At 68.2% G+C, this 113,922-nt stretch carries 108 protein-coding genes and 1 tRNA gene (2 of these 109 cut by a window edge); 74 read left to right on the forward strand and 35 right to left on the reverse strand.

Annotated elements, in window-relative coordinates:
• The 10 genes from BKA02_RS06115 to BKA02_RS06155 all read left to right on the forward strand — a co-directional run.
• Window positions 1–717 carry the 3' portion of a TIGR03943 family putative permease subunit gene (locus BKA02_RS06115; protein WP_179432250.1) on the forward strand. The gene continues 93 nt to the left of window position 1, outside the view, so 717 of the gene's 810 nt are visible here — the last part of the coding sequence; its start codon lies beyond the left edge, outside the window; it ends in the stop codon at window positions 715–717.
• On the forward strand, window positions 707–2,290 hold the full coding sequence (locus tag BKA02_RS06120) for a hypothetical protein (protein WP_179432252.1): 1,584 nt from the start codon (window positions 707–709) through the stop codon (window positions 2,288–2,290). Before BKA02_RS06115 ends, BKA02_RS06120 begins: the two co-directional genes overlap by 11 nt.
• Before the next feature lie 5 nt (window positions 2,291–2,295).
• Complete coding sequence (locus tag BKA02_RS06125) at window positions 2,296–2,973, forward strand: DNA-3-methyladenine glycosylase (protein WP_179432254.1); 678 nt, start codon at window positions 2,296–2,298, stop codon at window positions 2,971–2,973.
• Between the two features lie 142 nt (window positions 2,974–3,115).
• Complete coding sequence (rpmB, locus tag BKA02_RS06130; protein ID WP_179432256.1) at window positions 3,116–3,352, forward strand: 50S ribosomal protein L28; 237 nt, start codon at window positions 3,116–3,118, stop codon at window positions 3,350–3,352.
• Window positions 3,352–3,522, forward strand: a complete 171-nt coding sequence (rpmG, locus tag BKA02_RS06135) for a 50S ribosomal protein L33 (protein WP_179432258.1) — start codon at window positions 3,352–3,354, stop codon at window positions 3,520–3,522. Before rpmB ends, rpmG begins: the two co-directional genes overlap by 1 nt.
• A gap of 3 nt (window positions 3,523–3,525) precedes the next feature.
• The gene (rpsN, locus tag BKA02_RS06140; protein ID WP_179432260.1) at window positions 3,526–3,831 is read left to right on the forward strand and encodes a 30S ribosomal protein S14; all 306 of its coding nucleotides are present in this window, start codon (window positions 3,526–3,528) and stop codon (window positions 3,829–3,831) included.
• 259 nt (window positions 3,832–4,090) lie between these two features.
• Window positions 4,091–4,678 (forward strand): type IV toxin-antitoxin system AbiEi family antitoxin domain-containing protein, encoded by a 588-nt coding sequence (locus tag BKA02_RS06145; protein WP_246285984.1) that lies wholly within the window; start codon window positions 4,091–4,093, stop codon window positions 4,676–4,678.
• A 21-nt stretch (window positions 4,679–4,699) separates the two neighbouring features.
• Window positions 4,700–4,912 (forward strand): DUF559 domain-containing protein, encoded by a 213-nt coding sequence (locus tag BKA02_RS14330; RefSeq protein ID WP_343045361.1) that lies wholly within the window; start codon window positions 4,700–4,702, stop codon window positions 4,910–4,912.
• A gap of 298 nt (window positions 4,913–5,210) precedes the next feature.
• Window positions 5,211–5,498 (forward strand): HU family DNA-binding protein, encoded by a 288-nt coding sequence (locus BKA02_RS06150; protein ID WP_179432262.1) that lies wholly within the window; start codon window positions 5,211–5,213, stop codon window positions 5,496–5,498.
• A 190-nt stretch (window positions 5,499–5,688) separates the two neighbouring features.
• Window positions 5,689–7,698 carry a bifunctional copper resistance protein CopD/cytochrome c oxidase assembly protein gene (locus BKA02_RS06155; protein ID WP_218844791.1) on the forward strand — a complete coding sequence of 670 codons (2,010 nt, stop codon included), beginning with the start codon at window positions 5,689–5,691 and terminating at the stop codon, window positions 7,696–7,698.
• Between the two features lie 24 nt (window positions 7,699–7,722).
• Here the strand turns inward: BKA02_RS06155 and BKA02_RS06160 are convergent, their stop codons facing one another.
• A complete protein-coding gene (locus BKA02_RS06160) occupies window positions 7,723–8,796 on the reverse strand; it encodes a hypothetical protein (RefSeq protein WP_179432264.1) in 1,074 nt (357 codons plus the stop codon).
• 97 nt (window positions 8,797–8,893) lie between these two features.
• On the opposite strand from BKA02_RS06160, the gene BKA02_RS06165 reads away from it, so the two are divergent.
• Entirely contained in the window at window positions 8,894–10,285 is a 1,392-nt protein-coding gene (locus BKA02_RS06165) for an AAA family ATPase (protein ID WP_179432266.1), read from the forward strand.
• A gap of 13 nt (window positions 10,286–10,298) precedes the next feature.
• On the opposite strand, the gene BKA02_RS06170 is transcribed toward BKA02_RS06165, so the two are convergent.
• Window positions 10,299–10,946: a biliverdin-producing heme oxygenase gene (locus BKA02_RS06170; protein WP_179432268.1), complete on the reverse strand. Its 648-nt coding sequence runs from the start codon at window positions 10,944–10,946 to the stop codon at window positions 10,299–10,301.
• A gap of 87 nt (window positions 10,947–11,033) precedes the next feature.
• Entirely contained in the window at window positions 11,034–11,339 is a 306-nt protein-coding gene (locus BKA02_RS06175) for a DUF2470 domain-containing protein (RefSeq protein WP_179432270.1), read from the reverse strand.
• A 106-nt stretch (window positions 11,340–11,445) separates the two neighbouring features.
• Here BKA02_RS06175 and BKA02_RS06180 point away from each other — a divergent pair, with 106 nt between their 5' ends.
• Window positions 11,446–12,783, forward strand: a complete 1,338-nt coding sequence (locus tag BKA02_RS06180) for a serine hydrolase domain-containing protein (RefSeq protein WP_218844466.1) — start codon at window positions 11,446–11,448, stop codon at window positions 12,781–12,783.
• Between the two features lie 40 nt (window positions 12,784–12,823).
• The gene (locus tag BKA02_RS06185; protein ID WP_179432272.1) at window positions 12,824–13,840 is read left to right on the forward strand and encodes a magnesium and cobalt transport protein CorA; all 1,017 of its coding nucleotides are present in this window, start codon (window positions 12,824–12,826) and stop codon (window positions 13,838–13,840) included.
• Window positions 13,841–13,843: 3 nt separating this feature from the next.
• Here BKA02_RS06185 and BKA02_RS06190 read toward each other — a convergent pair whose 3' ends face one another.
• Window positions 13,844–14,869 carry a YeiH family protein gene (locus BKA02_RS06190; RefSeq protein ID WP_179432274.1) on the reverse strand — a complete coding sequence of 342 codons (1,026 nt, stop codon included), beginning with the start codon at window positions 14,867–14,869 and terminating at the stop codon, window positions 13,844–13,846.
• Between the two features lie 110 nt (window positions 14,870–14,979).
• On the opposite strand from BKA02_RS06190, the gene BKA02_RS06195 reads away from it, so the two are divergent.
• The 3 genes from BKA02_RS06195 to BKA02_RS06205 all read left to right on the forward strand — a co-directional run bounded on the left by BKA02_RS06195 (window position 14,980) and on the right by BKA02_RS06205 (window position 18,826).
• Complete coding sequence (locus BKA02_RS06195; RefSeq protein WP_218844468.1) at window positions 14,980–16,038, forward strand: LysR substrate-binding domain-containing protein; 1,059 nt, start codon at window positions 14,980–14,982, stop codon at window positions 16,036–16,038.
• Window positions 16,039–16,052: 14 nt separating this feature from the next.
• On the forward strand, window positions 16,053–17,342 hold the full coding sequence (locus BKA02_RS06200; RefSeq protein WP_179432276.1) for a cation:proton antiporter domain-containing protein: 1,290 nt from the start codon (window positions 16,053–16,055) through the stop codon (window positions 17,340–17,342).
• Between the two features lie 77 nt (window positions 17,343–17,419).
• Window positions 17,420–18,826: a glycoside hydrolase family 1 protein gene (locus BKA02_RS06205; protein WP_179432278.1), complete on the forward strand. Its 1,407-nt coding sequence runs from the start codon at window positions 17,420–17,422 to the stop codon at window positions 18,824–18,826.
• 135 nt (window positions 18,827–18,961) lie between these two features.
• Here the strand turns inward: BKA02_RS06205 and BKA02_RS06210 are convergent, their stop codons facing one another.
• The 6 genes from BKA02_RS06210 to BKA02_RS06235 all read right to left on the reverse strand — a co-directional run bounded on the left by BKA02_RS06210 (window position 18,962) and on the right by BKA02_RS06235 (window position 25,023).
• A complete protein-coding gene (locus BKA02_RS06210) occupies window positions 18,962–19,942 on the reverse strand; it encodes a 1-phosphofructokinase family hexose kinase (protein WP_179432280.1) in 981 nt (326 codons plus the stop codon).
• On the reverse strand, window positions 19,939–21,291 hold the full coding sequence (locus BKA02_RS06215; RefSeq protein WP_179432282.1) for an FGGY family carbohydrate kinase: 1,353 nt from the start codon (window positions 21,289–21,291) through the stop codon (window positions 19,939–19,941). The genes BKA02_RS06210 and BKA02_RS06215 overlap by 4 nt, the downstream gene beginning before the upstream one ends.
• A gap of 3 nt (window positions 21,292–21,294) precedes the next feature.
• The gene (locus BKA02_RS06220) at window positions 21,295–22,134 is read right to left on the reverse strand and encodes a class I fructose-bisphosphate aldolase (protein WP_179432284.1); all 840 of its coding nucleotides are present in this window, start codon (window positions 22,132–22,134) and stop codon (window positions 21,295–21,297) included.
• Between the two features lie 63 nt (window positions 22,135–22,197).
• A complete protein-coding gene (locus tag BKA02_RS06225) occupies window positions 22,198–23,196 on the reverse strand; it encodes an ABC transporter substrate-binding protein (protein WP_179432287.1) in 999 nt (332 codons plus the stop codon).
• Between the two features lie 40 nt (window positions 23,197–23,236).
• On the reverse strand, window positions 23,237–24,259 hold the full coding sequence (locus BKA02_RS06230) for an ABC transporter permease (RefSeq protein WP_179432289.1): 1,023 nt from the start codon (window positions 24,257–24,259) through the stop codon (window positions 23,237–23,239).
• On the reverse strand, window positions 24,256–25,023 hold the full coding sequence (locus BKA02_RS06235) for an ATP-binding cassette domain-containing protein (RefSeq protein WP_179432291.1): 768 nt from the start codon (window positions 25,021–25,023) through the stop codon (window positions 24,256–24,258). Before BKA02_RS06235 ends, BKA02_RS06230 begins: the two co-directional genes overlap by 4 nt.
• Before the next feature lie 152 nt (window positions 25,024–25,175).
• On the opposite strand from BKA02_RS06235, the gene BKA02_RS06240 reads away from it, so the two are divergent.
• Together BKA02_RS06240 and BKA02_RS06245 are read left to right on the forward strand one after the other, a co-directional pair.
• Window positions 25,176–26,570 carry an FAD-binding oxidoreductase gene (locus BKA02_RS06240; protein WP_179432293.1) on the forward strand — a complete coding sequence of 465 codons (1,395 nt, stop codon included), beginning with the start codon at window positions 25,176–25,178 and terminating at the stop codon, window positions 26,568–26,570.
• A 56-nt stretch (window positions 26,571–26,626) separates the two neighbouring features.
• Window positions 26,627–27,586, forward strand: coding sequence for a YhfZ family protein (locus tag BKA02_RS06245; RefSeq protein WP_179432295.1), 960 nt, complete (start codon window positions 26,627–26,629; stop codon window positions 27,584–27,586).
• A 106-nt stretch (window positions 27,587–27,692) separates the two neighbouring features.
• Here BKA02_RS06245 and BKA02_RS06250 read toward each other — a convergent pair.
• A tRNA-Gly gene (locus BKA02_RS06250) sits at window positions 27,693–27,763 on the reverse strand.
• 44 nt (window positions 27,764–27,807) lie between these two features.
• On the reverse strand, window positions 27,808–29,163 hold the full coding sequence (locus BKA02_RS06255) for a threonine/serine exporter family protein (protein WP_179432297.1): 1,356 nt from the start codon (window positions 29,161–29,163) through the stop codon (window positions 27,808–27,810).
• Between the two features lie 130 nt (window positions 29,164–29,293).
• On the opposite strand from BKA02_RS06255, the gene dcd reads away from it, so the two are divergent.
• From dcd to BKA02_RS06270, 3 genes are all read left to right on the forward strand, one after another.
• A complete protein-coding gene (gene dcd, locus BKA02_RS06260; RefSeq protein WP_179432299.1) occupies window positions 29,294–29,899 on the forward strand; it encodes a dCTP deaminase in 606 nt (201 codons plus the stop codon).
• 2 nt (window positions 29,900–29,901) lie between these two features.
• Window positions 29,902–30,426, forward strand: coding sequence for a hypothetical protein (locus BKA02_RS06265; RefSeq protein WP_179432301.1), 525 nt, complete (start codon window positions 29,902–29,904; stop codon window positions 30,424–30,426).
• 133 nt (window positions 30,427–30,559) lie between these two features.
• Complete coding sequence (locus BKA02_RS06270; protein ID WP_179432303.1) at window positions 30,560–31,774, forward strand: MFS transporter; 1,215 nt, start codon at window positions 30,560–30,562, stop codon at window positions 31,772–31,774.
• 12 nt (window positions 31,775–31,786) lie between these two features.
• On the opposite strand, the gene BKA02_RS06275 is transcribed toward BKA02_RS06270, so the two are convergent.
• Together BKA02_RS06275 and BKA02_RS06280 are read right to left on the reverse strand one after the other, a co-directional pair.
• A complete protein-coding gene (locus BKA02_RS06275) occupies window positions 31,787–32,737 on the reverse strand; it encodes an AraC family transcriptional regulator (RefSeq protein WP_179432305.1) in 951 nt (316 codons plus the stop codon).
• A 66-nt stretch (window positions 32,738–32,803) separates the two neighbouring features.
• Complete coding sequence (locus tag BKA02_RS06280) at window positions 32,804–33,499, reverse strand: MarR family winged helix-turn-helix transcriptional regulator (RefSeq protein WP_179432307.1); 696 nt, start codon at window positions 33,497–33,499, stop codon at window positions 32,804–32,806.
• An 86-nt stretch (window positions 33,500–33,585) separates the two neighbouring features.
• On the opposite strand from BKA02_RS06280, the gene BKA02_RS06285 reads away from it, so the two are divergent.
• Window positions 33,586–34,116, forward strand: a complete 531-nt coding sequence (locus BKA02_RS06285) for a MarR family winged helix-turn-helix transcriptional regulator (protein ID WP_179432309.1) — start codon at window positions 33,586–33,588, stop codon at window positions 34,114–34,116.
• A gap of 72 nt (window positions 34,117–34,188) precedes the next feature.
• On the opposite strand, the gene BKA02_RS06290 is transcribed toward BKA02_RS06285, so the two are convergent.
• Together BKA02_RS06290 and BKA02_RS06295 are read right to left on the reverse strand one after the other, a co-directional pair.
• A complete protein-coding gene (locus tag BKA02_RS06290) occupies window positions 34,189–35,634 on the reverse strand; it encodes an MFS transporter (RefSeq protein ID WP_179432311.1) in 1,446 nt (481 codons plus the stop codon).
• 141 nt (window positions 35,635–35,775) lie between these two features.
• Entirely contained in the window at window positions 35,776–37,281 is a 1,506-nt protein-coding gene (locus tag BKA02_RS06295; RefSeq protein WP_179432313.1) for a nucleobase:cation symporter-2 family protein, read from the reverse strand.
• Between the two features lie 154 nt (window positions 37,282–37,435).
• Between BKA02_RS06295 and BKA02_RS06300 the strand changes: the two genes are divergently transcribed.
• Entirely contained in the window at window positions 37,436–38,008 is a 573-nt protein-coding gene (locus BKA02_RS06300; protein WP_179432315.1) for a hypothetical protein, read from the forward strand.
• Between the two features lie 26 nt (window positions 38,009–38,034).
• Here BKA02_RS06300 and BKA02_RS06305 read toward each other — a convergent pair whose 3' ends face one another.
• Window positions 38,035–38,310 carry a hypothetical protein gene (locus BKA02_RS06305; protein ID WP_179432317.1) on the reverse strand — a complete coding sequence of 92 codons (276 nt, stop codon included), beginning with the start codon at window positions 38,308–38,310 and terminating at the stop codon, window positions 38,035–38,037.
• A gap of 88 nt (window positions 38,311–38,398) precedes the next feature.
• Between BKA02_RS06305 and BKA02_RS06310 the strand changes: the two genes are divergently transcribed.
• From BKA02_RS06310 to BKA02_RS06340, 7 genes are all read left to right on the forward strand, one after another.
• Window positions 38,399–38,860, forward strand: coding sequence for a DUF3817 domain-containing protein (locus BKA02_RS06310; protein WP_179432319.1), 462 nt, complete (start codon window positions 38,399–38,401; stop codon window positions 38,858–38,860).
• Window positions 38,857–39,177: a PIN domain-containing protein gene (locus BKA02_RS06315; protein ID WP_179432321.1), complete on the forward strand. Its 321-nt coding sequence runs from the start codon at window positions 38,857–38,859 to the stop codon at window positions 39,175–39,177. Before BKA02_RS06310 ends, BKA02_RS06315 begins: the two co-directional genes overlap by 4 nt.
• 136 nt (window positions 39,178–39,313) lie before the next feature.
• Window positions 39,314–41,176 (forward strand): molecular chaperone DnaK, encoded by a 1,863-nt coding sequence (dnaK, locus tag BKA02_RS06320; RefSeq protein WP_179432323.1) that lies wholly within the window; start codon window positions 39,314–39,316, stop codon window positions 41,174–41,176.
• Window positions 41,176–41,820 carry a nucleotide exchange factor GrpE gene (locus BKA02_RS06325; protein WP_179432325.1) on the forward strand — a complete coding sequence of 215 codons (645 nt, stop codon included), beginning with the start codon at window positions 41,176–41,178 and terminating at the stop codon, window positions 41,818–41,820. The genes dnaK and BKA02_RS06325 overlap by 1 nt, the downstream gene beginning before the upstream one ends.
• Window positions 41,821–41,830: 10 nt before the next feature.
• Entirely contained in the window at window positions 41,831–42,817 is a 987-nt protein-coding gene (locus tag BKA02_RS06330; protein ID WP_179432327.1) for a DnaJ C-terminal domain-containing protein, read from the forward strand.
• Between the two features lie 6 nt (window positions 42,818–42,823).
• Window positions 42,824–43,282 (forward strand): heat shock protein transcriptional repressor HspR, encoded by a 459-nt coding sequence (locus BKA02_RS06335; RefSeq protein ID WP_179432329.1) that lies wholly within the window; start codon window positions 42,824–42,826, stop codon window positions 43,280–43,282.
• 170 nt (window positions 43,283–43,452) lie between these two features.
• On the forward strand, window positions 43,453–44,907 hold the full coding sequence (locus BKA02_RS06340; RefSeq protein WP_246285985.1) for a flavin monoamine oxidase family protein: 1,455 nt from the start codon (window positions 43,453–43,455) through the stop codon (window positions 44,905–44,907).
• A 26-nt stretch (window positions 44,908–44,933) separates the two neighbouring features.
• Here the strand turns inward: BKA02_RS06340 and BKA02_RS06345 are convergent, their stop codons facing one another.
• Entirely contained in the window at window positions 44,934–45,620 is a 687-nt protein-coding gene (locus BKA02_RS06345; protein WP_343045362.1) for a Pr6Pr family membrane protein, read from the reverse strand.
• 169 nt (window positions 45,621–45,789) lie between these two features.
• Here BKA02_RS06345 and BKA02_RS06350 point away from each other — a divergent pair, with 169 nt between their 5' ends.
• From BKA02_RS06350 to BKA02_RS06395, 10 genes are all read left to right on the forward strand, one after another.
• Window positions 45,790–46,920 (forward strand): glycoside hydrolase family 183 protein, encoded by a 1,131-nt coding sequence (locus tag BKA02_RS06350; RefSeq protein ID WP_179432335.1) that lies wholly within the window; start codon window positions 45,790–45,792, stop codon window positions 46,918–46,920.
• 149 nt (window positions 46,921–47,069) lie between these two features.
• Window positions 47,070–48,386, forward strand: a complete 1,317-nt coding sequence (locus BKA02_RS06355) for an ABC transporter substrate-binding protein (protein ID WP_218844470.1) — start codon at window positions 47,070–47,072, stop codon at window positions 48,384–48,386.
• Entirely contained in the window at window positions 48,370–49,296 is a 927-nt protein-coding gene (locus BKA02_RS06360; RefSeq protein WP_218844472.1) for a carbohydrate ABC transporter permease, read from the forward strand. Before BKA02_RS06355 ends, BKA02_RS06360 begins: the two co-directional genes overlap by 17 nt.
• Window positions 49,293–50,183: an ABC transporter permease subunit gene (locus BKA02_RS06365; protein WP_218844474.1), complete on the forward strand. Its 891-nt coding sequence runs from the start codon at window positions 49,293–49,295 to the stop codon at window positions 50,181–50,183. The genes BKA02_RS06360 and BKA02_RS06365 overlap by 4 nt, the downstream gene beginning before the upstream one ends.
• Before the next feature lie 2 nt (window positions 50,184–50,185).
• Window positions 50,186–50,902 carry a hypothetical protein gene (locus BKA02_RS06370; RefSeq protein ID WP_179432337.1) on the forward strand — a complete coding sequence of 239 codons (717 nt, stop codon included), beginning with the start codon at window positions 50,186–50,188 and terminating at the stop codon, window positions 50,900–50,902.
• The gene (locus BKA02_RS06375; RefSeq protein ID WP_179432339.1) at window positions 50,899–53,454 is read left to right on the forward strand and encodes a GH116 family glycosyl-hydrolase; all 2,556 of its coding nucleotides are present in this window, start codon (window positions 50,899–50,901) and stop codon (window positions 53,452–53,454) included. The genes BKA02_RS06370 and BKA02_RS06375 overlap by 4 nt, the downstream gene beginning before the upstream one ends.
• Window positions 53,455–53,796: 342 nt before the next feature.
• Window positions 53,797–55,131: an extracellular solute-binding protein gene (locus tag BKA02_RS06380; protein ID WP_179432341.1), complete on the forward strand. Its 1,335-nt coding sequence runs from the start codon at window positions 53,797–53,799 to the stop codon at window positions 55,129–55,131.
• Window positions 55,132–55,160: 29 nt separating this feature from the next.
• The gene (locus BKA02_RS14335) at window positions 55,161–56,087 is read left to right on the forward strand and encodes an ABC transporter permease subunit (RefSeq protein WP_179432343.1); all 927 of its coding nucleotides are present in this window, start codon (window positions 55,161–55,163) and stop codon (window positions 56,085–56,087) included.
• Window positions 56,084–56,908 carry an ABC transporter permease subunit gene (locus tag BKA02_RS14340; protein WP_179432345.1) on the forward strand — a complete coding sequence of 275 codons (825 nt, stop codon included), beginning with the start codon at window positions 56,084–56,086 and terminating at the stop codon, window positions 56,906–56,908. Before BKA02_RS14335 ends, BKA02_RS14340 begins: the two co-directional genes overlap by 4 nt.
• A gap of 25 nt (window positions 56,909–56,933) precedes the next feature.
• Window positions 56,934–57,983: an alcohol dehydrogenase catalytic domain-containing protein gene (locus BKA02_RS06395; protein WP_179432347.1), complete on the forward strand. Its 1,050-nt coding sequence runs from the start codon at window positions 56,934–56,936 to the stop codon at window positions 57,981–57,983.
• A gap of 55 nt (window positions 57,984–58,038) precedes the next feature.
• Here BKA02_RS06395 and BKA02_RS06400 read toward each other — a convergent pair whose 3' ends face one another.
• From BKA02_RS06400 to BKA02_RS06425, 6 genes are all read right to left on the reverse strand, one after another.
• Window positions 58,039–59,844, reverse strand: a complete 1,806-nt coding sequence (locus tag BKA02_RS06400; protein ID WP_179432349.1) for a class I mannose-6-phosphate isomerase — start codon at window positions 59,842–59,844, stop codon at window positions 58,039–58,041.
• Complete coding sequence (locus BKA02_RS06405) at window positions 59,841–60,719, reverse strand: ROK family protein (RefSeq protein WP_179432351.1); 879 nt, start codon at window positions 60,717–60,719, stop codon at window positions 59,841–59,843. Before BKA02_RS06405 ends, BKA02_RS06400 begins: the two co-directional genes overlap by 4 nt.
• 84 nt (window positions 60,720–60,803) lie before the next feature.
• The gene (locus BKA02_RS06410; protein ID WP_179432353.1) at window positions 60,804–61,829 is read right to left on the reverse strand and encodes a LacI family DNA-binding transcriptional regulator; all 1,026 of its coding nucleotides are present in this window, start codon (window positions 61,827–61,829) and stop codon (window positions 60,804–60,806) included.
• Window positions 61,830–61,918: 89 nt separating this feature from the next.
• Entirely contained in the window at window positions 61,919–62,263 is a 345-nt protein-coding gene (locus tag BKA02_RS06415) for a hypothetical protein (protein WP_179432355.1), read from the reverse strand.
• Complete coding sequence (locus BKA02_RS06420; RefSeq protein WP_179432357.1) at window positions 62,202–63,464, reverse strand: DUF4185 domain-containing protein; 1,263 nt, start codon at window positions 63,462–63,464, stop codon at window positions 62,202–62,204. The genes BKA02_RS06415 and BKA02_RS06420 overlap by 62 nt, the downstream gene beginning before the upstream one ends.
• A 5-nt stretch (window positions 63,465–63,469) precedes the next feature.
• Window positions 63,470–64,603 carry a glycoside hydrolase family 172 protein gene (locus BKA02_RS06425; RefSeq protein WP_179432359.1) on the reverse strand — a complete coding sequence of 378 codons (1,134 nt, stop codon included), beginning with the start codon at window positions 64,601–64,603 and terminating at the stop codon, window positions 63,470–63,472.
• Window positions 64,604–64,678: 75 nt separating this feature from the next.
• On the opposite strand from BKA02_RS06425, the gene BKA02_RS06430 reads away from it, so the two are divergent.
• The 3 genes from BKA02_RS06430 to BKA02_RS06440 all read left to right on the forward strand — a co-directional run bounded on the left by BKA02_RS06430 (window position 64,679) and on the right by BKA02_RS06440 (window position 69,237).
• Window positions 64,679–65,677 (forward strand): LacI family DNA-binding transcriptional regulator, encoded by a 999-nt coding sequence (locus BKA02_RS06430; RefSeq protein ID WP_246285986.1) that lies wholly within the window; start codon window positions 64,679–64,681, stop codon window positions 65,675–65,677.
• Between the two features lie 198 nt (window positions 65,678–65,875).
• On the forward strand, window positions 65,876–67,387 hold the full coding sequence (locus BKA02_RS14550) for an FGGY family carbohydrate kinase (protein WP_179432361.1): 1,512 nt from the start codon (window positions 65,876–65,878) through the stop codon (window positions 67,385–67,387).
• A gap of 218 nt (window positions 67,388–67,605) precedes the next feature.
• Window positions 67,606–69,237, forward strand: a complete 1,632-nt coding sequence (locus BKA02_RS06440; protein WP_218844476.1) for a fucose isomerase — start codon at window positions 67,606–67,608, stop codon at window positions 69,235–69,237.
• Window positions 69,238–69,357: 120 nt separating this feature from the next.
• Here the strand turns inward: BKA02_RS06440 and mgtE are convergent, their stop codons facing one another.
• Window positions 69,358–70,722 carry a magnesium transporter gene (gene mgtE / locus BKA02_RS06445; protein ID WP_179432363.1) on the reverse strand — a complete coding sequence of 455 codons (1,365 nt, stop codon included), beginning with the start codon at window positions 70,720–70,722 and terminating at the stop codon, window positions 69,358–69,360.
• Window positions 70,723–71,041: 319 nt separating this feature from the next.
• Window positions 71,042–71,632, reverse strand: a complete 591-nt coding sequence (locus BKA02_RS06450) for a hypothetical protein (RefSeq protein WP_179432365.1) — start codon at window positions 71,630–71,632, stop codon at window positions 71,042–71,044.
• Window positions 71,633–71,785: 153 nt separating this feature from the next.
• Between BKA02_RS06450 and BKA02_RS06455 the strand changes: the two genes are divergently transcribed.
• A complete protein-coding gene (locus tag BKA02_RS06455) occupies window positions 71,786–73,006 on the forward strand; it encodes a glycosyltransferase (protein WP_179432367.1) in 1,221 nt (406 codons plus the stop codon).
• Between the two features lie 8 nt (window positions 73,007–73,014).
• On the forward strand, window positions 73,015–74,262 hold the full coding sequence (locus BKA02_RS06460; RefSeq protein ID WP_179432369.1) for a glycosyltransferase: 1,248 nt from the start codon (window positions 73,015–73,017) through the stop codon (window positions 74,260–74,262).
• 30 nt (window positions 74,263–74,292) lie between these two features.
• On the opposite strand, the gene BKA02_RS06465 is transcribed toward BKA02_RS06460, so the two are convergent.
• On the reverse strand, window positions 74,293–74,829 hold the full coding sequence (locus BKA02_RS06465; protein ID WP_179432371.1) for a hypothetical protein: 537 nt from the start codon (window positions 74,827–74,829) through the stop codon (window positions 74,293–74,295).
• 84 nt (window positions 74,830–74,913) lie between these two features.
• Complete coding sequence (locus BKA02_RS06470) at window positions 74,914–75,606, reverse strand: NRDE family protein (RefSeq protein ID WP_179432373.1); 693 nt, start codon at window positions 75,604–75,606, stop codon at window positions 74,914–74,916.
• Between the two features lie 51 nt (window positions 75,607–75,657).
• Here BKA02_RS06470 and coaBC point away from each other — a divergent pair, with 51 nt between their 5' ends.
• On the forward strand, window positions 75,658–76,866 hold the full coding sequence (gene coaBC, locus BKA02_RS06475; protein ID WP_179432375.1) for a bifunctional phosphopantothenoylcysteine decarboxylase/phosphopantothenate--cysteine ligase CoaBC: 1,209 nt from the start codon (window positions 75,658–75,660) through the stop codon (window positions 76,864–76,866).
• A gap of 109 nt (window positions 76,867–76,975) precedes the next feature.
• Window positions 76,976–79,162, forward strand: a complete 2,187-nt coding sequence (locus tag BKA02_RS06480; RefSeq protein WP_179432377.1) for an ATP-dependent Clp protease ATP-binding subunit — start codon at window positions 76,976–76,978, stop codon at window positions 79,160–79,162.
• On the opposite strand, the gene BKA02_RS06485 is transcribed toward BKA02_RS06480, so the two are convergent.
• The 4 genes from BKA02_RS06485 to BKA02_RS06500 form a co-directional block, all read right to left on the reverse strand.
• The gene (locus tag BKA02_RS06485) at window positions 79,147–79,902 is read right to left on the reverse strand and encodes an SDR family oxidoreductase (RefSeq protein ID WP_179432379.1); all 756 of its coding nucleotides are present in this window, start codon (window positions 79,900–79,902) and stop codon (window positions 79,147–79,149) included. The two genes, BKA02_RS06480 and BKA02_RS06485, sit on opposite strands and share 16 nt — an antisense overlap.
• Window positions 79,899–80,738 (reverse strand): carbohydrate ABC transporter permease, encoded by an 840-nt coding sequence (locus BKA02_RS06490; RefSeq protein WP_179432381.1) that lies wholly within the window; start codon window positions 80,736–80,738, stop codon window positions 79,899–79,901. Before BKA02_RS06490 ends, BKA02_RS06485 begins: the two co-directional genes overlap by 4 nt.
• A complete protein-coding gene (locus BKA02_RS06495) occupies window positions 80,738–81,601 on the reverse strand; it encodes a carbohydrate ABC transporter permease (protein WP_179432383.1) in 864 nt (287 codons plus the stop codon). Before BKA02_RS06495 ends, BKA02_RS06490 begins: the two co-directional genes overlap by 1 nt.
• Before the next feature lie 113 nt (window positions 81,602–81,714).
• A complete protein-coding gene (locus BKA02_RS06500; protein WP_179432385.1) occupies window positions 81,715–83,046 on the reverse strand; it encodes an ABC transporter substrate-binding protein in 1,332 nt (443 codons plus the stop codon).
• A gap of 174 nt (window positions 83,047–83,220) precedes the next feature.
• Between BKA02_RS06500 and BKA02_RS14555 the strand changes: the two genes are divergently transcribed.
• The 8 genes from BKA02_RS14555 (at window position 83,221) to pntB (ending at window position 92,714) form a co-directional block, all read left to right on the forward strand.
• Entirely contained in the window at window positions 83,221–84,105 is an 885-nt protein-coding gene (locus tag BKA02_RS14555) for a PfkB family carbohydrate kinase (RefSeq protein WP_179432387.1), read from the forward strand.
• 28 nt (window positions 84,106–84,133) lie between these two features.
• A complete protein-coding gene (locus BKA02_RS06510) occupies window positions 84,134–85,039 on the forward strand; it encodes a hypothetical protein (protein ID WP_179432389.1) in 906 nt (301 codons plus the stop codon).
• Window positions 85,029–85,859, forward strand: coding sequence for a DeoR/GlpR family DNA-binding transcription regulator (locus tag BKA02_RS06515; protein ID WP_179432391.1), 831 nt, complete (start codon window positions 85,029–85,031; stop codon window positions 85,857–85,859). The genes BKA02_RS06510 and BKA02_RS06515 overlap by 11 nt, the downstream gene beginning before the upstream one ends.
• Window positions 85,860–85,922: 63 nt before the next feature.
• Complete coding sequence (locus BKA02_RS06520) at window positions 85,923–86,969, forward strand: alcohol dehydrogenase catalytic domain-containing protein (protein WP_179432393.1); 1,047 nt, start codon at window positions 85,923–85,925, stop codon at window positions 86,967–86,969.
• Entirely contained in the window at window positions 86,966–88,063 is a 1,098-nt protein-coding gene (locus tag BKA02_RS06525; RefSeq protein ID WP_179432395.1) for a tartrate dehydrogenase, read from the forward strand. The genes BKA02_RS06520 and BKA02_RS06525 overlap by 4 nt, the downstream gene beginning before the upstream one ends.
• Window positions 88,063–89,478, forward strand: a complete 1,416-nt coding sequence (locus BKA02_RS06530) for an aldehyde dehydrogenase family protein (protein ID WP_246286187.1) — start codon at window positions 88,063–88,065, stop codon at window positions 89,476–89,478. The genes BKA02_RS06525 and BKA02_RS06530 overlap by 1 nt, the downstream gene beginning before the upstream one ends.
• Window positions 89,479–89,730: 252 nt before the next feature.
• Window positions 89,731–91,305 (forward strand): Re/Si-specific NAD(P)(+) transhydrogenase subunit alpha, encoded by a 1,575-nt coding sequence (locus BKA02_RS06535; RefSeq protein ID WP_179432399.1) that lies wholly within the window; start codon window positions 89,731–89,733, stop codon window positions 91,303–91,305.
• Entirely contained in the window at window positions 91,302–92,714 is a 1,413-nt protein-coding gene (gene pntB / locus BKA02_RS06540; RefSeq protein ID WP_179432401.1) for a Re/Si-specific NAD(P)(+) transhydrogenase subunit beta, read from the forward strand. The genes BKA02_RS06535 and pntB overlap by 4 nt, the downstream gene beginning before the upstream one ends.
• 100 nt (window positions 92,715–92,814) lie before the next feature.
• Here the strand turns inward: pntB and BKA02_RS06545 are convergent, their stop codons facing one another.
• A complete protein-coding gene (locus BKA02_RS06545; protein WP_179432403.1) occupies window positions 92,815–93,960 on the reverse strand; it encodes a CaiB/BaiF CoA transferase family protein in 1,146 nt (381 codons plus the stop codon).
• 92 nt (window positions 93,961–94,052) lie between these two features.
• Here BKA02_RS06545 and BKA02_RS06550 point away from each other — a divergent pair, with 92 nt between their 5' ends.
• The 13 genes from BKA02_RS06550 (at window position 94,053) to BKA02_RS06610 (ending at window position 106,451) form a co-directional block, all read left to right on the forward strand.
• Window positions 94,053–94,793: a GntR family transcriptional regulator gene (locus BKA02_RS06550; RefSeq protein ID WP_179432405.1), complete on the forward strand. Its 741-nt coding sequence runs from the start codon at window positions 94,053–94,055 to the stop codon at window positions 94,791–94,793.
• A 95-nt stretch (window positions 94,794–94,888) separates the two neighbouring features.
• A complete protein-coding gene (locus tag BKA02_RS06555; RefSeq protein WP_179432407.1) occupies window positions 94,889–96,250 on the forward strand; it encodes an MFS transporter in 1,362 nt (453 codons plus the stop codon).
• Window positions 96,251–96,305: 55 nt separating this feature from the next.
• On the forward strand, window positions 96,306–97,115 hold the full coding sequence (locus tag BKA02_RS06560) for an SDR family NAD(P)-dependent oxidoreductase (RefSeq protein ID WP_179432409.1): 810 nt from the start codon (window positions 96,306–96,308) through the stop codon (window positions 97,113–97,115).
• A 91-nt stretch (window positions 97,116–97,206) separates the two neighbouring features.
• Entirely contained in the window at window positions 97,207–97,650 is a 444-nt protein-coding gene (locus tag BKA02_RS06565) for a MaoC family dehydratase (protein WP_179432411.1), read from the forward strand.
• Between the two features lie 67 nt (window positions 97,651–97,717).
• Complete coding sequence (locus BKA02_RS06570) at window positions 97,718–98,098, forward strand: hotdog family protein (protein WP_179432413.1); 381 nt, start codon at window positions 97,718–97,720, stop codon at window positions 98,096–98,098.
• Between the two features lie 119 nt (window positions 98,099–98,217).
• Window positions 98,218–99,270 carry an ABC transporter substrate-binding protein gene (locus BKA02_RS06575; RefSeq protein ID WP_179432415.1) on the forward strand — a complete coding sequence of 351 codons (1,053 nt, stop codon included), beginning with the start codon at window positions 98,218–98,220 and terminating at the stop codon, window positions 99,268–99,270.
• 70 nt (window positions 99,271–99,340) lie between these two features.
• Window positions 99,341–100,486, forward strand: coding sequence for an ABC transporter ATP-binding protein (locus tag BKA02_RS06580; RefSeq protein ID WP_179432417.1), 1,146 nt, complete (start codon window positions 99,341–99,343; stop codon window positions 100,484–100,486).
• Entirely contained in the window at window positions 100,483–102,231 is a 1,749-nt protein-coding gene (locus BKA02_RS06585) for an ABC transporter permease (RefSeq protein WP_179432419.1), read from the forward strand. Before BKA02_RS06580 ends, BKA02_RS06585 begins: the two co-directional genes overlap by 4 nt.
• A gap of 8 nt (window positions 102,232–102,239) precedes the next feature.
• On the forward strand, window positions 102,240–103,274 hold the full coding sequence (locus tag BKA02_RS06590; protein WP_179432421.1) for an MBL fold metallo-hydrolase: 1,035 nt from the start codon (window positions 102,240–102,242) through the stop codon (window positions 103,272–103,274).
• Complete coding sequence (locus BKA02_RS06595; protein ID WP_179432424.1) at window positions 103,271–103,747, forward strand: MaoC/PaaZ C-terminal domain-containing protein; 477 nt, start codon at window positions 103,271–103,273, stop codon at window positions 103,745–103,747. Before BKA02_RS06590 ends, BKA02_RS06595 begins: the two co-directional genes overlap by 4 nt.
• Window positions 103,747–104,712: an NAD-dependent epimerase/dehydratase family protein gene (locus BKA02_RS06600; protein WP_179432426.1), complete on the forward strand. Its 966-nt coding sequence runs from the start codon at window positions 103,747–103,749 to the stop codon at window positions 104,710–104,712. Before BKA02_RS06595 ends, BKA02_RS06600 begins: the two co-directional genes overlap by 1 nt.
• A 1-nt stretch (window position 104,713) precedes the next feature.
• Window positions 104,714–105,475 (forward strand): enoyl-CoA hydratase-related protein, encoded by a 762-nt coding sequence (locus BKA02_RS06605; protein WP_179432428.1) that lies wholly within the window; start codon window positions 104,714–104,716, stop codon window positions 105,473–105,475.
• A gap of 4 nt (window positions 105,476–105,479) precedes the next feature.
• Window positions 105,480–106,451 (forward strand): NADP-dependent oxidoreductase, encoded by a 972-nt coding sequence (locus tag BKA02_RS06610; protein WP_179432430.1) that lies wholly within the window; start codon window positions 105,480–105,482, stop codon window positions 106,449–106,451.
• On the opposite strand, the gene BKA02_RS06615 is transcribed toward BKA02_RS06610, so the two are convergent.
• Window positions 106,443–106,874 (reverse strand): nuclear transport factor 2 family protein, encoded by a 432-nt coding sequence (locus BKA02_RS06615; RefSeq protein ID WP_179432432.1) that lies wholly within the window; start codon window positions 106,872–106,874, stop codon window positions 106,443–106,445. The genes BKA02_RS06610 and BKA02_RS06615 overlap by 9 nt on opposite strands.
• Window positions 106,871–107,995, reverse strand: coding sequence for a zinc-binding dehydrogenase (locus BKA02_RS06620; protein WP_246285987.1), 1,125 nt, complete (start codon window positions 107,993–107,995; stop codon window positions 106,871–106,873). Before BKA02_RS06620 ends, BKA02_RS06615 begins: the two co-directional genes overlap by 4 nt.
• A 98-nt stretch (window positions 107,996–108,093) precedes the next feature.
• On the opposite strand from BKA02_RS06620, the gene BKA02_RS06625 reads away from it, so the two are divergent.
• The 6 genes from BKA02_RS06625 to BKA02_RS06650 form a co-directional block, all read left to right on the forward strand.
• Entirely contained in the window at window positions 108,094–109,308 is a 1,215-nt protein-coding gene (locus BKA02_RS06625; protein WP_179432434.1) for a CoA transferase, read from the forward strand.
• Between the two features lie 95 nt (window positions 109,309–109,403).
• Window positions 109,404–110,636 (forward strand): ABC transporter substrate-binding protein, encoded by a 1,233-nt coding sequence (locus tag BKA02_RS06630; RefSeq protein ID WP_179432436.1) that lies wholly within the window; start codon window positions 109,404–109,406, stop codon window positions 110,634–110,636.
• A gap of 94 nt (window positions 110,637–110,730) precedes the next feature.
• Window positions 110,731–111,615 (forward strand): ABC transporter permease subunit, encoded by an 885-nt coding sequence (locus tag BKA02_RS06635; protein ID WP_179432438.1) that lies wholly within the window; start codon window positions 110,731–110,733, stop codon window positions 111,613–111,615.
• 1 nt (window position 111,616) lies between these two features.
• Entirely contained in the window at window positions 111,617–112,654 is a 1,038-nt protein-coding gene (locus BKA02_RS06640; protein WP_179432440.1) for a branched-chain amino acid ABC transporter permease, read from the forward strand.
• Entirely contained in the window at window positions 112,651–113,406 is a 756-nt protein-coding gene (locus BKA02_RS06645; protein ID WP_179432442.1) for an ABC transporter ATP-binding protein, read from the forward strand. Before BKA02_RS06640 ends, BKA02_RS06645 begins: the two co-directional genes overlap by 4 nt.
• On the forward strand, window positions 113,403–113,922 hold the 5' portion of the coding sequence (locus tag BKA02_RS06650) for an ATP-binding cassette domain-containing protein (protein ID WP_218844484.1). Its footprint extends 206 nt past the window's final position; the window shows 520 of its 726 coding nt (coding positions 1–520); it begins with the start codon at window positions 113,403–113,405; its stop codon lies beyond the right edge, outside the window. Before BKA02_RS06645 ends, BKA02_RS06650 begins: the two co-directional genes overlap by 4 nt.

Below are 113,922 nucleotides of genomic sequence, written 5' to 3' on the forward strand. Positions count from 1 at the left end.
GTCACCCTCGTGCTCGGGCTCACCGGGCGCCTCACCCTCTACATCAGCCCCGAGTCGGTGTGGTTCGCCTGCGCGGCTGCGGTCGTGACCCTCGCGGGCGCGATCTGGTCGTTCACGCTGCCGCTGGGCGCAGAGGCCGACCACGGGCACGACCATGACGCCATGGATGCGCATGATCACGACCACGCCGGTGGCGCGGCGCGCCGGGCGCTCGGCGCCACCGCCACCGTCGCGGGCGGCGTGATCGCCACCGGCATCGTGGCCGGTGCCCTGCTGCTGCCGCCTGCATCGCTGTCGGTCGAGCTCGCCATGTCGCGCGATCCGGGAGCGGACGTGCTCTTCGCCGGGTCCGACGTGGTCGCCCTCGGCACGGCCACCGACACGAGCGGATTCGGGATCGGCGACTGGTCGAGCGTGTTCGCGACCTCGCCGCGACCCGAGACCTACGACGGCGCGGAGGTGGAGCTCACCGGCTTCCTCACCCCGGCCGAGACCGACGACGAGGTGCGGCTGACCCGCATGGTCATCACGCACTGCGTGATCGACGCGCAGCCGGCGGCCGTGCCGCTCGTGATCGAGAAGTGGCAGAGCGACTACGCCGTGGGCGACTGGCTGCAGATCACCGGCGTCGTGCGCGTCGACGACGCCGGAGCCCTGCACGTCGAGCCCACGCAGGTGACCCGGATCGACGAGCCGGGAGACCCCTATGAGCACTGACGACGTCGGCCGGCCGCGGACCCGTGCCGAGGCCCGCGCGCTGCGCGAGGCCGAGGAGGCCGCGCAGCGGGCGAGTGACCCCGCTCCGCCTACGGTCGACGAGGCGCCCACCCCCGTCACCCCTCGGATGCCCGCAGGGCCGCAGGCGAGGCCGGAGCCTCAGGCGAAGCCGGAGCCGGAGGCGAAGCCAGGGCCGCAGGCGACGCGCGGGAACGGGCGCCGGTTCGGCATCGCGCTCGCGGCCGTGCTCGGCGCGCTCGTGCTCGTCGTGGCCGGCCTCAGCGCGGTGAGCCTGTTCCAGGGCCCGCGGATCGCGTCGGTCTCGGTCGACCCTGCCGCGGCGGTCGAAGACTCCGGCACACGCCTCATCCTCACCGCCAACCAGCCGCTCGCCGAGGTCGATCCGGCGCAGGTGAGCGTCGACCCGGCTGTGCCGTTCACGGTCGACACCGCCGGGCGCGGCCTGGGCATCCGCTTCACCGTGCCGCTCGACGACGACACCGAGTACACCGTGACGGCGAACGACCTCACGGCGGCGGGCGGCGGCCCCGCCTCGACACTCACCACGAGCTTCCGCACCCCGGCTGCGCAGCTGTTCCTCCTGCAGCGCGACCCCGAGGGCGACGACGTGATCTTTCGCACCGACCTCTCGGGCGAGAAGGCGGTGCCCGTGTTCCGCAGCGAGAGCATCACCGACTTCCGCACCACCGACGACCGCCTCGTCGTGGCGACCGAGGTCGACGGCCTCTCGCAGCTGCGGGTGATGGACCGCGACGGCGCGAACGAGAAGGAGCTCGCCCTTCCCGGCACCGGGTACGTCGCACGGCTGCAGGTCTCCGAGCGCGGCGGGCTCGTCGGCTACACGTACACGGATCAGAACGTGAGCGCCGACAGCGGCCGCGCCGGCGTGCTCGTGACGCAGTCGCTGAAGGGGGGCGAGCCGACGATCGTCGAACTGCCCGACAACACGCCCAGCATCGCCGAGTGGCAGTTCGTGCCCGACTCGTCCGCGGCGCTGTTCATCGACTTCACCGGCACGCTGTACATCGACGACCGCTCGGGCGATGCAGGCCCCACCCCGCTCGGTCTCACGCAGACGATCGAGGGCATCTCGCGCGGCACATACACGGCCATCGTGCAGCGCGACTTCCAGCTGCTCGAGCTCGACCTCGCCGACGGGTCGGTCAGCCCGCTGCCGGCGTCCGAGCCCGACTTCGGCATCCCGCGGACGATCATCCCCTTCCCCGGCGGCACGCTGCGCCACACCACGGCGCGCGACGCGGCGGGACTGCCCACCGGGCAGGGCATCGTGCGGGTCGACGACGACGGTGCCGCGGAGATGCTGTACTCGGTCACCGGATCCGACGTCATCGTGCAGGCGTGCGCCTCTCCCAGCGGCCAGTACGCGGCGATCGTCGTTGCGCCGAACCTCGTCGAGAACCGCCACGACCGCTCCCTCCTGCCGCTGCCGATGACCCTCCAGATGCACATCCTCGACACGAGGACCGGTGATGAGCAGGTGGTGCTGTCGGGCTTCGACCCGTCGTGGTGCGCGACCGGGCCCCGGCTGTGACCGGGATGCGCCGCGCGACACGCGCCGACCTCGAGGGGCTCCCTGTGCAGGTAGCCCCGCGGCTGCTCGGCGCGCACCTGCGCACGGTCGTCGACGGGGTGGAGGCGGTGCTGCGGATCACCGAGGTCGAGGCCTACCACGGCCGTGGCACGGGTGAGACGCCCGATCCCGGATCGCACGCGCGCATGGGCCCCACTGCCCGCAACGCGACGATGTGGGGCGAGCCGGGGCACTTGTACGTGTACCTCAGCCACGGCATCCACTCCTGCGTCAACGTCGTCTGCGGGTCCGAGGGCACCGCGGGCGGAGTGCTGCTGCGGGCGGGCGAGGTGATCGGGGGACTGGATGCCGTGGCCGGCCGCCGCGGTGCCGCGTCTCCGCTGCGCCCCACGGCGGTGCGCGATCTCGCCCGCGGGCCGGGCCGGTTCGGGCAGGCGTCGGGGCTGCGGCATCCGCGGCACGACGGCATCGACGTGATCGGCGGGGCGGCGAAGGAGGGCGCGATCGCCGAGTTGTGGCTGGGCGACCCGGTCGCCGACGTCTCGAGCGGGCCGCGCGTGGGGGTCGCCGGGATCGCGGGCACGGCGGCGTTCCCGTGGCGGTTCTGGATCACGGGCGATCCGACGGTGTCGCCGTTCCGCTGGGGACGCGGCGCAGCCGAAGCCGCCGCCATGCTAGACTGACTCCTTGTCTGTGCACGCTCCTGTGCGCAGTTCGCATCCCTCCCTCTTCCCAGCGGCCCCGGTCGTGCCCGAAGAAGCGGGATGCCGACAAGGGATCTTGGGTGAGACCGTCCGGTCTCACGGTATTGAAGGAGTCACCACTATGGCAGCAGTGTGCCAGGTGACCGGTGCTGTTCCCGGCTTCGGTCACAACGTCTCGCACTCGCACCGCCGGACGAAGCGTCGCTTCGACCCGAACGTGCAGCGCAAGACCTACTATGTGCCGTCGCTCGGCCGTAAGGTCACCCTGAACGTGTCCGCCAAGGGCATCAAGGTGATCGACGCGCGCGGCATCGACAACGTCGTGAAGGACCTGATCGCGAAGGGTGTGAAGCTCTAATGGCGAAGAAGGCGCAGGACGTCCGTCCGATCATCAAGCTGCGTTCGACGGCAGGAACCGGGTACACCTACGTGACCCGCAAGAACCGTCGCAACACCCCCGACCGCATCGTGCTGAAGAAGTACGACCCGGTGGTCCGCAAGCACGTCGAATTCCGAGAGGAGCGTTGATCCATGGCTAAGAAGAGCAAGATCGCGCGCAACACGCAGCGTGAGGCTGTCGTCGCCCGCTACGCCGAGCGCCGCGCCGAGCTGAAGAAGGCCCTGGTCGACCCCAACTCGACCGACGAGCAGCGCGAGGCCGCCCGTGTCGGCCTGCAGAAGCTGCCCCGCAACGCTTCGCCTGTGCGTCTGCGCTCGCGCGATGTCATCGACGGCCGCCCCCGCGGCGTGCTGTCGAAGTTCGGCATCTCGCGCGTCCGCTTCCGCGACATGGCCCACCGCGGCGAGCTGCCCGGTGTGACCAAGTCCAGCTGGTAAGCACCCAGAGCGTTTCAGGGGCGGGGATCTTCGGATCCCCGCCCCTTTCGCATCCTCTGCCCGTCGCGCGGGCCGCATGCTCGGGAGGAGTTCTCGTGCTCGGGAGGATTCTTCCCCTCGGAGTGTCCTCCCGAACGTGAGTTCTCCTCCAGAGAAGCACACGCCGGGTCTTCCTCCCCATCCCGCCGCTGGAACTTCTTCTGCACCGAACGCGGGTTCCCGACTCGGATGCGTCTGCGCGCTGCGCGAGGATCGGGCGATGGATCCGATCGCACAGCTGCGCGAACGCAACGGAATCGCCCGGGTCGACACGTTGCGTCGGGCAGGTGTGAGCGCGCACGCGCTGCGCAGGGCACGCGAGCAGGGGCTGGTGCACTCGGCGCGTCGCGGATGGGTCGCGCTTGCGGATGCGGATCCGATGCTGCTCGCCGCGGCTCGCCGGGGCGTGGTGCTCAGTTGCATCACTCTGGCGGCGCGGCGCGGCCTCTGGGTGCTCGACCACGATGAGCCCCATGTCGCGGCGCCGCCGAGCTCCGGCCACGCGCGCACGAGCAAGGGCGTCATCCACTGGAGCGCCCCGGTGTTCCCTCGCGATCCGGAGACGTGGGAGGACTCGCTCGAGAACGCGCTCATCCTCATCGCGCGGTGCCAGCCGTATGAGGCGGCCCGGGCGGTGTGGGAGTCGGCGGCGAAGAAGGGGCTGCTCGACCGAGACGTGATGCGGCGTACGCCGCTGCCGCCGGCGGCGCGCGAGCTGGTCGACGATGCGCATCCGTTCGCGGATGCGGGCACCGAGAGCATCTTCCTCACCCGGCTGGGGTGGCTGAAGGTGCCGCTGGTCCCGTAGGCCTGGGTGCTCGGTCATCGCGTGGACTGCCTCATCGGCGAACGGCTCATCGTGCAGATCGACGGCGGCCATCACGTGGGCGCCCAGCGCACCTCCGACATCGATCACGACGCGCGGCTGATGCTCCGCGGATACCACGTCATCCGGGTGAGCTATGTGCAGCTGATGCACCGGTGGCCCGAGGTGCAGTTGCTGATCATGACGGCGATCGCGCAGGGACTACACCGGGCGTGAGGGCCGACCTGCCGCAGGATCCGGCGGAGTTCTCGTGCTCGGGAGGATCCTTGCCCCCGGAATCTCCTCCCGAACGTGAGTTCTCCTCCCGGGGCGGGGATGGGGCGGACGGCGAAATTTGTGACGGATGTGACGGATGTGGTGCGACACGCGGTCAGAAAACGTCAAAACCCGCGAAATGACGCGGAAAAACAGGCTGTGGTTGGTACATTCAAGGCGGTCGATCGACCGTCGGGGGGCATCCGCTCTTCCGGACTGAAGAAACACGATGCGACGTACTTCGTCGCTGGAGGATGAAATGGCTGACAAGTCCATCACCAAGACCGAGCTCGTCGCGAGCATCGCCAGCGCCACCGGACAGAGCCAGGCCGCCGTTTCGGGCGTTCTCGACGCGCTGTTCTCGACCGTCTCCGACGCTGTCGCCAAGGGCAGCAAGGTCTCGATCCCCGGCTGGATCGCCTTCGAGCAGGTCGCCACCGCCGCCCGCACCGGCCGCAACCCGCAGACCGGCGCCGAGATCAAGATCCCGGCCGGCAAGCGCGTCAAGGTGACCGCCGGCTCCAAGCTCAAGGCCGCCGTCAAGTAAGACGATTCGCTGTTCGAGGCCGCCCCGTCCGTACGGAGGGGCGGCCTCGAACATGCCCGGGGGTCGAGTTCACAGCGCCACGACCTAGGCTGGTGAGGTGACCCGGCCCTCCTCTCCGCCTCGGGCGGATGCGCGTGCGATCCTGCGTGTGGCGGGCCCGGCGATCCTGATCGTCACGGCGGTCGCGACCATGCTCGTGGCTCTGTGGCTGGGCGGCGGCGCTGCGCCGACCGTCATCGCGGATGCCGGCCCCGTCGTGCGCTGGACCCTTCCGGTCGTCAAGCTCCTGAGCAACCTCGGCGCCGCGGCGATGCTCGGCTCGCTCGTGCTGGCCCTGTTCGCGCTGCGGGCCGGCGATCGCTCCTTCGACGTCGCCATGGACACCGCCTCGGTCGGCGCCGCGGTGTACACGGTCGCCTCGGCGATCGCCGCCTTCTTCACCTTCTTGCTCGCCTTTCCCGTCACCGTCGACACGGGCCCTGAGTTCGGCGCCCAGTTCGGCCGGTTCCTCACCGAGCTCGACCTCGGCCGGGCCTGGCTGATCACCGTCATCGGCGGGGCCATTGTCACGATCGCCACCTTCGCGTTCCGCTCGTGGACGATGGCCCTGCTCACGGCGCTGCTGGCCGCCGCCACCTTCGTGCCGCTGGCCACGCAGGGCCACGCCGGCGAGCTGTCGGGGCACGAGATGGCCGTCAACTCGCTGCTGCTGCACACCCTCGGCGCCGCCGTGTGGGTCGGCGGGCTCCTCCTGCTCATCGTGCTCCGCGGCACGCGCACCGACCTCGCCGCGGCAGAGGAGCACCCCGTGCGCGGCAAGGAGCGGCCGGTGGCCATCGGCGCCGTGCTGCGCCGCTACTCCGCACTCGCGCTCGTCGCCTACATCGTGATCGCCGTCTCGGGCATCGCGCGCACCGTGATCTCGGTCGGCACGTGGTCGGGGCTGTGGACCCCGTACGGTGCGCTCGTCGCGGCCAAGGCCGTGCTGCTCGTGCTCCTCGGATGCTTCGGCGCCTGGTACCGCACCCGCCTCATCCCGCGCATCGACGCATCCGCGGAGGGGCGCACGGGCAAGGGTGCCGCGGCGCGGCGCACGACAGCACTGCGGTCGTTCTGGACTCTCGTGCTCGCCGAGCTCGCGCTGATGGGCGCCGCATCCGGTGCGGCCGTCGCCCTCGCCCGCACCCCCCCGCCGACGGGAGACCAGGTGCCGACCGCGCGCACGCCGGCGGAGTTCCTCACCGGATCGCCCGTGCCGCCCGAGCTCACCTTCGGCCGCTGGTTCACCCAGTGGGATCTCGATCTCATCTGGGCGCTCGCCGCCGTGTTCGGCGCCGTGCTCTACCTGCTCGGCGTGAGGCGGCTGCGCCGCCGGGGCGACGCATGGCCCATCCACCGCACGATCCTGTGGCTGGCGGGCATGCTCCTGCTGCTGTGGGTCACCGGCGGCGCGGTCAACGCGTACCAGGAATACCTCTTCAGCGTGCACATGCTCGGGCACATGATCCTGTCCATGGCGCTGCCGCTGTTGCTCGTCTCCGGCGCCCCGGTCACGCTCGCGCTGCGGGCGATCGACAAACGCGACGATGGTACGCGCGGCGCCAGGGAATGGATCCTCTGGGCGGTGCACACTCCTTTCTCGCGCGTCGTGACGCATCCGTTCGTCGCCGCGGCGATCTTCGTGCTGTCGCTGTGGGCGTTCTACTTCACCGACATCGTGCGCTGGGTGATGAACGACCACCTCGGGCACGAGTGGATGACGATCCACTTCCTCATCGCCGGATACCTGTTCGTGCTGAGCCTCATCGGCGTCGACCCCGTGCCGTACCGTCTGCCGTATCCGGGCCGGCTCATCACGCTGATCGCCGTGATGGCGACGCACGCCTTCTTCGGGGTGGCGATCATGATGCAGACGGGCCTGATCGTCGCCGAATGGTTCGGGTCGATGGGGCGCACGTGGGGGGCGACGCCCATGGAGGATCAGTACGTCGGCGGTGGGATCGCCTGGTCGGTGGGGGAGATCCCCACGCTCATCCTCGCCATCACCGTGGCGATCCAGTGGAGCCGCAGCGACGCGCGCGCCGAGAAGCGCCGAGATCGTCACGCCGACCGTACCGGCGACGCCGAGCTGGCGGAGTACAACGCGCACCTCGCCGAGCTCGCCGAGCGCGACCGACGCCTGGCCGAGCGCGGCCGCTGACCCACCGCATCCCCCGGACGGGCGTCAGGCGCCGTCGCCGAGGTCGGGCGAGCCGACGCTGATGGATGCGCTGCCGTCGGGGAGGATGACGATCGTCCCGTCGAGGCGGAACGGCACATCCTCATCCATCTCGGTGATTGACCCGTCGAAGAGCGACTGCACCTCGACCGTGATGTGAGCCGTCGCCGATGTCGGCGGGATCTTCCAGTTCGCGCCGTCGGGCACGACGGTGACCTGGGGCATCGCCACGATCGACCACGTGGGCAGTTCGGTGATGCGGTTGTTGATCGCCATGCCGAACGGGCACGAGGTGGGCTGCAGCACCTGCTGGGTGGTGCACTGGGTGAGGAACGAGTCGACCTGCTCCTGCACGACGGCGATGAACTCCTTCGTCGCCTCGGCCTGCAGGTCCAGTGGCGTGGTGGCGAGCGGAGTGTCGGCGAGCAGGCTCACGCCCTTCGTCTTCGCGATCGCCGTGTCGACGCTCACCGAGTACAGCCCGGGCGAGAACACCAGCAGCGGCACGGGCTCGAGCGGGGGCGCATCCACCCCTGCCGCCGCCACCTGGCGACGGTCGAGCTCGAAGCCGTTGACCGTGAACTGCTCGGAGCCGCGCAGCGTGAGCTCGATCACGGCGAGCGGGCTTGTCGAGAAGCGCCAGGCGGGGACGACGCCGATCCAGCCGTCCTGCCGCACGCGGAAGGTTGTCGAGCCGTCGTGCCCGCCCGCCACGTACGACGCGGTGACGACGGTGTCGTCGCCGTCGCGATGCTCGTCGGTGATGGCGATGTCGGTGAGGGTCGACAGCGCGGCCTGACGCAGCAGTGCGTCGGAGGCGTTGGTGTCGATATCGGCGTGGCCCTGCGCGGTGCGCTCGAGGGCGACGCCCGACACCTGCAGCGCGTCGGCCGCACGGCCCTCGGAGATCAGCCCCAGATAGTGCTGCACGAATGCCGAGGGGCTGTAGAAGGAGCGATACATCGCCGCTGCGCCCGCCGCGAGTGCGGCGATGAGCACGAGGCCGATGACGGCGAGCAGGGCCAGGTCCGTCGACAGACGGGCGGATGCGCGTCGTCGACCGGCGCGGGGCTGCTGCATGCTCGTCAGTCTAGGGATGCGCTGCTGAGGCGAGACTGACAGTGGCCGCGCCGCACGGCCGTACCATGGGATCGCACCCCCTTGGAGATCCCGCACCGTGACGCTTCCCGCCCTGTCGCCCGAGCAGCTCGAGCTGTTCCGGCTCATCGAAGACACCGCGTCGCACGTGTTCGTCACGGGCCGGGCGGGCACGGGAAAATCGACGCTTCTGCAGCACTTCGCCGCGTCGACGTCGAAGACCATCGCGATCTGCGCACCCACCGGTGTGGCGGCGCTGAACGTCGAGGGGCAGACGATCCACTCGCTGTTCCGGCTGCCGATCGGGCTCATCGCCGACACGGAGCTCACCCAGAACGACGCGACCCGGCGCATCCTCAAGGCCATCGACACGCTCGTGATCGACGAGGTGTCGATGGTCAACGCCGACCTCATGGACGGCATCGACCGCGCGCTGCGTCAGGCCCGCGGCAAGCGGGCCGCGCCGTTCGGCGGGGTGCAGGTGGTGATGTTCGGCGACCCGTACCAGCTCGCCCCCGTGCCGCCGCGCGGCGGCGACGAGCTGCGCTACGTGCGCGACCACTACCGCTCGTTCTGGTTCTTCGATGCGAAGGTGTGGGCGGGGGCCTCGGGCGACGGCGAGGGAGACGGGCTCATCGACCTGGGCCGCCACGGCGCCGAGCTGCACGTGCGTGAGCTGCGCCACATCCACCGGCAGTCGGATGCGGGATTCAAGGCGATGCTCAACGCCGTGCGCTACGGCCGGGTCACGGCCGAGATCGCCGGGGCGCTCAACGCCGCGGGCGCGCGCACGCCGCCCGAGCCGGGGCCGGCCGAGACGCCGATCATCACGCTCGCCACGCGCAACGACATCGTCAACACCATCAACCGCCGCCACCTCACCGCGCTCGCCGGGCGCGAGCAGACGGCGCAGGCTGAGATCAGCGGCGACTTCGGCAAGGGCGAGGCGAACTATCCGGCCGACTCCGAGCTCAAGCTCAAGGTCGGCGCGCAGGTGATGTTCCTGCGCAACGACACCGGCGCGCAGGGTGACCCGCCGCGCTGGGTGAACGGCACGATCGGCACGGTCACGCGCATCCTCGGCGGCACCGTGCGCGTCGACATCGACGGCGAGGAGGTCGATGTCGAGCCGGCCGTGTGGGAGAGATACAGGTACGCGTACAACCCGGGCTCCCGCACGCTCTCCCGGGAGGTGGTGGCCGAGTTCACGCAGTTCCCGCTGCGGTTGGCGTGGGCGGTGACGATCCACAAGTCGCAGGGCAAGACGTACGACCGGGCGATCATCGATCTCGGATCCGGTGCATTCGCGCCCGGACAGACCTATGTCGCGTTGTCGAGGCTCACGACGCTCGACGGGCTGTACCTGTCGCGCCCGTTGCGGCCGAGCGATATCCGGGTCGATCCCGATGTGACGCGCTTCATGCGCCAGGCGTGGGAGGCGCAGCAGGCCTCGACGCCTGCGGTGACCTGAGGCGGGATGCGGGTCAGGCGGCGCCGCGGACGGCGTCGAGCTCCTGGAACAGCTGCGTGTTGAACTCGTAGGCGCGCAGCACCTCATCGATCACGCGCTCGCGCTCGGCCTGATCCCACGGCGCAGCGTCGAGCTGCTCGCGGTACACGTCCTTGAACGCGCCCGGGTCGGCGATGTCGTCGAAGACGTAGAAGCCGATGCCGTTGGTCTCGAAGCCGAAGCGGCGCTGCATGACCCGGCCGATGAACAGACCGCCCGAGAGGTCACCGAGGTAGCGGGTGTAGTGGTGGGCGACGAAACCGCCGGGCCAGGTGGCGCCGACCTCGCGGATGCGCGCGACGTAGCGCTCGGTGACGGGAAGCGGCGCGATGCGCTCGCGCCAGTCGGGCCCGATGAGGAACTCGAGGTCGGACTCGAGCGCCGGAAGCCGGGTGAGGGCGTCGCTGAGGAACACCGATGCGACGGGATCGGTGCGCATCCGCTCGGCGGCCGATTCCAGCGCTTCGTAGATGAAGTAGTGCTGCGCGACGAGCGAGATGTAGTCTTCGCGCGATCCCTCGCCCTTGAGCAGGTCGGACATGAAGCCGGCGTGCTCGCTGCGCGAGTGCGAACCGGACGAGCGCTCGCGCAGGGCGGCGGAGAACGAGATGATGTCGGCCATGCCTCCATTGTAAGGGTTGCCTAATATCCCGCACATCCCCGATTTCCCAGGGTGACGCGGGAGAGAAGGCCGGGGTGGTGCCGTCGCTCAGTGCGGGCGCGGCTCGACGCCCAGGCGAGCGCACGCGGCGTCGTAGAGCGCGACCACTTCGCGGCGCACCTCCGGGCGTTCGGTGATCGATCCGCTCGGCCACGGCACGCGCAGCTTCGCCGGCTCCGCGTCGGGCTGTTCCACGCGCCAGTCGCCGCCGTCTCCGTCGAGCCCGGTCATGGTCGCGGCGGTCGCATCCGGGGCGCCGAAGGCGCGCACGATGAGCAGGTTGTCGTCGGTGTGGTCGTCGTTCATGTGGCGGAGGATCGCGGAGACGACCTCGTCGGAGAAGGCGGTGGGCATGCGCACACTCTACGTCGCCCACCCGCCCCGATGTCACGATGCGAGATCATCCCTGCGACGGATGCTGTGGCGAGGGGGCGACACCATAGACTCTGTCCAGACATTCATGGGGGTTCAGGTGCACGCTTCTTCCTCTCGCCGTGCGCGGCGCGCGGCGGCCGCAGCCGTCGCGCTCGCTCTTCTGCTCAGCGGATGCACGGCGGAGGCAGCCCCTGCCTTCACCCCCAAGGCCCAGACGGAGGCCGACCTGCCCGCCGATGTGCAGGGTCAACTGCAGGGCGTCGTCGAGAAGGCGATGGCCGCCACCGGGTCCTCCGGAGCGATCGTCGGGGTGTGGGTGCCGTGGAGCGGCACGTGGGTCGCGGGGCTGGGCACCTCCGACGGATCGACGCCCGTGACGACCGACATGGCCTTCCGCATCGGCGATGTGACGCGGCTGATGACGTGCGACGTGCTGTACGCGCTCGCCGACCGCGAGATCGTCTCGCTCGACGACCCGGTGACGAAGTACGTCAACGGCGTGGCCGACCTGACCAGCGTCTCCCTGCTCGATCTCTGCAACGGCGCCGCCGGCCTCGGCTCCTCGGAGCCGACCCTGCGCCCGGGATGGCTGACCAACCCGAACCGGGTGTGGTCGGCGAAGGAGGAGGCCAGCTACGGCCTCGAGCGCGCACGCGTGGCACCGGGCACGGAGTACCGCGACTCCGACGCCGGCTACCTGATCCTCGGTGAGGCACTGGAGCGCGCCACCGACAAGTCCGCGGCCGAGCTCATCCGCACCTATGTCACCGCTCCGCTCGGGCTGGACGACACCCAGCTCCCCTCCCGGGCGCCAGCGGCGCCGTCGACGGGTCCGGTGCTCAACGGCACTTATCTGCCTCCGGGGCCGGAGGGTGCGGGGCTGGATTGCACAGCGCCGATCGACGTGACGGTGAGCTCGTCGAGCATCGGCTTCACCGATTCGGGTGTCGTCTCCACGATCGACGACCTCGGCCTGTATCTGCAGGCGGAGGCGGCGCAGGCGCTGCGCATCAAGGACAAGCCGGCCCGGTTCGGCTCGCCGCTGCCCGCCGCCGCCGATGCGCCGTCGTGGTATCAGGCCACCGGCGGCGCCTTCCTGCTGGGCACCATGATCGGGCAGCACGGCTGGGCGCCCGGGTACCTCACCGCCGGTTACTCCGATCCGGAGACGGGTCTCACCGTCGCCGTCGTGCTGAACAACGCCAACGACATGAACGGGCTCGTCGACCTGCTCGCCCGCCAGCTCGCGGCCATCGCCTCCAAGGCGCCGGCTGCCGACGGGGCGACGGCGCCCGAGTTCGCCCTGCCGTTCACGGCCGAGCAGTACGACGAGCTCATCACCGCCAACGCTGTGTGCCCGCTGCCGCAGCCGGAGGCCGAGGTTCCGGCCGACGAGGGTGAGCCGGCGAGCGACGAGGGATAGTCGCGCGGCCCGATGCGCGGCGGCAGATCGAGGGAGCGACATGGCGCTGATCGACAACGGCATCTATGTGGACGGCATCCGCACCGAGAACCCGACCTCGCTGTCGGAGACCTTCGAACTGATGCATGCCCGTGGCGGCATGGGATGGATCGGCCTGTACCGGCCCAGTGAAGACGAGGTGCGCCAGGTGGCCGCGGAGTTCGGTCTGCACGAGCTCGCGGTCGAAGACGCGTTGCGCGGGCACCAGCGGGCAAAGCTGGAGCGCTATGGCGACACGCTCTTCCTCGTGCTGCGCCCGGCCCGCTACCTCGACGACCTCGAAGAGGTGGAGTTCGGCGAGCTGCACGTGTTCGTCGGCAAGAACTTCGTCGTCACGATCCGGCACGCCGAATCCCCCGGCCTCAAGCGGGTGCGCGAGCGGATGGAGAACGACCGAGAGCTGCTCGCGGGCGGACCCGAGGCGGTTCTCTATGCGATCCTCGACCAGGTCGTCGACGAGTACGCCCCCGTGATCGCGGGCCTGTCGAACGACGTCGATGAGATCGAGGCTCAGCTGTTCGTCGAAGGATCCGACGTGTCGCAGCGCATCTACGAGCTCTCCCGCGAGGTGGTCGAGTTCCAGCAGGCCACGCAGCCGCTTCGCGAGATGACGGAGGCGCTCCTGCGCGGATCGGAGAAGTACGCCGTCGATATCGAGCTGCAGCGTTACCTGCGCGACGTGCTCGATCACACCATCCGCATCGGCGATCGCGCATCGGCCTTCCGCACCGCGCTGGACAGCGCGCTCACGGTGGAGTCGACGATCGTCGCGCGGCGGCAGAACGACGAGATGAAGAGGATGACCGAGGAGAGCATCCGCCAGGGCGACGAGATGAAGAAGATCTCCAGCTGGGCGGCCATCCTGTTCGCCCCGACGATCGTCGGCGGCATCTACGGCATGAACTTCGACACCATGCCGGAGCTGAAGTGGTACTTCGGATACCCGATGGCGATCGGGCTCATGCTCGCCATGGGTGTGGCGTTGTACGTCGTGTTCAAGAAGCGCGACTGGCTCTGACGCTCACCGCGTGGTCAGGGCGATCGCGGCGAGGGTCGTGGCGGTGACAAGCACCCAGAGGATCGCGCCGAGGGTCAGCGGGCGCCATCCTGCGCGGCGCAACGCGGCGACGTCGATCGACAGGCCGATTCCCGCCAGCGCCACGGCGATGAGGAAGACGCTCGCCGTGACGGCACCGTCGTGCACGGGCGGCGGGAGCACACCGAGCGAGTTGACGACGGCGACGATGAGGAAGCCGAGGAGGAACCAGGGCACGAGTCGCACGATGCGCCCCGCGGTGAGCGGCTGCCCGGCCGCGTCTCGCCGTGCTTCGATCACCGACAGTCCGATGCTCACGGGGATGATCATCAGCGCGCGCACGAGCTTGACGACCACGGCGAAGCCGAGCGCCGATGCCCCGAAGACTCCTGCCGCGGCGACCACCGAGCTCGTGTCGTTCACGGCCGTGCCCGCGAGCAGGCCGAACGTGTGCGCATCCATGCCGAGGGCGTGCCCGAGGAGGGGGAAGAGCGCGACGGCGAGGATGTTGAACAGGAAGATCGTGGAGACGGCGTAGGCGACGTCGGCCCCCGCGGCGGCGATGACGGGCGCGACGGCGGCGATCGCCGAGGCGCCGCAGATCGCGGTGCCCACCCCGATCAGGGTGCGCAGGTCGCGCACGACGCCGAGCATCCGTCCGACTCCCCAGGCGGCGAGCAGGCACACGACGAGCGAGCTGAGCATCACGGGCAGCGATTCGAGGCCCACCCGGCCGATGCTCGACAGCGACAGCTGCGCGCCGAGGAGCACCACGGCGAGCTGCAGCAGGAACTTGCTGGAGAAGGTGATCCCAGGGGCGAGCAGCGAACCGGGCTTGCGCACCAGCGCGACGAGCAGCCCGATGACCACGGCCGGAAGAGCCGAGCCGAGCACCGGGACGAGACGTCCGACGACCGTGGCCACCAGGGCGATCGCCACGGTCATCGTGAGGCCGGGGACGCGGATGCCCACGGCATGGAGCAGGGGAGGGCGGACGGTCTGCGGAGGCATGCTTCCAGTCTCCGCCGGTGGGCGCTGTCGCGGAAGCATCGCGGGCCGATGGGGATACAGCCTGTGACTGTAGGCTGGGATCAGTCGTCGACAAGAGGGGGCCGTCGCGGGTGGATGCCGACGAGACGAGAACGCCGGCCGGTCTGCACAGTGCCGGCCTTCACAGTGCTGGCCTTCACAGTGCTGGCCTTCACACCGCGGGCGACCTGCCCGACATCGCTGCGCTGCAGCTGCTCACCGCCACCGTCGTGTGCGGGTCGATCTCGGCCGCGGCGCGCGAGCTCGGCATCACCCAGCAGTCGGCATCCGCCCGGCTGCGCTCGATCGAGCGTCGGTTCGGGCTGGAGCTGTTCCACCGCACGCCCGCGGGGGTGCGCACGACGCCGGCGGGCGAGGCGGTGGCGTCGTGGGCCGAGGAGGTGCTCGTCGCCGCGGAGCATTTCCGTGTGGGCGTCGAGACACTGCGTGACGAGCAGCGCCGCCAGCTCGTAGTCGCGGCGAGCCAGACCGTGTCGGCCCATCTGCTGCCCGCGTGGCTCGTGGCGCTCCGCGCGCGACAGGTCGAGGCGGGGATCGCACCGACCGCGGTGCGCATGCTGTCGGGCAACAGCGCCGACGTCGAGGCGGCGGTGCGGGCGGGCGATGCCGATCTGGGGTTCGTCGAGTCGAGCGTCGTCGCCCCCGACTTCTCGCGCTCCGTCGTCGCGCAGGATGCGCTCGTGGTCGTCGTGGGCGTGCAGCACGCGTGGGCGCGGCGGGCCCGGGTGTCGCCCGGGGAGGTCGCGGATGCGGCGCTCGTCATGCGCGAGGAGGGCAGCGGCACGCGGCGCTCCTGGGAGCAGACGGCGCGCGAGCGCCTGGGGCGGAGCCCTGCCGATCCCGTCGCCGTGCTGCCGACCAGTGCGGCGGTGCGCTCCGCGGTGGCCGAGGGCGTCGGTCCTGCGGTGCTCTCGCGGCGCGCCGTCGCCGATGATGTGCACCTGGGCCGACTGCGGGAGATCCCGTGGGCCGATGAGGCGGTGCTGCGCCCGATCACCGCCGTGTGGCGCGGAACGGCGCGCGACCTGTCGCCGGTCAGCCGCCGCCTGATCGAGATCGCAGCGCAGGCGTCGCGCGTCGAGGCGGCGCGGTATCGTCGGCGTGCGGATGGTCCGCATCCGAGGGACTGAGGCGAGGGACGCACATGGATGCCGTGGTGCTGATCGGCATGGTCGCCGTGCTGCTGTGGTCGCTCGTGTCGCACCGGGTGGAGCGCTGGGGGGTGGCGGGACCGGCCGGGCTTCTCGTGCTCGGGGCTGTCTCGGTCGTGTGGGATGTCGAGGGGTTCGCGGGGGTGATCGACCGGCCGGCGAGCGAGAAGGTCGTCGAGGTCATCCTCGCCGTGCTGCTGTTCGTCGACGCCACCGAGGTGAAGGGCGGGATCTTCGGAAACGAGGGACGGGTCACGCTGCGGCTCGTGCTCATCGCCCTGCCGCTGTCGCTGCTGCTCGCTGCTGGGGCAGCGGCCCTGCTGCTGCCGATGACGCTTCCGCTCGTGGCGATCCTCATCGCGTGCATCATCATGCCCACCGATTTCGCACCGGCGGCGAAGATCCTGCGGATGCGTCATGTTCCGGATCGGGTGCGCCAGATCCTCAATGTCGAGAGCGGGTACAACGACGGGCTGGTCTCGCCGCTGTTCGGTATGGCGCTGCCCGCCGCGGTCGTATGGTCGGCGTTCGAGCACGCACCCGACGGGGTCGAACCGGGCGAGGAGGAACTGGTCGCGCGGGTCGAGCAGTTCATGGAGGCGTTCCTCAACGCCGTGCCCGCGGCCGTCGTCGCGATCCTGATCGGAGTCGCTCTGGGGTTCGGCGTCGGCGTCCTGGTGCGGATCGGTCGACGGCACGCGTTCATCGCCGACGAAGGTGTGCGCTTCGTGATGGCCCTGCTGCCGCTGGTCGCCTACGGCATCTCGGTGATCCCGATGCTCAACGCCAACGGGTTCGTCGCGGCTTTCGTCGCCGGGCTCGCCTATCGCAGTGCCCGCACGCGCGGCGAGGAGCGACCGGCGATCGCCCATGACGAGCTCGTGCTCGTGGAGGAGGTCGGAACCCTCGCATCGTCCTTCGTCTGGTTCGTGCTCGGCGGTGCGGCCGTGCTCGCCTTCGCCTCGGGGATGTCGTGGCAGATCATCCTGCTGGCGCTGCTCGCGCTCACCGTGCTGCGGGTGGCGCCCGTGTACCTCTCGCTTATGGGCAGCACGCTGGGTCGTCGAGATCGCCTGCTCGTGGGCGCTCTCGGACCGCGCGGCACCGCGTCGATCGTGTTCGGCCTGCTCGCCTACAATGCCCTGCCCGACGACGAGGGTGTGGTCGTGCTGATGGTGATGGTGGCGACGGTGGTGGGCAGCATCCTCCTCCACGGGATCCTGGCTCCGCTGCTTCTGCCGAGGGTGAGCGCGCGCGAGGTCAGGGCGCCGCTGCCGCACTGAGCGGTTCGCGTCAACGGCAGGATGCGTGCGGCTTAGACTGACCGCGTGCGGGCGGGGGCCCGCGGGCGGAGGACGACATGACCGACTTCGTGGGCGACACGGCGCGGATGCTGCCGAAGGGATTCCGGATCGGCGCGGCCACCGCATCCGCGCAGGTCGAAGGAGCCGCGACCGCGGGGCGGCGCACGCCGAGCGTGTGGGATGCGTTCGCCGCGCAACCAGGGCGCATCCTCGACGGCAGCACGCCGGCCGTCACCGCCGACAGCTTCCACCGGTACGCGGAAGACGTTGCGCTGCTGGCCGAGCTCGGCGCGGACGCGTATCGGTTCTCGCTCGGATGGACCCGTCTGCAGCCGGGCGGGCGCGGGCCGCTGGATCCCGAGGGCGTCGCGTACTACGACCGCCTCATCGATGAGCTGCTCGCTGCCGGCATCGAGCCGTTCGTCACGATCTCGCACTGGGATCTGCCCGTGGAGTATGAGCGGGGCTGGCTCGACCGCGGTACCGCCGAGGCTCTGGGCGAGTTCGCCGGGCTGGTCGGTGAGCGCTTCGGCGACCGGGTGGCGGCGTGGATCACGATCAACGAGCCCGCCACCGTCACGCTCAACGGTTACGCCCTGGGCATCCACGCTCCGGGCGAGGCGCTGCTGTTCGACGCGCTGCCCACCGTGCATCACCAGCTGCTCGGGCACGGGCTGGCCGTGCAGGCGCTGCGGGCGGCCGGGGTGACCGGCGGCATCGGGATCACGAACGTGCACTCGCCCGTCGTCGCCGCATCCGATTCGCCCGACGATGCGGCGATGGCCGCCCTGTTCGACATCGTGCACAACCGCGTGTTCGCCGACCCCGTGCTGCTCGGCCGGTACCCCGAGGTGCCCGAGCAGTTCGCGGAGTTGTTCGGTGCGTTCGGCAGTGTTCCCGAGGCGGATCTTGCGACCATCGCGCAGCCACTGGACTTCTACGGGCTCAACTACTACATGCCCACGCGCATCGCCGCGGGCGCAGGAACGGGGGAGAGCCCCGACGGCGAGGCGGCCGCCATGGCAGAGCTGCCCTTCCGTCTCGAGGCGCTCGACGAGCATCCGACCACGGGCTTCGGCTGGCCCATCGCGCCCGAGTACTTCGGCATAGCGCTCGCCGAGGTGCGCGAGCGCTACGGCGATGCCCTGCCGCCGGTGTACATCACCGAGAACGGGGCGAGCTTCGCCGACGCCGCGGATGCCGAGGGCCGGGTCGACGACCCGGACCGGATCGCATACCTCGCGGCGCATCTCGGATCCGCGCTCGCCGCGGTCGCTCCCGGCGGTGCCGCCGAAGGCGTGGAGCTGCGCGGCTACTTCGTCTGGTCGCTGCTGGACAACTGGGAATGGGCGGCCGGCTTCACCCAGCGGTTCGGCATCGTCCGCGTCGATTTCGACTCGGGCCGGCGCATCCCGAAAGCCTCGTACCGCTGGCTGCAGGAGGTCCTGCGCCGTCGCGGGTGAGCGGAGGTCGCCATCAGACCCGACCGTGCCGTGCTCGATGAGCGAACGCGTCGAGCGCGGCGTTGACGGCGGGGCGATCGGTCAGGATGACGATGTGGAGAATCCGGTGGACGGTTGAGCCGCGGTCTTCTTCGATCAGTCGCGCACGCGATTCTCGCGAACGACGACGTCGCTGACGAGCGCGCGAGGTGGGTGCTCGGAAGAAAGCCGGGCAACTGTGTTTGTCGCGTTGGAGGCACCGCATGCCGCACCCACAGTGAGGTGCTGTGCCCACGACGAGTGCGGGTGGTGGAGGAAACTCCACACGAGCCCTGCGGTGAAGGCATCACCAGAGCCGACAGAGCTTCGAGTATTGACGCGCGGTGGGACGATCTCCAGCACCTCCATTGAGGTGCGCGCCTGCGCGGAACCCGATCCGTTGGTGATGATCACGGTCTCAGTGCCGTCCTGCAGCCACTTGGAGACCAGCTTTTCCGAGCTTGTCGATGCCGCGGATGCGAGGTCTGCCAGTTCATCACGGTTGACCTTCACGATGGTCGGCACAGCCTCCGCGCCGTAGGCGAGCGCGGCACCATGCGCGTCGAGAAGCGACGGTACACCGGCAGCTCGAGCTGCTCGGATCCAATCTGCGTAGAACCCCGATGGGAGGCCCGGCGGCAGACTGCCTGTACAGATGACGAACGTCGCATCGTCGATTGAGGTGGCGGCCAGTGCATGCAGTGCTTCTCGCTCGGCGTCGTCCAGTACCGGTCCAACTGCGTTGTAGACGGTCGCATTCTCTGGGTCTGACTGATCTACGAGCACTTCGTTGACACGCGTCCACTCGGAGATCGCGACTGTCTCGGCCTCGAGGTTCTCCGCAGTCATCAATGCGGCCTGCAGTTCGCCAGTAGGACCTCCGAGCGGGCCGACAAGAATCGGCGACAGGACACGTTCGGTGTCGCTGATCGCGAACTCGGGGGTCGCGAGTTGCTGGAGTACGCGCGCGACGTTCACGCCCTTCCCTCCTGCGAGTGTTTCGCTGCGCGTGAGCCGGTGGACGGCGCCGGGGGTGTTGGTGGGCACGACGAGCAGTCGCTCGATGGCCGGATTGAGCGAAGCGACTACGACCTTCATCGTGCACTCGAATTCTCGTGGGCGGAGCGGGCGAGGTGCGCCGCACCGATCGCGACAGCTTCCCCGAGCTCGCTGACATGCAGCGCGATGCCCCACATCTGCTCGCGATGCTGCACCAGCTCCGCGCGTTGGAACAATGAGCCGGTGAGTGTTACGGAGTCGATGTTCGGCAGTGTCCTCCCTGCGAGCAGAGCGAGCGTATCGCCGATGCGCTGTGACAGCTGTGAGACGCATGAGCGTACGATCTGCTCGGGGGCGTCTTCCGCACGTGCGCCGGTGATGGTGAACAGCTCGTCATTGATCTGGCGCAGGTCGGTGACGGTGAACTCAACCGTGTCTGCGCCTGCGTTCGTTCCTCCGGTATCAGGATTGATAGCAGCGAGAAGACGGTCGAAATCGCCGTCCAGGAGTTGGTCGGCGAGCTGCTGAAGGATCTTGCCCGTGGGCAGGCCCCACCCGAGAACGTTCTGTCCCTCGAGCCATCCGGGCTCAACATCCGCGCACAGGGCCCACAGCTCCTCGTTCGGCAGTGTAGAGGTACCGGTGATCATGACGTACTCAGCGGTTCCGATGGAATCGAGGACGGTGCAGTTCGTGAGCATGGCGTTGGCGTAGGCAGCCAACACCTGGTCGTGGCCACCGACATAGACCGCCGCGTCGTCGGCGAGCTCGACCCCGGGAAGGCGGTCTGCGCGGATAGCTCCAAGCCGTGTTCCGGGGTGGGCGACTGGCACGATGAGCGACGAGGCGAGGCCCAGGCGATCCAGCGTGGGTTGGTGCGGCTTGAGGGTGGCGAGGTCGAACAGCTGGCTGTGGGTGACCTGCGTCGTGCTCGCCGCCCATTCGCCGGACAAGCAGAATCCGAGAAAACTCCCGAAATCAACCCAGTGCGCGGTGCGAGCCCACACGGGAGCGTCCTGCGTGCGGAGCTGCGCGATGCGTTCGGGGGTCTGGTTGTCGCGGAACCGCATGCCGGAGACCGAATAGTGCTGCGGTGAGTCCAACCAGGCGACGTCCTGAGGGACGAGAACGCGCCGGGGCCACGTCTCCCACCATGCACGGGACCCAGCGAGGGGTGCGCCGTGCTCATCGACAGGGAAAGACTCCTCCTGCCCGAACGTTCCGATAGAGATTGCAGCAAGAGCGCCGGAGTATGCCGCAAGCGTTGCGGCATACTCCATGACGAGCTCTTGGACGTGAGTCCACACGGCGTCGCCGTGGTGGTAGGTTTCGCCGTTGGTCACGGACGCCGGTGTGCGCACTCGGAGGGGGTCGAGCACGAGCCCCTCCGCCGTGATGCCGACGACTTTGATGTGCGTCGTGCCGACGTCAATTCCCAGAAACCACATGTGTCAGCCCGAAACCTGCGCCGGGGCGACATCGTGATGGACGACCTGACGCAGACCTCGCAGCACCCGTGCGGGGTCTTCAGCACGAAAAACGCGACGGCCGAACATAACACCCGCTGCGCCCGCTTCGATGGAGTCGGCGGCCAGCTGGTAGGTCTCCTCCGGCGACTCGCCGCCGGGCCCACCCGCGACGAGGATCGGCGCATAGCAGGTCTCGACAACCGGGGCGAAGCGCTCCACGGATCCGTTCCAGATGACTTTGACGATGTCTGCGCCGATGTCAGCGGAGATCCGACAGTACAGGCTGAGCACCTCCGGGGAGACTGCACCGTCCCCTTCTGCTTCCAGTGCAGAACGCGGCTCGATGATGACAGCCAGGCCGAGGCGCTCGGCGTCTCGCACGATGCGGGCGTTCCGCTCGACCTCTGCCCGCTCGAGGGTGCTGTCGCGCTGACCGAGGTACATGTAGGTCATGACCGCATCGATACCCGAGGCGGCGACCTCTTCGAGAGAGGCGAGCTGCGCGAGCACGCCCTCGCTGCGTCCGTCCTGACCGGGTGTGTAGATACGGCGGCCGTGGTTCTTCCAATCCAAGTGGAGCACGAAACCGGGGCGGTTGCGTCCTGCGAAGAAGTCCTCCGTGTGGCGGACCATCCCTGGTGAAACCATGACGCCGTCAGCTTCATCGAGCTGGGCGAAGACGTTGGCGATCTCCGCCTTCGTCCTCAGGCCGGCCGGAGGCCCGCTCATGACTCCATGCGACGCGGCGACCACCACGCCTCGTTTGGTCGCGGCATCCAGTACGCGGCCGAGGCGGATCTTCTTACCAGTGCGGGAATCCATCAGAACCCTTTCTTCTTCATGGGCCGGCCGCACGAGATGCGGCCGGCCCGTGGATGGTTGGTGTCAGCTCGCCGGGCAGTCGAAGCTGTACAGATACTTCTGGATCTCAGGGTCATCGAGGTTGTCGGCTGTGGCGACGACCGCTCCGGTGGTGATGACCTCCTCGACCTTGTCGCCGTTGAGCGCGTTGAAAGCCTGCTCGGCAGCCTGTACTCCTTCGTCGTACGGCTTCAAGACCACTTGAGCGAACACGTCGCCGTTGCGGATCTGGTCGATCCCGGGAGGGTTGGCATTGAACCCGACGACCTTCACCTTGTCCTGCACCGCGGCGGACTTCAGCGCGGCGACGGCCCCCTCGGTGTTGAAGGCTGCGGTGCTGAAGATGCCGACCAGGTCCGGGTTGGCGGCAATGGCCGCTGACACGATGGATTCCGCGGTCTGCACGCTGTTGTTCGAATACTGCTGACCGAGGTAGTCGATGCCGTCGATCGCGCTGACCGCGTCGGCGAAGCCCTCTTCTCGGGCGTCGGTGGTCGTGACCCCGGCAGTCAGGTTCACGGTGAGAACCGAACCGGACTCGCCGCCGAGAGCTTCGGCGAGAGTGTCTGCCGCGACCTTCCCCGCCTCCTCGTTGTCCGAAGACACCTGTGACTCGGCGATGGATGGGTCATCAAGGGTGGTATCGACGAGGATGACCTTGATACCGGCGTCGACTGCCTCGCGCAGCGGGGCGTACAGGGCCTTGCTGTCGGTGGGCGCGATGATGATGGCGTCCGGGCGGGTGGCGATGACGGACTGGAGGATCGGGATCTGGTCCGTCGGGCTGAAGCTGTTGGGTGCCTGGACATCGACCGTGGCGCCGTTCTTGTCCGCGACGGCCTGGACGCCGCACGCGACAGAGCCGTAGTAGGCATCGTTCGCTACGCCGGGAATGAGGGCGATGCTATAGGAGCCGCCCTCACCGCTTTCGTCCGGGGCGGAGCCGCTGCTCGCGCATCCTGTCAGTGACGCCAGGAGCGCAGTCGCAGCAAGGGCTGCGGTGACCTTGCGGGTCTTCTTCATTGTTCTCTCCTTCAGAGTGATGGATGGTGCGGTACTCGGGCTAACGGCGCGGTGAACGGGATCGTCGGCGAAGCTGGTCGAGATACACCGCGGCGACGAGGACGACTCCGACGGCGAAATCGCGCCAGAAGCTGTTCAGCCCGACGATGACAAGACCGTTGGCGAGCGTCGCGGGGATGAGGGTTCCGACGACGGTGCCGATCATCGTTCCGATACCGCCGAAGAGGGAGGTGCCGCCGATGACGACGGCTGCGATGACGTTGAGGTTGTCAGTCGCGTGGCCGGCGAGCGTGGTGGTTCCAAACTTCGCGTAGCTGAGGATTCCCGCGACACCTGCGAGCATCCCGGCGATCGCGTAGACCTTGAGGAGGTGGCGGTCGACGTTGACTCCGGCACGACGGGCGGCCTCTGCATTCGAGCCGACGGCATAGGTGTGACGTCCGAAGCGGGTGGCCCAGAGGACGAGGCCGCCGATGAGAGCAACGGCGACAGCGATGATGACGAGGATCGGGATGCCGATCACCCGACCGAACCCGACGGAGTCGACGAGTTCCATCGGGACGTTCTTCAGGTCGTTGCCGTTGGTGATGATCTGCGCCAGGCCTTGGGCAGCGCCATAGGAACCGAGTGTTGTGATCAGTGGTGGGACGCGGAGCTTCGTGATCACGAGTCCGTTGACGCAGCCCCAGGCGATACCGGCGATGAGCGCTGCGACGATGCCCGCGATGCTCGCGCCCCATCCGGCGCTGCCGAACCACTCCATCACTTTGGCGGCGATGACCCCGGAGAAGACGAGAACGGAACCGACTGAGAGGTCAACGCCACCAGTGATCAACACGAACGTCGCGCCGACAGCCATGACCAGCAGCAGGGCGGCGTTGATGAGGATCTGCGTGAAGTTCTGCGCGGTGAAGAACGACCGGAAGTTCAGTGTGGCGAAGACGGCGACGATGAGGACCAGGACGAGGGTGATGTCCGTGGCGCTGCCGAGGACACGTGGGAGGGCAAACCTGCGGCTGGGTGCGTGGGTCGTCTCGGTCTTGGTGGTTTCACCGATGCTCATGCCGCGCTCTCCTGCGTCCATGCGCCGGTCATCGCTCCGACGATCTGTTCCTCGTTGGTCTCCGACGTCTTCAGCTGCGCAACTCGACGGCCGAGCCGCAACACCTCGATGCGGTCCGCAACCTGGATGACGTCCGGGAGGCTGTGGCTGATCAGGATGACGGATCGGCCGGACTGACGAACCAGATCGATGAGCGTTAGCACCGCCTGGGTCTGCGGAACGCCCAGTGCAGCAGTGGGTTCGTCCATGATGACGAGTTTGTTCGCCCAGGTCACCGCACGGGCGACAGCGACGCTCTGCTGTTGTCCACCGGAGAGGTTGCTCACGGGAGCGGAGACATCCTTGATCTTTACTCTCAGGTCCGTGAGGACCTGAGAGGCTTCGTCGCGCATGGACCTTTTCGCGAGGACTCCCATCGCTCCCAGAAGTCCGCTGCGGACGCGTTCGCGACCGAGGAACAGATTGCTGGGAGTGTCCAAGTCGGGAGCGAGGGCAAGGTCTTGATAGACGGTTTCGATGCCGAGTGCTTGGACCTCTTTGGGGTGCCATCCACCGATGGGGCGACCTTCGAAGAGCACCTCGCCGGAATCGGGTGTGTTCACCCCGCAGATCGTCTTAATCAAGGTGCTCTTGCCCGCACCGTTGTCCCCCATCAGGGCCACCACCTCGCCGGCGTGAATCTCGAAGCTCGCTCCACGTAGTGCTTCAACGGCGCCGAAGTGCTTGACCACCTCGCGGGCCTCGAGGAGAGGAGTCGTCGTCATAGTTTTGCCAATCTGCACTGATCAGAATCTTGATGGATGCCAGCTAAGCGTAGTTATGCCTAAAACACAACATGTTTGATGCTTAAAATTCAGTAGACTGAATATTGAGAGCTGTGTAAAGTGAGTCCATCGACCAACGAAGGAGTTCCGTCATGACCACCACTCTTGCGACGGGCGCGCTCGTGGATGCGCTCGGCGTCGACGCCGTCCTCACGGCCGATTCTGTACGGGACGCCGCTAGCCACGACACGTGGCCGGTTGCGACGGTGTGGCAGAAGCTCGGCCGGCACCCGTACCGCCCCGACATGGTGGTGCGAGTGAGGAGCGTCAAGGAGATCCAGTCGGTCGTGAACATCGCGAGGGAATCCAAGACTCCTCTCACCGCCCGTGGGCTCGGGTCCTCGGTCACGGGCCAGCCGCTTCCGATGCGCGGCGGCATCGTTCTGGACACGTCCGGACTGGTGGGAGAACCCAGCCTCAATGAGGTCGACGCCACAGTCACCGTCCCCGCGGGAGTAATGGGCGGCGACCTGGAAACGTGGCTGAACGAGCGCGGTTACACCCTCAACCACTTTCCCCAGTCCCTGTACCGCTCCACCCTCGGCGGCTGGGTGGCGACGCGGGCGACCGGTCAGTTCTCATCGAAGTACGGCGGCATCGAGAACCTTCTGATCTCCTACGAGTGCGTTCTCGCCGACGGCACCGTGGCGTGGCTCGGGCAGCGGCCGCGGGCGGCGATGGGACCCGACCTCAAGCAGCTGCTGATCGGCTCGGAAGGGACCCTCGGCATCGTCACCGGAGTGACGCTCAAGGTGTTCGCGCAAGCCGAAGCGCGCTCCATCGACGCATTCGTGCTCCCGGATGTCCAGGCGGGCATCGACGCGATGCGCGAGATCGCACAGGCTGAGCTCAAGCCTTTCCTCGTGCGTTTCTATGATGCGGATGAGGCTCGCCACGCTGCCCCGGGGGCGGCGGCTGATGCTCCACTGCTGTTCCTCGGTTCTGAAGGGGTGGGTGGCGTGGTCGAAGCGGAGTTCGCCGCTCTCACCTCTATCGTCGAGCGTCACGGCGGATCGTCTATCGGCGCGGAGCCTGTGCGTGGGTGGCTCGGCAGACGCTTTGACTTCTCCACCGTCGAGAACCTGCTCGCTACGCCGGGCGGATACGCGGAAACAGTGGAGATCGCCAACATGTGGAGCCGACTGCCGGCGATGTACGACGAGCTCAAGACAGCGCTCGCTCCGTACGCCGACGAGGTCCTTGGTCACTTCTCGCACATCTACGAACAGGGATCGTCCCTGTACATGATCCTCCTCGGGCACGCCTCCAACGACGAAGAAGCACTTGATCGACTCGAGACCATCTGGGCAACCGCGATGGAGATCGTCGTCGCCCATGACGGCGAGGTCTCCCACCACCATGGCGGTGGCCTGGCCCGCCAGGCGTGGGTGGAACGCTCCCTCGGAACCGGCTTCCCGGTCCTGCAGAAGATCAAGGCGGCGCTCGACCCCGAAGGAATCCTCAACCCTGGCAAGCTCGGCATGTGATGACGGCTACGACGGATTTTGCCGGCCCGCAGGGCATGGTGGGCAACAATAGGGTCATGCCGACCGCTCCCGCTTCCTCCGTGAGGAACACGAGCGACGTGCAATCGACCCTTGCTCGAGTGCTGCTCACGCGCGAAGTCGGGCAGCGCATACCGACTGTGCAGTATCTTCAGCAGACCGTGCGAGCAGGCACCGGAACGGTGATGAAGGCGCTTCGCGCGTTGGAAGCGAATGGTGCCATCAGTCTCTCCTCACACGGGCACCAGGGAACGATGCTGGTCAGCCGTGACGCGGGAAAGCTGTGGAATGAAGCTCATCTTGGGAACTTCGCTCTCCTCATGCCGCCGCCCGGTCCCGTCGAGCAACAGGGAATCCTCGACACCGTCCAGAGTTCTCTTGCCAGCCAGGGAGTCCCTGTAGTGGTTTCAGCGCTCGCCGGTGCGCGACGACGCCTCGAGGAGGTCTACTTCGAACGTACCGATGCTGTTGTCGTCTCCGCGGCGGCGTTCGCACGGCACCAGGAAGACTTCCCCGGCCTGGCAGCAGTCGTACTCGGCGATTCGACGTTCTATTCGGCCGGGTCCCTCGTCGTCGTGGAGCGACATGGCGGTCACTCAGCTGGTCGCCTCCGGGTCGGGATCGACCGTGCGTCGCACGACCACCAGCTTCTGACCGAGACGGAGTTCGCAGACCTAGACGTGGAGTTCGTCGATGCACGATTCGTGACCGGTCCCGCGGCAGTCCTTCGGGGGCGCGTTGATGCAGCGATCTGGCACAGCATGCCGACTGTCATCTCCCCGCAACTCGCAGGCCTCCGGGTTCGCTCTGTCAGTGACGCCACTCTGGACGCGACTCGCGACGTGTCGAGGGCAGTTCTCGTGACTCGTAGCTTGGACGCCGGTGCCAGCGCACTTATCCGCGACGTCACGCCGGCCAGCATCGCCAAGGCCCAGAGTCGCCTCCTTCGGCTGGCCGTCGATAACGAGGAAGATGACGCCTCGTCACGATTGTCATAGCCGTGGTGCACGCACGGTCGACGTTCTGGAGGTCTGAACTCTCTCAAGAGCGTCTTGAACAGGCTTGGAATCCGGGTCTGCCCGAGGAGCGGGGAGAGACAGGCGGAGGGGCTGACGGGAATCGAACCCGCGCTGTCTGCTTGGGAAGCAGAAGTTCTGCCATTGAACTACAGCCCCGAGGCCTTGCGGCGTCTGGCCAGCATAACAAACCCCTGAGCGGCTCACCGTCGGGTGAAGCGCGCGCGCACCCGGGCGCCGAGGAAGAGGCCGATGGATGCTCCGGCGGCGAGGCCGATTCCGATCGCGGCGGCGAGCGTGAGCGAGCTGGCGGCGGCGCCGTCGGTGTGCACGAGGGCGAGGAGGCCGCGGAACACCGCCATTCCGGGCACGAGGGGCACGATGGCCGCGGTCGTCACCGCGATCGACGGCACGTGGAGGCCGTACGCGATGAGGATGCCGACGAAGCTGGCGATGAGCGCGCCGATGGCGCAGGCGGCGGCCTCGTTCAGCCCACCGGTCGTGGCGAGAAAATGGCTCACGATCGCCACGGCGCCGAGCACGGCGCTGACGAGGATGATCCGTATGCCGGATCCGTTATACACCGCGACGGCGACGGCCACGATGACGGCGCCGAGGATCTGCTGCACGAACGACCCGAACGGCGGCGCATCGCTCGGCAGCACCATCGTGTAGCCGAGCACACGGGCGAGCTCCAGCCCGACGAGGATGCCGGTGACCACGCCCACCGTGTGCATGGTGAGCTCGAGCATCCTGCCGAGCGCGGTCAGGGCGAACCCATCGATGGCGTCTTGCGCGGCGCCCACGACGGTGAGCCCAGAGAGCATGAGCACGATTCCGGCCGAGACGATGATCGACGGGCGCACTCCGTCGAACGGCTCGATGCCGGCGGCGGCGAGCGCTGAGACGAGCACGGCGACGGCGGTGGTCACGAACCCGCCCACCATCTGGTTGAAGAAGATCGGCACCCGCAGCCGGGTCAGCCACTCCTGGGTGGCCGCGGCGGCCAGGGCCGCGACGAAGGTGAGCGCCGTGAGCAGCCACGATCCGCCGAGCATGATGCTCACCCCGGCGGTGAGCAGCGCGCGCGAGAACACGACGACGACCGGCCGGTACAGGAACGGCGCGCGCCGGATCGCCCGGTACGACGCCTGCACGCGATCCAGGTTGGGATCGCTGCCGATCTCGGCGACGAGCGCCTGCAACCGCTGCAGCTTGCGGTGATCGGGGATGGTGGCGCGCACGACCCGCATCAGGGTGAACGGCCGATCCTGGTCACCGCGGTGATAGCCCACGGTGATGGCCGTGTAGGTGATGTTGACGTGCACGCCGGAGAGACCGAACGCCGTGGTGACATCGATGAGCGCCCTGGTGACCTCGTTCGCAGACGCTCCGTGGGCGAGCATAGAGTCGCCGATCCGCATGACGAGATCGAGGATGCGCACCGTCATCGCCTCGTCGACGATGGGCAGGTGCTCGGTGGGAGCGACCTGCGACGGATCCATGTGGATCGCGCGCTGCACCGAGGCGAGCAGCCGACGGCGATGATCCGGACTCATGGCTCCATTATCGCGAGCGCACGGCTTGTCGCCGAGTGTGCGGATTCTTCCGGGAAAGACGTCGTGCACTCGGCGACAAGCCGTGCAATCGGGAGGGGCGTCGCGGGGGCGCCCGCACTAGGCTGAACCCGTGCTTCTCAGTGACCGCGACATCCGGACAGAACTGGCCTCGGGCCGCGTCGCCCTGGATCCGCACGAGCCGGAGATGATCCAGCCCTCGAGCATCGACGTGCGCCTGGATCGCTACTTCCGCCTTTTCGACAACCACAAGTATCCGTTCATCGATCCCTCCGAGGACCAGCCCGAGCTCACACGGCTGATCGAAGTAGATCCGGATGAGCCGTTCATCCTGCACCCGGGCGAGTTCGCGCTGGGGGCGACCTTCGAGCAGATCACGCTGCCCGACGACATCGCCGCACGCCTGGAGGGGAAGTCGTCGCTGGGTCGGCTCGGTCTCATCACGCACTCCACGGCGGGCTTCATCGACCCGGGGTTCTCAGGGCACGTCACGCTCGAGCTCGCCAACGTCGCCACCCTGCCGATCAAGCTGTGGCCGGGCATGAAGATCGGGCAGTTCTGCTTCTTCCGCCTGAGCTCGCCCGCCGAGCACCCCTACGGATCCGGCACCTACGGCAATCGCTACCAGGGCCAGCGCGGGCCGACGGCTTCGCGCTCGTTCCAGAACTTCCATCGCACGGATGTGGGCACCACCGACCTCGGATCCGCAGGAGGCTGACCATGCGCAACGACGGCGGAGAGAGCGGAGCCGGAGCCGGTTCCGCGGATGCGGCGGCGTCGACGGCGGCGGAGTCTGCTCCTGCGGAGTCCGCCGCCCCGGTGCCCGGCCTCCCCGCGAACGACATCGCCGAGGCCGTGGTTCCCGACATCGACATCCCGGAACCCGACATCCCGGAGCCCGTCATTCCCGAGCCCGAGGTCTCGGCCCAGAAGGTCGAAGCGTTCGAGGTTCCTCCTCCGGAGATCGACGTCGAGGCGGCCGCGGAGGGCGCCTCGAGCCCCCTCCCGAGGATGCGCTCCGACCGCCCGCGCCGCGACCCCTTCGTTCCCGTGGTGCGCGACCCCGGCATCCCCGCGTCGGCGGTCACGACCTACGTCGACACGACGGCGGCCGACGATGCCGTGCAGGCTCGGCGCAGCGCCGTGCTCACGGGCATCCTCGTCGTCGCCGGCCTCGTGCTTCTCGGCGCCGCCGTGGTCGCACTCGTCGTGCTCACCCCCGTGGTGTTCAGCAGACTGGCATAACCCCGGCGCTCTTCGATCCGGTGCTCGTCGATCCGCCGCGCGCGGATCCGGTGCTCGAGGACTCCGGACGATCGGTCGGATCGCGAAGACGCACGGTCGGGTGCGCCGGCCCCAGGCACATGAGGCTGGAATCATGACCACGACCGCACCCCTTCCCGTCGCGATGACGACACGCACCCCGCGACTGCCGTACGGCGCGCTCATCGCGATGATGACGATGAGCTTCCTGCTCGTCACCGCCGAGTTCCTGCCCAACGGACTGCTCACCGACATCTCGACCGCGCTGCGCGTCACCCCCGGGCAAGCCGGGCAGATGGTGACGGTCACAGCGCTCGCCGGGCTCATCGCCGCACCGACCGTCGGACTCGTCTTCCCCCGCCTCGATCGACGCCGCCTGCTCGTGGGGCTCGCGCTCGCCGCAGCCGTCTCGAACGTCGTCGTCGCGATCGCCCCGAACCTGCCGCTCGTGCTCGTCTCACGTCTCCTGCTCGGAGCGGCGATCTCCGGGTTCTGGGCCATGTCGATCACCGTCGCCGCCCGCATCGCGGGGCAGGAGAGGCTCGGCCGCGCGGTCATGTTCACCTCGGCCGGCGCATCGCTGGCCACCGTCGCCGGGGTGCCGCTGGGGGTGATGCTCGGCGAGCTGCTCGACTGGCGCACCGTGTTCGCCCTCGCCGCCGCGGCTTCGCTGCTGCTGGCCATCGCGCTGCGGGCGCTGCTGCCCTCGGTGCCCGCCGACGGCGCGGCCCGCCTCTCGACGCTCGTCGAGGCCGCGCGCCGTCCGGGCATCGCCCTGGGTCTTGCCGGACACGTGCTCGTCGTGTTCGGGCACTTCCTCGCCTACACGTACATCCGCCTCGCCCTCGACCGCGTGCAGGCCGACGGCGCACCGATCGATGCCGGAACGGTCATCCTGCTGCTGTCGGTGTTCGGCGCCGGCGGATTCATCGGCAACATCGCGATCGGCCTCGTCATCGACCGCACCTACCGGATGCTCGCGGTCGCGACCCCGCTCGTCATCGCCGTGGCGACACTGGGTGTGATCCTCGGCGCCGCTTCGCCGTGGACGGTGGCGGCGGTCGCCTTCGTGTGGGGCTTCTTCTTCTCGTCGTGGATCCTCATCGTCAACACCTGGGTCGGGCACCGCATGCCCGATCGGCTGGAGGCGGGCGGGAGCATCGTCGTCGTCGGATTCCAGGGCGCCATCATGCTCGCCGCGGGACTGGGAGGTCTGCTGATCGACGGCCTCGGCGTCGAGGCGGTGTATGCGACCGGCGCGGTGGCGCTCGTCGCGGGCGCGGCGCTCTTCGGGCTCTCGAACCGTGCGTCGGCGAAGCGGGGCTCCTGAGCGGGTCCGACCTCAGGCCGTGGCGAGGAAGGCGGTGCGCGAGGTGCGCCAGGCCGACGGGGTGAGGCCGGTGTGGCGGCGGAACGCGCGGCTGAAGCCCTCGTCGGATCCGTATCCCAGCTCCCGCGACACCGCGCTCACGCCGAGCCCGCGCTCGAGCAGCTCCTGCGCCGCGCGCATCCGCACTTCGGCCACGTAGCTGCCCGGGGAACGGCCGTACGCACTGCGGAAGCGCTCGGCGAACACCGAGCGCGACATCGCGCCCACCGAGGCGAGGCCCTCCACGGTCCAGTCGTGTCCGGGGTCGGCCTCGACCGCCGCCACGACCCGGTCGAGGAACGGATCGTTCGACAGCGAGGGCCAGCCCTCCGGCGCGCAGCCATGACCGGCCCAGGCGCGGATGATCGACGCGAGCAGCGTGCGCATCAGCAGGCGGCAGATCACCTGATCGCCCTCGCGGGCGAACGGGCCGTCGGGTTCGATCGTGCGGGCGATCGCCGCCGCGGCGGGTTCGAGCTGCTCGAAGCGCTGCACGGCCGCGACATCGGGCAGCAGATCCGCGATGTGCTCGGCGCCGGTCGGGAACTCGATGCTCGACACGAGCAGCTCGGCATCCGTCTCGGCGTTCATCACGAGCGGGCGCCTGCCGAGCGACAGCGCGATGTCGCCGGAGGCGAGCTGGGGCACCCACAGCGCCGCACCGCCGTCGCACACCACGCTCGCGTGCGTGCCCCGCGAGGCGTGAGCGGTGCGCACTCGGCGTGCCTTCTCGATCGGATCGGCGTGCAGAGCGCCGGAGAGCACGAAGACGACGCTGAGCCCGTCGGTGCCGAGCGGAAGGACGCCGCCCGCGGCGAGCGAGACGCGCTGCTGGCGGCGGATGCGCACATCCACGGCGGCGAGCACGGCATCCACGCCGTCGCGGTCGAGCGGCGCGGCCGGGCGGTCGATCGTCGTGGTCATGCAGAGGCGAACCGTGCGCGAACGGCGGCTATTCCGCGGGTGCCGTGCACGACGACGGGCGAGCGCTCAGCCGTTGAAGTGGAGGTGGATGTGGCGCGGGCCCTGGAACGGGCGTCCGCCGACACCGCGACGGGGATCGTCGTGGTGCTCGTGCGGCGCGCCGTGCCCGCGGTGCCCTCGGAATCCGCGGGGTCCGAAACCGGGTGCGAATCCGTCGAACTCGTCGCGGCGGCGGGGGTGCTCACCGTGCTCACCGTGGCAGGCGTGCTGCGCGCGGTGCGAGTGGCGACCACCGTGGCGGTGGTCGTCGCGGCCTCGACGGTGACGCGCGCCGTGGCGACGCGGGCGGGGGAGCCGGGCTCCTTCCTCCCAGCCGAACTCGCGGGCGATCTTCTGCAGGGCGGAGGTCATGGCCTCGAACTCTTCGGGCTCCACGGCTCCGGCCACGCGGGAGCGGATGCCGTCGACGATGGCGGCGAGGCGCTCCTTGGCCGTGCGACCCGCGTCGGTCAGCGTCAGCTCGTCGGCGTCGACCCAGCCGAGTGCGACGAGACGCCGCAGCTTCGCGGGGTGCACGGGGCGGCCGGTGTCGACTGATCCGTCGACGCGGTTGAGCAGCCGCCAGTCGCGGCGGGTGACGCCCTCGTTCTCGAAGGCGGTCGCGAACTCGGCGGCCATGAGCCGGTCGACGGCCTTGATCCAGTAGCCGAACGGGCGGGAAGAGGAAGTGGTCTGGGGGGTGATGTTGTCTTCGCTGTTCATGGGAAGTCCTTTACTTGTCATCTGTCATGTACATGCAGTGTGACATAGAAGATGGATGCATGTCAAGTCGCATGTAAAATCGGGGGATGACCGCCCCCGATCCGATCGACGCCATCGCCACCGCTCTCGCCCGTCTGCGCGGCCGCGGCCCGCGGGGGATGTTCGGACCCGGCCGCCCCGGCGGGCCGCATGGGCACGACGGCCACCACCCGCATCACGGGTTCGGCGGTCGCGGCCCCGGCCCCGCGAGCGGTCGCGGCGGCCCCTGGGGTCCGGATGCCGGACGCCACGGAGCCCCGGCCCGGCTCCGGATGCTGGAGGCGCTCGCGAAGGAGGCGCTCAGCGTGAGCGCGCTCGCCGAGGCGATCGGGGTGGATCAGCCCCGCGCATCCCGCCTCGTGCAGCAGGGGGTCGAGCGCGGATGGGTGCGACGCGAGGCCGACCCCGACGACGCCAGGCGCACGCGCATCGTGCTCACCGATGACGGTCGCAGGCTCTTCCGCAGCGTGCGCGGGGAGCGGCGCGAGGCGCTGGGCGCGGCGCTGGAGGCGCTCACCGAGGCTGAGCAGGCCGAGCTCGCGCGCCTGCTCACCAAGCTCGCCGACAACTGGCGCTGAGCGTCGCCTGAGAAACCCCGTTCTGCGCGAGAAACCCGCTCCGACGGGGTTTCTCGCGCAGAAACGGATTTCTCACCGCGGGTCGCCTGCTCCGGCGCGCTCTTTCACGGGCAGGAGCAGCAGCAGGCCGATCAGCAGCACGAGCACGATGCCGAGGATGCCGAACGCCGTCGCGCTGGTGAGCACGATGAGCAGAGTCCAGGTCCCCGACGCCATCCAGCTCGCCGCGCGGCCCGTGGTCGCGTACAGCCCGAAGATCTCGCCCTCGCGCCCCGCCGGGGTCACCCGGGCGAGGAACGAGCGGGCCGCCGCCTGCGCCGGCCCGACGAAGGCGCACAGGATCAGCCCGCCGATCCAGAACACCGTCTTGCCGGTGTCGACGAGCAGGAACACGGCGAGTCCGGCGACCACCATGCTGGCCAGAGCGGTGAGGATCACACGTTTGGGTCCGAAGCGGTCATCGAACCGCCCGGCGATGATCGTGGAGACGCCCGCGATGAGGTTGGCGGCGATGCCGAACAGCACCAGCTCCATGAACTCGAATCCGAAGACGGCCTTCGCGATTACGGCCCCGAAGGCGAACACCCCGCCCAGCCCGTCGCGGAACACGGCGCTGGAGAGCAGGAACCAGAACGTGGGGCGCGTCTCGGGCGCACGGTACAGGCCGATGACGTCTTTGACGAGCAGTCCGTACGAGGCGAAGAAACCGACCTGCCGATCGGGTCTGCCCAGCGAGGGCTCGGGCACGTTGAGGAAGATCGGTATGGAGAACACGATCGCCCACACCGCGCATCCGACGGCGATGAGGCGGAAGGGGAGTCCGTTGTCGGTCGACATCCCGAACCAGTGCACAGTGTCGAGGATGACGACGATCACCAGCGCGATGATCCCGCCGATGTAGCCGAAGCCCCAGCCCAGCCCCGAGATGCGCCCGACCGTCTTCGGATTGGCGATGCCGATGAGCATGGCGTTGGAGTTGACCGCGGCGATCTCGCCGAAGACCGCGCCTGCCGAGATGAGCGCGACGCCCAGCCAGAACAGGGTGGGCACGGGCTCGACGAACCACAGTCCGAACATGCAGACCACGAGCGCGCCGGTTCCGATGCCCAGCCACAGCTTCTGCCGTCCCGCCGCGTCGGCGCGCTGGCCGAGCACGGGGGCGATGAGCAGGATCGCGAACGCCGCGATCGTCGACCCGAGACCGAGTCCGCTGGTCAGGCCCGCGATGGCGGCCTCTTTCACGGGATCCTTGTCGTCGAGTGCGGCGATGTCGGCGGGCAGGAACGCGTCGGTCGTGAGGTACAGCGCGGTGAAGATGAAGGTGAGGATGACGGTGTTGAACGGCTGCGTCGCCCAGTCCCAGAGCGCCCACGAGTAGATCTGCTTCTTGCTGGCCTGTTCGTCGCCGCGCAGGTCGAGCCCGATCACGGCGACCGCACCGCTGTCGGCGGTGGCCCCCGGCACGGGCGGGCGCGGGCTGTCGATCGGATCCTCGGCGGGATGCTCGGACGCACTCATGCTCGAAGTCTGGCCTCACCGGGTGAACGGGCGGTAGCGGCGCGCCGCCCCGCCGGAGCACCCGAGGCCGGTCATCGGCGGTCGGGCGCCTCCGACGAGGCGGCGCGGGGCTCCGTGGAGACAGAGCGGAGTACGAGGGCGTCAGTGCGCGGGATCGCGCGGATCCACGACCCGTACGGTGCCCGTGGGCACGATCTCCACTTCGTTCTCGTCGGCGTCGACGAGCTTGCCGTCCACGAAGTGGTCGCCCTCCTCGAGCGCCTCGAGGAACTCCTCCGGCACGGCGCGCGTGGCGGCGGCCACGAACACGCTGCGGTCGCCACGGCTGTTCGAGCGGCGCACGAGGTGGTTGAAGATGATGTTCAGCAGGATGGCCATCATCGTCGTCGAGCTGATCGCCGAGTCGAAGATCACCGAGAACCAGCTCGGGAAGGCGTGGTAGATCCCGGGCAGCACCAGCGGTAGCAGGCCGAAGCCGAGCGAAACGGCGACGATGATCAGGTTGAGGTTGTTGCGGTAGTCGACCTTCGACAACGTCGCGATGCCGCTCGCGGCCACGGTGCCGAACAGCACGACGCCCACGCCGCCCAGCACGGGCGAGGGGATCGCGGCGACCACGCGGCCGAGCACGGGCAGTACGCCGAGGATCACCAGGATCACACCACCGGCGGCCACGACGAAGCGGCTCTTCACACGGGTGATGGCGACCAGGCCCACGTTCTGCGCGAACGCGCTCTGGGTGAACGAGTTGAACACCGGCGAGACGGCGCTGGAGAGCATGTCGGCGCGCAGACCCGCGGCGATCCGCTTCGCATCGACCTTGGTGCCCACGACCTCGCCGACGGCGAGGATGTCGGCGGTGGTCTCGGTGAAGGTCACCAGGATCACGATGAGCATCGAGATGATCGCCGCGATGTCGAAGGTGGGCAGGCCGAAGGCGAAGGGCGTCGGCAGGGCGAAGATGTCGCCCTGACCGACCTGCGAGAAGTCCGCTTTGCCGACGATGACCGCGAAGATCGTGCCGAGGAACAGGGCGAGCAGGATGCTCAGGCGCGCGATCGCCGCGGTGCCGAACTTCGTCAGCAGCACGACGAGCAGCAGCGTGAAGGCGGCCAGGCCGATGTTCGAGACCGATCCGTAGTCGTCCGCGGTGCTGTCGGAGCCCATCGACCATCCGGCCGCCACGGGCAGCAGCGACAGACCGATGGAGGTGATGACGGTTCCGGTGACCACCGGGGGGAAGAACCGGACGATCATCGCGAACGCGGGTGCGATGAGGAGGCCGATCACGGAGGCGACCAGTACGGCGCCCATCACCGCCTGGATGCCGCCGTCTCCCTGGATCGCGAGCATCGTGGCGACGCCCGAGAACGACACGCCCTGCACGAGCGGCAGCTTGGAGCCGAAGAACGGCACGCCGACCGTCTGAAGGATGGTCGCGAGGCCGCCGATGAACAGCGCGCACGCGATGAGGGTGCCGATCTCGGCCTGCGACATGCCGCCGGCCTGGCCGATCACGAGCGGCGGTGCGATGATGCCGCCGTACATCGTGAGCACGTGCTGCAGCCCGTAGGCGAAGCTCGGCAGGATGCCGAGTCTGGCGTCTTCAGGTCGCGCGTTGCGTTCTGCGGTCTTCTTCTCTGCCATCGATGGCCCCGATCATCCTCGATCCACGGTTCGAAAGTTTCTATCCACAATGCGGAATAAAGTTTTCGATTTGAGTGCGATCGTAGAGCGGTCGACAGCACGGGGTCAACCCCCAGTTCAGGGTCGACGACGCGCACGGCGATACGGTCGGGACATGACGGATGCCGCAGGCGCACGGCGAACGATCGTGCTCGTCGAGGGCGAGAGCGACCGGCGCGCGCTCGCCGCCGCCGCGCGCGTGCTGCGTCTGCCGCTGCCGCAGGACGTGTCCGTGGAGGTGCTCGGCGGCATCACGAATCTGCGCCGCAGACTCGCCGAGGCCGACGCGGGCACGGCGGATGTGCGCACGATCGGCCTCTACGACGCCTCCGAGGGCGAGCATGTGCAACGGGTGCTCGTCGACGCGGGCCGCCTCGCGCTCGGCGCCGATCCGGCGACGGCGGGGTTCTTCGGCTGCGACCGCGACCTTGAAGACGAGGTGATCCGCGCCGCGGGGCCCGACCTCGTGCTGCGCATCCTGGATGTCCGTGGCGAGCTCGCCCGCTTTCGCGTGTTCCAGGGGCAGCCGGCGCAGCGGGTGCGGTCGGTCGAGGCGCAGCTGCACCGCTTCGCGGGCACGGCGGGCGGACGAAAGACGCATTTCGCCGCCGATATCGTCACGGTGCTCGCGCCGGCGGCGATCCCCGCACCGTTGCGCGCCCTGATCACGGCCGCCCGCACCGCCTGATCGGTGCTGACCGGGCAGCGTTCGTGTCAGTGGGCGGTCGTGATGCCGACGGTGTCGTGGATGAGCACGGCGGCCGTGTGCGCGCCGGCGCCGGCGGCGACGATGAGCTGCTGCGGCCCCGGCGAGGCGGTGTCGCCCGCCGCATGCAGCCCGGGCTCGCTCGTGCGACCCGACCCGTCGGTCACGAGGTGCCCATCGGCATCCTGCGCGGGCGAGAGTCCGGCGAGGAAGGAGGTGTCCAGCGACCACTCCGGGCGCACGAAACCGCCGTCGAGCGGCACGATCGGCCTCGATCGGGGCAAAGATCCATCGAAAGGTTGACGAATCGCGCCGATGCGCGCGCCCTCGACTTCCTAGGCTGGTGGATGCCCCGCATCCCCGAGGAGAACCGTGTTCACCACCCCAGCCCGCCTGTTCCGCGTGCTCGCCGTCGCCGAGGCGATCACCTGGACCCTGCTGATCGCCGGCCTCGTCATCCGCGCCGTCGGCGGCCCGGCCGTCGCCGTCACCATCGCCGGCGGCATCCATGGGTTCGTGTTCCTCTCCTATGGCGCGACGGCCGTGCTGCTGGCGTTCCACCAGCGCTGGAGTGTGGGTGTCGCGGCGCTCACGATCGCCAGCGCGATCGTGCCCTACGCGACCATCCCGGTGGAGATCTGGCTGCACCGCACCGGTCGGCTCGACGGCTCCTGGCGGCTGGATGAGACCGCCGACCCGCGTGATCGCACCTGGTACGACCGCACGATGCGCTGGTTCCTGCGTCATCCGTGGGTGCTGGTCGTGCTCATCGCCGTCCTCGTCGCGGCGATCTTCACGGTCCTGCTCATCCTCGGTCCTCCCGGAGGCAAGTGATCGCGTGCGCGCACTTCCAGGACGCCGTGCCCTTGGTGTCGTCGCGCTTGTTGGAGGTCGAACTTCATGCCGCTTCGCAAAGACGCGGCATCGTCCGTGCGCACGTCGATGAACTTCTGAGTCGCATATCACTCGTCGCGCTGGACGACGATGTCGTCGATCGGGCAGTGCCATCGCAGTCGGGTCTGCGCAGCCTCGATGCGCTTCATCTGGCGACAGCGGTGGATATCGCCCACCGACTCACAGGGATGCTGTCGTTCGACGCAGAGGTGAATCGCGCCGCTCGCTGTCACGGTCTCGCCAGCGCGTTCGAATGAAGACCGGGGCCCGTCAAAGTTGAGCCCGTTCATATCAAGTTCACCTTGACACGGATCGACCCGCGTCATACACTTGAGCCATCGCGACTCAGGTTTGTCGCGCCAGACTTCATCAGACCTCACAAAGGAGAAACACATGGCACGTGCTGTCGGTATCGACCTCGGTACGACCAACTCGGTCGTCAGCGTCCTCGAGGGTGGCGAGCCCAAGGTGATCGCCAACGCCGAGGGCTTCCGCACCACCCCCTCGGTGGTCGCCTTCACCAAGGACGGAGAGGTGCTCGTCGGCGAGACCGCCAAGCGCCAGGCCGTCACCAACGTCGACCGCACGATCGCCTCGGTCAAGCGCCACATGGGCACCGACTGGTCCTTCGACGTCGACGGCAAGAAGTGGACGCCGCAGGAGATCTCCGCGCGCATCTTGCAGAAGCTCAAGCGCGACGCCGAGTCGTACCTGGGCGACACCGTGACGGATGCCGTCATCACCGTACCCGCGTACTTCAACGACGCCGAGCGCCAGGCCACCAAAGAGGCCGGCGAGATCTCGGGCTTGAACGTCCTGCGCATCATCAACGAGCCCACCGCCGCGGCCCTGGCCTACGGCCTGGACAAGGGCAAAGAGGACGAGCTCATCCTCGTTTTCGACCTCGGTGGCGGAACCTTCGACGTCTCGCTGCTCGAGGTGGGCAAGGACGACGATTTCTCCACCATCCAGGTGCGCGCCACCTCCGGTGACAACCGCCTCGGCGGCGACGACTGGGATCAGCGTCTCGTGGACTTCTTCATCAAGCAGTTCAAGGACTCCACCGGCGTCGACGTCTCGGGTGACAAGATCGCTCTGCAGCGCCTCAAGGAGGCCGCAGAGCAGGCCAAGAAGGAACTGTCGTCGTCGACCTCGACGAGCGTCAACCTGCCGTACCTGTCGCTGACCGAGAACGGCCCGGTGTCGCTTTCCGAGACGATCACCCGCGCCAAGTTCGAAGACCTCACCAAGGACCTCCTCGACCGCACCAAGAAGCCGTTCGAGGATGTCATCCGCGAGGCCGGCATCAAGGTGAGCGACATCTCGCACGTCGTGCTCGTGGGCGGATCGACCCGTATGCCCGCCGTCGCCGAGCTCGTCAAGCGCGAGACCGGCAAGGAGGCCAACAAGGGCGTCAACCCGGATGAGGTCGTCGCCGTGGGCGCGGCACTCCAGGCCGGCGTCCTCAAGGGCGAGCGCAAGGATGTGCTCCTCATCGACGTCACCCCGCTGAGCCTCGGCATCGAGACCAAGGGCGGCATGATGACCAAGCTCATCGAGCGCAACACGGCCATCCCGACCAAGCGCAGCGAGACCTTCACCACAGCTGACGACAACCAGCCGTCGGTGGCCATCCAGGTCTTCCAGGGCGAGCGTGAGTTCACCCGCGACAACAAGCCGCTGGGCACGTTCGAGCTCACCGGTATCGCCCCCGCTCCCCGCGGCGTGCCGCAGGTGGAGGTCACCTTCGACATCGACGCGAACGGCATCGTGCACGTGTCCGCCAAGGACAAGGGCACGGGCAAGGAGCAGTCGATGACGATCACGGGCGGCTCGTCGCTGTCCAAGGACGACATCGACCGCATGGTGCGCGAGGCGGAGGAGAACGCCGCCGACGACAAGAAGCGCCGCGAGGCCGCCGAGGTGCGCAACCAGGCCGAGAGCCTGGCGTACTCGATCGACAAGCTGCTCACTGAGAACGACGAGAAGCTGCCCGAAGACGTCAAGACCGAGGTCGCCGCGGACGTCGAGGCCCTCAAGACGGCCCTGGCCGGCGAGGACGACGACGCCGTGAAGACCGCGTTCGACAAGCTCAACCAGTCGCAGACCAAGCTCGGCGAGGCGATCTACGCGCAGGCCCAGGCCGATGCGCAGGCCGCCGGCGGGGCGCCCGAGGGCGCACCGGCCGAGGAGGGCTCCGCGGATGAGGATGTCGTCGACGCCGAGGTCGTCGAGGACGAGGACGAGAGCAAGTAATGACCGACAAGCACTTCGACGAGAACGAGCCCGTCGAGGAGCCGCGTGAGGGGTCGGAGGCGAATGCCTCCGGCCCCGCGCCGGATCCGGAGACGGACGCCGCGGGCCAGAGCGTGAACGATGAGGGCACGAACGGCGAGGGCGCGGATGACGAGCTCACGGTGGACGACATCCTCGCCAGCGAGCAGACGCCGGAGGCCGCGGCGGAGGACGCCGCACTCGCGGATGCCGAGAACGCGCTGCTGACAGACCTCAAGCGCCTGCAGGCCGAGTACGCCAACTACCGCCGGCGCACCGAGGAGCAGCGCGCGATCGACATCGAGCGCGCCAAGGGCGAGGCGGCGAAGGGCCTGCTGCCCGTGCTCGACGACCTCGACCGCGCCGGCCAGCATGGCGACCTCGTGGAGGGCACGCCCTTCGCCGTGATCGCCGACAAGGTGCGCTCGGTCGTGGAGCGCCTGGGGGTGGAGGCATACGGCGCCGCGGGCGACGAGTTCGACCCGCAGCAGCACGAGGCCATCTTCCAGCAGCCGACTCCCGGTGCCGAGAAGGCGACGATCCTCGAGGTCGTCGAGGTCGGCTACCGCCTCGGCGGCGTGGAGCTGCGCCCGGCGAAGGTCGTCGTCGCGGTTCCCGCCGACTGAGGGGTGATCGATGGCTAGCCAGGACTGGTTCGACAAGGACTTCTACAAGATCCTCGGCGTCTCCAAAGACGTCTCCGATGCGGATCTGAAGAAGACGTATCGCAAGCTGGCGCGCAAGTACCATCCCGACTCGAATCCGGGCGACACCGCCGCGGAGGCGAAGTTCAAGGAGATCAGCGAGGCGTACGCCGTGCTCAGCGACAAGGAGCAGCGTACGGAGTACGACCAGATCCGCGCGATGGGATCCGGTGCACGGTTCACCGCGGGCGGCTCCGGCGGGGGTGGCGGCTTCGAAGACGTGTTCAGCATGTTCAACCAGGGCAGGCAGGGCAACGCGAACTTCGACGACATCTTCTCGATGTTCAACCAGGGCGGCGGGGGCGGATCCTTCGGCTCGGGCCGGTTCGGGCAGTCCAGCGGCGGCTACCGCGGCTTCGGCGGTCCGCAGCGCGGCGCCGATGTCACCGCGCGTACGACGCTCGACTTCGCCACGGCGGTGAACGGCGACACGATCACGCTGCAGGGAGAGGACGGCAAGCCGTTCAAGGTCAAGATCCCGGCGGGGGTGAAAGACGGGCAGAAGATCCGTCTGCGCGGCCGCGGCCGGCCGTCTCCGGACGGCGGGGAGAGGGGCGACATCGTCGTGCTCGTCACGGTGCGCCCGCATCCGGTGTTCACCCGTGATGGGCTCAACCTGCGTGTGACGGTGCCGGTGACCTTCACCGAGGCCGTGCTGGGTGCGACGATCGAGGTGCCCACGCTGGGCGGCGATCCGGTCAAGCTCAAGGTGGCGCCTGGTACGCCCTCCGGCCGCGTGCTCCGGGTCAAGGGCCGTGGCGTGAAGTCGACCAAGGGCACGGGCGACCTGCTCGCCCAGCTCGAGGTGGCCGTTCCCTCGCACCTCGACGCCGCGGCGAAGGAGGCGCTGGAGCGCTTCCGTGAGGCCGCGCCCGCCGAGAACCCGCGCGCCGACCTGATGTCGAAGGCGCGGGGATGATCGACAATGGCTGAGCACATGGATGCCGACACCCCGGTGTTCGCCATCGCCGTGGCCGCCGAGCTGGCGGGCATGCATCCGCAGACGCTGCGGCAGTACGACCGCATCGGCCTCGTCGTGCCCCGGCGCACGCGGGGCGGATCGCGGCGGTATTCGACACGTGACATCGCTCAGCTGCGCGAGGTGGCGCAGCTGAGCAGCGAGGGGATGAGCCTGCCGGCGATCGCCCGGCTGCTCGACCTTGAAGACGAGGCGCGTCATCTTCGCCGTCGCGTCGCCGAGCTCGAACAGGAGCTGCGCCGCGAGCGGGAGAACCGTCCCGGAGTGCGCGTGTTTGCCGCCGGAGCGGAGGGCTCGATCGTCACCGTGCCGTCGGGCCGGCGCATCCGCCGCTCCACCGAGATCGTGCTGTGGCGCCCGCGTCGGGCGCCCGCCGATGATCCGGACGACTCGTCGCGGGACTGATCGCCCCGCATCCTTCCCGCCGAAACCCGTCCCGCCCGAACCCTTCCTGCCCGAACCCGCGAGACGACGCCTCCCGCCCGAGACCGCGTGATCCGCGCATGGTCTCGGGACGCAGATGCCGTCTCGCGGTCAGGATCCGGCCCGAGGGCATAGGCTGGCTGACGATGAGGATGACGCGCCGTACGCTGCTGGTCGGCGCCGGAATGGGCGCCGTCTCCGTGCTGCTCGCGTCGTGCGTGCCCGAGCCGACACCCACGAAGACCTCCACGCCCAAGCCCACCCCGACGCCGCCGCCGAGTCCGATCCCGACCCCGGCGGCGTTTCAGCGCAGCGCGTGGTCGGCCGATCCGTTCTCTCGCGGCGCGGCGAGCATCACGCCGGTCGGCGCCCAGGCGGGGCTCCGCGGTGTGCTCGCCGAGCCGGTGTCCGAGCGCATCTTCCTCGCCGGCGAAGCCACCGACGAGGACGCCCCGGGAACCATGCGCGGCGCCGTGAGCTCGGGCAAGCGCGCGGCCGACCATCTGCTGGCCGTGGCCGGTGGCGACGAGCGGATCGCCGTGATCGGCGCGGGTCTCGCCGGGGCTGCGGCCGCGGCGCGTGTGGCAGCCGCCGACGTGAACGTCACCGTCTTCGAGGCGCGTGATCGCACGGGCGGTCGCACCCACGCGATCACCGACGACGCCTGGCCCGTGACCGTGCAGCTGGGCGGCTGGCTGCTGAGCCGCGGTGACGACGAGCTGCGCGCGGGACTGGAGGACATCGGCATCCGCGTGGCCGACCTGCAGGGCGAGGGCTGGTTCGGCGACGACGGCGCAGAGATCGCCGTCGAGCCGTCGGGCCAGGATCCGCTGGCCGGCGCGGTCGAGGCGGCGAAGAACCTCCCCGCCGACGTCTCGCTCGCCGATGCGCTCGCCGAGACCGGCGCCGACCTCGACGACCCGATCCTGCAGGCGACGCTCGCTTACTGCAGCGCGTTCTCCGGCGCCGAGGCCGACGAAGCGTCGGCGTGGTTCCCGCCCGTGCTTCCGACCCTGGAGCTGGCGGCACCGCTGGGCGATCCGACCTCGGTGATCGCCGAGTCGCTCGACGGCGTGCAGCTGACGCTGTCGTCGCCGGTCACGCGCATCGCCTACGACGATTCGGGGCTGAGCCTGCGCTTGGGCACGGGGGAGTCGCTGTCGTTCGATCGGGCGATCGTCACCGCGCCGCTCGGCGTGCTGCAGCAGCAGGGGATCGAGTTCGACCCGCCGCTGCCGTTCGCCTACCGCGGTGCCATCTCCGCCCTGGGGATGGGACGCATCGAGACCGTGTGGATGCGGTTCGACGAGCCGTTCTGGCAGACCGAGGCCGCCGTGTGGCACCTCGTCGACACCGGCGAGAGCGCGGCGGACGCATCCGGCGGCGAGGCGGCCGAGGAGAGCGCAGGCCACGCCGCAGACGACGAACCCGCGCCCGTTGTCGTGCGCACCTGGATCAACCTGAGCGCGGTCACCGGCGATCCCGTGCTCGTCGGGATCGTCGGCGGCGATGCCGCCGGGGCTTTCGCCGAGCTCGACGACGCCGCCGTGCTCGCCGCGGCCGCCGAATCGCTCGCGCGCTTCACCGCCGAGCCCGACGAGAGCTAGATCGAGGCGAGCGAGATCGAGCGGGGCTAGCGCCCGCGTGCGCGCAGTGCCCGCGCCCGGCGCAGGGCGCGCCGGGGCACCCCCTGCCAGTGCAGCGGCCGGATGCGGCTGATCAACACGAGGATCGACGCGATGAGGGCGAAGATCGCCAGCGCGATCGCCGAGGTGGCGGCGAATTCCCCGAATCCGCTCACCTGACGCAGGTCGAGGAAGTAGTACGGATACCAGCCGATGAGCGTGCCCCGCCACATCGTGAATCCGCCCCAGACGAGGGGGAACACGAGCGAGATCGGCACGACGACCCACGGCACGCGCCGGTGCCCAGGGCTCACGATCCATCCCAGCGCCGTGCAGGCCGGCAGCCAGTAGTGGATGAGCAGATCGGACCACGGCACGTACATGCGGATGCCGTGCAGCTCGGCCTGCCACACGATCAGCGCGAAGGCGATCCCGGCGGTGATGGTCCAGGTGAGCACGAGTGCGAGGCCCACCGTGACCCACCGCGGATCGGTGGCGCGCCGGAAGGCGACGATGCCGGCGGCGATCAGCAGCAGCATCAGCGCGATGTTGGACTGCACGGTGAGATAGGCGAAGAAGTTCTCGCCCGCGATTGTCTGCGAGCCCAGACCCCACAGAAGTCGATGCGTCAGAGCGATGAGGCAGACGGCGGCGGTGAGCAGGCGTGCCAGGGCGACGACGGTCCGAGCCCTCACCGTCCAGTCGCCTCCCACTGCGGGAGCACGCCTCCCGCCCCTGGAGAGAGTCTACGTAGTCCGCGTCGGGTGCCGATCCGCAGGGGTGAGAGTGGCGGCTAGATGGTTGAAGTTGCCCTCCGGATCTGTTGAAATCGATTTCTGATCCGATCCCAGGGAGTGTGATCCGATGCGCAGGTCTTGTTGCACGGCGGTGCTTGCGGCCGTCGCCCTGATGGCACTGTCCGGATGCTCCACCGATCAGGTGACGCTTGATCCGAACCCCGACAAACCGTTCGTCCTGGGCGGCGTGTCCGAGCTCACCGAGATCGCGCAGCTCACGGGGCCCGGTGCGATCAACGACACCGAGTCGGTCATGGTGGCCGGTACGGATCTCGGCTCCATGGTCAACGTCGGCGACCGGACGCTGTTCCTGTTCGGCGACACGTTCGGCGAGCGCGATCCCGACTCGACCGGCGGGCAGGGAGACATGTGGCGTTCCAACACAGGGGCGTGGACGACGGATGACGACCCGGCCGACGGCATCGAGTTCGACGGCTGGGTCGACGATGCCCTCGGAATCGCCGCGCCCTTGATCGAGGGCGATCACCAGGGCAACGATGCGGGCGGCGAGGTGACGAAGATCCCGACCTACGGCTTCACCGTCGGGTCGAACATCTACGTCTCGTACATGTCGGTGAAGCACTGGGGCGCGGCCGGCGACTGGGATGCGAACTACGCCGCACTGATCGTGTCGCACGATGACGGCGAGACCTGGGAGCAGGTGGAAGGGGTTCAGTGGCCGGGCGACTCGGATTTCGTCCAGTTCGCGGCGGCTCAGGTCTCTGACGGGGCGCGGGACTGGGTGTATCTGTGGACGATCCCGGCCGGGCGATTCGGCAACGTTCATCTGATGCGCGTACCCGCGACTCCGGAGTCGGTCGAATCGCAAGCGGCGTACGAGTACTTCGCGGGCACGGATGACGGGGATCCGATGTGGAGCACGGAGCTCAGCGAGGCAGCACCGGTGGTCGAGGGGACGATCGGCGAGCTCTCGGTCGTGTGGTCGTCGTATCTCGAGCGGTGGCTGATGACATACTCCGACGGCGGTGACGCGATCATCCGCGAAGGCGTGACCCCGTGGGGGCCGTGGGGTGATCCGCTCGTGCTCGTCCCGGGGGATCAGTACGACGGGCTCTACTCGCCGTACATGAATCCGCGCTATGTCGACGACGACGGCCGCCGGATCTACTTCACCCTCTCGTTGTGGGGGCCGTACAACGTCTTCTGGTTCTCCGCGGAACTGGACAGGATCGAATGACTTCAGGTCGGTGTTGTGCTTGAAATCGATTTCGTCTAATCTGACGTGCAGGTCGTCGGAGACCACCACGGGTCTTCGATCACGTCAAGGTCGACGGGGCCTGCCACAGCAACGACTCACCGAGGAGTCGCGTTCCTGAGGAGGGACAGATGCACAAGAACACCAAGAGGCTTGGACTTGCGATCACGGCCGCCGCTGCATCCGTGATCTTGATGGCGGGCTGTTCCGGCGGGGGCGGCGGCGGTGGCGCCGCGGGCGATCCGGAGAGCGGCGACCTGACCTTCGTCTACATGGGCGACACTGACCAGCAGAAGGCCTTCAACTCCCTGTTCGCGGAGTTCAACAAGCAATACCCCGACATCAAGCTCAAGGCACAGGGCATCCCGAGCGGCGACTGGGCGACCTTCTCGAACACGGTGGCCACCCGGCTCGCGGGCGGTCAGAAGATCGACATCATCCAGGTCGCGACCGAGGGTCAGCGGATGTTCGCCTCCAAGGGCGTCCTCGAGCCGCTGGCGCCCTTCATCAAGGAGGACCAGAAGTATGTCGACGACTACTGGAACGACATCAACCCGCGGCTGAAGGAGTTCAACGAGACCTACGCATCGGACCCCGATGGTGAAACCGTTTTCATCCCCGGGGGTTACAACACGATGGGGATGTACCTGAACAAGCGGGTGTTCGAGGCGGCGGGAGTCGCCATCCCCGAGGACGGCAACTGGACCTGGGATGAGTTCCACACCGCCGCCCAGCAGATCAAGGAGAAGACGGGTGCGTACATGCTCCCCGCCGGCTCCGGATACTTCGATACCGTGATGCCGTGGCTGACCACGAACGGCGGGAGCACCTTCACCGATGACTGGGAGACCCCGACCTACGACAGCCCTGAGGCCGTCGAAGCCGCCGAGTTCGCCCGCAGCCTCGTCGAAGAAGGGCTCGCTCCCGAGCCCGGCGGCCAGTTCGACACGAACGCCGCGTTCGCCCAGGACAAGCTCGCGATCATCAACGGAGGCCGTTGGCCCACGATCGCGATCCGCGACCTCGACATGGTGGAGAACACCGTGTTCGTGAACTGGCCGACGAAGGTCGGCAACGGATCGCCCGTCGGATGGGACGCGTGGAACATCACCAAGAACAGCCAGAACAAGGAAGCGGCCTGGACGTTCATCAAGTTCCTCATGTCGGAAGAGGCCAGCCAGTACTTCGCGAGCGTCGGCGGAACGATCGTTCCGGCGCGCGACTCCGTCGCCGTGTCGAGCTTCTTCACCGACGACGCTCCCGAGCACAGCGTGCGACTGAGTGAGGCGATGGACTTCGCCACTCCGATCCCGTCGATCGATCGCGGCGCTGAGGCGCAGAAGCTGATCGAAGAGACCTGGACGACGATCATCTCCGGTCAGGGCGATGCCCAGGAGACGCTGTCCAAGGCGCAGAAGGAGCTCGAAGGCCTTGTCGGCAGCAAGTGACGCCATGATGGTGCGGCGGCCCGGGGCATCGCTCCGGCGCCGCCGCACCACCATCGCAGGATGGTTCTTCGTCAGCCCGGCGCTGCTGCTGTTCCTCGTCTTCATTGCGGGACCGTTCGTCTTCGCCATCGCCCTGGCGCTGTTCAAGTGGGATCTGCTGACCGAGCCGAGCTTCGTCGGCGCGAAGAACTTCGTCGACCTGTTCTCGGATCCAGTGCTGCCCACGGTGCTGATGAACACGTTCGTCTTTGCGGCCGCATCCGTGGTGACGCACCTCCTGTTCGGCCTGCTGCTGGCCATCGCGGTGAACCGCATCATCAGCCGCGCCTTCGGCTACTTCCTCCGGGTGGCGATCTTCTTCCCGTTCCTCATCTCGTGGGCGGCGGTGTCGTTGCTGTGGAAGTACGTGCTCGATCCGACCTTCGGTTACGTCGCGCAGTACGCGGCGATGATCGGGATCGACCTTCCGAACTTCTTCGCAGACCCGGCCTGGGCGCTTCCGGCGATCATCTTCATCGATCTCTGGCACACGCTCGGATTCACCTTCATCATCATGCTGGCCGGCCTGCAGACCGTTCCGCGCGAGTTGATCGAGGCCGCGAAGACGGATGGCGCGACGGCCTGGCAGACGTTCTGGAACGTGACGCTGCCGCTGATGTCGCCCACGCTGTTCTTCGCCACGATCATCACGTTCATCGGTGCCTTCCAGATCTTCGACCCGATCCAGATCATCACCCGGGGCGGGCCGCAGAACTCCACGAAGACCATCGTCATGTACCTGTACGAGAAGGGCTTCCAGGCCTTCGACATGGGGTATGCGGCGGCCGTGGCCCTCCTCGTCTTCGTGATCGTGATGGCCGTCACGCTGCTGCAGTTCCTCGGCCGCAGGAAGTGGGTGTTCGAATCGTGACTGTCACCAACGAGATCGTCGGCGCACCGGACCTGCTGACCCGCGTCGACCGGTCGCGGCGCACGCGCAGGCACGCGGCGGACCGCATCGTCGCCGTCATCCTGTTCATCTTCGGCGTGCTCATGCTGTCGCCGCTGATCTGGCTGGTCATGACCAGCCTGACCGACCGCGCCGCGGCATTCGCGTCACCGCCCAAGTGGCTGCCGATACCGTTCACGATGGAGAACTTCGGCAAGGTCTTCGAACTGATGCCGATCGGGCAGCAGTTCCTCAACTCGCTGATCGTCGCCGTCATCAGCACCGCGGGGTCGCTGTTCTTCTCGCTGCTCGCGGCGTACGGCTTCGCGCGCATCCGATTCCGCGGGAGCGGGACGCTCCTGGTCATCATGCTCTCCGCGCTCATGGTGCCGGCCCAGCTGCTGATCATCCCGATCTTCATCATGATGCGGGAGCTGAGCCTGGTCGACACGCTGGCGGCGCTGTGGCTGCCCGCACTCGTCAACGTCTTCCAGATCTTCTTCCTCACGCAGTACTTCAAGACCATTCCGCGAGAGCTGGACGAGGCGGCGACGATCGACGGCGCCGGACACGGATGGATCCTGTTCCGGATGCTGCTGCCGTTGTCCGGCCCGGCGATCGCCGCGCTCGCGATCCTCGGCTTCGAGGCGTCATGGAACGCCTACTTCGCACCGCTGATCTTCCTCGCCAGTCCGGAGAACATGACCCTCCCGCTGGGTCTGGTCGTGCTCCAGAACGGGTTCGGGGCCGCACCCGCCGTCGTGGTGTTCGCCGCGATCACCATGGTCGTGCTGCCGCTGCTGATCCTCTTCCTCGCATTCCAGCGTCAGTTCGTCGAGAGCGTCGCCGCGACGGGGCTGAAGGGGTGACCGTGTCGTATGAGGCAGCGCCGCGCAGGATCGATCCGATTCTGCTGCGTCTTCCGGCGGCGCTGTGGTCGGCATTGCCGCGGTTGGTCGTCGCGGGGGCGCTCTTCATGCTCGCTCTCGTCGCATCGAGCGGCCTGCCCGGCGGGTTCGCGGTGCTCGCGCCGCTCATCGCCGCGGTTCTCACCGCCGTGCCCACGGGGTGGGCGATGGCACGCATCAGCACCGACGTCTTCGACGCGCAGGTGGCCTCGCCGGCGGTTCGATACGGCCGTGCGCTCCTTCTGATCGGTGGGCCGGGAGCGACGGTGAGCCTGACGGCATGCGCGGCGATGATCACGCCGACGATGCCGGCCTTCTCGTTCGTGAGCATCGTCGGCGTCGTCCTCACCGGGGTGGCCGTGCTGGTCGTGTCCGTCGCTCTTCCCCTGTCGACGGTGAGATCCGAAGCGCTGTCCTCGATCCTCGTCGCCGCCTTCTACGCGGTTGCTCGCCGACCGATCCCCCCGGTCGCCGTGCTCGTCGCACTCGGCGCCGCGACCTGGGCGTCGACGACCTGGGCGCCCAGCGCCCTCGTCCTGATCCCCGCCGTCGCGGTCGTGCTCTCCTTCGCCGCCGCCTGGACGGTTCTGCCCGCGGTGGGCGTGCGTCTTCCCGAACTCGCCCCCGTCACATCACGCGCCCTGCCGACCATTACGCACACCACACGAGGATTACGATGACCGATCCCGACGAGACCCCTTCGCTGCCGCACGAGGACTCTCTGCTGCATCAGGATTCTCTGCTGCATCAGGGCCTCGCCCACACCGAAGCGCCGGCGTTGGCCATGCCGGTCGGAGGCATCGGCACCGGTGGATTCGCCGTCGCGGCGGACGGTTCCATGCGCCAGTGGCAGCTGACGGGAAAGCCGAATCATCGGGGCGCGCTCCCCGGGACCGCATTCTGGATCCGCGCGACGCAGATCGAGCCGCCGGTGGATTTCACCGCGATGCTCCAGGGGACTCCGCAAGACGATCCGGCCGCACCGCTCGTGACAGACGGCGAGGTACCCGAATGGATGCGCGACGCGGCCGAGCGCGTCGGCACGTTCCGGAACGCGGCATTCTCGGGAACGTACCCGTTCGCAGAGGTGGCGCTGTCCGACGAGCGCAGCCCGGTGGCGGTGACGCTGCGGTACTTCAATCCGATGGAGCCGGGCGACGTCGAGTTCAGCAGCCTCCCGGGTGCCGGTGTGCAGATCCGCATCGAGAACACGAGCGATGTCGATGTGCACGGTACCCTCGCAGGCTCGATGCTGAACGCGGTCGGGTGGGACGGCGTCACCCCCATCGGGGCGACGGCCCCGGGCCTCGGCGGCAACGTCAACCGGTTGCGTCGCGCCGGCGGATGGACATCCGTGGTGATGGACAACCCCGCCCTGACCGAGACGGATCCGTTCGCCGGGCAGATGGTCATCGCGACCGATGACGCCGATGCCGCGGTGCTGCCGCGATGCACCGGTGTGGACCACCTCGTGACCTTCCTCGAATCGCGCGCCCTCAACACCGGTGTGTCGCGGCTCCGTCAGGCGCCGATGATCGCCGACCCCCAGCTGAACGCGCCGGCGAGCGGCGTCGGTCCGAGCCCCGCCGGGACGTCGTGGCTCGGGGTGGTCGGCGTGCCGTTCCGGCTGGCGCCCGGAGAATCCCGCACGATCCGCTTCGCGCTCACCTGGTACTTCCCCAATCGCATGGTCGACATCGAGCAGTTCGGCCAGAACTCCGCGGAGTGGGGATCGACGCGCTTCTATCTCGGCAACGCCTACGCGCTGCGTCATCCGGATGCCGTGGCCGTGCAGGAGACGTTCGCCACGCAGTGGGACGAGCTGGTGCGGCGCACGTCGGCGTGGACGCAGACGCTCATGGATTCCGATCTCGACGAGCGCATGGTCGATCGGATGGCGGCCCAGGCCGCACTCGTGCGCAGCCCGACGTGCTTCATCGGCGCCGACGGGCGCTTCTACGGATACGAGGGCTCGCTCGGTGCGTCCACGGTCATGTGGGCGGCGAGCTTCGGCGGATCCTGTCCCCTCAACTGCACGCACGTCTGGCAGTACGAGGCCGCTCTGGCCGGCCTGTGGCCGGAGCTCGAGCGGAACATGCGCGATACGGAGTTCGATGTGCTGCAGGCCCCCTCGGGGGCGATCCCGCATCGACTGCGCGTGCCGACGTATCTTCCGCAGATGCACGACGAGATCATCGGGGGGCCCGAAGAGCCCGCCCTCGACGGCATGCTCGCCACCATCCTGAAGACTCTGCGCGATGTGCAGCACGGGGCGGGCAAGGACTGGCTGGAGGGGCGTTGGGACGCGATCATCCGGCTCTACCGCCACGTCGTGGAGAAATGGGATCTCCACGACGACGGCGTGCTCCACGGGATCCAGCCGAGCACGCACGACATCGATCTCGCCGGGATCAACCCGTTCATGGGCACGCTGTGGCTCACGGCGCTCCGAGCGCTCGAGGAGCTGGCCTCGATCGTGGGAGACGATGAGACCGGTGAAGACGCCCGGCGGCGCTTCCTCTCCGGGTCCGCAGCGTACGACGAACGCCTGTTCCGGGACGGGCACTACATCCAGGTGCTGGAGGACGGCGACCCCGACGAGTTCCAGTGGCTGACCGGAACGCTCAGCGACCAGGTCATCGGCCAGTGGTGGGCGCACCAGCTCGGTCTCGGGTACATCCTGCCGGAGGAGCACATCCGTAGCGCGCTGCGTCACATCGTGAAGACGAACCTCCGCCACGGGTTCGACGACTTCGCGCACATCTATCGCGTCTATGCCGATGCTGCGGACGACTCGGGTCTGCTCATGTGCTCGTGGCCGGCGGGCGGGCGACCGGAGGTGCCCACGCGGTACGCCGACGAGGTGTGGAGCGGCGTGGAGTATCAGGTCGCCGCGCACTGTCTGTACGAGGGGCTCGACGAAGAGGCGCAGAGCATCCTCGATGCCATGTGGACCCGGTCCGACGGGCGTCGGCGCAATCCGTACAACGAGATCGAGTGCGGCGACCATTACGTCCGCGGCATGGCGGGGTGGACCGTGCTTCAAGCAATGACCGGTGTGCACATCGATGAGCTGGCCGGAACGATGGTCGTGTCTCGGGACGGCCGCTGGCCGTGGATCTCGTCGACGGGATACGGCCTGGTGCAGGTCACCGAAGACTGCGTCGACATCGACGTCCGCGCGGGTAGCGTCGACCTCTCCGTTCAGCGTGCCGCGCGGGCCGAAGCCTGACGTCGACCCCGGCCGACAGTGTCGATATCCTCATCGGCGCCATGCGGACGCCGCCTATGCGTGATCGAGTCGCTGATCATCACCCGTGTACGTGACGAGGAGCCGGTTGCCCCTGAGCAGCCTGCGGGTTTCGTATAGGGCTGCGCGTCGCCTGCCACTGTGACGAAGACCGCGTGCGGCAACGGTCACGGTCTGATATCGTTACCAATCTAATTCTTGATGTCGTTATCAAGGCAGTGCACGATGAATCGCGATCGAGGTCGTGAGTACATCGTGACCGAACAATGACCAAGGGAGGTCATGAAGATGAAAACATGGAAGTCAGTACATCGGAGCCGCCGCGTGGCTGTCGTTGCCTTGGCGAGCACAGCACTGTTTTCGGTCATGCTTGCAGGTTGCTCGAGTTCACGTTCGAACGATCAGAGCGACGTTGCCGCTGACGGGTGTGACAACGACGTCTACGCTCAGGCGGGCATAGATTGGCAACAATACTCTGGTGAGACGATCACGTTGTCTGCGCAGGAGCACCCATGGTGGAATACAGTCGAGCCTCTGATTCCGTGCTTTGAAGAACTCACGGGGATCACCGTCGATGCTTCGGTCTTGGGCGAGGACCAGTACGTTTCCAAGATTGCTGTCGAGCTCTCGTCCGGTTCCTCGACCCCGGACGTATTCATGGTCAACCAGTTCGGTCAAGCTGCCGGTTCCGGCTGGCTCGAGCCGTTGAACGAGTACCTCGATGACGGCGCCGTCACAGACGCGGACTGGTATGACTTCGAGGACTTCTTCGAAGGGGCGTCGGACTACGGTCGCGAAGATGACAAGCAGCTCGCGCTACCCATCACGGCGGAAGCCCAGATGCTGTTCATCCGTGATGATCTGGTTCCGGATGCTCCGACGACCTTCGACGAACTGGTGGCTGCTGCCGAGGCGGCCAACAAGGATGGTGTGGCGGGATTCGGATCCCGAGCTGTTGCAGCGGCAAACCAGACGCCGTGGCCCTTCGGCGGGTTCGCATTTTCCTCAGGAGGGGAGTACTTGGACGCCGCCGGCACGCCGCAGTTCGCCTCTGAGGCGAACGTCCAAGCGCTGACGCTGTACTCCGAACTTCTCACGCAGTACGGTCCCGCAGGCGTGTCGGGATGGGGCTTCCAGGAGAACCAGCAGGCGATGCAGCAGGGCACTCTCGCGATCTGGACCGACTCCTCCACCTTCCTCGGAAGCCTGAAGGATCCTGAAGCGTCGCAGTATGCGGAAGAGATCAACGCCTACCCCTTCCCGGCGGGTCCGTCTGGAGTGAGTTCACCCAATGCCTGGTTCTGGACGATCGGGATGAACTCGAAGAGTGAGCACAAGGACGCCTCATGGCTCTTCATGCAGTGGGCCACGAGCGCCCCGGTGAGCGAAGCCGGCGCAGAGAACGGCGCATCGCCGGCGCGCCGCGCGGCGTGGGACAGCGACGGCGTCAGCGCGATGATCGGAGAAGACAACGCGCAGCGCACAAAGGAAGCGCTGGACTCTGTCGATTCGACGCCGTTGGCCAACGCGTGGAAGCGCGATGCGTGGAGCCAGATGTCCGATCCTCTTGCCCGTGCCATCAACGCAGCTGTCACCGGAGGGGACCCGGAGTCGGAGTTGCGTTCTGCTCAAGCCTCCGCTGAGAAGGTGGCACCCTGACGATGCCCCCCGGCGACAGCGCAGTCCTGGTGGACACAGAGGTCTCGAGTCCCACCGCCCCAGAACCGCTTCGTTGGTCGAAGACGGTGCGGGGGTCGAGACGGATCGCGCAGGGGCTGGCGATCACGCCGTTGGCGACGTTGCTGGCTGTGCTCACGATCATTCCGACCGTCTACATCCTGGTTGTGAGCTTCACGAACGCGGCCGCGACCAATCCGGACACGACGTTCGTAGCATTCGACAACTACATTTCTCTGTTTGCTGACTCTGCATATTGGGTCACGATGTTGCGCACGCTGCTGTTCGTGGTGGCTGCGGTATCGATCCAGGTGGCCGTCGCGCTCGCGCTGGCGCTCGCGATGGCCGAGATCAAGCGCGGTGGCGCGTTCCTGCGCGCGCTGATACTTCTGCCTATGGCGGCGGCACCGATCGCGATGCTCTTCAACTGGCGTCAGATACTCAACGCCGCATACGGGCCTGTGAACTACGTGCTCACGTCTCTGGGGCTGCCGGGTCCGGATTGGCTGGGGGATCCGGCACTCGCGCTGCCGACGCTCATCGCCGTAGACACCTGGCAGTGGACGCCCTTCGTCTTCATCATCCTCGCAGGAGGCCTCGCCACGATACCCCATGACGTGCACGAGGCCGCGTCGGTCGATGGAGCGAGTGCGTGGCAGCGATTCTCGCAGATCACGCTGCCGATGCTGATGCCATATGTACTCGTGGCGGTCTTGTTCCGCACGATCGATGCTCTCAAGACATTCGACAGCGTGCAGGTCCTGACCTCTGGAGGACCCGGGTCGGCGACAACCATGCTGAACTACTCAATTTTTCAACAAGGAATCAGCTTCCTCGACTTTGGAAAGGCTACGGCCTCGGCTGTCATCTTTCTGCTCCTGTGCATCCTGTTGACAAATCTTCTGTTGAAAGCGCTGACACGGAAGGAGAGCGTGTGAACTCCCGGTCGCGTTCACGCATCACACGAGTGATAGGCATCGCGGTGTTCCTTCTGTGGACGCTCGTTCCCGTTTATTGGCTCGTGGCGACATCGCTCAAGGCCCCCTTGGAGACGACTCGGAATCCCCCCGTTTGGATTCCCTCACTCGACATCAGTGCGTACACCACGGCGCTTGCCGAGCCGCAGCTGGTGCGGGGGCTGTTCAACAGCGCAGTAGTGGCTGTTGGAGCAACCGCCGTCAGCGTCTTGTTCGGGGCGCTTGCAGCATACGGTGTCACTCATCTGGCCATGCGGCGGATGCGAAACTTCGAGTTCTGGGTGCTGTCCTCACGAATGGCGCCGCCGGTGGCCGTGGCGATCCCGTTCTTCCTCATGTTCAACGGGATGCACCTGAACGACACCCTCATCGGATTGATCTTGGCGCACATCGTGCTCGTTGTCGGAATCGTCTGCTGGATCCTTATCGAGAGTTTCCGCGGATTGTCGCCCGAACTGCTGGAAGCCTCTCTCGTGGACGGTTGTGGTTACGGCAGGGCGTTCCGCTCTGTTCTGCTTCCGTTGGCTTTGCCGGGCATCGTCGCTGCCGCGTCGATCTCATTCCTGCTTTCTTGGAATGACTTCTTCTTCGCGCTTGTGCTTTCAGGAAACAACTCGGCGACGGCGCCGCTCGCGATCTATCGGGCCATCGGCTACAACAACATCGATCTGGGTCAGCTGGCGGCGACATCAACCATCGTTCTGATTCCGACGGTGCTGGTGATCGGTTTGTTCCAGCGCCAGCTGGTCTCGGGCCTGACGATGGGAGCTGTCAAGGGATGATGAAGGAACTCCAAAGAAGGGCTGCATGATGAAAGCGATTCTGATGCCGGGCGATCGCCGCATCGACATTGTGGAACGGCAGACTCCTGATGTCGGAACCGGCGAAGTTCTCCTCGAGATGAAGGCTGCGGGACTGTGCGGGAGCGACTTGCACATGCAGTTTCAGCCCCCGCACGAGCAGCGTTACGGAAGTTTTTACGGACTGAAGACGGACCCGGATATCGTCCCGGGGCACGAGGCCGCCGGAGTCGTGGTGGAAGTCGGCCCGGGTGTCATCGGGCTGAAAGTCGGCGACCGTGTTGCTGTGCATCACATGGGCGGCTGTGGCCACTGCGAGCAGTGCCGACGCGGGTGGGATATCAACTGCCCGAACAAATGGGGAATATACGGGCTGAATGTGCCTGGTGCGATGCAGGACTACATGGTCGTGCGGGCACGCGATTGTGTGATCGTGCCGGACGAGATCTCGCTATCGGAGGCCTGCTACTACTCGTGCGGTGCCGGCACGGGATTTCTTGCACTGCGACGCGGAGACTTCGGTCTCGGCGACACCGTGGCGGTTGTCGGGCTCGGTCCGGTCGGCCTTGCCGCCGGCTACTTCGCCGCACGTTCCGGTGCCGTCGTCGTGGGATATGACACGCAGAACGCGCGCAACGAGTTTGCGATGTCGCTGGGATTCAGCGCTGCGATCAACCCTCTGCACGACGATGATGGAGTACTCCAGGAGGTGACTCGTGGTCGTGGCGCAGACGTTGTCGTCGAGGCTACAGGCAAGACGGCCGGACGCGAGACCGCGCTTGATGCGGCGGCCCTGTTCGGTCGTGTCGTCTGTGTCGGGTTCACCGATGAGATCAGTTCTGTGCACCTGCAGCGCGGGGTACTGCAGAAGCAGGTCGACGTCCGCGGTTCGTGGATGTTCCCCATCCATGAACTCGAGCGAATGATGAATTCGATGGCGCTGCAAGGTACATCGATCGAGCCTCTGATCGCGTCGACGTACTCGCTCGATCAAGGTCAAGAAGCGTGGAACGCTTTCGACAAGGGCGCGCTGGGAAAGACCGTCATCGCCTGGTGAGACGAAAATGTAGACCGCGCGGAGAAGATCCCGCGCGGTCTATCATTTCGGTCCGTCAGTCGTCGCTCGTGCGCGACCCTCGTACATAGGCCTTGATGGTGGCGAGGCGCTCGCTGCGGGTCCGCTCGGTCCGTTCGATCCGGTAGCGGCCGACGGATGCCGGAACGATGAACGTCTCGGCGTAGTGGACGACGTAGGGTTCGAACGCCCCTGTCGGGCTCACCACCCGAGCCTCGTCACCCTCCACGAGGTTGATGACGTTGACGGTGCCGTCGGTGTCGTGATCGGCGCTCTGGGCGAACCAGTGGCGGCGCGTCTCGATGAACTCGAGCGCGTGCAGGCCGGTGCGCTCCTCGATCGTGCCGCCGTCGTTGCTGATCGTCTCGACCTGGCCGATAAGGTTCTCGTTCACCCAGTCGGTGTCGCGATCCCACTGGATGTTGCGAGAACCGTGATCGAGATGCACCGGGCGCGGGATGCCGTCGAGTCCGACCCGACCCCAGTCCCACAGCTTGAACGTGAAGATGAACGGCGTCGCCGAGATCTCGAGTACCATCGAGTTCGCGCCCGAGCAGTGGATCGTGCCGGCCGGGATGGCGAAGTGGTCGTGCTTGCGAGCCGGGAAGGAGTTGATGTACTTCTCGGCGGGGAAGGGCGTCTCACCCTGTTGTGCGGTGGCGAGGTCGGCGAGCATCGCGTCTTGATCGATGCCGTTCTTCGTGCCGAGGTAGACCACCGCATCGTCAGCGGCATCCAGCAGATAGTAGCTCTCGTCCTGCGTGTACGGCATGCCGAACGTGTTCTGGATGTAGTCGGTGAGCGGATGCACCTGCAGGCTGAGGTTGCCGCCGTCCATGGTGTCCAGGAAGTCGAAGCGGATCGGGAACTCGGCGCCGAATCGCGCGAAGGTCTTGGCGCCGAGCAACTCGACGGGCCTGGCGGACACGAGGTCGAGCGACGGGATCTCGATGACCCCGCCGTCGCCCGCCAGGAGCAGCGAGTTCTCCTCGGGCACGCAGTCGAAGCACCAGGCGTAGTTGTCCTTGGACGGGTCGAGGCCGATGAGCGACTTCATCCACTGGCCGCCCCACACTCCAGGGTCGAAGAACGGCACGACGCGGAAGGGGCGAGTGGCGGCATCCCGAAGCGCGGTGCGGAACGCCTCACCGGTGATCATGCCGGCGTCGGGGGAATCGGGGTGGGGCTCTGCTGGAGCGATCGCGTTGCCGTCGACGACGAAGTCGACGGTGTCGAAGAGGGAGCGCTTGTGCCGGTCGGCGACGCGCCACTCGACGAAGAACCCGCGCTTGTACTTGCGGAGGATGTCTTCGCCCGAGTTGTCGGCTCGCCAGTTCGTCGCCCCGGCGCGCAGACGCAACTGGATCTCCCAGCGGGCCATGTCGACCAGGACGGTCGAGGTCTTCTCCTCGACGCGATCGGCGAGCAGAGCGGCGCCCCACCCGATCACGAGCGTCCTGTCGGCGATGGTGGATGCCAGCTCGTCGAGTTTCGCGTCGTCGTAGAAGTCGGTGAGGGTGAAGTGGCTCATGACGCCGAAGACGCGGTCGTCCGTGAGATTCGAGGCGATCAGCTGCTCTACCTCGGCGACCGGGTGCGCGGCATCCTCGACGTTCACCACCGTCCAGTCGGGCAAGGACTCCTGGAGCTGTGCCGTGAGCGCCGGGATGTCGACGCCGGGATAGGTGTCGACGAGCAGAACGGTCGCGGTCTCGGCGGCGGCCCGCCACGCAGCGGGTCCGCGGAGGATGCGCTCACCGCCGGGGAGCGGCACGGTGGGCTGGGTGTCGTAGCGACCGCGTTCGGTGCGTCCGTCGTGCATGTCGCTGATCGGGGTGGTCAATGCGTCTCCTGGTCTATGGCGGTCGTCGGATGCGCCTGGCGGGCGAGGGTGCTCAGCCCCCGGGCGACGGAGTACTCGGGTTCGGGCGGGACGATGAAGCGCGGCGCGGTCATCGACGGCCAGAGGTGCTCGCGCACGTGGTCCTCGATCGGGTAGCGGACCGCGTCGCCGGCGCGCAGGATGCCGCCGGAGAGGATGACGACGGTCGGGTCGTACATGTGGCAGAGCGTGACGACTGTCGTGCCCCAGACCCGTAGGAACTCGTCGCGGATCTCGGCACGCTCGTCGGACTCGAACAGGTCCTTGACCGTTCCCTGCTGGAGCGCCCAGCTCGATGCCAGCGCCTCTCCGCACCCGACGTTCCCGCACGGGCAGGTCGGCCCGTGGATGTCGGTCGTGACGTGTCCGCCGAGGATGCCGGCATGACCGGTGACGCCGCGCAGCGGGACGCCGTCGATTATCGCGGCGGTGCCGATGCCGGTTCCGAGGGTGACCAGCACGGCGTCGCGCTCGCCGGAGGCCGACCCCGTGGATGTCTCGCCGATGAGCGCCGCTCGTGCGTCGTTCTCGACGACTGCCGGGAGGCCGAGTTCGTCCTGTGCCCACGAATGCAGGTCGAAGCCCTCGAGGAAGTCGTACTTGTCGTTGGCGTGCAGCATGAGCCCCGTCGCCGGGTCGACGACGCCGGGAACGGCGATGCCGACCGCGGTCGGCGTGACGTCGGCGCCGTCGATCAGCGCGAGCGATGCCGTGGCGGCCGCATCGAGGTCGGCGGTGCTGCCGGTGACGGGGATGGTGCCTGATGCCATGATGCCGGCGCCCTCGATGACGGCGAGCTTGATCTCGGTGCCACCGAAGTCGACGCACAGCTCCATAACCGCACTCCTATCTCAACGATTGGTAACGTTACCAATTTTGCCCGGGGGTGTCAACACCTCTCGTGAGGGGCGAAGTGCGCCCTACCGCAGATGCATCCGCAGCTGCACGGGGAGCTCGACTTCGCGGGCTTCGCCGCCGTCTCCTGAGGCATCCAGCCTGTCCAGCAGCAGTCGTGCAGCCGTCCGCCCCAGTTCCCGCGGGTCGTGATCGATGACGCTGATCGGCACGGGCGAGAGCTCGGCGAGCTCGAAGTCGTCGAAGCTCATGATCTCGGGATACTCCGACACCGGCTTGATCCCCGAGCCGAGCTGCCTGTTGATCTCCTTGAGTGCGCCGATGGCGTTGCGGTTGTTGGCGCAGAACAGCGCAGTCGGCGGGTTCTTCATACGCAGCATCGCCCTGGTGGCTTCGCGGGCCTGATCGACGGTCTGCTGTCCGGCGGCGATGAGCGCCGGATCGAGCGGGATGCCGCGTTCCTCGAGAGCGCGGACGAATCCGGCGTGCCGACGGCGTCCGGTGAAGATCGAGAGCGTGTTGCCGAGGTATCCGATGCGCGTGTGGCCGGCGTCGATGAGTGCACTAGCTCCGCGATGCGCGCCGTCGTCGTCGGCGAGGACGACAGTGTCGGCATCCAGCCCGTCGATGCGCCGCGACGCCTGCACGACAGGGACGCCCTGCTGCTGCGAGGCGGCGAGGTGGTCGGCGTCCGTGCTTGCCGGGACGACGATGAGCCCCTCGACCCGTCTCCCGAGGAAGTCGCTCACGAGGGCGTTCTCGCGGTCGGCGTCCTCCGAGGTGTTTCCGAGCAGGATGCGCCGGCCGGTCAGCGCCGCCTCCTCTTCGACGCCGAGCGCGAAGGTGCTGTAGTACGGGTTGGCGATGTTTGTGATGGCGACGCCGATGAGCCCGCTGGAGTGCCCCGGTCGGATGCTGCGCGCGTTCTCATTGCGGTGATAGCCGAGGTCGGCGACGGCGGCGAGGACGCGCTCCTGCACATCGGGCTTGACGTTGAGACCGCCCGAGAGCGTGCGCGAGACGGTCATCGGGCTCACGCCGGCGTGCTGCGCGACCTCCTTGATGGTCGGGCGGTGTGCCCGTGCGCTCATTCCTGCCTCCAGCCCGATGCAGGGAACGTTACCATTCACGCCGATTCCGGTGAACAACACCGTGTCGGCCACTGGCGGGAGGCCGCTGTTCAGCCGACGCGAGCCTGTGTGGGGAGCCCACGTCGTTCGGCCTCCTGGATCAGCCGGGTCGCGGCATCCTTGAAGGTCTCGGCATCCGTGACGCCGTCCAGCAGGAGCGTCGCCGATCCGGTGCCGGGCGTCGATCCGTCCTTGACGAGGTAGTCGGCGCGTCCGAGGGATGCGCGGGAGGCCGCGGCGTCTCTCAGATGCAGGACAAACGACCGTGAACCGTCGCCGACCCCCGAGATGCTGCTCCAGGGGAAGTCGACGCCCTGCCAGTGGGTGGCGTCCTCATCGGCGGCGAGTGCCGCATCGACCTTGCCCAGGGCAGCTTCGACCTCTCCGTTCCGCACGCCGCGGGGGCCGGTGCTCGACGTCACCCCGGAGCACCGTCGAGCGACAGCTCGCGCAGCCCGAACCAGTACGAGGTGACGCCTGCGGGAGCACAGGGGCAGACATTGGACTGCACACCCACAGCGTGCGCTCATCATCGGAGACGTATTTCGACGGGATCGTCGTGCCGTAGCCGCCGATGCGTTCGGCATCCCACGGATACTCGCCGAAGTCCTCGGAGAGGAACAGCGTCCACGGACCCCAGGGCTCAGGCGACTCGTAGAACTCGAAGGTGAACTCCGTCCACGAGGTGTAGAGGTAGCGATCCCGCTTCGGCAGATACGTGACGCCGCCCTGGGAGAGGACGCTCAGGTCGTACGTGCCCTTCTGGGCGGTCGAATCACGGGGATGCCGGCGACGCTCATCGACGAGGACGGGGCGTTTCGCGCCGATGTCGTCGGTCCAGGTGGCCTCGTCGTCGCCGGGCTCGCCGGCGTAGAACTGCCACGTCGACGCATCCTGCACGGACTTCACCGGGACGCGGGCAAGGAAGAGCTCGGTGGGATCGGGGACGACGTCGGAGAAGGAGTCGCGCCAGTTGCCATCCAGTCCGTAGGCGTAGGCGTACGCCGGATCGGGCGCCGTCGCTGCATCCTGCCCGTAGTCCGCGAACCAGACGGTGGTGAACACGCCGCCATCGAACATCGGCGCCGCCTCATCCCAGGACCAGGACTTTCCGTGGTCATCGCTGCGGGCGATGGTGGCCGCCGGCGCCTGGTTGAAGTCGGCGGCGAGGTCCTGCACCGCGAGATAGATCGCCCCGTCGATGCACAGCATCCCGGTCGGCTTTCGAGTGAACCCGTCGCCGGACCAGACCTGGCCGAGATCATCGCCGAGGGCGAGCACCTCGCCCTCGAGGTCGTCCTCATACGGACTCCCTGTGACGCGGTTCATGACGATGTCGCTGAATTCGCCGCCGAAACCCGCGCCGTCGCCGTTCGCCGTGTAGAGCGCGTCGTCATCGGACCAGCAGTTGGGCCACAGATCGCCGTCGGAGAAACTGGCCACGGTCGGCGCATCGGCCACTGCCGCTGTGAAGGCAGCACCGGGAAGAGGTGAGGGCGGAGCGAGCTGATCAGCACTCTCGCCCGCTGCGCATCCCGTCGCGATCAGCATGACGGCGAGCCCGGCGGCGGCCGACCCGCGTCGCGCACCCCGCACGGCGATCAGCTCCGCGGTTCGCGCGGCGGCGTGGCGCCGATGTCAGGAACCGGAGCGGTTCCTAGGTGCACCTCCAGTTCGTCCGGCGTCGGTGTCTTGGGGCGCCGGGCGGTGGGACGATCGAGGTAGAACATGGCGGTCGAGGCGATGTCGTCGCGCAGGGGCAGGTAGCGCCATCCGCTGCGCCACCCGAGCGCCTGGATGTCGACCTTGGGGATGCCGGTGGCGAAGTGGATCGGGTCGAGCAGGTGCCAGCGGTACATGCCGAAGCGCTGCTGGCTCACGTACAGCCCGTCGGGGCGGATCACCTGCGGCATCCCGAGATACGGCGTCGAGAAAGCCGTATATCCCTCGCCGGGAATATCGAAGTTCCACGCACCGCCGAAGTAGTCCTCGGTGCCGGTGCCCGCGATGGTCGGGTAGTCGGTGTCGCCGTCGAGGTAGAACTTGATCTCGCCTTCGCCCCACCACCCGTTGGAGTTCACACCCCAGGCGATGTAGGTGCCGACGTACTGTCCCTGCCCCTCGATGCCCTCCAGGATCACGTGCGGAGTCTTGTCCTCGAGGGGATTGGAGCGACGCCACTGCGCGTGGAAGTACCCGTCGTTCGAGTAGTCCCCGCCGATCTCGTACGTGACCTGGTAGTACACCCGCACGTCGACGACGGAGGTGTTCTCGATCGTCAGGCGCGCGCCCTCGCGGAACGGCATGGGCCAGTATGAGTTGAAACCGCCGTGCGGGTTGGCGGCGATGGCCTGCGAGTTCACCTGCGCGAACACGCCCCAGCCGTTGCAGAAGAAGTCGCCGTAGGGCACCTCGACGGCGGGCTCCTCGGAGCCGTCCCAGTACGCGCGCAGCAGCAGCGTGCGCCAGTTGTCGGTGTGCGTCGTGATCCAGATGTGCGTGATCTTGCCGGCGCCCTCGATGGACGCCAGCTCGAACGTCTCGCCCGCCTTGATGTCGACGCTGGGCGAGATCTTCCACCCCGGGCCCAGATCACGCGCGCAGTCGGCGCCCGTGCCCTCGGTGGCGCGCCCGCCGCCTCCGACGGAGCCGTCGAAGTTCTCCGGAGAGATGGATCGGGTCTGCACGGTGCGCAGGGCAGACAGCGAGGCGAGGTCGGAAGAGGGAAGGCTCATGGGTCACACCGTACTCAGTCGCGAAATCTGTTGCAATCGATTTCAACAGGATAACCTTGCACCAGGCGTCATCCGATGCCGCCGAAGGGAACCATGGCGACGATCTATGACGTGGCGCGAGCGGCCGGCGTCTCACCGGCCACGGTCTCTCGCGTGTTCAACGGCGCCAGCGTCTCGGATGAGAAGGTCGCGGCGGTGCGCCACGCGGCCGGGCAATTGAAGTTCACGCCCAACCGCACGGCCCGCACCCTGCGGCGGCAGAGCTCCGAGGTGATCGCCCTCGTGATCCCCGATATCGAGAACCCGTATTTCACCGAGATGGCGCGCGGCGTCGAAGATGTCGCGTCCGAGGCCGGCTATTCGGTCGTGCTGTGCAATTCGGATGCGCAGCTCGAGAAGGAGGCCACCTATCTGCGGATCGCGGTCGCCGAGCACATGTCGGGCGTCATCCTCGCTGCGGCATCCGATCACTCCGAGATCGCCGAGCTGACGGCGGCGGGGCGCCCCGTGGTCGCCGTCGACCGCAGCATCGGCGACGACGTCGACGGGGTGGTCATGGCCAACCGCGATGCGGGCCGGGCGGCGACCGTGAACCTCATCGAGGCCGGGTACCGGCGCATCGCTCACATCGCAGGCCCCGAGCACATCGAGACGGCTGCCGACCGCGCCGACGGCTGGCGTCGCGCGCTCGCCGATCACGGTCTCGCGTACGATTCGTCATTGTTGCGATTCTCGACCTTCCGGGTCGACGGCGGGCGAGCCGTGATGGAAGAGCTGCTCGCGCTGCCCGAACCGCCGGATGCGGTGGTCGCCGGAAACAACCTCATCGGCGTCGGTGCGATCCAGGTGCTCACCGAGCATGGGCTCACCCCGCCCTCCGTGGGCGTCGCGGTCATCGGCTCGCTGCCGTTCACGACCCTCTCGCCCAGCGTCGTCACCGTCGTACGGCTGCCCGCGCGGCACATGGGTGTCACGGCGGCGCGGATGCTGCTGGAGCGCATCGGCGGCGACGATCAGCCGGCGCGCACGGTCGTGCTGCGCGGCGAGATGCAGGCGGCCAGCGTCGCGCGCTGAGCCTCCGCGCGGCGTCCCGCCTCGCGCCTCCGGCGCGGCGCTTCGGCCCACCGCACACCCGCGAGACGACAACTGCGTTCCGAGACCGTGTGTGGATATCGCTGTTTCGGGACGGAGTCGTCGCCTCGCGGCCATTGCGAGTGAAATCGATTTCGCCTAGCGTGGATCGCACGCGGAACCCAGGCTCGAGGAGGACCGGTGCGGTGCACGATCGGTGTCGACATCGGCACGTCCAGCAGCAAGGGCGTGCTTGTCTCCGAGCACGGCGAGATCATCGCCCAGTCGGTGCGCGAGCACGAGGTGCAGCGCCCGCACACGGGATGGGTCGAGATGGACGGCACGATCTGGTGGGATGAGTTCGTCGCGATCGTGCGTGATCTGCTCGCCGCACCGGATGCCTCCGGCGCCGAGGTCGCGGCCGTCGGCGTGAGCGGCATGGGCCCGTGCGTGCTGCTCGCCGATGACGACGACGTGCCGGTGCGCCCGGCCATCCTCTACGGCGTCGACACGCGCTCGACGGCGCAGATCGCGCGGATGACCGACGAGCTCGGTGTCGACGAGATCACCCGCGTGGGCGGATCCACCCTCACCTCGCAGGCCGGTGGGGCGAAGATCGCCTGGATCGCCGACGAGGAGCCGGATGCGTACGCCAAGGCCCAGCGCCTCTTCATGCCGGCATCCTGGCTCGCCCGTCATCTCACCGGCGCCTACGTGCTCGACCACCAATCCGCGAGCCAGACCTCGCCGCTCTACGACATCGAGAACGAGACCTGGTACGAGCCGTGGTGGCAGCAGTACGCGGGCGGGTTGGAGCAGCCGCGGCTGACCTGGGCCGGCGAGATCGCCGGCGAGGTCACTCAAGAGGCGGCCGTGGCCACCGGCATCCCGGCCGGTACCCCCGTCATCACCGGCACGATCGACGCCTGGACCGAGGCGGTCAGCGTCGGCGCGCACGGTCCGGGCGATCTCATGCTCATGTACGGCACGACGATGTTCCTCATCGCGACCGGCGAGCAGACGTTGCGCACTCCCTCGATGTGGACCACTGCGGGTGCCTTCGCGGGCACCCGCAACCTTGCCGGTGGGCTGTCCACCTCCGGCGCGCTCACCGCATGGCTCAAAGACCTCACCGGCGCCGACTACCCGCAGCTGCTCGCCGAGGCCGAAGAGTCGGGTCCCGGTGCGCGCGGGCTGCTGATGCTGCCGTACTTCGCGGGCGAGCGCACGCCCATCCAGGATCCGGATGCGCGCGGCGTGATCGCGGGGCTCACCCTGGAGCACGGGCGCGGCGACCTGTACCGCGCGGCGCTGGAGGCGACCGCGCTCGGGGTGCGGCACAACGTCGAGACGATGCGGGCGGCCGGCGCCGACATCCGCCGGATCGTCGCCGTGGGCGGCGGCACGCAGGGGCGGCTGTGGCTGCAGATCGTCTCGGACATCACGGGGCTCGTGCAGGAGGTGCCGCAGACGACGATCGGCGCGAGCTACGGCGCCGCGTTCCTCGCCGCCGGCGCGGTGGCCGGGGATGCCGCGCCCGACATCGAGGACTGGAATCCCGTGGTCGAGACGATCGAGCCGACCCCGGAGCACCGCGCGATGTCCGACGAGCTCTTCGACCGCTACGTGCGCCTGTACGAGGGCACGCGCGAGGTCGTGCACGAGCTCGCCGTCGAGCAAAGAGCTACGGTGCGATCAGTCTCACCGCGATGAGTCTCACCGCGCCGGACGAGTCCACCGCCGTCGATTCGCAGCGGGTCACCAGCCGCCGCTTCGCCTGACCGCCGCCTCACACAACCGACGGGAATCGATTGCATCCGCGTACCACGGATGCGCGACCCACCGCGCGACAATGCACGGCTCTTGCGCATGAAATCGATTTCGTTTAGCGTGACACACGGGTATCGAGGTCACCCACCACCGGAGGAATCATGAGCTACACCCTTCCCGCACCGTCGGTGCGTCCCGCATCCGCGCCGAAGACGGCGTACCTGATCACCTCCGGCGACCTCCGGGAGTCGGCGAACGTCGCCGGCTGGCCGGTGCAGGAGGCCACCGAGGCGGCCGTGACCGCCGCGATGGAGGGGCTCGGCTGGTCGGTCGTGCGGCCGTTCGACGTCGACCCGGAGCGCGGGCACGGTTACATCCGCAGCCAGCGGATGGGCATGGAGGTGTTCAAGAACATCCCGGTGGACGCGCCGCTCATCGTCGCCACGGCGAACTGGCAGTATTCGCACCACGTGCTCGCGGGCCTGCGCACGCACCAGGGCCCGATCCTCACCACGGCCAACTTCGCGCCTGACTGGCCCGGTCTGGTGGGCCTGCTCGGCCTCAACGCCGGCCTGACCAAGATGGGCAAGGACTACTCGACGATCTGGTCGGTCGACTTCACCGACGACTGGTTCCGCAAGGGACTGAAGGAGTGGATCGACACCGGCCGCATCACGCACGACCAGTCGCACGTGCGCGCCCTTCCCGCCCTTCCGGACAGCCCCGAGAAGGAGCTGGGTGAGGCGCTGGCCGCCCAGCTGCTCGCGGACAAGGCCATCATCGGCGTCTTCGACGAGGGCTGCATGGGCATGTACAACGCGATCTTCGACGACGAGCTGCTCAACGGCACCGGCATCTACAAGGAGCGGCTGTCGCAGTCCGCGCTGTACGCCGAGATGCTCGAGGTCTCCGAAGAGGAGGCGGATGCCGCCCACGACTGGCTCGTCGACCGCGGCATGACGTTCAAGTACGGCGAGGATGGGGCCACCGAGCTCACCCGCGACCAGGTGCAGTGGCAGATGAAGATGTACATCGCCGCCCTGCGCATCGCCGACGACTTCGGACTGGACGCCGTGGGCATCCAGTACCAGCAGGGGCTGAAGGACCTCGTGCCCGCATCCGACCTCGCCGAGGGCATCCTCAACTCCACCGAGCGTCCTCCGGTCACCTCGCGCGACGGCTCGCGCATCCTGCACGAGGGACTCGCCTTCCCCCACTTCAACGAGGCCGACGAGGGCGTCGCGGTGGATGCGCTGGTCACCGACCGGGTGTGGCGCGCGATGGGCCTCGTGCCCGACAACACGCTGCACGACGTGCGCTGGGGCGAGGATTATGACGGCCGGTTCGTGTGGGTCTACGAGATCTCCGGATCCGTCCCCGCCTCGCACCTGGGCGGATGGGACAAGGCCGAGGGCTGGCGGCAGGGGCATGTGTTCTTCCCCGCCGGCGGCGCCACGATCAACGGCGTCTCCAAGCCCGGCGAAGTGGTGCTCTCGCGCATCTTCATCGCCGACGGCGTGCTGCAGGCCGACGTGTTCCGCGGATCCGTCGTCGAACTGCCGGAGGAGGAGACACAGCGCCGCAAGGACGCCACGAACCCCGAGTGGCCGATCGCGCACGTCGTGCTGCACGGCCAGACACGCGATCAGTTCATGGCGCGGCACAAGGCCAACCACGCCCAGCTCGTCTATGCGCCGGACGCTGAGACCGCCGACAAGGCCCTCGTCGCCAAGGCCGCGATGCTGGCGGGCATGGGCATCCGGGTCAATCTGGTCGGCGACGTGAACCTCTGACACGGGCGTCGGTTGAGAAACACCGTTCTGCGCGAGAAACCACGGCGTACAGAGTTTCTCGCGCAGAACGTGGTTTCCGGGGGCGCTGGCACCCTGCCCCGGCCGCTCCGCCCAGCGCCCTCAGATCCCGAGCACGGTGCGGGCGATGAGGAAGTAGATGATCAGGCCCGTCGCATCCACGAACGTGCTGATGAAGGGGTTGGAGAACACGGCAGGATCGACGCGGATGGCGCGGGCGGCGAGCGGCTTGACCCCGCCGACGGATGCGGCGAAGGTGCACAGCGCCACGAGCGTCAGGGCGATGATGAGCCCGATGTGCCAGTCGTACACGAGCGTCGCGACGGCGCCGCCCAGCAGTCCGAGGAGCAGTCCGAGGCTCAGCCCCACCTGCAGCTCGCGCGCCAGCACGCGCCACACGTCGCGGGCGCGCACCTCGCCGACGGCCAGCGCGCGGGTGACGGTCGTCGCCGCCTGGTTCCCCGTGTTTCCGCCGGTGCCGATCAGCAGCGGCACGAACAGCGCGAGCATCGTCACCTTCTCCAGCGTCGACTCGAAGCCCTCCAGCACCTGCACCGTGAGGGTGGCGCCCAGCGCCAGCACGAGCAGCCACACCACCCGCGAGCGCACGAGCCGGCGGATCGGGGTGGACAGGTACGGGCGGCTCAGCGGCTCCACGCCGCCCTGGCGCGCGGAGTCCTCGCGCTCCTCGCGGGTGAGGATGCGCACGGCGTCGTCGATGGTGAGGATGCCGACCAGTCGCCGTTCGCTGTCGACCACGGGCACCGCGAGCACGCCCAGCTCCGTCACCTCGCGCACCGCCGGCTCGGTGTCGGCATCGGCGTCGACGGTGTGCGCGTCCTCCATGATCTCGGCGACCAGCGCATCCGGTGCGGCGCGCAGCAGGTCGCGCAGGCTCACCACGCCCACCACGCGGCGGGAGCCGTCGGTGACCGGCAGCGTGTACACGGTCTCGGCGTCGTCGATGCGCGAGCGCACGCGCTCGATCGACTGCGCCGCGGTGAACTCGGGATGCGTCGTGACGTACTCCGGGCTCATCCGGCGGCCGATGGCGTCGCGCGGGTAGCCGAGCACAGCGGCGGTCAGGTCACGCTCGTGCACGGGCAGTCCGCGCAGCAGGCGCGGCGCGACGGAGGCGGGCAGCTCGTCGAGCAGCCAGACGCGGTCGTCGGGGTCGAGCTCGGCGAACAGGGCTGCGATCTCGGCGTCCTGCAGGCCGTGCACGAGGTCGCCCTGCAGCTCCGGGGCGAGCTCCTCGAACACCTCGAGCGCGCGCTGCTTGGGCAGCAGGCGGTAGGCGATCGCGCATTGGCGCGGGGGAAGACGGTCCAGGAGCTGCACGACGTGCCGCGCGGGCGCATCCGCGAGAAGACCGGAGACGGCGGCGAGGTCGCGATGGCCGAGGGCCTGTTCGACGTCGTCGACGAGGGTGTCGACGGGGGCGGGCGTGGCGATCTCAGGAGTCATGGCAGAGCCTCCTCGCCGCCGGTGTTCGGCGGCGCAGACGGGCCGGACGCGCGCAGATGTGGGGCGCGTCGTCGGCGGAAGACGGACGGATCGGCCAGATCTGACGGATCAGTCAGTGCGCGCGGCGAGGATCCGCGGTCGGGTGTGCGACCGGAGCGGGTCAGCGTGTCGCGGCGAGGCCGGCGGGCGAAGGGCGACTATGACCGGACATGCGTCCACCACCTCGCTCTCCTCACTCGGCCGCTCAAGCGGCGGGGCCTTCCTCAACGGGCCGCCGACGCGGCGAAGGCTCGGCCCATCAAGGGCCTCTGCCAACCTATCAGGCCGGCGGCAGGCGTAGCACGGGCCCGGCCTCGCCGATGGAAAGGTCGTCGACGGTGCGGAGCGTGCGGGCGATCTCATCGACCGAGCCGATGACGGTACCGAAGCGCTCGCGATCCGCGCACACCGCCTGCAGCGTGATGAGGTGCGTGCCGGTGTCCCATGTGTACGTGGCGAACGGCGGCGAGGCGGGGGCCTCGGGAATCGGCACGACGAGCTTCTCGCCGGCACCGAGGTAGGGGTTTCGGAACTCCTCGGTGTCGTCGTACTCGATGGGCATCATGGCGCGCGCCGTGCGCAGCTGCGGGGTGAGCTCCTGCGCGGTCGCCATCGCGACGATGAGCTCGGGCTCGTCCTTCCACGTCCATACGAGCACGCGGCCGTCAGCCTTGCGCATGAGGAACGGTGCTGCCTGGCTCATCATCCATGCCGCCGCTCCCGACCCCTGCCGGGGTGCGGCACCCATCGCGCCGGTCGCCTGGCCCAGCAGCATCCGGATGGCGGCCTTGCGATGACGGCGTCCCTTGAAACCCAGGGATCCGGTCACGGGGATCCAGCGGGCGGGGTCGGCGTCAGCGGTCAGGCGCATGCCACAACGGTAGAGCCTTCCACTGTGTTCGAGCTGGCACTGTGTTCGAGCCAGCGCTGATCAGGCTGGCCGACGCAGGCTCCTCGGGTAGAGTTGCTCGCGCCCGACCAGGCGATCTCTCCTTGCCCGCGGCCCCAGAATAGGCAGCAGAACGTGACCTCTCCCGGCGACAAACCCGCCCCGGCCGATCCCGCGACGCCGTCCGATCGCCCCCTGACGATCCTCATCGGATGCGATACCTTCTCGCCCGACATCAACGGTGCGGCGCGTTTCGCCGAACGCCTCGCCGCGGGACTCGTGCAGCGCGGCCACGACGTCCACGTCGTCGCCCCCAACCAGCGCTACCGCAAAGCCGCCCCGCGCACCGAGGTCATCGAGGGCTCGCCGATGACGCTGCACCGGCTGCCGTCGGTGCGCTGGGCGCCGCACGACTGGCTCCGCTTCGTCTGGCCGTGGCGTTCGAAGCACTGGGCGCGCGTGGTGCTCGACCGCGTGCAGCCCGACGTGGTGCACATCCAGTCGCACATCGTCATCGGTCGGGGGCTTGCGCGCATCGCCCACCAGCGCGGCATCCCGGTCATCGCCACCAACCATGTGATGCCCGAGAACATCCTCGACCACACGACGATGCCGAAGTTCATCGACGACCTCGTCGTGAAGCTGGCCTGGGACGACGCCAAGCGCACCTTCGATCTCACCCGCGCCGTCACGACCCCTACACGCAAGGCCGCCGACTTCCTCGAGAGCACGATCGACATCGGCGAGGTGCACCCGGTCAGCTGCGGCATCGACGCCTCGCAGTACACGCCCGTGATCGGGCCGCGCGAGAAGAACCGGATCGTGTTCGTCGGCCGCCTCACGGCCGAGAAGCAGATCGAGGTCATCCTCTCGGCGATGACGAAGCTCGACCCGGCGCTGGATGCGAGCTTCGACATCGTCGGCGGCGGCGATCAGCGCAAGAGCCTCGAAGAGCTCACCGCGCAGCTGGGCCTCGCCGACCGCGTCACCTTCCACGGCCGCACCACCGACGAGCAGCTGCGTGCGCTGCTGTCGCGGGCGAGCGTGTTCGCGATCGCCTCGATCGCCGAATTGCAGTCCATCGCGACGATGGAGGCGATGGCCTCGGCGCTGCCAGTCGTCGCCGCCGACGCCGTGGCGCTGCCGCACCTCGTGCACGACGGCGAGAACGGCTACCTCTTCACGCCGGGCGACGCCGACGACCTCGCTGCCAAGCTGACCGCCGTGCTCACCGCGTCTCCTGCGGAGTACGAACGGCTGCAGCGCGCATCCCTCGACGGCGTGGCCGTGCACGACATCACCCGCACGCTCGACACCTTCGAGGCGCTGTACCGCGGCGAACCGCTGCCGGAGTGACGAGGCGCATGCACGTCGTCTTCTTCGCAGACCAGCACCTCGAATCGCTCGGCGGCGCGCAGGTCTCGATGCGGCTGCAGCGCCGCTATCTGGAGCGCGCGGGCCACACGGTCACCGTCGTCGCCCCCCGGATGCACGGCGAGCGCGCCGCGGAGGTCCGCAGCGATCCCGGCTACCTGGACCTGCCCTCGATCCCGATCACGCTCGACCGCGAGTACGCGATGAGCTGGCCGGGGCGCCGCACCGACCGCTTCCTCGACCGGGCGATGGCCGATCGCCCCCGCGCGGATCTCGTGCACGTGCAGGCCGACTTCTGGGGCGCCTTCATCGGGCACCGCTTCGCGCATCGCCACGGCATCCCCGCCGTGCACACCATGCACAACCGGGTGGATGTGGGCCTCGCCGCCGTCACGCCGCTGCACCGGCCCGTGCTCGCCCTGCTGAACCTGTGGCGGCGCTGGGTGCTGCGCGGGATCGGCGCGTTCGGCGCGGATGCGCAGCCGGGTGGCTTCGACGGCTGGGCGTATCTGCGCGGCATCGCGGGGGAGTCCCTCGCCGTCACCGCCCCCTCGTCGCACTTCGCCCGCAGGCTGGAGGAGCACGACGTGTTCGATCCCGTCGACGTCGTCTGGAACGGGATCGACGACGACATCCGCGCCGAGGTGCTCGAGATCGTGCCCGCGCAGCGCCGGCCGGGGAGGCCGCGCTTCATCTGGCTCGGCCGGATGAGCCCCGAGAAGCGTCTGCTGCCGTTCCTCGAGGCGGTCGTGCGTTCCGACATCGACGCCGAGATCGAGATCGTCGGCGGCGGAGGGCAGCGCCGGGCGGCCGAGCGCATCGCGGCGAAGGCCCGGCGCCCGCACATCCGCTTCGCCGGCCGGCTTGGCTACGCCGAAGTGCTCGCGCGCATCGCCGAGGCGGATGCCGTGGTGCAGACCTCGATCGGCTTCGAGACGCAGGGGATGACGCCGTTCGAGGCGGCCACCCTCGGCACGCCGTCGGTCGTGTGCGACCCCGACATCGCCGCCGAGCTCCGCGGTGGGCGGTGGACGGTGCCGGCGGCAGAGGCCTCCGAGCCCGCGCGCATCGTCGCGCTCGCGGCGACCCTGCGCGGTGCGGCCGACGACATCGCGGCGGGAGAGGCGCCCGTGCCCGACGCCGAGGTGGCCGCGCTGTTTCGCCAGTCCTCGCGCACGGCGGCGATGATCGCCGTGTACGAGCGCGTGCTCACGGGCGAAGGACTACGCTCTGCATGAGGTCTCTCGGCCCCGCTCAGCGGAGCTCGCTCAGAAGAAGAGGCCCTGGAACAGCCAGAGTGCCTGGTTGACGATGATGCTGAGCAGCCCTGCGCCGCCGATGCCGATCGCGATGCCGGCGAACAGCTTGCCGCCGGTGCGTCGCGCGGCGATCAGGCCGAGCACGAACGCGGCCACGTAGCCGATGAAGCTCAGCACGTTCTGCACCATGAACACCACTTCGTACACGCCGAAGCCGGCGGTCGAGATGAGCATGCGCGCGATGAGGGAGAGCACCAATCCCAGCGCCAGCGTGGCGATTGCGATGATCGCGGCGGTGCGCGCCAGGCCGGCGCCGTCTCCGGTGTTCGCCGTGCGGGGCGTGACTCCGTAGGGGGCGGGCGACCCGAAGGGCGCTGCCGGTGCCGACGGTGATGCGCTCGACGCCGCCGATGGATACCCGGACGGTGTCGCGGCCGGCGCGGCCGGTGCGCTCGGTGGTGCCGTGGGCGCGGACGGAACGTCGTGGCCGCCCGTGGGCGTGCTCGGTGGCGAGGATTCGGGCGCGGGATGCTGGGGGTCGCTCATGCCGACGAGCATAGGGTGCGCGGTCACGATTTGTCAGGGTGGGGTTGCCAGGGGGCGTTGCAGGGCGATCGTCGGATGCGCCGCTCAGCCCCAGTGGCCGGGTGCGGCCAGGGTGTGGTCGCGCACCGTCACGCCGTCGTGGCCGACCGCGGCGACGCAGAACAGCAGCGACTGGGTCGGGTATCCGTGCGGTCGGTTGTCGCGGATGATCGCGGCGTCGTCCTCGGGATCCAGTGCGGCGGTGGCGGCGAGCAGGTCGACCCAGGCGCGCGCCCACTCCTCGTTGCGTGCGGGAGCCGCGCGGAACTCCGGCAGCCACCGGGCGATGCGCGCCGTGGCCGGATCGTCGAGGTCGTCGTGCGCGATCATGTGCACGCCCGGGGTCACGGGCGTCTCCCGCAGCACGGTGCCGTTCCACGAGAGCACGCGCGCGGCATCCGGCCCGACCTCCAGCAGGTTGAACCCGTGCATGCGCAGCGGTGCGACGGGAGAGCGCCCGACGACGGATTCCAGAGCGAGGCTGCCTCGGCTCTGCACCTGATCTTCGGGGAGGTCGAGCTCGTCGGCACGATTGAGCAGCACAGCGAGGCGATGGCGCGAAGGATCGGCGGCGAGCCAGGCGCCTCCGGCACGGCGATCCCGGATGCCGACGACACCCGGATACTCCTCCGGCCACCAGGCGCCCAGCGCGTCCCATGCCCGCTGCGGGTCTTCGTCGCGCACGGCGAGGAGGCGGGAGCCTCCGGGCTCTGCGACATCGATCACGACCGTGCACACGCGGCTCAGTCTATGGCGGCGCGCGTCGGCGGCGTCGGGCAGAATCGAAGCGTGGACATCGTCGTGGGAGTCACCGGAGGAATCGCCGCATACAAGGCCGTTCAGGTCGTGCGCCTGCTCGTGAAGGCGGGGCACGAGGTCACCGTCGTTCCCACGCCCGACGCCCTGCGCTTCGTCGGCGCCCCCACGTGGGAGGCTGTGAGCCGTCACCCCGTCACCACGAGCGTGCACGACGACGTCGCCCGGGTGCGCCACGTCGCCCTCGGGCAGGGCGCCGATCTCGTCGTGATCGCCCCCGCCACGGCCAACACGATCGCGCGGATGGCGGCGGGCATCGCCGACAACCTCCTCGGCACCACGCTGCTCGCCACCGAGGCGCCCGTCGTGATCGCGCCCGCCATGCACGCCGAGATGTGGCGGCATCCGGCCACGCAGGCCAACATCCGCACGCTCGTCGAGCGCGGTGTGCGCCTGGTCGGCCCCGCCGCCGGCGAGCTGGCCGGCGGCGACAGCGGACCGGGGCGGATGAGCGAGCCCGAGGAGATTGTCGACGACGCGCTGCGCGCCGTCGCCCCCCGGGATCTCGCGGGGATGCGCGTCGCCGTCTCGGCCGGCGGCACCCGCGAGCCCATCGATCCGGTGCGCTTCCTCGGCAACCGCTCCAGCGGCCGTCAGGGCGCAGCGCTCGCTGCGGAGGCCGCTGCCCGCGGCGCGCAGGTGATCCTCGTGGCCGCCAACGTCTCCGCCGACGTCCTCGCCGGCGCCCGGCATCCGAATGTCGAGGTGCGTCCCGTCGCCACGGCGGCTGAGCTGGGCGATGCGATGCGGGAGGCCGCCGCATCCGCCGATGTCGTCATCATGGCCGCCGCGGTCGCCGACTACCGCCCGAAGACTGCTGCCGACCAGAAGCTCACGAAAGAAGACGGCGTGCTCGAGCGCATCGAGCTCGTGGAGAACGAGGACATCGTCGCGGGGCTCGCCGCTTCCCGGCCCGAGGGCCAGACCGTCGTCTCCTTCGCGGCCGAGACGAACGCCGATGCCTCGGCCCGCCGCGAGCGCGCCGCACGCAAGCGCGAGCGCAAGGGTGTCGACCTGCTCGTCGTGAACCGCGCGGATGCCGAGCACGGGTTCGAGAAGGCCGACAACGCGGTCGAGATCATCGGCGAAGGCGGGGCGGTCGCCGCATCCGCCGAGGGATCCAAGCGGGAGGTCGCACGCGCGATCTGGGATGCCGTGACCGTGCGCCGCACCCCACGCTGACCGCTTTCATGACTCCCGATCCGGCAGGTCTTGCCCTGGTCAGAGCGACTTGGTAAAGTTGAGTCAACAACACTCAACTTTGTAAGGGAGCCCGTCCAGGAGGACACAGATGACCACGCCCGCACAACCTGCACAAGACGACCAGCAGTCCCCGCTCGAGCAGTTCGGGATCAACCTCACCGACCGCGCCCGGCAGGGCAAGCTCGACCCGGTGATCGGCCGCGACAATGAGATCCGTCGCGTCAGCCAGGTGCTCACCCGTCGCACGAAGAACAACCCCGTGCTCATCGGCGAGCCCGGCGTCGGAAAGACGGCCGTGGTGGAGGGACTCGCGCAACGGATCGTGGCGGGCGACGTGGCCGAGTCGCTCAAGGACAAGGAGCTCGTCTCCCTCGACATCTCCGCCCTCGTCGCCGGCGCCATGTACCGCGGGCAGTTCGAGGAGCGCCTGAAGAGCGTGCTCAAGGAGATCACCGAGTCCGAGGGGCGGGTCATCACCTTCATCGACGAGCTGCACGTGCTCATGGGCGCGGGGGGCGGGGAGGGGTCGGTGGCGGCATCCAACATGCTCAAGCCGATGCTCGCGCGCGGCGAGCTGCACATGATCGGCGCCACGACGCTCAACGAGTACCGCGAGTTCATCGAGAAGGATGCCGCGCTCGAACGCCGCTTCCAGCAGGTGTACGTCGGCGAGCCGTCCGTCGAAGACACGATCGCGATCCTGCGCGGGCTCAAGGGCAGGTACGAGGCGCACCATGGGGTGACGATCTCCGACAGCGCGCTCGTCGCCGCATCCGCCCTCTCCAACCGCTACCTGCCCAGCCGCCAGCTGCCCGACAAGGCCATCGACCTCATCGACGAGGCCATGTCGCGGCTGAAGATGGAGATCGACTCCTCGCCCGTCGAGATCGATCAGCTCAAGCGCCAGGTCGACCGGATGAAGCTCGAGGAGCTGGCGCTCAAGCGCGAGACGGATGCCGCGTCCAAGGAGCGCCTCGGCGCCCTGCGTGAGCAGCTCGGAGAGATGGAGAAGGAGCTCGCGGGCCTCGAAGAGCGCTGGTCGCGCGAGCGGTCGGGGCTCAACCGCGTCGGAGAGCTGAAGAAGCAGCTCGACGACGCCGTCACCCAGCGCGACCTCGCGATGCGCCAGGCCGACTACACGAAGGCGTCCAAGCTGGAATACGAGACGATCAAGCGCCTCGAGCGCGACATCGCCGAGGCCGAGAGCGCCGAGGCGGCGACCGCGGTTTCCGGCGAGGGCCGCATGGTCAACGAGCAGGTCACCGACGAAGACATCGCCGCGGTCATCGCGGCGTGGACCGGCATCCCCGTGGGGCGCCTGCTGCAGGGCGAGAGCGAGAAGCTGTTGCACCTGGAGCGCGAGCTCGGCCGTCGCCTCATCGGCCAGAAGGATGCCGTGCGCGCCGTGTCGGACGCCGTGCGCCGTTCGCGCGCCGGCATCAACGACCCCGGGCGCCCGACGGGATCGTTCCTGTTCCTGGGGCCCACCGGTGTCGGCAAGACCGAGCTCGCCAAGGCGCTCGCCGAGTTCCTGTTCGACGACGAGCACGCGATGGTGCGCATCGACATGTCGGAGTATGGCGAGAAGCACTCGGTGTCGCGGCTGGTCGGCGCCCCTCCCGGATACGTCGGCTACGAGCAGGGCGGTCAGCTCACCGAGGCCGTGCGCCGCCGCCCGTACAGCGTCGTGCTGCTGGATGAGGTCGAGAAGGCGCATCCGGAAGTGTTCGACGTGCTGCTGCAGGTGCTCGATGACGGCCGGCTCACCGATGGACAGGGCCGGACGGTCGACTTCTCGAACGTCATCCTCATCCTCACCAGCAACATCGGCTCGCCGATCCTCATCGACCCGGTCATGTCGACGGACGACAAGCGCGAGGCCGTGATGGCTCTTGTGCGGCAGTCGTTCCGTCCGGAGTTCCTCAACCGCCTCGACGACATCGTGATGTTCCAGGCGCTGAGCGAAGACGACCTCGCGCAGATCGTGGAGCTGTCGGTCGACCAGCTGCAGCGCCGGCTGCACGAGCGTCGGCTGACGCTCGCCGTCACCCCGGATGCCCGGTCGTGGCTGGCCGAACGCGGCTACGACCCGGTGTTCGGCGCCCGCCCGCTGCGCCGCCTCATCCAGACCGAGGTGCAGAACCGTCTCGCCACGGCGCTGCTGTCGGGCGGCGTGCGCGACGGCGATGTGGTGCGCGTGGACGTGGCCCCCGACGGATCGGGCCTCGCGCTCACCAGCGACGGCCCCGTCGCGGCGGATCAGACCGCGCCGTAGGCGGCGTTGCGCGTCGGGGTGAGCACGAGCTCGTTCACGCACGTCTCCGCGGGCGAGGTGGCGACGAAACGCACGGCGCGGGCCACGGCATCCGGAGACAGCATCCGCGCCCGCTGCGCGGAGGTGACCTCCGAGGGGCGCTGAGCGAGGAAGTCGGTGTCGACGTCGCCGGGGCACAGGTGGCAGGCGCGGATGCCGTCTCGCCCGAGCTGGGCGTTGACGGTCTCCGCGATGACGCCCAGCGCGGACTTGCTGGCCGCGTAGGCGACGCCCGCGCCGGGGGAGTGCCGCCACGCGGCCCACGACGACACGAGCACGAACTGGCCGGCGCCCTGGGTGCGCATGGCCGGGATCAGCTCATGCACGGCGGCGGCGATGCTGACGAGGTTGACGTCGACGATCTCGGTGAACCGTGCCATGTCCAGCTCCGGCCAGAAGCGCCGTGGTGTGTTCGTGCCCGCGGCGAGCACCGCGGTGGTGATCGGGCCGAGCCCGTCGTTCACCCGCGCGATGGTCTCGCTCTGCTGCGACGCGACGCTGATGTCGGCCGGGAACGCCATCGCCGCGCCACCGCGGTCGCGGATCTCGGCGACGAGCCGATCGAGCGCATCGGCGCGTCGGGCCGTCGCGGCCACGGTGAACCCGGCGTCGGCCAGGGCGAGGGCGCTTGCGCGTCCGATCCCGGATGATGCACCGGTGACCCAGGCGATGCCGCGGCGTCCTTCCTCGCGTTCGATCATCCCTTCACCGCCCCGCCGGCCAGGCCCTGCACGATGTTGCGCTGCGCGAAGAGCCCCATGACCACCACGGGGATCGTCATGACGGTCGCGGCCGCGCAGATGGCTCCCCAGTTGATCTGCCCGTACGACATGAACTCGAAGACGGCGACGGGGAGGGTGCGCGTCGTGCGACCGGCCAGCACCACCGAGAACATGAAGTGGTTCCACGAGAAGATGAACGCGAGGATGGCCGCCGCCGCGATCCCGCCGCGCGTGATCGGAAGGATCACCTGCAGGAACGTGCGGATCGCGCTGGCCCCGTCGACCCGGGCCGAGTCGATGATCTCCTGCGGCAGCTCCTCGAAGAAGCCGATCATCAGCCAGGTCACCATCGGCAGGGTGATCAGCAGGTGGGCGATGATCAGCGCGCGATAGGTGTCCACCCATCCGAGACCGCTGAAGATGATGAACAGCGGGATCAGGAATGTGACGCCCGGCGTGATGCGCGATGACAGGATGATCAGCGCGAGCTTGGGTGCCTGGTATCGCGCGATCGCGTATGCGGCGGGCAAGCCGAGCACGAGCGCGATCGCCACGGAGCCCAGACCGACCAGCAGCGAGTTCATCGCGAACTGAGCGAAGTCGGTCTGCTGGAACACCTGGGCGTAGTTGTCGAGGGTCGGCGTGAAGAACCAGCGGAACGTCGATGCGGTCAGGTCTTGCGGGGACTTCAGCGACGTCGTGATCATGTACCAGAACACGAACAGGAACGGGATCAGCACGACGGCGAGGAGCGCGTAGAAGACGACTCCGCCGAGTGCTTTGCGTGTGTTGCGACGCGGGGATGCGGTGGTCATCACGAGTCTTTCGGTCGGCGCAGGCGCAAGACGGACGAGGAGATGAGCAGCACGAGCAGGAAGAAGATGATCAGGAGCGCGGAGGCGTACCCGAGCTGCTGGTACTGGAAGGCGATGTTGTAGACGTAGATGTTCAGCGTCTCGGTCTCGAATCCCGGTCCGCCGTTGGTCATCACCAGGATGAGGTCGAATGTCTTCAGGGCCTCGATGAGGCGGAAGACGACGGCCACGACCACGATCGGGCGGACCATGGGCAGAGTGACGTGCCAGAACCGCTGCCAGCCGTTGGCGCCGTCGAGCTGAGCGGCCTCGAAGGGGTCCTCGGGCAGGGCGGTGAGACCGGCCAGCGTGATGAGCGCGATCAGCGGCGCCCACTCCCAGGTATCGACGAGGCCGACGAGGAACAGGGCGAGCTGCGGATCGGCGAGCCAGTCGCTGGGCGGGAGGCCCATCCTGGTGAGGATGTCGTTGAGCACGCCGAGCTGCGGGTGGAACATCAGGCGCCACACGAGAGCGACCGCCACCGGGGTGGCGATCATCGGCAGCAGCACCACGCTGCGGATCAGCCCGCTGATGACGAAGCGGCGGTGCAGCAGCACGGCGATCGCGACGCCGATGACGGTCTGGGCCGCGACGGCACCGGCGGTCAGCGCCAGCGTGCGGAACGTGGCGCCCCAGAATCGCGGGTCATCCGTGAGCAGGCGGATGAAGTTGTCCAGGCCGATGAACTCCGGCGCCCTGGTCAATCCGCCGACCCAGTGGGTCAGCGAGAGGTAAATGGTGAACACCACGGGGAAGGCCATCGTCAGCACGATGAAGGCGACCGCCGGGGTGGTGAAGACGGCGAGGACGTGCCGATCCATGAACGCCGACAGGCGGTGTCCGGGGGAACGGTGCCCGAGGGAGCGAGGGGTCGGGGGCACCCCGGCCGCACGCGAACGCGCGGCCGGGGTGGTGGTGGAACGCGCGTGCATCGTCAGCGCGACTCCATCGAGACGATGCGGTCGAACTCGTCGGCGGCCGTCTTGACGGCCTTCTCGACATCATCGCCCTGGATGGACGCGACGATGGCGTCGCCGATGGCGTCGCGCACCTCGGGGACGGACTGCACCTGAGGAAGCTGAGGCTGCGCCGTGGACAGCGCGCTGCGGAACGCCTCGACGAACTCGGTCGGCACATCCGGACCGAACTCGATCGACTGGCGACCGCCGGGGATGCCGATCTCCTGGAGCGCCTGCACGGTCTCCGGAGAGGTGAGCCACTGCAGGAACAACCATGCAGGTCCCTTCTTCTCCGAGCTCGATGACATGGCCGCCGCCCATCCGAAGAAGGTCTGTGCATCGCCTTCGGGGCCCGCGGGCATCGCCGCGTATCCGACCTGGTCGGCGAACGAGGTCTGCGCCGGGTCGCGCAGTGCCGCCGCCTGCCCGCTGTTGTCGGCCCACTGGGCGAGACCGCCGGACTGGAACAGCGCGAGCAACTCCTCCCACCCGTTGTTGGTCGAGCCGCTGGGGCCGTAGTCGCGGATCAGCTGACCGTACTGCTCGACGGCCTCGATGCCCTCGGGCGAGCTGAACGCGGCTTCGCCGTCCTTCATGTACTCGGCGCCGTGGTTGAGCAGGAAGCTCGTCAGCTGGGTGACCGCGGCGGCGCGCTTGCCGCGTGCGGCCCAGCCGTACACGTTCGCCGCGGGGTCGGTGGTCGCCTTGGCGATCTCCTCGAGCTCGTCCAGGGTCGTCGGAGGGCCGTCGAAGCCCGCCGCCTGGAGAAGGTCCTTGCGGTAGAAGAGCATCTGGACCTCGAGCTGGATCGGCAGCGCGGAGAGCGTGCCGTCGAACGTGTGACCTTCGAGCACGCTCTCGCTGAAGTCGTCGAAGTCGTAGTCGGGCGAGGTGAGCGAGGAGTTCTCGATGTACGGGGTGAGGTCCTCGTACCATCCGGCGCTGGCGAACCGGGCGCCGTCCTGCTGCACCGATGACATGAAGACATCGATGTCGCTGGATCCGGAGGTGAGCTCCACCTGCAGGCGCTGACGGAACTGATCCTCGGGCAGCGCCTCGGTCTCGACGGTGATGCCGGTGAGCTCTTCGAACTCGGGGATGAGGGGTTCCACGGCGGCCTGCCAGGGCTGAAGGCCCGCGACGAAGCGGATGCTCTCACCGTCGTAGCGCTTCCAGTCGAACGCGCCCGTGGCCTCGTCGGCGTTCTCGGTCGTGGACTCGGGGGCGCCGCTGCACCCGGCGAGCAGAGCGGCGGCGGCGATGATCGCGACGGCGCCCTTGATCGCTCGTGACTTGTGGCTGATCATGACTTCCTTCCTGGGGTCCTTCTCGGTACGGGTTTCGATGAGACCTCGTCGCCTCACCGTTGGGGCAAAACTGTTGAAAAGAAAACAACTACTGTGCGAGAATACACATGAAGATGTTGGAAAAGCAACGTTTCTGTGAGACGCTGTTCTCAACCGGTCAGAAAGGTGAGCCTTGTGAGCTACGACGTCGTATGCATCGGCGCAGCGAACCTCGACACGATCGCCGTGGTCGACGACCTGCCCGGTTCCGACGAGCGGACCACGACGCATGCGGTCATCGATGCGGGCGGCGGCCCGGCGGGTACCGCCGCGGTGACGATGGCGAGGCTCGGACTCTCGGTCGCCTTCTGCGGAGTCGTCGGCGACGACGCGGCAGGAGACGAGATCTGCCGACTGCTCGACGCCGAGGGCGTCGACACGCGCTGGATGACCCGCATCGCCGGCTCCACGCCGCGCAGCATGATCCTCGTCGAACGCGCGACCGCCGCTCGGACGATCGTCGCCTCGATCGCGACGCCGCCCCGCGCCGAAGACATCCCGCTCGACCAGTCCGCCTGGCTGCACGTGGACCAGACGGGGTACGCCCCCGCGGCCGAGGCGCTGCGCCTCGCCGGCGCAGGCCCCCGCTTGAGCGTCGACGGGGGCAACCCGATCACGGATCTGGCACTGGACGTCGTCTCGCTCTACGCGCCGACCAGGAGCGCGATCGGTCGGCGCTATCCCGGCGTCCCGGTCGAGGATGCGATGCGCGCGGCGCACGCGGAAGGCGCGGATGACGTCGTCGTCACCGACGGCTCCGCGGGCGCCCTCGTTCTCATCGCCGGCGACGCGGTGCACGTTCCCGCGTTCGACGGCCGGATCGTCAGCACGATGGGGGCGGGCGACGTCTTCCACGGCGGCCTGGTCGCCGCGCTCGTGCACGGAGACGACCTTCCCGCCGCGGTGCGCCGAGCCTCGGCGACCGCCATGATCTCCTGCCGTGCGCTCGACGGGCGCAGCGGCATCCCGACGCTCGAAGAACTCGACGCATTCCTGGCGGCCCCGCGTCAGGGCCGCTGATCCGCACCGACGAAAAGGACACCGACGTATGAACCCCCCTGCCTCGACCGCACAGAACGACGTCCGCAGACGGATCCAGAACCCCGAGGGCGGATACGCGATGCTCGCCCTGGATCAGCGCGAATCGCTGCGCGCGATGTTCCCCGTGCGCGCCGACGGCTCCTGGGCGACGGATGAGGACCTGCGCACGTTCAAGGCCGAGGCCGTGCGCGAGCTGACGCCGCTGGCCAGCGCCGTGCTCCTGGATCGCGAGCATGCGCTCAGCGACGGGCGTCCGGCGGCGCTCGCCGAGGGGTGCGGGCTCATCGTCGCCGCCGACGTGCTGCACCAGGTCACCGGGCAGCCCGTCTCCCACTCCTCCATCGATGAGGAGGTCACCCTCGAGTTCCTGTCCTCGGTCGGTGCCGACGCGGTGAAGTTCCTCGTGATGTGGAACGAGCGCGACAGCGCGGCCGAGCGCGCAGACCTCATCCAGCCGATCATCGAGCTCTCCCGCCGCGCCGGGGTGGCCAGCCTCGTCGAAGCCGTCGTGCAGACTCCGGCGGGCGAGCCGTTCGCCGACGACGGCGCGCGCAACGAGGCGATCCTTGCCGCCGCCGCCGAGATCGCGCCGCTCGGTCCCGACGTGTACAAGGCGCAGGTCCCGGGGTACTCGACAGGCGACCTCTCCCGGGTCGAGGAGAACGCCCGCCGCCTCAGCGAGATCGTGGGAACCGACTGGGTCGTGCTCTCCAACGGGGTGCAGAAGGAGGACTTCGCGGATGCGGTCACGGCGGCGATCCGCGGCGGAGCGAGCGGGTTCCTCGCCGGACGGGCGATCTGGGCCGACGTGGTCGGTCGAGTTGATACTGTGGCGGCACTGCGGTCGGTGTCGGCCCCGCGGTTGCAGAACCTCCGGCAGATCGTCGAAGACGGAGTATCCGTTGACAGTTGAGAGCACCCCCGAGGGGGCCGCGGATCTTCCGCGGGTGTCGGCGCGCGAGCGTCGCACGCTGCTGCTGAGCGCCGTCGAGGATCAGGGCTACTGCACCACGGCGGAGCTGGCCAGACGGTTCGGCGTCTCCGAGATGACGATCCGGCGCGATGTGGCGGGACTCGTCGACAAGGGCCGGTTGCGCAGCTTTCACGGCGGCGTCTCGGCGCTGTCGTCGGGCGAGTTCCGGGGCAGCGACTACTCGGCACGTGCCGGAGTCGCGCAGACGGTCAAGCGCGCCATCGCCAGGAGGGCGTGCGAGATGATCGACGACGGCGCCGTCGTCGGGCTCGACGCGGGGTCGACGGTCGCGGAGCTGGCAGAGCTCCTCGCCGTGCGGCCCATCCGCGCCCACGCCGTGACGGCGTCGCTTCCCGTGATCAGCGCTCTCGCCAGCGCCCCGCACGTCGACGTGATGTCGCTGGGCGGCAATCTCCACTCCGAATCGCTGAGTTTCGCGGGGCCCGCCACGCTCGCCGCGATCGACGAGCTGCGTCTGGGCACCTTCTTCCTCGGGGCGTCGGCGTTCAGCGCGCGCGGTGCGTTCTGCGCGAACGACTTCGACTCGCTCACCAAGCGCAAGCTCATCGAGGTGGCCGACCGCGTTGTGCTCCTGGCGGATGCAACGAAGACGACGCGTTCGGCGATGGCGAAGGTCTGCGACTGGGATGCGATCGATGTGCTCGTCACCGACCACGCCATCGACGGTGAGCTCCCGCACATCCTCGACGAGCACGGAGTCGAACTCGTGCTCGCCGACTCTTCTTCCTCCTCGAACTGAGCACGCGCGCCGCACGGACGACGGATCCACGTCGTCGCGTCGTGCACCAGAAAGGATTCCGAAATGAAGTCTGTCCGCTATCACGGAGACGGCGTCGTCAGCCTCGACGAGACGCCGGTGCCGCAGATCGGGCCGCGCGATGTGCTGGTCGCTCCGACCGCCATCGGGGTGTGCGGCACCGACACCCACATCATCGACGGCGAGTTCATGTCCAACCCGCCGATGGCGCTCGGGCATGAGATCGCCGGGCGCATCGTCGAGATCGGCCGAGACGTCGTCGCCGTCGGCGTGGGCGATCTGATCACGGTCGAGCCGCACCTGTACTGCGGCACGTGCTTCAACTGCCAGACCGGCAGCATCCACATGTGCCCGACGCGTCGTGCGCAAGGCGTGCACCTCGACGGCGGGATGCAGGAGTACCTCGCGATCCCCGACACCCTCGCCTACCGCGTGCCCGACGGCGTGACCGACTGGGAGGCGGCGCTCACCGAGCCCGTCGCCTGCTGCGTGCACGGTCTGGATCGTCTGAACGCGAAGTCGGGGATGCCGCTGGCCGTCTTCGGCGCCGGTCCCATCGGTGCGATCCTCGTGGCCCTCGCGAAGCTGCAGGGGCTCGGGCCGGTCGTGGTCGTCGAGCCGCGCGAGAGCCGCCGCGAGCTCGCGCTGCGCTTCGGGGCGGATCTCGCCCTCGACCCGGGCGCCGACGACTTCGACGAGCGGATGCGGGCGGTCACCGCCGGGGTCGGATTCCCGTACCTCATCGACGCGGCGGGCCACCCGGCGGTGCTGGAGAGCGCGATCGGATTCGCGTCGCGCGGCGCGAACATCCTCCTCCTCGGGGTCGCACCGCCTCACGCGGTCGCGAGCGTGCGGCCGAACGAGATCTATGCGAAGGAGCTCACACTGCTCGGCACCGCGTTGAACCCCTACACCCACCGCCGCGCGGCGAACCTGCTTCCCCGGCTCGGGCTGGAGCGCCTCCATCGAGGCGAGTACGCACTGGACGACTTCGAGGCCGCCCTCGTCGCGCAGCGGGAGGGATCCTTCGACAAGGTGTTCCTGTGCCCGCAGCAGGATGCCCGCCCTGCGAACGGGGAGGAGACGCGATGAGCGAGAACTCCCCGCAGCGGATCGCCGTCGTCGCCGGCGACGGCATCGGCCAGGAGGTCATGCCCGCGGCCCTGGCCTGCCTCGATGCCGTGACGGAACGCCACGGCATCCGGCTCGAATACACCCACCTCGACTGGGGCTCGGACTTCTATCGCGAGCACGGCAGCATGATGCCCGCCGACGGCCTGGACGAGCTGAGCAGGCACGACGCGATCTTCCTCGGCGCCGTCGGGGCCCCCGACATCCCCGACACGGAGACCCTCTGGGGGCTTCTGATTCCGATCCGGCGCGCGTTCGACCAGTACGTGAACCTGCGTCCGGTGCGCACGCTGCCCGGCGTCCCCGGGCCGCTGGCGACCGATCGCCCGATCGACATGATGATCGTGCGGGAGAACACCGAGGGGGAGTACTCCGAGATCGGAGGACGCCTCTACCGCGGCCGGCCTCAAGAGGCGGCGGTGCAGGAGACCGTCTTCACCCGGCTCGGCGTCTCCCGCGTCGCGCGCTATGCCGCAGACCTCGCCCTGTCGCGCTCGGGTCGCCTCACCTCGGCGACCAAGAGCAACGGGATCATCCACACCATGCCCTTCTGGGACGAGATCGTCGCCGAGACCGCCGCCGCGTCGGGACTGGGCGGGGTCGACTCCGTTCTCGTCGATGCGCTGGCCGCGCGGTTCGTCCTGCAGCCGTGGAGCCTCGACGTCGTCGTCGCCTCGAACCTGCTGGGCGACATCCTCTCCGATCTCGGCAGCGCGCTGACGGGATCGATCGGCGTCGCGCCGAGCGCCAACCTCAACCCGGAGGGGATCCATCCGTCGCTCTTCGAGCCCGTGCACGGGTCGGCTCCGGACATCGCGGGCAAGGGCATCGCCAATCCCATCGGCCAAATCTGGACGGCCGCCATGATGCTCGACCACCTCGGGCACCGTGCCGCCGCGGCAGAGCAGATCGCGGCCTTCGAGCGGGTGCTCGACGCCGGCATCTGCACGGGCGATCTCGGCGGGACCGCGTCGACCGCGGAGTTCACCGACGCCGTCGTCCGGGAGATCCGGCGAGGCGAAGGGGCCGGTACGAACGAAGGAGGAACGCGGTGATGCGCGATCAGGGACTCTACATCGGCGGCGAGTGGGTCTCGCCTCGTTCCACCCGGGAGGCGGTCGACGCCTGGACCGGAGAAGTGACGGGCACCGTCGCGGTCGCCGCGGCCGGCGACGCTCGGGCCGCGGTGGATGCGGCCGCGGATGCCCTGGGCGCACCGCTCTCGCCCGAGCGCCGCGCGCAGATCCTCTCCACGACGGCCGATCTGATCGAACACCGTGCGGAGGAGTTCGCGCAGTCGATCCGCGCCGAGGTGAACAAGCCGATCACGGCCGCACGGACGGAGGTCGCACGCGCCATCGGCACGCTGAGGCTGTCGGCAGCCGAAGCGCAGCGCCTTCCGGGCGAGGCGGTGCCTCTGGACGCCGTCGACGCGGGGCTCGGCACGATCGCCCTGACGCGACCGGAACCCCGCGGCGTCGTCGCGGCGATCTCGCCGTTCAACTTCCCGCTCAACCTCGTCGTGCACAAGGTCGGGCCCGCGCTCGCGGCCGGATGCGCCGTGGTGCTGAAACCGACCGACCGCGCCCCCTTCACCGCCGGGCTCCTGATCGACGCATTGCACGAGGCGGGGCTTCCCGCCGGCTGGATCAACCTCGTCACCGGGCCCGCGGAGATCGTCGTGGGCGCCTGGCAGGAGGACCCGCGCGTCGAGGTCGTGACCTTCACGGGCTCCTCGCGGATCGGCTGGAAGCTCAAGGCGGATTCGCCGAAGAAGCTCCATGTGCTCGAGCTCGGCTCGAACACCGCGATGTACGTCGACCGCAGCGCCGACCTCGACCGGGCCGTCGAGGCGACGGTCGCGGCGGGCTTCGCCAACTCGGGTCAGGCGTGCGTGTCGCTGCAGCGGGTCTACGCGCACGACGACGTGTTCGACGACGTCGTCGCGCGCATCACGGCCGCCGCGGCCGCCGTGCCGTACGGCGATCCGCGCGATTCCGAGACGGTCGTGGGCCCTCTCATCTCGGCATCCGACACGGAAAGGCTCGTCGGCTGGATCGGCGAAGCCGTCTCCCGGGGTGCGACCGTGCTCGCCGGCGGCGATGTCCGAAACGGCGTGCTCGCCCCGACGGTCATCCGCGATGTGCCGACCGATTCCGCGCTGGTCTGCGAGGAGGTGTTCGGGCCCGTCGTGTCTCTGGTGAGCGTGGCGTCGATGGACGAAGCGCTCCTCCGCATCAATGACAGCGACTACGGGCTGAACACCAGCGTCTTCACCGCCGATCTCGCGGCCGCACTCGATTTCAGCGCGCGCGTGCAGTCCGGATCGGCGCTGGTGAACATGCCGCCGTCGTTCCGCGCGGACCACATGCCGTACGGCGGGGTGAAGGACTCCGGGCAGGGGCGCGAGGGCGTCAGGTACGCCGTCGCCGAGCTCGTCCGCGAGAAGCTGATCATCCTGAAGGCGTGACGGACAGCTACTCCGAAGCCGTCCGGCACGCGCCGGAGTTGAGGGGATGCGTAAGAACTCGGAAACTTTCCGTCCACAGATGCGTAAAACGTGACGGGATCGAGTCGGGAGCACCCTAAGGTCTAAAGTCACACGCCCTTGTGCGCACTCGGCGACCCATCGAGAGACCGCGGGGCGATTCGGGGCGCATCCACCCCGGCAATCAGACCACAGGGACCTCCGTCGGAGTGCCCCGGAAGCAAGGAGCTGTGCATGACGCGCATTGGCATCGTGGCGGAGCAAGGCGGTGAGACGCGTGTCGCCGCCACCCCGCAGACGGTGGGGAGGCTGCGGAAACTCGGATACGACGTCGCCGTCGAGAAGGGGGCCGGCCTCGCGTCGGCGTACCCCGACGACGCATACGCAGAGGCGGGAGCCGACATCGTCGGCGCGGACGAGGCGTGGGCTTCGCCGATCCTGCTGAAGGTCAACGCCCCCACCGACGCGGAGATCGCGAGGATCGCCGACGGCGCGACTCTCATCGCGCAGCTGGCTCCCGCGCTCAAGCCCGAGCTGCGCGAGGCGCTCGCCACCCGCGGCATCACGGCTCTGGCGCTGGATGCGGTGCCCCGCATCTCCCGCGCGCAGTCGATGGACGTGCTCAGCTCCATGGCGAACATCGCGGGTTACCGCGCGGTCGTCGAGGCCGCGCACGAGTTCGGCCGCTTCTTCACCGGACAGGTCACCGCGGCCGGCAAGGTGCCGCCGGCGAAGGTGCTCGTCGCGGGCGCCGGCGTCGCCGGTCTCGCCGCGATCGGCGCCGCCTCGAGCCTCGGTGCCATCGTGCGCGCGACCGACCCTCGCCCCGAGGTCGCCGACCAGGTCAAGTCGATCGGCGGCACCTACCTCGAGGTGGTCGTGCCGGAGGAGCAGAAGGAGGTCTCCTCCGACGGCTACGCGAAGGCGACCAGCGAGGCGTACGACCGCCGCGCCGCCGAGATCTACTCGGAGCAGGCTGCCGACGTCGACATCATCATCACCACCGCGCAGATCCCGGGCCGTGCCGCGCCCCGGCTCATCACGGCGGCAGATGTGGCGACCATGAAGCCCGGCAGCGTCATCGTCGACATGGCGGCCGGCACCGGCGGCAACGTCGAGGGCTCCGTCGAGGGCCAGCGCGTCGTCACCGACAACGGCGTGATCATCCTCGGCTACACCGACCTGGCGGGGCGCCTGCCCACCCAGGCGTCGCAGCTGTACGGCACGAACCTCGTGAACCTGCTCACCCTGCTCACTCCGGAGAAGGACGGACAGCTCGTGCTCGACTTCGACGACGTCGTGCAGCGCGCGGTCACCGTCGTGCGCGATGGCGAGGGCACCTGGCCGCCGCCGCCCGTGCAGGTCTCGGCGGCGCCACCGGCGGCCGCCGCCGCGCCCGTGGCGGAGGCGACGCCCAAGAGGACCCTGTCTCCCGGCGGCAAGGTCGCGCTCATCGCGGTCGGCATTGCGGCGCTGTTCGCGGTCAACGCGGTGGCCCCGGCGCCGCTCCCGCAGCACTTCACCGTGCTCGTGCTCTCGGTGGTCATCGGCTTCTATGTGATCGGCAAGGTCGCTCACGCCCTGCACACGCCGCTCATGAGCGTCACCAACGCGATCTCCGGCATCATCATCGTCGGCGCGATCGTGCAGATCACCACCCCGAACCTGCTCGTGCAGATCCTCTCCGCGGCGGCCGTGCTCGTCGCGTCGATCAACATCTTCGGCGGCTTCGCGGTCACCCGCCGCATGCTGAAGATGTTCTCGAAGGGCTCGGATCAGCCCGCTTCTGAGAAGGGAGCTGGTCGATGAACGCCATCGAGCTTTCGGCATCCGTCGCGGGCGCCGCGTACATCGTCGCCGCCCTGCTGTTCATCATGAGCCTCGCGGGGCTCAGCAAGCACACCTCCGCGAGGGCCGGCGTCGGCTACGGCATCGCCGGCATGGCGATCGCCCTCGTCGCCACGGTGTGGGTCACCATCCAGGGCGCCTGGGGTCAGCCTCAGGCGACGCTGGGCCTCGTGCTCCTGCTCGCGGCGATGCTCGTCGGCGCCGTGATTGGCCTGTGGCGGGCGCGCGTCGTCGAGATGACGGGGATGCCCGAGCTCATCGCGCTGCTGCACAGCTTCGTCGGTGCGGCCGCGGTGCTCGTCGGCTGGAACGGCCACCTGCACAGCCCGGGCCTGACCGGCGCGCTGGCCGACATCCACCACGCCGAGGTGTTCATCGGCATCTTCATCGGCGGCGTGACCTTCACCGGGTCGATCGTGGCCTTCCTGAAGCTGTCGGGCCGGATGTCGTCCACGCCGCTCATGCTGCCGGGCAAGAACATCCTGAACCTCGGCGCGATCGTCGTGTTCATCGGCCTGACCGTCTGGTACGTCATCACGCCGAGCCTCGTGCTGCTCATCGTCGTCACGCTGCTCGCGCTCGCGCTCGGGTGGCACCTGGTCGCCTCGATCGGCGGCGGCGACATGCCCGTGGTCGTCTCGATGCTCAACAGCTACTCCGGTTGGGCGGCCGCCGCGGCGGGCTTCCTGCTCAACAACGACCTGCTCATCGTCACCGGTGCGCTGGTCGGATCCTCGGGTGCGTACCTGTCGTACATCATGTGCAAGGCCATGAACCGTTCGTTCCTCTCCGTGATCGCCGGCGGATTCGGCATCGCCGCGCCCAAGAGCGACGACGTCGACCACGGCGAGCACCGCGAGATCGACGCCGAGGGCGCCGCCGAGATGCTCGCCGGCGCCTCCACGGTCGTCATCACGCCCGGCTACGGCATGGCCGTGGCGCAGGCGCAGTACCCGGTGGCCGAGCTCACCGAGAAGCTGCGCGCCAAAGGCGTGGATGTGCGCTTCGGCATCCACCCCGTCGCGGGTCGCCTTCCCGGGCACATGAACGTGCTGCTGGCCGAGGCCAAGGTGCCGTACGACATCGTGCTCGAGATGGACGAGGTGAACGACGACCTGGCCGAGACCGACGTCGTGCTCGTCATCGGCGCCAACGACACGGTCAACCCCGCCGCTGCCGAGGATCCGGGCAGCCCCATCGCGGGGATGCCGGTGATGCGCGTGTGGGAGGCGAAGAACGTGATCGTCTTCAAGCGGTCGATGGCCTCCGGCTACGCCGGCGTGCAGAACCCGCTGTTCTTCCGGGAGAACGCGCAGATGCTGTTCGGCGACGCCAAGGAGCGCGTGGACGACATCCTCCGCGCGCTCTGAGCAGGCGTGTCAACCGCCCCCGGATCTCTCAGAGACCGGGGGCGGTTGCATCGGTCATGGTGGGCAACCGGGCCCATCGAAGCGACGAGTCCCGCGGGATCTATGAAGCGGCATCATCGAGGCGCGGTGGGGGTCGGTGCGGTTCGGGATGAACCGGTTCGCCGTTGACGGTGAAAGGAAGGCGGATCATTGCCAGGTCGGGGATGTCGCCGCCAGGGACGGGAGCGAGAATCCCCATCGCCTGGAACTGGGGATGCGCAAGAAGGTCAGGCACGGTGTTGACCGGCCCAGCCGTCACACGCGCCTCTTCGAAGGCACGCAACCACTGAGCGCGCGGCTTGGCGGCGAGCAACTCGGTGAGAGTCCGCACGATCTCGTCCTGGTGCCGCATTCGCAGAGCGTTGTTGGCGAACTCGGGCCGTTCGAGCCATTGCGGTCGACCGATCGCGACGCACATCCTGCGCCACATGTCCTCACTGTTGGCGGCCAGCGCGATCGGCGCGTCTGCGGTGGCGAAGATCTGGTTCGGCACCGTGAAGGGCAGGCCCACACCTCGATCGGGAACCCTGCCCGTCGCGAGGTAGCCGAGGATGTACCCGCTCATCATCATCGCCTGCGATTCCAGCAGTGATGTCTCGATGTGCGCCGCCTGACGTTCGCTCTTGGGCGTCGTGAAGCGTGAGGTGATGGCCAGGGCGGCGCTCATCCCGGTGACGAAGTCGGTCATCGGGGCACCCGTGAGCATCCGGTCATCAGCATCTTTGGAGACGCTGATGCTTCCCCCGAAGCTCTCTGCGATGAGATTGTTCGCGCCGTGCCGCGCGGCGGGACCGTGACCCCCGAAACCCGTGATGGAGCAGAGGATGATCCGCGGATTCACGGCACGTAGCGCGTCGAACGTGAGCCCCCACTTGTGCATGACCCCAGGCCGGTAGCTCTCGATGACGACATCTGCTTCTGCGACCAAGTCGAGCAGCCGATCACGGTCGGCCTCCTGCGCGAGGTCGAGCACGAGGCTTCGCTTGTTCCGGTTCACCGCGAGGAAGGTGCTTCCCGTCCCCTGCCATCTCTCGGGGCCGTAGTGACGCATCTCGTCGCCGCCAGGTCGCTCGATCTTCAGGACGTCGGCGCCGAGATCGGCGAGCACCATGCCGGTGAGCGGTCCGGCGATGATCCTGGCCAACTCGATGACGCGCACGCCGGCCAGGGGGCCGGATGTCGGAGTGTCCATCTCAGGCCACAGCATCCGTGCGCCTCTCGCTCAGGAATCTGCATTCTGGTGATAATTGATCATGTCGGTGCGACCAGGAGTCGAACGGCGACGGAAGGACGGACCGGATGGATGCTCGAGCCGGGGGGCGTGCGGCGAAGGGCCCCCAGAATCTGAAGCAGGAGGTCGCGAAGTTCCTGCGTGACGAGATCTTCTCCGGCGCGCTCACGCCGGGCGCGCGGATCGACCAGGATGCGCTCGCCGAGTCGATCGGCGTGAGCCGTCTGCCGGTGCGCGAAGCCCTCATCACCCTGGAGATGGAGGGCATGGTGACGAACGTGCCGCGTCGGGGCTCGTTCGTCGCGCCACTCGCGCCGGACGACATCCGGGACCACTTCGAGATGTACGGGGTGCTGAGCGGTGTCGCAGCGGCGCGCGCTGCCGCGTCACCCTCCGACTCGCTCATCGATGAGCTCGCGGCCACGTCGGACCTCATGCGTCGCGGCACGGACCCCGTCGAGCTCGACACGCTGAACTTCCGCTTCCACCGGCTGCTCAACCGGGCCGGCGGGTCGCGTCGGCTTCTCTCCGTGCTTCGTCTGCTGTCCGACAACATGCCGACGCACTTCTTCACGTCGAACAACGAGTGGGAGTTCCGGGAGCGGACGTTCGACGAACACGACCGTATCGTCGACGCCGTACGGAACCGTGATTCGAGCGCCGTGGCCGCTGCGGTGGTCGAGCACTTCCGGCACGTCGGGGAGCAGGCCGTGCGTTCTCTGACAGCGGTCGGGTTCTGGAACGAGCCGATCGGAAACCGAGGGAACGGCGCTTCCGACAAGACCGCACTCGACGTCGACATCATATGATGATTATGTATCTTTGATACAAGATCATCAATGGTGCTGACGATCTCGCAGCGCCCTGCCGGAACCGGGTGTCGGTGAAAGACGCGAAGTTTCCCATGCGGCTCAACGTCGCGCTCTTCTTCGCGGTGGCCTCGTACTCGACACTGCAGTCGATCATCATCCCGATCCTCCCTTCGATCGCGGATCGTTTCGACGCTCCGACCTCGCAAGCGGCATGGGTGGTCTCGGGCTTTCTCATGATCGGCGCGGTCGTGACGCCGATCGCGGGTCGACTGGGCGATCTCCTCGGCCACGTCAAGGTGCTCCTCGTCATCCTGTGCATCTTCGTCGTCGGCGCGCTGATGGCCGTCTTGGCGACCTCGATGCTCATGCTCATCGCCGCGCGCATGCTGCAGGGTGTGGGGGCGGCGGCCGTATCGCTGAGCTTCTCGATCATCAAGGGCCGTTACCCCCCGGCGCAGGCAGCCGGGGCGGTCGGGATGATCTCGGCGACGATGGCCGTGGCTGCGGGAACGGGGCTGTCGTTGTCCGGTGTGATCTCGACCTATCTCGGCTACGGGATGATCTTCGGGCTTCCTCTGCTCGTCTCCACGTGCTCGATCATCCTGCTGCTGCCGCAGGTGCGCTCCGACCGCCCGGTGGCGACGAACAGGCGGAGCGTCAACTGGTTCGGAGGGCTGTTCTTCGCGGTGGCGATGCTCTTCGTGCTGTTGGCGATCACCCAGGGCAACAACTGGGGCTGGCTCGCTCCGGCGACGGCGCTGCTATTCCTGGGCGGGGTCGGCGTGGGGGCGGTCTGGGTGTTCTTCGAGCTGCGCGCGCTCAACCCGCTTCTTGACGTGCGACTGTTGGTCTCCCCCAGCCTGATCCGCATCAACACGACCACCCTGCTGGCGGGCATGGTCATGTTCTCCATGTACACCCTGTTGCCGGTATTCCTTCAGGCGCGCACCCCGGACGGTCTGGGCCTCGGCCTGAGCGTGAGCACGAGTGGTCTGTTGATGCTGCCGATCGCGATCATGAACTTCACCTCCGGGGCCCTGGCCGGGCGTATCGCGGCAGCCATCGGCTCGCGGAACATGCTCGTGCTCGGATGCGTGATGAACTTCCTTGCGATCGCGCTCCTTGCGATCCTGCACGATTCGCCCGCGACGATCATCGCCGTGTGCATCCTGCACGGGATCGGGGTGGGACTGTCTTTCGCGTCCATGCCGGCGCTGACCATGCTCGCAGTGTCGCCGCAACAGGCGGGGGTCGCGGCGGGCATCTACAACACGCTGCGCACGGTCGGGGGAGCGATCGGAACCCAGGTGGGCTATGCGATCCTCGCCGCCGGTGGCCGCTCGCCGACGGGGCAGACCTTCACCGCGCTCGTGGTCTTCGTCGGGGTCGTGTGCGCAGCCGCGATCGTCTCGGCGTTGACCATTCCACGCTCGCCGTCGCAGTACGCGGTGTGAACGAGTGTCGAACACGTCGTCGGGACACAACATCCCAAAGAGAAAGAGGAGAAGCATGCAGAGTCAGTCGCTTGCGGGACGCGTCGCGCTGGTCGTCGGCGGGGGTCAGGAGCCCGGAGGGGCGGTCGGCATGGGTCGTGCAGCGGCCGTCACGCTTGCCCGCGCCGGCGCTCGGGTGATCGTCGGGGACCGTAATCCGACTGCGGCGGAAGAGACCGCGGAGGCGATCCGGACCGAGGGCGGAACCGCGTCGACGGTCACCATCGACGTCTCGGACGAGGATTCGATCGCGGCGGCGCTGGGCGATGTCGAGGAGACGGAGGGGCGCCTCGACGTGCTGCACAACAATGTCGGGGTGAGCGTGGGCGCGGGCGATTCTGCGCTGGCGTCGATCACTCCGGAGGTCTTCGATCGCGTGACGAACATCAACCTCCGCGGGATGGTGCTCACCTGCAAGCACGCGATCCCGCTCATGGCACGGTCGGGGGGCGGGTCTATCATCAGCGTCGGATCGACGGCTCCGATGACGCACTACGAGCAGATCGCCTACAAGACGTCGAAGGCGGGGGTGATCGCGATGTCGGAGAACATCGCCTGGTTCCATGCCGGGGAGGGAATCCGCAGCAACGTCGTCATCCCGGGCCTGATCGACACGCCGATGGCGATCGACACCCGCGTGCGGCTGAGCGGACGCCCGCGGGAGGAGCTCATCGAGGAGCGGAGCAGAAAGATTCCGCTCGGGCGGAAGATCGGAACGGCGTGGGACGTCGCCGATGCGGTGCTCTTCTTCGCGTCGGATCAGTCGTCGTTCGTGACCGGACAGCACATCGTCGTCGATGGAGGATGGACCCTCCAGGTGGGCTGACCGCTGCGGCTCTTGTGGTACCCGTTGACTTCCCGCGCCATTTGCGATCAAATATCAGAAATCAAATTCTACTCAGGACGAAGGGGTCTTCATGGCTGAGCACGTCGAGGTGGGGGACGAGTTCTCCTCGTTCCCGCTGATCATGACTCGCGAACGGATGCGCTGGTACTGCGATGCCCTGGAGACCGCTGCATCCCAGAGCGGCGAGTTCATCGTCGCCGAGCCGACGATCCACACCGATGACGAGTACGCCCGGCAGAACGGACTGCCGGGCATCGTCGCCGACGGAATGATCTCGACGAACTACATCTCCAGCCTGCTCTACCGCACGTTCGGGGTCGCGTACCTCGCCGGCGGCGAACTGCGCACCAAGTTCATCCGGCCGGTGGTGGAAGACGCGATCCTTCGCGCACGCGCGGTCGTGACCGACGCGGAGGCCGGCGCCGTCGCCCTCGACGTCTGGGTCGAGGACGAGACCGGACAGAAGGTGACCGTGGGCGATGCCCGGGTTCCCGTTCAGGAAAGGAAGGCCTGAGATGTCGATCGGCCGCTATGTCAGTGACCTTGAAGTCGGGGACGAACTGAGATCCGTCACGTACGAGATGACCCCGTTCATCGTCCGCGAGTACTGCCACGGCATCGACGAGCATGCGGAGGAGTTCCACCGTGCGATCGAGCCCTTCGGGGCGCAGCTCGTGCCGCCGCCGATGACGCACATCGACAAGATCCGTCTGATCAAGGAGAACTGTCCGGACGGTCCGGGCCCGAACGCCCGCATCCATTACCAGTTCCATTCCACGCACCACAAGCCGATCCCCGTCGGTGCGACCCTCGTCGCCTCCGGCGTCATTGCGCGCAAGTACGAGAAGAAGGGGCGCACGTATCTCGAGATGGACATCGAGGTGCGGGAGTCGGACAGCGGCGAGCTGGTGATGAGCTACAACGACACGGCCATCCTCAACTACACACCGAGCTCTGCATGACCGAGCGCGGTCGCCACGCATCCGGACGCGCGCGAGAAGCCGCCTGCGTATGAGATCGCGCGACATCTGCAGACACAACTGAACATCGAGACAACACAGCACTCTTTCAAGGAGGAAAGATGAAGCTCACAAGAGCAGCAGGTCTGATCGGCAGCGTCGTGCTCGCCGGAGCCCTCGTCACGGGCTGCGCCGGGGGCGGAGAGACAGAGACGAACCCCGATCCGGAGACGTCGGGCGGCGCGGACGGCATCGATGCGCTGGTGGAAGCGGCGAAGGAGGAAGGTTCGCTCACGGTGTACGCAAGCGCCGCCGAGAGCACGATCCAGGATGCCATCGCGGCATTCAACGAGGAGTATCCGGAGATCCAGGTCGACTATTTCCGAGGTGCGGGGACCGCCCTTTTCAATCGTTTCGAGACCGAAGCCGAGGCCGGTTCCGTCGTCGCCGACGTGTTCATGCCCACGATCCAGCCTTCGTTCATCTCCGACCACCCAGAGTGGTTCATCCCGATGACCGACGAGGTCCTGCCCACCGCCGTGGAGCTGGACTGGCCGGCCGATTTCCGCACGGAGTACACGATTCAGACGATCGTCGAAGAGATCGTCGTGATCTACAACACAAACAACGTCTCCGACCCGCCGAAGACCTGGGAAGAGGCCCTCGACCCGGCGTACAAGGGCAAGATCATCCTGGTCGACCCCGAGGCATCGCCGAGCTACATGTCGTGGTATGCGATCGCTCGCGATGCGTTCGGCGACGACTTCATCCGTGCACTCGGCGAGATGGACCCGATCTGGGTCGACACCGGTGCCACCGGCGCACAGCAGGTCGCGACGGGCTCGAAGGACATAGTGATCCCAACCTACCCGTCGCATGCCACCGGGCTGATGGCCGAGGGCGCGCCGATCGACTACGAGCGCAACCTCGACCCCACTCAGGGCATCACGACCAGTGTCGCGATCACGGCCGATGCTCCACACCCGAATGCGGCGAAGCTGTTCGCCAACTGGCTGCTGACCCCCGCTGCGTTCAACGCGTACTGCGATGGGGGGGCGTTCTCCTCCGTGGTGCCGGGAACCAACTGCGATTCCCTCGCGAGCAACTTCGTCGCACCCGTGTGGGACATCCCCCAGGAAGAGCAGGCGGAGATCGTCGCACTGCTGGGTCGCTGATGCCGTTCCGGCGGGCCCGCTGCACACGCGGGCCCGCCGGCGGCGAGCCGAGAATCCTCGAGGAGCAAGCATGACAAACGCCACACCCGGCGACGCGCAAGTGGAGATCGTCGGTCTGTCGAAGCGGTTCAAACGCCGCTCCGGGGCCGGTGACGTCATCCCGATCGACGATGTCACCCTCTCAATCGCACCGGGGGAGTTCGTGGTCCTGCTCGGACCGAGCGGATGCGGGAAGACCACCCTTCTTCGCAGTATTGCGGGGCTCGAGCGCCCGGATCAGGGCGTGATCCGGATCACCGGCAAGGAAGTCTTCAACGCCTCGCGCAAACTCTTCGTGCCGCCGAACCGGCGCCCGATCAGCATGATCTTCCAGTCCTATGCGCTCTGGCCGCACATGACCGTGTTCCAGAACATCGCGTATCCGATCACGTCGCGCAGTCGAGTCGGTCGCGCCGAGGTACGTGCCGGGGTGGAGCGTGCTCTCACCCAGGTCGGCCTGTCCGGCCTCGGCAGCCAGTACCCGGGCCAGCTCTCGGGAGGGCAGCAGCAGCGGGTGGCGCTCGCCCGTGCGCTCGTGACCGACGCCAAGGTTCTGCTGTTCGACGAGCCGCTGTCGAACGTCGACGCCAAGGTGCGTGAAGAGCTGCGGGCGCAACTCATCGAGATGCAGCGCGAGTTCGGCTTCACCGCGATCTACGTCACTCACGACCAGGCCGAGGCGATGGAGCTGGCCGACCGGATCGCAGTGCTGAACTCCGGTCACATCGAACAGTTGGCGGCGCCGCGCGAGGTGTACTCGCGTCCGGCAACACGCTATGTCGCGGAGTTCGTCGGTGCGGCCAACCTCTACGAGGGTTCGGTCGCGGCGGTTTCGGGCGGGACCGTCTCGGTGGACACACCGCTGGGCCGCCTCGTGGTCGCCGACCACGGCGTGCCGGTGAACGTCGACGACAGGGTCAGCGTCATGTTCCGCCCCGAGGACGTGGAGCTGTCCACGACGCTCTCCGACGCGGAGAACGTGAGGGCGGCGACGATTCTGCGCACCAACTTCGTCGGGGCGCAGCAGACCGTCGTGCTCGAGGCCGGAGATGTCCGGATCCAGGCGATCATCGATCGAGACGCCTCCGCGCCGGAAGGCGCGGAGGCGTCGGTCCGGATCGCCCGCGACGACCTCAGCATCCTTCCGTACGAGGAACGCGCGGGAGGCGCAGCATGAGCACGCTGACGGCTCCGGGGTCGGCGACCGAGACCTCCGCCGACTCCGCTCCGAAGGACCGGCATGCGCTGCAGGCGACGCTTGTCCGTGTGGGCGTCCTGACCGTCGTCGTCGTTCTGCTGGCGCTGCTGATCTATCCGATCAGCCGCATGGTGATCAAGGCTCTCGCCCCCGAAGGCGTGCTCGATCTCAGTGCCTTCGCGAGGGTCACGCAGTCCGAATGGTTCTGGGACGTCATGCGCGACACGCTCCTCGTGGTCGGCAGCTCCGCTGTGATCGCGCTCGTGATCGGGGCCGTCCTGGCGTGGCTCAACGAGCGCACCGACGCCGGGCTCGGATGGCTCGGCGGGTTCATGCCGCTCATGCCGCTGCTCGTTCCGCCGATCGCGACGGCCGCGGGGTGGTACTTCCTCGCGGCTCCGGACGTCGGCTTCCTCAACGGCCTGCTCCATCTGCTTCCCGGCAACCCCCAGGTCAACGTGCTCACCGTGCCCGGGCTGGTTTTCGTGTACGTGCTCGAGATGATCCCGTACGCGTACATCACGATCTCCGGTGCGCTCCGCAACCTCGACCCGGCGCTGGAGGAGGCGTCACGGGTCAGCGGAGCAGGGCTGGTCAAGACGCTCTTCCGGGTGTCGCTGCCCGCGGTCTCGCAGTCGATCGTCTCGGCCTTCTTCCTTCTCGTCGTGGTCGGATTCGCGATCTACTCCGCTCCCGTCGTCATCGGCACCAACGCCGGGATCAACATCCTGTCGGTAGAGGTCGTCAAGCTGATGCAGTTCACCTACCCGGCCGATCTGCAATCGGCGACCGTGCTGACAACGGTTCTGCTCGGGTTCGTGCTGTCGGCATGGGCGTTGCAGCAGGTGGTGACCAGCCGAGGCCGTTTCGCCATGATCAGCGGACGCAGCGGGCAGGGCAAGGTCGGCCTCGGCAAGTGGCGGCATCCGTTGCGCGCTCTGATGCTCGTCTATCTCGGGTTCACGACGGTCGTCCCGATCATCGCTCTCCTCATCGTCTCGCTACAGCCGTTCTGGACGCCGGTGATCGATCCCGCCCACTTCACACTGCGGCACTTCGCCTCTGTCTTCGGCCGCGGGAACTCGACCACGGCGCTGCAGACGAGCGTGACCCTCGGCGTGGTCGGCGGAGCGATCGCCGTCGCGATCTGCGTCCTCATCGCGATCGCCAAGCGTCGCACGTCGTACGGCTTCCTCATCGGCCGACGCCTCGCGAGGCTCGTGGACGGCGTGATGCGACTGCCGGCCGCCCTCAGCCACATCGTGATCGGGCTGGGCTTCATCGTGGCTTTCAGCGGCCCGCCGTTCAACTGGAACGGAACGCTGATCATCCTGTTGCTGTGCTACCTCGTCGCCTTCATGCCACAGGCGACGACGACCACCTCGAACGCGCTCTCGCAGATCGGCAACGAGCTGACCGAGGCGTCGTACATGTCGCACGCCGGGGAGATGCGCACGAACACGCGCGTGATCCTGCCGCTCGCGATCCCCGGCCTGCTCAGCGCATGGGCGTTGATGTTCGTCCTGTTCGCGAGTGAGATCTCGGCGTCGGTCATGCTCGCCGGAGCGCGCACTCCGGTGATCGGCTTCGTCCTCGTGGACATCTGGGAGAACGGCACGGTCGGCCCGATGGCGGCCTTCGCGCTCGTGGTGACGGTGATCACGAGCACGGCGGTGTTGATCCTGCTGCTGGCGGGCCGGCAGAAGTACCGGGTCCGACGATGAGCCCTCCGGTGCCCTCGACGAAGGTCGAACCCTCGGCCGCGGCCGAGCAGATCGCCCACGGCACCTGGTGCATTCCCGTGCCGATGCCGGGCCACAGCTTCGGCGAGGTCAACGTCTACGTGCTTGAGACCGAGGACGGCCTCGTCCTCATCGACACGCCGTGGGGGACGCCCGAAGCCGTGGCGCATCTCGAGGCCGGGATCGCGCACACCGGGCACGCGGTCGCCGATGTGCGGCTCGTGCTGCTGACGCACTACCACGAGGACCATTCGGGAGCCGCGGGGTCGTTCTCCGTGCATCACGGGGCCGAGGTCGTCATGCATGCGGCGGATGCCGCGTGCTACGAGCGCCGGTTCGGGGGGAGTGCGGCGTTCGCCGAGGCGATCGACGAATGGGCCGACGTGACGGGCGCGGACGATGCCGCGCGTCGCTCGTACCACGATCAGTTCCGGGAGCTCAGCGGCTATGCGATCGCTGTCGACGTGGGTCGCCCGGTGCTCGGCGGCGAGACGCTGGTGCACGGAGGACGCGAGATCAGGGTCGTGCACACCCCGGGTCACACACCTGGCAGCACGAGTTACCTGGACGTGTCGACGGGATTCGTCTTCAGCGGGGATCACGTCTTCGACCGGCGTCGATCGAATGCGGTGAGTCGGCCCTACAACGTCGATCGTCCGATCGCCACGTACTGGGAGTCGTGCCGTCTGCTGGAGACGCTGTCGCCGGTGCGGGTGTATCCGGGGCACGGCGGGCCCATCCTCGATCTCGACGCGAGATTCCGGTACTTGGAGGATGTGTGCCGGCGCAAACTCGCAGAAGTCGTGGCGCTCGCCGAGACCCGTACCGCATGGGCGGTGGCACAACGGGTGAAGCGGCGCTCGCCCTGGGGGCAGCTCGACGCGAACGCGAAACTCGCCGCGACGGGGGAGGCGCTGGCGTATCTCAAGGAAGCGCACGATGCCGGCGCGGTGCGGAGGATCGCCGGGGTGCCCGCGCGATGGGAAGCGGTGCAGGGGGACACGAGGGGGAATGAGCACCAATGAACAGTCTGTTCTTCGAGGATCTCGAAGTCGACCAGTCCTGGATCAGCCGGGCGCGGACGGTGACCGAGGCCGACGTCGTCGGGTTCGCGGGGTTGAGCGGTGACTTCAATCCGATCCACCTCGATGCCGAATCGACCAAGGAGGGCCCCTTCGGCGAGCGCATCGCCCATGGCGTGCTCGGCATCGCGATGGCGACCGGATTCCTCGACGCACTCGGCCTGTTCGCAACCACGATGGCGGCGATGCTCAGCATCGACGATTGGCAGTTCAGGGTGCCGATCCGCATCGGAGACACGCTCCGGCTCCGGATGACGATCGAGGCGCTCCGCCTGACCAGCAAGGGTGAGAACGGCGTGGTGCGGCGTCGGCTCGAGTTGATCAATCAGGAGGACGTCGTCGTGCAGCACGGCGTCATCACCGTGCTCATCCGCTCCCGGACGAGCCGGGACGTTCGAACTCGGAAGGATGGGTAATGACGATTCGCAACGCCTTGGTCACCGGAGCCACCGGCATGCTGGGATCGCACATCGTGGACGGCCTCGTGGGCAGCGGGGTGGAGGTGATCGCCACCGACCTCGCGCCGCCGGAGAAGGGCTATGCGTGGGAGGCGCCGGCGAGCGCGGTCACCTACGCCCCGGGCGACATCCGCGACAAAGACCTCATCGGTGACCTCGTGGCGAGGGCCGACGTCGTCGTGCACGTCGCGGCCGTGCTCTCCAAAGCGCAGGGCGATCCGCCCGGCCCCATCATGGAGGTGAACATTGCCGCGACGCATGCCCTGTTCGAGGCGGCGGCGAGGACGGGCACGAAGGTCGTCTTCGCCTCGTCGGGATCGGTGTACGGCCCCAACCGCGACGCGGTCGACGGCACGCCCGCGCCCGCGTTCGTGGAGGACGATCCGTCGTACGATCTGGGCTTCTACGCGCTGAGCAAGCACGTCAACGAACTTCATGCCGAGGCCTTCGGCCGTCTCGAGGGTCTGTCGTGGGTCGCGCTGCGCTGTTCGGCGATGTTCGGCTCGCGGCTCCGGATGGGCCTGACGACGCGATGGCTGCTCTCCGTTCTCGACGACGTCGAGGCCGGGCGCACGCCGCGTGTCGATGGCGATCCCAACGGCGGACTCGACTGGATCCACGTCGCCGATGCGGCGGAATGCTTCGTGCGCGCCGTGACGCGCGATGTGCCGAACGGTCCCATCAACGTGTCCACCGGCGTCGCCACGCGGCTCGAGGATGCGTGCCGGGCCGTCCTGGCCGCTGCGGGGTACCCCCAGGACATCGAGTGGACCGGCGCGCATCGGCCCGATGGTCGATTCTCGAGCGCGCGATACTACAGTTCGGAGCGCGCCGGAGAGGTGCTGGGCTTTCGGCCGGCCACGGACGTCTCGATCGGAATGGACGCGTTCGTCGCTTGGCGCAACGCGATGAAGGGAGCCTGACATGGAGCTGGAGTGCTGGAAGTTCGAGGTGCTGACGGACGGCATCGCGGTCGTGACCTTCGACCGACCGCCGGTCAACGCGCAGAATCGGCGTTCACGCGAGGAGCTCATCTGGCTCATGGACGTCATCTCGGATCGCGCCGACATCAGTGTCGTGGTCCTCGCATCCGCCGGGCACGTGTTCTCCGCGGGCGCGGACATCAAGGAACGCGTCACCATCTCGACGGATGACGGCGATTACCTCAAGCACAACCGGATCACCCGAGACTTCTTCTACTCGGTGACCGATTGCGCCAAGCCGGTCGTCGCTGCCGTCAAGGGAGCCATGATCGGCGCCGGCTACGCACTGGCCGCCAACTGCGACATCCTGGTGGCAGGAGAGAGCGCGTACGTGCAGATGCCCGAGCTCGATCGCGGGCTCATGGGCGGGGCGAAGTTCCTGGAGCAGCATTTTCCTCGGGCTGTGGCCCGCCTCCTGTTCTTGACCGGGCGCAAGATCGATGCGCGCATGCTGTATCACTACGGCATGGTCGTCGATGTCGTCCCCGACGACGAAGTGCTGGAGGCGGCGCTGGAGATCGCGCGCGAGATCGCGGCGAAGGACTCCGGGGTCGTGAAGGCGGCGAAGGCGGCGTTCAACGCCGCAGAGCACATGCCTTTCCGCGAGGGGTACATCTTCGAGCAGACGATCACGAGGGAGCTCGCGACGTCGGAGTACACGCGTCGCTCGCAGCGCGAGTTCATCGACAAGAAGAGGCCCTGACCTCATGAGCCGCAGCATCGTGGTCGCGCGGTTCGGCGGTCCGGACGCGCTGGAGCTCACCGACGGCGAAGAGCCGCACGCCGGACCGTCTCAGGTGCGGGTTCGTGTCACCGCGGCAGGGCTGAACCCCGTCGACCTCCGGATCGCCGAGGGAGGAGCGACGGCGCAGCGCTTCGGCGTCGCTCCACCGTTCATCAACGGGAACGACTTCGCGGGCGTCATCGACGAGGTCGGCTCGGCGGTGACCGAGTGGTCCGTGGGCGATCGGGTGTACGGCGGAGCACGCTGCCGCGCCCAGGTCGACCATCTGATCATCGACGACGTGTCGACGCTGAACCCCACCCCGGAGTCACTCGACGATGTGCGCGCCGCGGTGCTTGACATCGCCGGGCGCACCGCGCTGGCAGGCATCCGCGCATTGCGCCTCGGTGACGCGGACACCGTGCTCGTGACCGCGGCCGCGGGCGGCTGCGGCGTCATCGCGTGCCAGCTCGCCCGGCAGACGGGGGCCGCGGTGGTGGGTACGGCATCGGCGCACAATCATGAGTTCCTGCGCTCGCTGGGAGTCGCCGCCGTCGAGTACGGGCCGGGCGTCGAGGACCGCATCCGCTCTGTGGCCCCCGGAGGCATCACGGCGGTCTTCGACGGTCAGGGTCGCGCCTCGATCGTACTCGCCCTGGCGCTGGGCGTGCCGCCATCAAGGATCAACTCCATCGCCGATCGGCAGGCTGCCGAACAGGTCGGAGCGCTCTCGGTCGGCCGCGCCACGACGCCGACAAGCGAGGTCCGCCACGTCGCGCAGGCGGTGGCGGCCGGCGCCCTGCGCGTGCACATCGACGGGACGTACCCCCTTGATGAGGTGCGCGACGCTTATCATCGGCTCGACAGCGGGCACGTCCGCGGCAAGCTCGCCCTGGTGCTGACCGATACGGCATCAGGAGGGCAACACGAGCTGCGGAGCAGGTGGTTAGCATGAGGTGTCCGCGGTAAGCACGCGGGAGGCGAACCGCCAGCCTTCTTCTCGCTTGACCAGACGATCCTCGTAACGGCCGGTGAGCTCTATGACCGGAGAAGATTCATCCCAACCCCCGTGAATCAGCAGCAGGTACGCGCGTCCGACAACGTCGTCTCCGTCGGCGCGGACACTGACATCGACCGTCACGTGCCGTCCGACGCCGTCGGTGCGCACGGGGAACGCGTCGCCCACTGCCTGCAGTTGCTCGACGCCGCGAGTGAGTTGGTCCCGGTACGGCAGCGACAGATACCCGTCGGGGGTGAAGCAGCCTGCCCATGCGGCGCCGTCCCCGGAATCGATGCAGTGGCAGTAGTGGGCGTAGAGCTCGAGGATCTCGAGCCGATCCGCGATCTCCAGTCCCGCGATGCGCGCTTCGCCGCTCATCGCGCCATCGAGACGATTGCGCGTCCCGTGATGCGACCCGCCGCCAGGTCGTCGTATGCGGCGGGCGCATCATCGAGCGCGTAACGGCGGGTGATGAGCGAGGTGACGTCGAAGGTGCCGGATGCGGCCAGCCGTGCGACCTCGGGGAGGTCGGTCCGCGTGCGTCCGCCGTAGGATCCGACGATCTCCAGGCCACGGCGCACGACCGGGGTGATCTCGACCTCGGCCGCGGAGCCCGCGGGAGCGATGCCGATGGCCACCATCCGTCCGCCGTCGGCGAGCATGCCGACGGCCTGCGCGAAGGTGGCGGGGTTTCCCAGCGCCTCGAAGGCGACGTCGACGCCTGCGGTGGTCATCGAGCGCACGGCCTCGACCGGGTCGGTGTCGCGGGCATCGACGGTGTCGGTCGCCCCGAGACCGCGAGCGTTGGCGAGCTTCTCCTCGACGATGTCGACGGCGATGATGCGCGTGGCGCCCGCGGCTGCCGCCATCGGGATGAGACTGGAACCGATTCCGCCCACGCCCACGATCGCGACCGTCATCCCGGGTTCGATCCGGCCCTGGCGGAAGGCGGCCCCGTAGGAGGTGAGACCGGCGCAGCCGAGGATGCAGGCGTCGGCGGCGTCGAGCCCGTCGGGGATCGGTGTGACGGCGGAGGCGGGGATCACGGCGTACTCGGCGAGACCGCCCATCGAGTACATCGCGAGGAAGGAGCCGTCGGGCATGGTCAGTCGACTCTTGCCGTCGTAGAGCGTGCCCTGCAGCCGGTTCTGCTGGAAGAACCGTACGCAGAGGTCGTCACGACCGCGTAGGCAGGCGTCGCATTCGGTGCAGGGCATGATGAAGCCGCTGATGACGTCCTCACCCGTGCGCAGTCCCTGCTCGTGAACACCGTCGCCGAGGGCGACGATGGTCCCGCTGACCTCGTGGCCGAGGACGGCCGGGCGGGGAAAGCCCACCTCGGATCGGATGACGTGCAGGTCGGTGTGGCACACACCGCAGGCGATCACTCGCACCAGCACTTCTCCGGGGCCTGGAGACGGCGTTGGGATCTCCATGAGAGACAGGCTCGGGTCCGTGCCCGCAAGGACGGCGGCCTTCATCGTGTTCGGGATGTTCATCCAGTCCTCCGGCATCGTCGACATCGGGTGGGGATGCGGGCGAGCACCCCACAGAGCACTATAGCGTTATGATATTTGATACACGAGAGGATGGCACGGTGAGAACAGATCTGGATTCCAACGCTCCGGGGGTGCTGACGGGCATCAAGGTGCTCGACTTCACGCACATCTTCTCGGGGCCGCAGACCACGCAGATCCTCGGGGACCTGGGTGCCGACGTCATCAAGGTCGAACGCGTCGACGGCGGGGACCCGGCTCGCCGCTATGGCCAGGGCGTCGACGATGAGGGGATGGGCGGCTCCTTCGTCGCGCTGAACCGCAACAAGCGCAGCATCGCCGTGGACGTCGCCTCCGACGACGGGCGGGAGATCGTTCGTCGCCTCGTGGCGGAGTGCGATGTGCTGGTGCAGAACTTCAAGACGGGTCAGATGGCGCGGTGGGGGCTCGACTACGACACGGTCCACGAGCTGAATCCGAGGATCGTCTACTGCTCCATCTCGGGCTTCGGATCCGAGGGGCCCTTGGCGAAGCGTGCGGCCAACGACCTCGTCATACAGGCCTACAGCGGGCTGCTCAGCTTCACCGGAGAGCCGGGCGGCGGACCCGTGCGGGTGGGCACGGCCGTCGCAGATCTCACTGCCGGGACGAACGCGGCGCTGGGGATTCTCGCCGCCCTCTTCCAGCGTGAGCGCACCGGGCTGGGTCAGGAGATCACGACCTCGATGCTCGAGGGCATGGTCAGCATGATGAACTACTTCTTCGTCGACTACTGGCTCAAGGGGATCGTCCCGCAGCCGCTCGGCACGGCGAATCGACTGGGCATCCCGAACCAGGCCTTCCCCACGGCAGACGGCTGGATCGTCATCTCCAATGCGAACGAGCCGATGTGGGTGCGCTGCTGCGAGGCCCTGGGCATCGCCGAGCTCGCCCACGATCCGCGCTTCGACTCGCTGGCGCATCGTTACGAGCACACGAGCGAGCTCGTCGAGGCCGTGACGGAGGCCACGCGTCGGCTCCGCACCGAAGAAGCACTGCGCCGTCTCGGTGCGGCCTCGGTGTCGTGCGGCCCGATCAACGATCTGCCCACTGTCGCGGACGATCCACAGCTGGATGCGCTCGGCATGTTCTTCGACGTCCCGGTCGGCGCGGGCACGGAGCGCGTGGTGGGCAGCGCCTTCTCCCTCCGCGATGCGCCGCTGGTTGCCCGGCGTGGCGTTCCCGAGGTCGGTCAGCACACGGATGAAGTGCTCGACGAGATCGGTTACGACGAGGAGCGGATCGCCCGCCTGCGCAGAGAAGGGATCATCGGATAACGAAACGGAATTATTTCTGATATTTGATAATCAACGTGCTAACGTGTCGGACACGGCGTACTCTGCCCGAGTGCCGAACTGAGAAGGGAATGCCCGTGCTTACGAAGAAGTGGGCTTTAGCAGGAGCAACGGTCGCTCTCCTCGCCTTGAGCGGTTGCGCAGGGGAAAGCACCGGCTCGGACGGCGGCGGCGACGCCGACCCGATCACGCTCGCCATGGTGGCTCCCCTGTCCGGCGCGTTCGCCGACACCGGTGCCCAGATCGGCTACGGAGCTCAGGTCGCGATCGATGAGATCAATGAAGCCGGAGGGGTGCTGGACCGGCCGTTGGAGATCGAGAAGGCCGACACCGCCGACGGCGCCCAGGCGTCGGTTCAGGCGATTCGCGATTTCTCCGCGGACGGCAACGAGCTGATCTTCGGTGAGCTCTCCAGCGCCAACTGCCTGGCGCTGGCTCCGCTCGTGGACGAGCTCGGATCGGTGTTCATCACGACGACGTGTACCAACGACGACCTCACCGGCCATGATGGCGAGCCGGCGCCGTACGAGCGGTTCTTCCGCGTCGGAGCCACCAGTGAACAGGACATGCTCGCGCTGGCTCGCACGATGCACGATGCCGCGCCGGAGGTCACCACCTATGACGTCTTCGCGTTCGACTACGTCTCCGGACACCTGCAGTGGGAGCAGTTCTCCACCGAGCTGGCCGAGCTCGGGATGCAGCTGAGCGCCGACGTGCAGTACTTCGTGCCCCTGGACGAGCAGAACTACACCTCGCAGATCTCCGCGCTGGCCGGCGTCTCGGAGAACGGGGAGAAGCGCGGTCTGTATCTCGGAACCTACGGCTCGGGCACGTCGTCGTTCATCAACCAGGGGGAGCAGTACGGCCTGTTCGACAACTACGACGTGGTCGTCAACTCCGGCAGCTACTGGCCGATCGCCACGTCGTTGGGCGGTGCGGCGCCGGAGGTCTACAACGGGTACGACTACAACTACCTGGCCTACGACTCCGATGCCAACCAGGCGTTCGTCGACGCGTACACGGCGCTCGCCGGCACCGTGCCCGACACCTGGGGCTACCAGGGATACCTCGCGGTGAAGGCCTATGCCGCGGCGATCGAGTCGGCCGGAGACGTCTCGCCGGACGCCGTGCTCGACGCCCTCAAGGGCATCAGCTTCGACACTCCTCAAGGCGAGTACACGATCGATCCGGACAGCCACCAGGGCTCGGCCAACATCGTCGTGACGCATACCGTCGGCAACGCCGACGAGGAGACCGGCGTCGAGGTGCTGGAGTCGTACGTCATCCCCTATGCGGACACTCTGAAGTAGTCGAAGTAGTCCGAGGACGTTCGACAGCAATCGGCCCGGTGCCCCGCCGAAGGGCGGGGCACCGGGCACCACTCCACAGACGGAAGACAGTGACGTGACCCAGTTCCTCACCGCCATCGTGAACGGCCTGGCACTCGGTGTGCCGTTGTTCCTCGTCGCCAGCGGACTGACGCTCATCTATGGCGTGATGGGCGTGCTGAACTTCGCGCACGGGGCACTGTTCGCCGTCGGCGCTTACGTCGTCGCCTCGCTTCTGGGCGGGCAGACAGTCGGGCTCGGTGCGTTCGTGATCGCCGCGCTCGCCGGCGCGCTGGTCGTCGGAGTGCTGGGCCTGGCCAGCGAACGCACCATTTTCACGAGGCTGTACAACCAGGGTCACGTGATCAATCTGCTCGCCTCATACGCGCTCATGCTCATCCTCGACGGCATCATCATCATCGTCTTCGGGCCGGGAATCTATCAGACCAGGCCGCCGGCAGAGCTGACCAGCCCGCTGCGGCTGGGCTCGGTCGTGCTGCCCTCCTACGCGCTCTTCCTCATCCTGATCGGGCTCGTCGTCGCCGTCGCGCTGTGGTGGATGCTGGATCGTACGATGCTGGGCGTACGGATCCGTGCGGTCGCCTTCGACCGCCAGACCGCCAGCGCGCTCGGCGTGCGCACCCGCTGGGTGGGTGCCGGCGTCTTCGCGCTCGGCACCGCTCTGGCTGGCTTGGCGGGGGCACTGGCGGCCCCGCAGCTGACCGTGGCCCCGGGACTGGACGCCGTGTACATCATCCAGTCGTTCATCGTCGTCATCGTCGGGGGGCTCGGGTCGATCTGGGGCGCGCTGGTCGCCGGCATCGGGTTGGGGCTGATCAACAGCTTCCTGATCACCTACGCGCAGGGCTGGGAGTCGTTCGGCATGTACATCGCGATCGCGATCGTGCTGCTGCTGAGACCTCAAGGGCTGCTCGGCAAGACCAAGCTGCAGGGGGCTTGACATGGTGGATACGAACCCCACCACGCTCATCAAGCAGCGTGCGTCGGCCTCGCCCGCGCAGCGCACGCGCCGCCTGCTCGGCGGTCTCGACGTTCCGATCATCGCCCTGATCGTGGGAGTGGCCGTCTCGTTCGCCCAGGGCAACATCCAGTTCCTCGCCGGGACCATCGCCATCTACGCCCTCTTCGCCGTCGCGACCAACATGCTCATCGGCTGGCTCGGCGTCATGACCTTCGGCGCCGCCGCATACTTCGGAGCGGGTGCATACTTCGTTGCGCTCATGAGAGACGTCGAGATGTCGCCGCTGCTGCTCGTGCTGCTGGCCGGGATCGTCGGCGCGCTCCTGGCCGCGGTGTTCGCCTTCGTCACCATTCGCATCCACGGGATCGCGCTGACGATGCTCACCCTTGTCTTCGGGCAGATCCTGTACCAGCTGCTGTTCAGCATCCGCGAGCTCGGAGGGGATGACGGAATCCCCGGCGTCCCCTCGGGCCAGCTCTTCGGGTTGCGCCTGGCAAGGCCCGAGGACTTCTGGATCTATGTGATCGTGATCGTCGCCGTCTGCCTGATCGCGGTGAAGGTGGTGTACCGCTCCTCGTTCGGAAGAAGCGTCATCGCCATCCACGACGACCCGCTCCGCGCCGATGCCCTGGGTGTTCCGCTGAAGGCGACGCGCGTGAAGGTGTTCGTGATCGCGGGCTTCTTCTCGGCCATTGCCGGTGCCCTCCTCGCGCAGCAGCAGGGCATCGTCACGAGTGAGAGCCTGCACTGGATGCTCTCCGGCGAGGTGCTGATCATGTGTCTGATCGGGGGGAGCGCGAGCTTCTGGGGGCCGGCGATCGGAGCTGCCGTGCTTCTCGTGCTCGACACGCAGCTGTTCCGCGGGATGAGCTACTCCTCGCTGTTCATCGGTCTGATCCTGCTCGCCGTCGTCATGGTCTTCCGTGGCGGGATCGCAGGGCTCCCTGCGCAAGTGCGGGGATGGCTGGATCGCCTTGGGGCCCGGCGCCCCGAGTCGGACGAGAGGAGAACGCGATGAGCCTGCTGGAGGTGGATTCGGCCGGCAAGTCATACGACGGCGTGCCGGCGGTCACCGATGTGTCGTTCGCGGTGGAACCCGGCGAGACCCTGGCCGTCATAGGCCCGAACGGCGCGGGTAAGTCCACGCTGTTCGGGGTGGTGGCTGGTGAGCACCAGGTCACGTCGGGTCGCGTCCGGTTCCAAGGCGTCGATGTCACGCGGTGGCGCGCGAACCGTCTCGCCAGAGCCGGGATGAGCCGTACGTTCCAGGTGGCTCGCCTGTTCGGCAGCCGAACGGTCGAGGAGAACGTCTCGCTCGCGATCGCGGCCAAGAACGGCTGGTACCGCAGCATGTTCGACTCCTTCGACCGCACGGTGCGCCGAAATCGTGTCCAGCTCGACGACGCCCTCGACCGACTGCGCCTCTCAGCCCTCCGCGATCGGCGGGCGGCTGACCTCTCGCAGGGCGACCGCAAGCGGCTCGAGTTGGCGATGGCCGTCGCCCAGGAGCCGGTCATGCTGCTGCTGGACGAGCCCACCGCCGGCATGTCGAACGAGGACTGCGACATCACGGTGGAACTGCTTCACGAGATCAAGCGCCACGACGACCAGCTGGCCGTCGTGATGACGGGTCACGACATGCAGGTGCTGCTGGCCGTGGCCACGCGCGTGATGCTGATGGCCGAGGGGCGTACTGTCCTCGATGCCGACCCCGAGACCGTCCGCACCAGCCCGCAGGCGCGCGAGCTCTACCTGGGGGAGAACGCGTGAACGACTCCGTCCTCACACTGCAGCGGGTCGACGCGTCCTACGGACCGGCCCAGGCCCTGTTCGGCATCGACCTCGACCTCGCGCAGGGCGAGACCATCGCCCTGCTGGGCCGCAACGGCGCAGGCAAGACCACGACGCTGCGCGCGGTGATGAACCTGATGGTGCGCCGCACTGGCCGGATCGACGTGTTCGGCTCACCTGCCAAGGGCCCGGCCGATGCGATCGCGAGACGCGGTGTCGGCTGGGTGCCGGATGACCGGCGCATCTTCCCCACGCTCACGGTCCGCGAGAACCTCCGGCTGGCCCAGCGCGCGGGCCGGTCGAAGGATCGCGCGCCCGTCTCGTTCGATGAGGTGCTGGAGATCCTGCCCATCATGAAGCGCCTGATCGATCGTCGGGGTTCGGCGCTCTCGGGCGGAGAACAGCAGGCGGTGGCGATCGCCCGTGCCATCATGGCCCGCCCGCGGCTTCTGCTGCTCGACGAGCCGACCGAAGGACTCGCCCCGGTGATCGTCG

This window comes from Microbacterium pseudoresistens (genome assembly GCF_013409745.1).
Taxonomy (GTDB): Bacteria; Actinomycetota; Actinomycetes; order Actinomycetales; family Microbacteriaceae; genus Microbacterium; species Microbacterium pseudoresistens.

Bases quoted from the DNA above. Each gene is read 5' to 3' on its own strand.
- BKA02_RS06175 (WP_179432270.1), bottom strand. From the start codon at position 11,339: ATGCCCACCGCCTTCTCCGACGAGGTCGTCTCCGCGATCCTCCGCCAC.
- BKA02_RS06565 (WP_179432411.1), top strand. From the start codon at position 97,207: ATGGCTGAGCACGTCGAGGTGGGGGACGAGTTCTCCTCGTTCCCGCTG.
- mgtE (WP_179432363.1), bottom strand. From the start codon at position 70,722: ATGACTCCTGAGATCGCCACGCCCGCCCCCGTCGACACCCTCGTCGAC.
- BKA02_RS06125 (WP_179432254.1), top strand. From the start codon at position 2,296: ATGCGCCGCGCGACACGCGCCGACCTCGAGGGGCTCCCTGTGCAGGTA.
- BKA02_RS06575 (WP_179432415.1), top strand. From the start codon at position 98,218: ATGAAGCTCACAAGAGCAGCAGGTCTGATCGGCAGCGTCGTGCTCGCC.
- BKA02_RS06230 (WP_179432289.1), bottom strand. From the start codon at position 24,259: ATGAGCATCGGTGAAACCACCAAGACCGAGACGACCCACGCACCCAGC.
- BKA02_RS06485 (WP_179432379.1), bottom strand. From the start codon at position 79,902: ATGATCGAACGCGAGGAAGGACGCCGCGGCATCGCCTGGGTCACCGGT.
- BKA02_RS06430 (WP_246285986.1), top strand. From the start codon at position 64,679: ATGCCGCCGAAGGGAACCATGGCGACGATCTATGACGTGGCGCGAGCG.
- BKA02_RS06395 (WP_179432347.1), top strand. From the start codon at position 56,934: ATGATGAAAGCGATTCTGATGCCGGGCGATCGCCGCATCGACATTGTG.
- BKA02_RS06645 (WP_179432442.1), top strand. From the start codon at position 112,651: ATGAGCCTGCTGGAGGTGGATTCGGCCGGCAAGTCATACGACGGCGTG.
- BKA02_RS06170 (WP_179432268.1), bottom strand. From the start codon at position 10,946: ATGGCCGACATCATCTCGTTCTCCGCCGCCCTGCGCGAGCGCTCGTCC.
- BKA02_RS06340 (WP_246285985.1), top strand. From the start codon at position 43,453: ATGACGCGCCGTACGCTGCTGGTCGGCGCCGGAATGGGCGCCGTCTCC.
- BKA02_RS06235 (WP_179432291.1), bottom strand. From the start codon at position 25,023: ATGACGACGACTCCTCTCCTCGAGGCCCGCGAGGTGGTCAAGCACTTC.
- BKA02_RS06555 (WP_179432407.1), top strand. From the start codon at position 94,889: ATGCGGCTCAACGTCGCGCTCTTCTTCGCGGTGGCCTCGTACTCGACA.
- BKA02_RS06580 (WP_179432417.1), top strand. From the start codon at position 99,341: ATGACAAACGCCACACCCGGCGACGCGCAAGTGGAGATCGTCGGTCTG.
- BKA02_RS06410 (WP_179432353.1), bottom strand. From the start codon at position 61,829: ATGAGCGCACGGGCACACCGCCCGACCATCAAGGAGGTCGCGCAGCAC.
- BKA02_RS06180 (WP_218844466.1), top strand. From the start codon at position 11,446: ATGGGGGTTCAGGTGCACGCTTCTTCCTCTCGCCGTGCGCGGCGCGCG.
- BKA02_RS06245 (WP_179432295.1), top strand. From the start codon at position 26,627: ATGCCGACCGCTCCCGCTTCCTCCGTGAGGAACACGAGCGACGTGCAA.
- BKA02_RS06190 (WP_179432274.1), bottom strand. From the start codon at position 14,869: ATGCCTCCGCAGACCGTCCGCCCTCCCCTGCTCCATGCCGTGGGCATC.
- BKA02_RS06595 (WP_179432424.1), top strand. From the start codon at position 103,271: ATGAACAGTCTGTTCTTCGAGGATCTCGAAGTCGACCAGTCCTGGATC.
- BKA02_RS06275 (WP_179432305.1), bottom strand. From the start codon at position 32,737: ATGACCACGACGATCGACCGCCCGGCCGCGCCGCTCGACCGCGACGGC.
- BKA02_RS06465 (WP_179432371.1), bottom strand. From the start codon at position 74,829: ATGAGCGACCCCCAGCATCCCGCGCCCGAATCCTCGCCACCGAGCACG.
- BKA02_RS06375 (WP_179432339.1), top strand. From the start codon at position 50,899: ATGACCGATCCCGACGAGACCCCTTCGCTGCCGCACGAGGACTCTCTG.
- BKA02_RS06300 (WP_179432315.1), top strand. From the start codon at position 37,436: ATGACGGATGCCGCAGGCGCACGGCGAACGATCGTGCTCGTCGAGGGC.
- BKA02_RS06525 (WP_179432395.1), top strand. From the start codon at position 86,966: ATGAGCGAGAACTCCCCGCAGCGGATCGCCGTCGTCGCCGGCGACGGC.
- dnaK (WP_179432323.1), top strand. From the start codon at position 39,314: ATGGCACGTGCTGTCGGTATCGACCTCGGTACGACCAACTCGGTCGTC.
- BKA02_RS06160 (WP_179432264.1), bottom strand. From the start codon at position 8,796: ATGCAGCAGCCCCGCGCCGGTCGACGACGCGCATCCGCCCGTCTGTCG.
- BKA02_RS06205 (WP_179432278.1), top strand. From the start codon at position 17,420: ATGACCGACTTCGTGGGCGACACGGCGCGGATGCTGCCGAAGGGATTC.
- BKA02_RS06440 (WP_218844476.1), top strand. From the start codon at position 67,606: ATGAGCTACACCCTTCCCGCACCGTCGGTGCGTCCCGCATCCGCGCCG.
- BKA02_RS06550 (WP_179432405.1), top strand. From the start codon at position 94,053: ATGGATGCTCGAGCCGGGGGGCGTGCGGCGAAGGGCCCCCAGAATCTG.
- BKA02_RS06480 (WP_179432377.1), top strand. From the start codon at position 76,976: ATGACCACGCCCGCACAACCTGCACAAGACGACCAGCAGTCCCCGCTC.
- BKA02_RS06270 (WP_179432303.1), top strand. From the start codon at position 30,560: ATGACCACGACCGCACCCCTTCCCGTCGCGATGACGACACGCACCCCG.
- BKA02_RS06535 (WP_179432399.1), top strand. From the start codon at position 89,731: ATGACGCGCATTGGCATCGTGGCGGAGCAAGGCGGTGAGACGCGTGTC.
- BKA02_RS06295 (WP_179432313.1), bottom strand. From the start codon at position 37,281: ATGGCAGAGAAGAAGACCGCAGAACGCAACGCGCGACCTGAAGACGCC.
- BKA02_RS06215 (WP_179432282.1), bottom strand. From the start codon at position 21,291: ATGTGGTTTCTGGGAATTGACGTCGGCACGACGCACATCAAAGTCGTC.
- BKA02_RS06220 (WP_179432284.1), bottom strand. From the start codon at position 22,134: ATGGATTCCCGCACTGGTAAGAAGATCCGCCTCGGCCGCGTACTGGAT.
- BKA02_RS06570 (WP_179432413.1), top strand. From the start codon at position 97,718: ATGACCCCGTTCATCGTCCGCGAGTACTGCCACGGCATCGACGAGCAT.
- BKA02_RS06605 (WP_179432428.1), top strand. From the start codon at position 104,714: ATGGAGCTGGAGTGCTGGAAGTTCGAGGTGCTGACGGACGGCATCGCG.
- BKA02_RS06425 (WP_179432359.1), bottom strand. From the start codon at position 64,603: ATGAGCCTTCCCTCTTCCGACCTCGCCTCGCTGTCTGCCCTGCGCACC.
- BKA02_RS06265 (WP_179432301.1), top strand. From the start codon at position 29,902: ATGCGCAACGACGGCGGAGAGAGCGGAGCCGGAGCCGGTTCCGCGGAT.
- BKA02_RS06155 (WP_218844791.1), top strand. From the start codon at position 5,689: ATGCTCGTGGCTCTGTGGCTGGGCGGCGGCGCTGCGCCGACCGTCATC.
- BKA02_RS06240 (WP_179432293.1), top strand. From the start codon at position 25,176: ATGACCACCACTCTTGCGACGGGCGCGCTCGTGGATGCGCTCGGCGTC.
- BKA02_RS06210 (WP_179432280.1), bottom strand. From the start codon at position 19,942: ATGAAGGTCGTAGTCGCTTCGCTCAATCCGGCCATCGAGCGACTGCTC.
- BKA02_RS06145 (WP_246285984.1), top strand. From the start codon at position 4,091: ATGGATCCGATCGCACAGCTGCGCGAACGCAACGGAATCGCCCGGGTC.
- BKA02_RS06200 (WP_179432276.1), top strand. From the start codon at position 16,053: ATGGATGCCGTGGTGCTGATCGGCATGGTCGCCGTGCTGCTGTGGTCG.
- BKA02_RS06610 (WP_179432430.1), top strand. From the start codon at position 105,480: ATGAGCCGCAGCATCGTGGTCGCGCGGTTCGGCGGTCCGGACGCGCTG.
- BKA02_RS06450 (WP_179432365.1), bottom strand. From the start codon at position 71,632: ATGCGCCTGACCGCTGACGCCGACCCCGCCCGCTGGATCCCCGTGACC.
- rpsN (WP_179432260.1), top strand. From the start codon at position 3,526: ATGGCTAAGAAGAGCAAGATCGCGCGCAACACGCAGCGTGAGGCTGTC.
- BKA02_RS06285 (WP_179432309.1), top strand. From the start codon at position 33,586: ATGACCGCCCCCGATCCGATCGACGCCATCGCCACCGCTCTCGCCCGT.
- BKA02_RS06405 (WP_179432351.1), bottom strand. From the start codon at position 60,719: ATGGAGCTGTGCGTCGACTTCGGTGGCACCGAGATCAAGCTCGCCGTC.
- BKA02_RS06280 (WP_179432307.1), bottom strand. From the start codon at position 33,499: ATGAACAGCGAAGACAACATCACCCCCCAGACCACTTCCTCTTCCCGC.
- BKA02_RS06150 (WP_179432262.1), top strand. From the start codon at position 5,211: ATGGCTGACAAGTCCATCACCAAGACCGAGCTCGTCGCGAGCATCGCC.
- rpmB (WP_179432256.1), top strand. From the start codon at position 3,116: ATGGCAGCAGTGTGCCAGGTGACCGGTGCTGTTCCCGGCTTCGGTCAC.
- BKA02_RS06355 (WP_218844470.1), top strand. From the start codon at position 47,070: ATGCACAAGAACACCAAGAGGCTTGGACTTGCGATCACGGCCGCCGCT.
- BKA02_RS06325 (WP_179432325.1), top strand. From the start codon at position 41,176: ATGACCGACAAGCACTTCGACGAGAACGAGCCCGTCGAGGAGCCGCGT.
- BKA02_RS06615 (WP_179432432.1), bottom strand. From the start codon at position 106,874: ATGAGCGGCGAAGCGCGCATCGCGGGACTGGAGATCGCGGATCGGCTC.
- BKA02_RS06585 (WP_179432419.1), top strand. From the start codon at position 100,483: ATGAGCACGCTGACGGCTCCGGGGTCGGCGACCGAGACCTCCGCCGAC.
- BKA02_RS06640 (WP_179432440.1), top strand. From the start codon at position 111,617: ATGGTGGATACGAACCCCACCACGCTCATCAAGCAGCGTGCGTCGGCC.
- BKA02_RS06560 (WP_179432409.1), top strand. From the start codon at position 96,306: ATGCAGAGTCAGTCGCTTGCGGGACGCGTCGCGCTGGTCGTCGGCGGG.
- BKA02_RS06490 (WP_179432381.1), bottom strand. From the start codon at position 80,738: ATGACCACCGCATCCCCGCGTCGCAACACACGCAAAGCACTCGGCGGA.
- BKA02_RS06495 (WP_179432383.1), bottom strand. From the start codon at position 81,601: ATGGATCGGCACGTCCTCGCCGTCTTCACCACCCCGGCGGTCGCCTTC.
- BKA02_RS06290 (WP_179432311.1), bottom strand. From the start codon at position 35,634: ATGAGTGCGTCCGAGCATCCCGCCGAGGATCCGATCGACAGCCCGCGC.
- BKA02_RS06520 (WP_179432393.1), top strand. From the start codon at position 85,923: ATGAAGTCTGTCCGCTATCACGGAGACGGCGTCGTCAGCCTCGACGAG.
- BKA02_RS06255 (WP_179432297.1), bottom strand. From the start codon at position 29,163: ATGAGTCCGGATCATCGCCGTCGGCTGCTCGCCTCGGTGCAGCGCGCG.
- BKA02_RS06120 (WP_179432252.1), top strand. From the start codon at position 707: ATGAGCACTGACGACGTCGGCCGGCCGCGGACCCGTGCCGAGGCCCGC.
- BKA02_RS06545 (WP_179432403.1), bottom strand. From the start codon at position 93,960: ATGCTGTGGCCTGAGATGGACACTCCGACATCCGGCCCCCTGGCCGGC.
- BKA02_RS06600 (WP_179432426.1), top strand. From the start codon at position 103,747: ATGACGATTCGCAACGCCTTGGTCACCGGAGCCACCGGCATGCTGGGA.
- BKA02_RS06330 (WP_179432327.1), top strand. From the start codon at position 41,831: ATGGCTAGCCAGGACTGGTTCGACAAGGACTTCTACAAGATCCTCGGC.
- BKA02_RS06460 (WP_179432369.1), top strand. From the start codon at position 73,015: ATGCACGTCGTCTTCTTCGCAGACCAGCACCTCGAATCGCTCGGCGGC.
- BKA02_RS06335 (WP_179432329.1), top strand. From the start codon at position 42,824: ATGGCTGAGCACATGGATGCCGACACCCCGGTGTTCGCCATCGCCGTG.
- BKA02_RS06510 (WP_179432389.1), top strand. From the start codon at position 84,134: ATGAACCCCCCTGCCTCGACCGCACAGAACGACGTCCGCAGACGGATC.
- pntB (WP_179432401.1), top strand. From the start codon at position 91,302: ATGAACGCCATCGAGCTTTCGGCATCCGTCGCGGGCGCCGCGTACATC.
- BKA02_RS06500 (WP_179432385.1), bottom strand. From the start codon at position 83,046: ATGATCAGCCACAAGTCACGAGCGATCAAGGGCGCCGTCGCGATCATC.
- BKA02_RS06350 (WP_179432335.1), top strand. From the start codon at position 45,790: ATGCGCAGGTCTTGTTGCACGGCGGTGCTTGCGGCCGTCGCCCTGATG.
- rpmG (WP_179432258.1), top strand. From the start codon at position 3,352: ATGGCGAAGAAGGCGCAGGACGTCCGTCCGATCATCAAGCTGCGTTCG.
- BKA02_RS06225 (WP_179432287.1), bottom strand. From the start codon at position 23,196: ATGAAGAAGACCCGCAAGGTCACCGCAGCCCTTGCTGCGACTGCGCTC.
- BKA02_RS06620 (WP_246285987.1), bottom strand. From the start codon at position 107,995: ATGAACATCCCGAACACGATGAAGGCCGCCGTCCTTGCGGGCACGGAC.
- BKA02_RS06530 (WP_246286187.1), top strand. From the start codon at position 88,063: ATGCGCGATCAGGGACTCTACATCGGCGGCGAGTGGGTCTCGCCTCGT.
- BKA02_RS06185 (WP_179432272.1), top strand. From the start codon at position 12,824: ATGGCGCTGATCGACAACGGCATCTATGTGGACGGCATCCGCACCGAG.